The 115,343-nt window shown below is 68.6% G+C and carries 97 protein-coding genes, 1 tRNA gene and 1 pseudogene (2 of these 99 cut by a window edge); 52 read left to right on the top strand and 47 right to left on the bottom strand.

Annotated elements, in window-relative coordinates; all coding sequences use genetic code 11:
• The 6 genes in view from C2U31_RS27265 to C2U31_RS27240 are tightly spaced (at most 4 nt apart) and all read left to right on the top strand, a layout consistent with a single transcriptional unit that may run on beyond the window.
• Positions 1–452, top strand: partial view of an ABC transporter ATP-binding protein gene (locus C2U31_RS27265; RefSeq protein WP_103275655.1) — the 3' portion only. The gene continues 304 nt to the left of window position 1, outside the view; 452 of the gene's 756 nt are visible here — the last part of the coding sequence; its start codon lies beyond the left edge, outside the window; its stop codon occupies positions 450–452.
• Positions 449–1,366: an HlyD family secretion protein gene (locus tag C2U31_RS27260; protein WP_103275654.1), complete on the top strand. Its 918-nt coding sequence runs from the start codon at positions 449–451 to the stop codon at positions 1,364–1,366. Before C2U31_RS27265 ends, C2U31_RS27260 begins: the two co-directional genes overlap by 4 nt.
• The gene (locus C2U31_RS27255; protein WP_103275653.1) at positions 1,359–2,078 is read left to right on the top strand and encodes an MtnX-like HAD-IB family phosphatase; all 720 of its coding nucleotides are present in this window, start codon (positions 1,359–1,361) and stop codon (positions 2,076–2,078) included. Before C2U31_RS27260 ends, C2U31_RS27255 begins: the two co-directional genes overlap by 8 nt.
• A complete protein-coding gene (locus C2U31_RS27250; protein ID WP_369869710.1) occupies positions 2,075–3,013 on the top strand; it encodes an alpha/beta hydrolase in 939 nt (312 codons plus the stop codon). Before C2U31_RS27255 ends, C2U31_RS27250 begins: the two co-directional genes overlap by 4 nt.
• 4 nt (positions 3,014–3,017) lie before the next feature.
• Positions 3,018–3,377 carry an EamA family transporter gene (locus C2U31_RS27245; RefSeq protein WP_103275652.1) on the top strand — a complete coding sequence of 120 codons (360 nt, stop codon included), beginning with the start codon at positions 3,018–3,020 and terminating at the stop codon, positions 3,375–3,377.
• A gap of 4 nt (positions 3,378–3,381) precedes the next feature.
• Positions 3,382–3,798: a multidrug efflux SMR transporter gene (locus C2U31_RS27240; RefSeq protein WP_103275651.1), complete on the top strand. Its 417-nt coding sequence runs from the start codon at positions 3,382–3,384 to the stop codon at positions 3,796–3,798.
• Between the two features lie 102 nt (positions 3,799–3,900).
• On the opposite strand, the gene C2U31_RS27235 is transcribed toward C2U31_RS27240, so the two are convergent.
• The 4 genes from C2U31_RS27235 to C2U31_RS27220 all read right to left on the bottom strand — a co-directional run bounded on the left by C2U31_RS27235 (position 3,901) and on the right by C2U31_RS27220 (position 7,947).
• On the bottom strand, positions 3,901–4,824 hold the full coding sequence (locus C2U31_RS27235; RefSeq protein WP_103275650.1) for a hypothetical protein: 924 nt from the start codon (positions 4,822–4,824) through the stop codon (positions 3,901–3,903).
• On the bottom strand, positions 4,809–5,870 hold the full coding sequence (locus tag C2U31_RS27230) for a peptidogalycan biosysnthesis protein (protein ID WP_103275649.1): 1,062 nt from the start codon (positions 5,868–5,870) through the stop codon (positions 4,809–4,811). The genes C2U31_RS27235 and C2U31_RS27230 overlap by 16 nt, the downstream gene beginning before the upstream one ends.
• Complete coding sequence (locus tag C2U31_RS27225; protein ID WP_103275648.1) at positions 5,870–7,246, bottom strand: aspartate aminotransferase family protein; 1,377 nt, start codon at positions 7,244–7,246, stop codon at positions 5,870–5,872. Before C2U31_RS27225 ends, C2U31_RS27230 begins: the two co-directional genes overlap by 1 nt.
• A gap of 134 nt (positions 7,247–7,380) precedes the next feature.
• A complete protein-coding gene (locus tag C2U31_RS27220) occupies positions 7,381–7,947 on the bottom strand; it encodes a TetR/AcrR family transcriptional regulator (RefSeq protein WP_103275647.1) in 567 nt (188 codons plus the stop codon).
• Between the two features lie 213 nt (positions 7,948–8,160).
• Here C2U31_RS27220 and C2U31_RS27215 point away from each other — a divergent pair, with 213 nt between their 5' ends.
• The 7 genes from C2U31_RS27215 (at position 8,161) to C2U31_RS27190 (ending at position 16,244) form a co-directional block, all read left to right on the top strand.
• Positions 8,161–9,294 carry an efflux RND transporter periplasmic adaptor subunit gene (locus C2U31_RS27215; RefSeq protein ID WP_103276605.1) on the top strand — a complete coding sequence of 378 codons (1,134 nt, stop codon included), beginning with the start codon at positions 8,161–8,163 and terminating at the stop codon, positions 9,292–9,294.
• 68 nt (positions 9,295–9,362) lie between these two features.
• Complete coding sequence (locus tag C2U31_RS27210) at positions 9,363–12,497, top strand: multidrug efflux RND transporter permease subunit (RefSeq protein ID WP_103275646.1); 3,135 nt, start codon at positions 9,363–9,365, stop codon at positions 12,495–12,497.
• Entirely contained in the window at positions 12,494–12,670 is a 177-nt protein-coding gene (locus C2U31_RS30715; protein WP_158658486.1) for a hypothetical protein, read from the top strand. Before C2U31_RS27210 ends, C2U31_RS30715 begins: the two co-directional genes overlap by 4 nt.
• 3 nt (positions 12,671–12,673) lie before the next feature.
• On the top strand, positions 12,674–14,149 hold the full coding sequence (locus tag C2U31_RS27205) for an efflux transporter outer membrane subunit (protein WP_103275645.1): 1,476 nt from the start codon (positions 12,674–12,676) through the stop codon (positions 14,147–14,149).
• 16 nt (positions 14,150–14,165) lie between these two features.
• Positions 14,166–14,903, top strand: coding sequence for a TetR family transcriptional regulator (locus C2U31_RS27200; protein WP_103275644.1), 738 nt, complete (start codon positions 14,166–14,168; stop codon positions 14,901–14,903).
• 1 nt (position 14,904) lies between these two features.
• Positions 14,905–15,537 (top strand): hypothetical protein, encoded by a 633-nt coding sequence (locus tag C2U31_RS27195; protein WP_103275643.1) that lies wholly within the window; start codon positions 14,905–14,907, stop codon positions 15,535–15,537.
• Positions 15,538–15,551: 14 nt separating this feature from the next.
• The gene (locus tag C2U31_RS27190) at positions 15,552–16,244 is read left to right on the top strand and encodes a response regulator transcription factor (RefSeq protein WP_103275642.1); all 693 of its coding nucleotides are present in this window, start codon (positions 15,552–15,554) and stop codon (positions 16,242–16,244) included.
• Between the two features lie 10 nt (positions 16,245–16,254).
• On the opposite strand, the gene C2U31_RS27185 is transcribed toward C2U31_RS27190, so the two are convergent.
• Positions 16,255–18,453, bottom strand: coding sequence for a mechanosensitive ion channel family protein (locus C2U31_RS27185; RefSeq protein WP_103275641.1), 2,199 nt, complete (start codon positions 18,451–18,453; stop codon positions 16,255–16,257).
• A 277-nt stretch (positions 18,454–18,730) separates the two neighbouring features.
• Here C2U31_RS27185 and C2U31_RS27180 point away from each other — a divergent pair, with 277 nt between their 5' ends.
• Positions 18,731–19,036: a hypothetical protein gene (locus tag C2U31_RS27180; protein WP_158658485.1), complete on the top strand. Its 306-nt coding sequence runs from the start codon at positions 18,731–18,733 to the stop codon at positions 19,034–19,036.
• A gap of 67 nt (positions 19,037–19,103) precedes the next feature.
• Here C2U31_RS27180 and C2U31_RS27175 read toward each other — a convergent pair whose 3' ends face one another.
• The 26 genes and pseudogenes from C2U31_RS27175 to C2U31_RS27050 all read right to left on the bottom strand — a co-directional run bounded on the left by C2U31_RS27175 (position 19,104) and on the right by C2U31_RS27050 (position 44,099).
• Entirely contained in the window at positions 19,104–19,544 is a 441-nt protein-coding gene (locus C2U31_RS27175) for a VOC family protein (protein WP_103275639.1), read from the bottom strand.
• 85 nt (positions 19,545–19,629) lie between these two features.
• Positions 19,630–20,469, bottom strand: a complete 840-nt coding sequence (locus C2U31_RS30710; RefSeq protein ID WP_158658484.1) for a pyrroline-5-carboxylate reductase — start codon at positions 20,467–20,469, stop codon at positions 19,630–19,632.
• Positions 20,459–21,799, bottom strand: a complete 1,341-nt coding sequence (locus tag C2U31_RS27160) for an FAD-binding oxidoreductase (protein ID WP_158658483.1) — start codon at positions 21,797–21,799, stop codon at positions 20,459–20,461. The genes C2U31_RS30710 and C2U31_RS27160 overlap by 11 nt, the downstream gene beginning before the upstream one ends.
• Positions 21,796–22,524, bottom strand: coding sequence for a bifunctional 2-polyprenyl-6-hydroxyphenol methylase/3-demethylubiquinol 3-O-methyltransferase UbiG (locus tag C2U31_RS27155; RefSeq protein ID WP_103275637.1), 729 nt, complete (start codon positions 22,522–22,524; stop codon positions 21,796–21,798). Before C2U31_RS27155 ends, C2U31_RS27160 begins: the two co-directional genes overlap by 4 nt.
• A complete protein-coding gene (locus C2U31_RS27150) occupies positions 22,508–23,707 on the bottom strand; it encodes an MFS transporter (protein WP_103275636.1) in 1,200 nt (399 codons plus the stop codon). Before C2U31_RS27150 ends, C2U31_RS27155 begins: the two co-directional genes overlap by 17 nt.
• On the bottom strand, positions 23,704–24,588 hold the full coding sequence (locus C2U31_RS27145; protein ID WP_158658482.1) for an arginase: 885 nt from the start codon (positions 24,586–24,588) through the stop codon (positions 23,704–23,706). The genes C2U31_RS27150 and C2U31_RS27145 overlap by 4 nt, the downstream gene beginning before the upstream one ends.
• A gap of 16 nt (positions 24,589–24,604) precedes the next feature.
• Positions 24,605–25,810, bottom strand: coding sequence for an ornithine--oxo-acid transaminase (gene rocD / locus C2U31_RS27140; protein WP_103275634.1), 1,206 nt, complete (start codon positions 25,808–25,810; stop codon positions 24,605–24,607).
• Between the two features lies 1 nt (position 25,811).
• Positions 25,812–26,963 carry an aminotransferase class I/II-fold pyridoxal phosphate-dependent enzyme gene (locus C2U31_RS27135; protein ID WP_158658481.1) on the bottom strand — a complete coding sequence of 384 codons (1,152 nt, stop codon included), beginning with the start codon at positions 26,961–26,963 and terminating at the stop codon, positions 25,812–25,814.
• Between the two features lies 1 nt (position 26,964).
• Entirely contained in the window at positions 26,965–27,984 is a 1,020-nt protein-coding gene (locus C2U31_RS27130) for a 2-ketoarginine methyltransferase (RefSeq protein ID WP_233772522.1), read from the bottom strand.
• An 89-nt stretch (positions 27,985–28,073) separates the two neighbouring features.
• The gene (locus C2U31_RS27125; RefSeq protein WP_158658480.1) at positions 28,074–29,045 is read right to left on the bottom strand and encodes a phytanoyl-CoA dioxygenase family protein; all 972 of its coding nucleotides are present in this window, start codon (positions 29,043–29,045) and stop codon (positions 28,074–28,076) included.
• A gap of 414 nt (positions 29,046–29,459) precedes the next feature.
• Positions 29,460–29,750: a class I ribonucleotide reductase maintenance protein YfaE gene (gene yfaE / locus C2U31_RS27120; RefSeq protein WP_103275630.1), complete on the bottom strand. Its 291-nt coding sequence runs from the start codon at positions 29,748–29,750 to the stop codon at positions 29,460–29,462.
• Entirely contained in the window at positions 29,747–30,880 is a 1,134-nt protein-coding gene (nrdB, locus tag C2U31_RS27115; protein ID WP_103275629.1) for a class Ia ribonucleoside-diphosphate reductase subunit beta, read from the bottom strand. Before nrdB ends, yfaE begins: the two co-directional genes overlap by 4 nt.
• A gap of 16 nt (positions 30,881–30,896) precedes the next feature.
• A complete protein-coding gene (nrdA, locus tag C2U31_RS27110) occupies positions 30,897–33,176 on the bottom strand; it encodes a class 1a ribonucleoside-diphosphate reductase subunit alpha (protein WP_103276603.1) in 2,280 nt (759 codons plus the stop codon).
• A gap of 308 nt (positions 33,177–33,484) precedes the next feature.
• Positions 33,485–34,207, bottom strand: coding sequence for an arsenical resistance protein ArsH (gene arsH / locus C2U31_RS27105; RefSeq protein WP_103275628.1), 723 nt, complete (start codon positions 34,205–34,207; stop codon positions 33,485–33,487).
• Between the two features lie 20 nt (positions 34,208–34,227).
• Complete coding sequence (locus tag C2U31_RS27100; protein WP_103275627.1) at positions 34,228–34,605, bottom strand: helix-turn-helix transcriptional regulator; 378 nt, start codon at positions 34,603–34,605, stop codon at positions 34,228–34,230.
• A gap of 120 nt (positions 34,606–34,725) precedes the next feature.
• A complete protein-coding gene (locus C2U31_RS27095; RefSeq protein WP_103275626.1) occupies positions 34,726–35,436 on the bottom strand; it encodes an ABC transporter ATP-binding protein in 711 nt (236 codons plus the stop codon).
• Positions 35,433–35,600, bottom strand: a complete 168-nt coding sequence (locus tag C2U31_RS31285; protein WP_369869801.1) for a hypothetical protein — start codon at positions 35,598–35,600, stop codon at positions 35,433–35,435. Before C2U31_RS31285 ends, C2U31_RS27095 begins: the two co-directional genes overlap by 4 nt.
• 147 nt (positions 35,601–35,747) lie before the next feature.
• A pseudogene (locus C2U31_RS31280) lies at positions 35,748–36,146 on the bottom strand (ATP-binding cassette domain-containing protein); the annotation flags it as partial.
• Positions 36,147–36,208: 62 nt separating this feature from the next.
• Positions 36,209–37,195: a branched-chain amino acid ABC transporter permease gene (locus C2U31_RS27085; protein WP_103275624.1), complete on the bottom strand. Its 987-nt coding sequence runs from the start codon at positions 37,193–37,195 to the stop codon at positions 36,209–36,211.
• 11 nt (positions 37,196–37,206) lie between these two features.
• Positions 37,207–38,127, bottom strand: a complete 921-nt coding sequence (locus C2U31_RS27080; RefSeq protein ID WP_103275623.1) for a branched-chain amino acid ABC transporter permease — start codon at positions 38,125–38,127, stop codon at positions 37,207–37,209.
• A gap of 34 nt (positions 38,128–38,161) precedes the next feature.
• Entirely contained in the window at positions 38,162–39,337 is a 1,176-nt protein-coding gene (locus C2U31_RS27075) for an ABC transporter substrate-binding protein (RefSeq protein ID WP_103275622.1), read from the bottom strand.
• Positions 39,338–39,388: 51 nt separating this feature from the next.
• Positions 39,389–40,390: an amidohydrolase family protein gene (locus C2U31_RS27070; RefSeq protein ID WP_103275621.1), complete on the bottom strand. Its 1,002-nt coding sequence runs from the start codon at positions 40,388–40,390 to the stop codon at positions 39,389–39,391.
• 24 nt (positions 40,391–40,414) lie between these two features.
• Positions 40,415–40,966, bottom strand: a complete 552-nt coding sequence (locus C2U31_RS27065; protein WP_103275620.1) for a 3-hydroxyanthranilate 3,4-dioxygenase — start codon at positions 40,964–40,966, stop codon at positions 40,415–40,417.
• Positions 40,967–41,116: 150 nt separating this feature from the next.
• Positions 41,117–42,091, bottom strand: a complete 975-nt coding sequence (locus C2U31_RS27060; protein WP_233772521.1) for a LysR substrate-binding domain-containing protein — start codon at positions 42,089–42,091, stop codon at positions 41,117–41,119.
• A gap of 93 nt (positions 42,092–42,184) precedes the next feature.
• Complete coding sequence (locus C2U31_RS27055) at positions 42,185–42,616, bottom strand: RidA family protein (protein WP_103275618.1); 432 nt, start codon at positions 42,614–42,616, stop codon at positions 42,185–42,187.
• Positions 42,617–42,641: 25 nt separating this feature from the next.
• Positions 42,642–44,099, bottom strand: coding sequence for a 2-hydroxymuconic semialdehyde dehydrogenase (locus C2U31_RS27050; protein ID WP_103275617.1), 1,458 nt, complete (start codon positions 44,097–44,099; stop codon positions 42,642–42,644).
• Positions 44,100–44,350: 251 nt separating this feature from the next.
• Between C2U31_RS27050 and C2U31_RS27045 the strand changes: the two genes are divergently transcribed.
• Positions 44,351–44,839, top strand: a complete 489-nt coding sequence (locus C2U31_RS27045; protein WP_103275616.1) for a MarR family winged helix-turn-helix transcriptional regulator — start codon at positions 44,351–44,353, stop codon at positions 44,837–44,839.
• A 78-nt stretch (positions 44,840–44,917) separates the two neighbouring features.
• Here C2U31_RS27045 and C2U31_RS27040 read toward each other — a convergent pair whose 3' ends face one another.
• Positions 44,918–45,343, bottom strand: coding sequence for a hypothetical protein (locus C2U31_RS27040; RefSeq protein ID WP_103275615.1), 426 nt, complete (start codon positions 45,341–45,343; stop codon positions 44,918–44,920).
• A 257-nt stretch (positions 45,344–45,600) separates the two neighbouring features.
• Here C2U31_RS27040 and C2U31_RS27035 point away from each other — a divergent pair, with 257 nt between their 5' ends.
• Positions 45,601–46,245, top strand: a complete 645-nt coding sequence (locus tag C2U31_RS27035) for a hypothetical protein (RefSeq protein ID WP_103276602.1) — start codon at positions 45,601–45,603, stop codon at positions 46,243–46,245.
• A gap of 33 nt (positions 46,246–46,278) precedes the next feature.
• On the opposite strand, the gene C2U31_RS27030 is transcribed toward C2U31_RS27035, so the two are convergent.
• Genes C2U31_RS27030 through C2U31_RS27020 form a run of 3 tightly spaced genes read right to left on the bottom strand, consistent with a single transcriptional unit; the run spans position 46,279 to position 51,823 of the window.
• Positions 46,279–49,374, bottom strand: a complete 3,096-nt coding sequence (locus C2U31_RS27030; RefSeq protein WP_103275614.1) for an efflux RND transporter permease subunit — start codon at positions 49,372–49,374, stop codon at positions 46,279–46,281.
• Entirely contained in the window at positions 49,371–50,579 is a 1,209-nt protein-coding gene (locus C2U31_RS27025; RefSeq protein WP_103275613.1) for an efflux RND transporter periplasmic adaptor subunit, read from the bottom strand. Before C2U31_RS27025 ends, C2U31_RS27030 begins: the two co-directional genes overlap by 4 nt.
• Complete coding sequence (locus tag C2U31_RS27020; RefSeq protein ID WP_103275612.1) at positions 50,576–51,823, bottom strand: MFS transporter; 1,248 nt, start codon at positions 51,821–51,823, stop codon at positions 50,576–50,578. The genes C2U31_RS27025 and C2U31_RS27020 overlap by 4 nt, the downstream gene beginning before the upstream one ends.
• A 123-nt stretch (positions 51,824–51,946) precedes the next feature.
• Here C2U31_RS27020 and C2U31_RS27015 point away from each other — a divergent pair, with 123 nt between their 5' ends.
• Both C2U31_RS27015 and C2U31_RS27010 read left to right on the top strand, forming a co-directional pair.
• Positions 51,947–53,392, top strand: a complete 1,446-nt coding sequence (locus tag C2U31_RS27015) for an efflux transporter outer membrane subunit (protein WP_158658479.1) — start codon at positions 51,947–51,949, stop codon at positions 53,390–53,392.
• 295 nt (positions 53,393–53,687) lie between these two features.
• A complete protein-coding gene (locus C2U31_RS27010; RefSeq protein WP_199770906.1) occupies positions 53,688–55,352 on the top strand; it encodes a GMC family oxidoreductase in 1,665 nt (554 codons plus the stop codon).
• A gap of 18 nt (positions 55,353–55,370) precedes the next feature.
• On the opposite strand, the gene C2U31_RS27005 is transcribed toward C2U31_RS27010, so the two are convergent.
• The 6 genes from C2U31_RS27005 to C2U31_RS26980 form a co-directional block, all read right to left on the bottom strand.
• The gene (locus tag C2U31_RS27005) at positions 55,371–56,123 is read right to left on the bottom strand and encodes a hypothetical protein (RefSeq protein ID WP_103275610.1); all 753 of its coding nucleotides are present in this window, start codon (positions 56,121–56,123) and stop codon (positions 55,371–55,373) included.
• Positions 56,124–56,128: 5 nt separating this feature from the next.
• A complete protein-coding gene (locus tag C2U31_RS27000) occupies positions 56,129–57,652 on the bottom strand; it encodes an alkaline phosphatase (protein WP_103276600.1) in 1,524 nt (507 codons plus the stop codon).
• A gap of 47 nt (positions 57,653–57,699) precedes the next feature.
• Complete coding sequence (locus C2U31_RS26995; RefSeq protein ID WP_199770905.1) at positions 57,700–59,142, bottom strand: alkaline phosphatase; 1,443 nt, start codon at positions 59,140–59,142, stop codon at positions 57,700–57,702.
• A 222-nt stretch (positions 59,143–59,364) separates the two neighbouring features.
• A complete protein-coding gene (locus tag C2U31_RS26990; RefSeq protein ID WP_158658478.1) occupies positions 59,365–59,943 on the bottom strand; it encodes a TetR/AcrR family transcriptional regulator in 579 nt (192 codons plus the stop codon).
• 400 nt (positions 59,944–60,343) lie between these two features.
• A complete protein-coding gene (locus C2U31_RS26985; protein ID WP_103275608.1) occupies positions 60,344–60,946 on the bottom strand; it encodes an N-acetyltransferase in 603 nt (200 codons plus the stop codon).
• Positions 60,947–61,015: 69 nt separating this feature from the next.
• A complete protein-coding gene (locus C2U31_RS26980; protein WP_103275607.1) occupies positions 61,016–61,792 on the bottom strand; it encodes an AraC family transcriptional regulator in 777 nt (258 codons plus the stop codon).
• Positions 61,793–62,031: 239 nt separating this feature from the next.
• Between C2U31_RS26980 and C2U31_RS26975 the strand changes: the two genes are divergently transcribed.
• The 5 genes from C2U31_RS26975 (at position 62,032) to C2U31_RS26955 (ending at position 65,756) form a co-directional block, all read left to right on the top strand.
• Positions 62,032–62,994, top strand: coding sequence for a tripartite tricarboxylate transporter substrate binding protein (locus C2U31_RS26975; RefSeq protein WP_103275606.1), 963 nt, complete (start codon positions 62,032–62,034; stop codon positions 62,992–62,994).
• A 177-nt stretch (positions 62,995–63,171) separates the two neighbouring features.
• Positions 63,172–63,807: a glutathione S-transferase family protein gene (locus C2U31_RS26970; RefSeq protein ID WP_103275605.1), complete on the top strand. Its 636-nt coding sequence runs from the start codon at positions 63,172–63,174 to the stop codon at positions 63,805–63,807.
• Positions 63,808–63,819: 12 nt separating this feature from the next.
• A complete protein-coding gene (locus tag C2U31_RS26965; protein WP_103275604.1) occupies positions 63,820–64,602 on the top strand; it encodes an aldolase in 783 nt (260 codons plus the stop codon).
• A gap of 154 nt (positions 64,603–64,756) precedes the next feature.
• Entirely contained in the window at positions 64,757–65,311 is a 555-nt protein-coding gene (locus C2U31_RS26960; protein WP_103275603.1) for a helix-turn-helix domain-containing protein, read from the top strand.
• 79 nt (positions 65,312–65,390) lie between these two features.
• Entirely contained in the window at positions 65,391–65,756 is a 366-nt protein-coding gene (locus C2U31_RS26955; RefSeq protein WP_103275602.1) for a cupin domain-containing protein, read from the top strand.
• Between the two features lie 24 nt (positions 65,757–65,780).
• On the opposite strand, the gene C2U31_RS31090 is transcribed toward C2U31_RS26955, so the two are convergent.
• Entirely contained in the window at positions 65,781–66,137 is a 357-nt protein-coding gene (locus tag C2U31_RS31090) for a hypothetical protein (RefSeq protein WP_103275601.1), read from the bottom strand.
• A gap of 274 nt (positions 66,138–66,411) precedes the next feature.
• Between C2U31_RS31090 and C2U31_RS26945 the strand changes: the two genes are divergently transcribed.
• The 15 genes from C2U31_RS26945 to pdxK all read left to right on the top strand — a co-directional run bounded on the left by C2U31_RS26945 (position 66,412) and on the right by pdxK (position 92,128).
• On the top strand, positions 66,412–67,080 hold the full coding sequence (locus C2U31_RS26945; RefSeq protein ID WP_103275600.1) for an STN domain-containing protein: 669 nt from the start codon (positions 66,412–66,414) through the stop codon (positions 67,078–67,080).
• On the top strand, positions 67,073–67,609 hold the full coding sequence (locus C2U31_RS26940; RefSeq protein WP_233772520.1) for an RNA polymerase sigma factor: 537 nt from the start codon (positions 67,073–67,075) through the stop codon (positions 67,607–67,609). Before C2U31_RS26945 ends, C2U31_RS26940 begins: the two co-directional genes overlap by 8 nt.
• A complete protein-coding gene (locus tag C2U31_RS26935) occupies positions 67,600–68,568 on the top strand; it encodes a DUF4880 domain-containing protein (protein WP_103275599.1) in 969 nt (322 codons plus the stop codon). Before C2U31_RS26940 ends, C2U31_RS26935 begins: the two co-directional genes overlap by 10 nt.
• Positions 68,569–68,760: 192 nt before the next feature.
• Positions 68,761–81,141 carry a filamentous haemagglutinin family protein gene (locus C2U31_RS26930; RefSeq protein ID WP_199770904.1) on the top strand — a complete coding sequence of 4,127 codons (12,381 nt, stop codon included), beginning with the start codon at positions 68,761–68,763 and terminating at the stop codon, positions 81,139–81,141.
• A gap of 305 nt (positions 81,142–81,446) precedes the next feature.
• On the top strand, positions 81,447–83,066 hold the full coding sequence (locus C2U31_RS26925; protein WP_103275598.1) for a ShlB/FhaC/HecB family hemolysin secretion/activation protein: 1,620 nt from the start codon (positions 81,447–81,449) through the stop codon (positions 83,064–83,066).
• Between the two features lie 37 nt (positions 83,067–83,103).
• On the top strand, positions 83,104–85,011 hold the full coding sequence (locus C2U31_RS26920) for a DUF2341 domain-containing protein (protein ID WP_103275597.1): 1,908 nt from the start codon (positions 83,104–83,106) through the stop codon (positions 85,009–85,011).
• A gap of 9 nt (positions 85,012–85,020) precedes the next feature.
• On the top strand, positions 85,021–85,440 hold the full coding sequence (locus tag C2U31_RS26915; RefSeq protein WP_103275596.1) for a biopolymer transporter ExbD: 420 nt from the start codon (positions 85,021–85,023) through the stop codon (positions 85,438–85,440).
• Positions 85,441–85,457: 17 nt separating this feature from the next.
• On the top strand, positions 85,458–86,171 hold the full coding sequence (locus C2U31_RS26910; RefSeq protein ID WP_103275595.1) for an energy transducer TonB: 714 nt from the start codon (positions 85,458–85,460) through the stop codon (positions 86,169–86,171).
• A gap of 37 nt (positions 86,172–86,208) precedes the next feature.
• Entirely contained in the window at positions 86,209–87,903 is a 1,695-nt protein-coding gene (locus tag C2U31_RS26905) for a putative porin (protein WP_103275594.1), read from the top strand.
• 10 nt (positions 87,904–87,913) lie between these two features.
• The gene (locus C2U31_RS26900; protein WP_233772518.1) at positions 87,914–88,612 is read left to right on the top strand and encodes a DNA repair protein; all 699 of its coding nucleotides are present in this window, start codon (positions 87,914–87,916) and stop codon (positions 88,610–88,612) included.
• 18 nt (positions 88,613–88,630) lie between these two features.
• On the top strand, positions 88,631–89,134 hold the full coding sequence (locus C2U31_RS26895) for a YbjN domain-containing protein (RefSeq protein ID WP_103275592.1): 504 nt from the start codon (positions 88,631–88,633) through the stop codon (positions 89,132–89,134).
• Between the two features lie 97 nt (positions 89,135–89,231).
• A complete protein-coding gene (locus tag C2U31_RS26890; protein WP_103275591.1) occupies positions 89,232–90,278 on the top strand; it encodes a peptidylprolyl isomerase in 1,047 nt (348 codons plus the stop codon).
• A 13-nt stretch (positions 90,279–90,291) separates the two neighbouring features.
• Positions 90,292–90,705 (top strand): MbcA/ParS/Xre antitoxin family protein, encoded by a 414-nt coding sequence (locus C2U31_RS26885; protein ID WP_233772517.1) that lies wholly within the window; start codon positions 90,292–90,294, stop codon positions 90,703–90,705.
• Positions 90,702–91,190 (top strand): RES family NAD+ phosphorylase, encoded by a 489-nt coding sequence (locus tag C2U31_RS26880; protein WP_103275589.1) that lies wholly within the window; start codon positions 90,702–90,704, stop codon positions 91,188–91,190. The genes C2U31_RS26885 and C2U31_RS26880 overlap by 4 nt, the downstream gene beginning before the upstream one ends.
• Positions 91,191–91,267: 77 nt before the next feature.
• Complete coding sequence (gene pdxK / locus C2U31_RS26875; protein WP_103275588.1) at positions 91,268–92,128, top strand: pyridoxine/pyridoxal/pyridoxamine kinase; 861 nt, start codon at positions 91,268–91,270, stop codon at positions 92,126–92,128.
• Between the two features lie 69 nt (positions 92,129–92,197).
• Here the strand turns inward: pdxK and C2U31_RS26870 are convergent, their stop codons facing one another.
• Positions 92,198–93,484 (bottom strand): phospholipase A, encoded by a 1,287-nt coding sequence (locus C2U31_RS26870; protein WP_103275587.1) that lies wholly within the window; start codon positions 93,482–93,484, stop codon positions 92,198–92,200.
• A gap of 221 nt (positions 93,485–93,705) precedes the next feature.
• A complete protein-coding gene (locus C2U31_RS26865; protein WP_103275586.1) occupies positions 93,706–95,208 on the bottom strand; it encodes an aldehyde dehydrogenase family protein in 1,503 nt (500 codons plus the stop codon).
• Positions 95,209–95,361: 153 nt separating this feature from the next.
• Between C2U31_RS26865 and C2U31_RS26860 the strand changes: the two genes are divergently transcribed.
• The 7 genes from C2U31_RS26860 to C2U31_RS26830 all read left to right on the top strand — a co-directional run bounded on the left by C2U31_RS26860 (position 95,362) and on the right by C2U31_RS26830 (position 100,601).
• Complete coding sequence (locus C2U31_RS26860; protein ID WP_103275585.1) at positions 95,362–96,114, top strand: amino acid ABC transporter ATP-binding protein; 753 nt, start codon at positions 95,362–95,364, stop codon at positions 96,112–96,114.
• 129 nt (positions 96,115–96,243) lie between these two features.
• A complete protein-coding gene (locus C2U31_RS26855; RefSeq protein ID WP_103275584.1) occupies positions 96,244–97,035 on the top strand; it encodes an ABC transporter substrate-binding protein in 792 nt (263 codons plus the stop codon).
• Positions 97,036–97,059: 24 nt separating this feature from the next.
• Positions 97,060–97,752, top strand: a complete 693-nt coding sequence (locus C2U31_RS26850; RefSeq protein WP_103275583.1) for an amino acid ABC transporter permease — start codon at positions 97,060–97,062, stop codon at positions 97,750–97,752.
• Between the two features lie 2 nt (positions 97,753–97,754).
• Positions 97,755–98,444, top strand: a complete 690-nt coding sequence (locus tag C2U31_RS26845) for an amino acid ABC transporter permease (protein WP_103276596.1) — start codon at positions 97,755–97,757, stop codon at positions 98,442–98,444.
• A gap of 20 nt (positions 98,445–98,464) precedes the next feature.
• Positions 98,465–99,754 (top strand): FAD-binding oxidoreductase, encoded by a 1,290-nt coding sequence (locus C2U31_RS26840; protein ID WP_103275582.1) that lies wholly within the window; start codon positions 98,465–98,467, stop codon positions 99,752–99,754.
• 12 nt (positions 99,755–99,766) lie between these two features.
• On the top strand, positions 99,767–100,351 hold the full coding sequence (locus C2U31_RS26835) for a helix-turn-helix domain-containing protein (RefSeq protein ID WP_103275581.1): 585 nt from the start codon (positions 99,767–99,769) through the stop codon (positions 100,349–100,351).
• A 176-nt stretch (positions 100,352–100,527) separates the two neighbouring features.
• Positions 100,528–100,601, top strand: a tRNA-Arg gene (locus C2U31_RS26830).
• Between the two features lie 1,621 nt (positions 100,602–102,222).
• Here C2U31_RS26830 and C2U31_RS30705 read toward each other — a convergent pair.
• Entirely contained in the window at positions 102,223–102,891 is a 669-nt protein-coding gene (locus C2U31_RS30705) for a TetR/AcrR family transcriptional regulator (protein ID WP_158658477.1), read from the bottom strand.
• 785 nt (positions 102,892–103,676) lie between these two features.
• On the opposite strand from C2U31_RS30705, the gene C2U31_RS26820 reads away from it, so the two are divergent.
• From C2U31_RS26820 to C2U31_RS26790, 7 genes are all read left to right on the top strand, one after another.
• On the top strand, positions 103,677–104,537 hold the full coding sequence (locus C2U31_RS26820; RefSeq protein WP_103275579.1) for a phytanoyl-CoA dioxygenase family protein: 861 nt from the start codon (positions 103,677–103,679) through the stop codon (positions 104,535–104,537).
• Between the two features lie 30 nt (positions 104,538–104,567).
• Positions 104,568–106,064: an NAD(P)/FAD-dependent oxidoreductase gene (locus C2U31_RS26815; protein WP_103275578.1), complete on the top strand. Its 1,497-nt coding sequence runs from the start codon at positions 104,568–104,570 to the stop codon at positions 106,062–106,064.
• Between the two features lie 51 nt (positions 106,065–106,115).
• Positions 106,116–107,054: an alpha/beta hydrolase gene (locus tag C2U31_RS26810; protein ID WP_103275577.1), complete on the top strand. Its 939-nt coding sequence runs from the start codon at positions 106,116–106,118 to the stop codon at positions 107,052–107,054.
• A complete protein-coding gene (locus C2U31_RS26805; protein WP_233772516.1) occupies positions 107,051–107,821 on the top strand; it encodes a hypothetical protein in 771 nt (256 codons plus the stop codon). Before C2U31_RS26810 ends, C2U31_RS26805 begins: the two co-directional genes overlap by 4 nt.
• A 46-nt stretch (positions 107,822–107,867) precedes the next feature.
• Positions 107,868–109,205: an aspartate aminotransferase family protein gene (locus tag C2U31_RS26800; protein ID WP_103275575.1), complete on the top strand. Its 1,338-nt coding sequence runs from the start codon at positions 107,868–107,870 to the stop codon at positions 109,203–109,205.
• Positions 109,206–109,239: 34 nt separating this feature from the next.
• The gene (locus C2U31_RS26795) at positions 109,240–110,880 is read left to right on the top strand and encodes a choline dehydrogenase (protein WP_103275574.1); all 1,641 of its coding nucleotides are present in this window, start codon (positions 109,240–109,242) and stop codon (positions 110,878–110,880) included.
• Positions 110,881–110,942: 62 nt separating this feature from the next.
• Positions 110,943–112,358: a gamma-aminobutyraldehyde dehydrogenase gene (locus C2U31_RS26790; RefSeq protein WP_199771073.1), complete on the top strand. Its 1,416-nt coding sequence runs from the start codon at positions 110,943–110,945 to the stop codon at positions 112,356–112,358.
• A gap of 68 nt (positions 112,359–112,426) precedes the next feature.
• On the opposite strand, the gene C2U31_RS26785 is transcribed toward C2U31_RS26790, so the two are convergent.
• Together C2U31_RS26785 and C2U31_RS26780 are read right to left on the bottom strand one after the other, a co-directional pair.
• Positions 112,427–115,135, bottom strand: coding sequence for an autotransporter outer membrane beta-barrel domain-containing protein (locus C2U31_RS26785; RefSeq protein WP_103275572.1), 2,709 nt, complete (start codon positions 115,133–115,135; stop codon positions 112,427–112,429).
• 207 nt (positions 115,136–115,342) lie between these two features.
• Position 115,343, bottom strand: a 1-nt sliver of a protein-coding gene (locus C2U31_RS26780; protein WP_103275571.1) for a type II toxin-antitoxin system HicB family antitoxin. 389 nt of this gene lie beyond the right edge of the window; only 1 of the gene's 390 nt is visible here; its start codon lies beyond the right edge, outside the window; only part of the stop codon is in view: it crosses the right edge, with 1 base visible at position 115,343.

The following is a 115,343-nucleotide window of genomic DNA, read 5'->3' as shown; positions in this document are numbered from 1 at the left end:
CGGGCTTCGTGTTCCAGGGCTTCAACCTGTTTCCGGCGCTCACGGCGCTGGAACAGGTCCAGCTGCCGCTGGGCTACCTGGGCATGCGCGACCAGGAAAGCGCCCGGCTGGCGAGCCGTGCGCTGGACGAGGTCGGCCTGTCGCATCGGGCGCACATGCGCCCGGCGCAGCTGTCCGGCGGCGAGAAACAGCGGGTCGCGATCGCCCGCGCCATCGCCAAGGAGCCCGAGCTGCTGTTCGCCGACGAACCCACCAGCGCGCTGGACGCGGAGAACGGCCAACGGGTCGTGGACATCCTGCATCGCTTCGCCCGCAACCACGGGGCCACGGTCCTGTGCGTGAGCCATGATCCACGCCTGGTCCGGCATGCCGACCGCGTCGTCGGCATGGAGGACGGGGCCATACGCAGCGACCGGCGCATCGCCACAGATTCACTAGGAGCAAAAGCATGAAGCATTCGTCGGGCGCGCGTTGGCGCGCGCTCCTCATCGTGGCGGTCCTGACGCTGAGCGCGTGTTCCGAGCGCAGCGATCCCAAGGAGACGGTGGAACGGCAGCCGGCGCGGGACGGCCAGCGCGCGGCTGCGGTCGCCCGGGGCAAGATCGAAGTCGACGGCGGGCTGGTGGCGCTGGCGCCGGCGCTGGCCGGCACGGTGGCCAGCCTGACGGTGCGCGAGGGCGACCGCGTGCAGCGTGGCCAGCTGCTGCTGGCGCAGGCCAGCCAGGTGTCCTCGGCCGCCGTCGCGGTCGCCACTTCCGAGCTGAAGCTGGCCCGCGCGCGGCAGCAGGCCGCCGAGGGCCGCCTGCCCGAGCTGAAGCAGGCCGCCGCGCGTTATGCGCAGGCGGTGCGCGCCGGGGCCGCGCAGCCCCAGCTGGCCGATGACGCGCAGCAGCGTCTGCGCGACGCCCAGTCCGACGTGGCGGTGGCCACGGCCGAGGCGGCGGTCGCGCAGCAGCGCCTGGAACAGGCCAAGGTCGCATTGCAGCAGCTCGAGCTGCGCGCGCCGGAGGACGGCGTGATCGTGGGCGTGACGGCCCGGCAGGGCGGACGCCTGGAAGCGGGCGCCCCGGCCCTGACGCTGTTGCCCGCGCGCCCGCTGATCGTGCGCGCCGAACTCAATTCCGCCTACGTCGCCTCGGTGCGCGTGGGCATGCGCGCCACGGTGGCGTCCGACATGGACTCGGCGGCGGCCGCGCCCGCTCTGCCTTCGGCCAAGCTGGTGCGCATCAGCCCCATCTACGGCAACGGCCGCCTGCAGGACGACGCCCAGCGCGGTCCTGTGCGCGTGGTCGAGTGCATCCTGGAATTCGACGGCCCGGCAGAGGCGATCGTCGGCCAAAACGTGAGAGTGACTTTCCATGAATGACAACTTCGAGCTGCAAGTGCGTTGGAACGGTGGCAAGGCGACCGTTCCAGAATGGACGATCCAGTGCGATTTCGACGGCACCATCAGCCTGCAGGACGTGACCGACACGCTGCTGCAGCGTCACGGCATGCCGGGCTGGGAAGACCTGGAAGAGGCCTGGGAGCGCGGCGAGATCGGTTCGCGCGAGTGCATGAGCGGCCAGGTGGCGCTGCTGGACATGAGCGTGGCCGAGCTGCGCGAGGCGCTGGAGCAGGTCCATGTCGATCCGGGCTTTGTCCGCTTCGTCGACCATGCCCGCCAGCTCGGCATCGGCGTGCAGGTGGTCAGCGACGGGCTGGACTACGCCATCCAGGTCATCCTGGCGCGCGAGGGCATGGGCGATCTGCCCATCGTGGCCAACCGGCTGCTGCCGGCCGGGCCGCGCCGCTGGAAGCTGGAAACGCCTTGGTCGCGGCCGGACTGCGCCAGCGCCAACTGCAAGTGCGGCCAGCTCGCCGGGCAGCAAGCCGCGGGCAAGCGCGTGCTGTACGTGGGCGACGGCAGCTCGGACTTCTGCGTTTCGGGCAAGGCCGAGCACGTGCTGGCCAAGGCCAAGCTGCTGGATCACTGCCGCGCCAACGGCATCGTGCATTCCGCCTTCGTCGACTTCGACGAGGCGCTGTCGCGCCTGCCCCTGATCCTGTCCGGCCAGAACGAGGAGTCCACGGCATGAACAAGGCCGCCACCGTCCTGGCGCCGCCCGGCGCGGGATACCTCCGGGGCGAAGCGCGCGAACGCGCCGAGCCGCTGGAAATGCTGGCCGATGAGTACCTGCTCGAAGGGCAGGGCGAGCGCGCGCGCACCGGCATCCTGCTGATCCACGGCCTGACCGGCACGCCCAACGAGATGCGGGTGCTGGCGCGTGGCCTGCACCTGCAGGGCTACACCGTGTACGCCGTCAAGCTGGCCGGTCACTGTGGCACGCTGGACGATCTGGTCGGCACCAGCTGGCTGGACTGGCTGGCCAGCGTGCGGCGCGGCGCGGACCTGCTGTCGCGCCGCGTCGACCGCGTGGTGGTCGGCGGCCTGTCGATGGGCGCCGTGCTGGCGCTGGCCCTGGCGCAGGAGCGTCCCGAGCACATCGCCGGCGTGCTGGCGCTGTCGCCGGCGTTCCGCCACGACGGCTGGAGCATGCCGCGCTATACCAAGCTGGCCTGCCTGCTGCCCGTCATGCGCGCGCTGGGCATCGGCCGGCGCAGCGTGTTCATGGAACAGCCGCCCTACGGCATCAAGGACGAGGCGCTGCGCGCCCGCGTGGTTTCGCAGATGCACGCCGGCGACAGCGCCGCCTCGGGCCTGCCGGGCAACCCCTGGTGGTCGGTGGTGGAAATGCACAAGCTGGCGCGCTCGGTGCTGCGCAACATGCCGGCGCTGCGCGCGCCCTGCCTGGTCATGCACGCGCGCAACGACGACATCGCCTCGGTGTCGAACGCCTACGAGATCCAGCGGCGGGCCGTCAACGCGCCCGTCACGCTGCAACTGCTGGACGACAGTTATCACATGATCACCATCGACCGCGAGCGTCGGGTGGTCATCGCTCGCGCGGCGGCCTTCGTGACCGAGCTGGTCGAGGGCGCGAAGCCAGGGGGCGGCGCCGATGTGGAATGAGGCAATGACACCGCTGGTGGTGACGCTGTGGATCCTGAACCTGCTGTTCGACAGCGTGGGCCAGCTGATCTTCAAGGCCGCCGCGGTCGATCCGAAGCTGGGCGAGGGCGCGGGCCGCTGGCGCCGGATGGCGCGCCGGCCCTGGCTGTGGCTGGGCATAGGCTGCTACGTGCTGGAATTCGTCCTGTGGCTGGCGTTCATCTCCCTGGTGCCGCTGTCGGACGGCGTGCTGCTGGGATCGATCAGCATCGTGGTCGTCATGCTGCTGGGCCGGGTGTTCTTCCGCGAGCGGCTCACGCCCTTGCGGGTGCTGGGCATCCTGCTGGTGTCGCTGGGCGTGGGCATCGTGGGATTGAAGGGGTAAGGCAATGCGGCGTTTCTATCTGATCGGTTTCCTGGCGCTGATGGCGTTCGACACCTTGGCGCAGATCAGCTTCAAGGTGGCGGGCGAGCATGCGCTGCCGCTGGAATTCTCGCCGGCGTGGCTGCTGCGCGTGTTCGGCCAGCCCTGGATCTACGGCGCCTTCATCGGCTACCTGGGTGCATTCTTCACGTGGATGGTGCTGCTCAAGCACGCGCCCATCGGGCCGGCCTTCGCCGCCTCGTATCTGGAGATCGTCGCGGTGCTGGTGATTTCGGCGGTATGGTTCGGCGAGCCCATCGGCTGGCCGCAGATCCTCGGCACGGTGCTCATCCTGGGCGGCATCTGCTGCCTGGCGGTCAGCGAGTCCTCGACGGTGCCGAAGATCGAGCATGCGGGGCAGCCGGCGCAACACGGCGCCTGACGGTCGCGCGCGGCGGGCATGGCCCGCCGCCGCTTGCCTGGCCGGGCGGTCCGGCCCGCGGGCGCCGCGCCGCCCCATGGCGGGCGCGGACACAAGACGGTTTCAGCGCGCGCGCGCCGCGTCCAGCAATTCGACGATCTGCCAGTTGAACGCGTTCTGGCGCGCCTGCCATTGCGGCAGTTCCCTGTCCTGGTGCGCGGTGTCCTGGCCGTCGGCGGCGCTGAGCCAGCGCTTCCACGCGGTCCGGTAGTGCCAGACCGAGACATCGCCGGTGACATCGCTGCCGACGATCTGGCCATGCAAGGCCTGCGCCAGCGTCTTCAGGTCGGCGCGCAGCAGCACGCCCTGGTCCCAGTTGGTGCGCACCTCGTCGGCCGAGAACGCATCCTTGTCGATGCTGAAATAGGTATCCATCGGCCTGGCCGCCAGCTCCTGGCGGGCCGCCTCCACCAGCGTCGCGCGGTCGGGGAAGCTGCGAAAGCGCGGCCCCAGGCCCAGCCAGCGCGACCAGCGCGTATCGACGCCGGTGCTCCAGTACGTGACCTTGCCGCTCCAGACGGAACCCAGGTTGTGTTCCCAGGCATGCGCGGCGCCCAGGTCGCCGGAAGTGATGCCGATGACGTGCACGTGCGCCACCTGCGGCAGCCGCGCGACGCGGCGCACCCAGGAGCCGCAATGCACGCCCCAGGGAAAGCGCATGTTGTCGGGATGGTTGTCCAGCACCACCACGCGCAGGCTGGCGGGGGCGCGCCCCGCCGCGCAGCGCTCGATCAGCGGCCAGCTCAGGTGATGGAAGTCGCCGCTGCCCATGAAGACGGTGCCGTGGTCGGCGGGGGCCGGCATGCGGCTGGTCAGGTTGCGCATGCAGGATCGCAGCACGCCCTGGCGGCAGCCGAAGCGGATCGCCTCGCGCCAGTCGTCGTTCAGCGCCAGCCGGATCTCGCCGGGCAGGGCGCCGACGGAACTGTCGGTGTCCAGCACGACGGGCGGGTGGCGCAGGGCGGATTGTTCTACTTGGTGATCCATTGGCTGTCCGTGGTGAAGCGGCTGGAAAAACGCCGGGCCACGGCCCGCAGCAGCGGATTGCGCACATAGACCACGTGGCGCGTGGCGGTGAAGCGGGCGCCCAGCAGCGCCTTGACGCCGGGATCGGTCCAGCCGGCGATGTAGTGCCGCAGCCCGCGTTCCAGCGCGTATTCCAGGTTGACCATCCAGCTCACGAAATACAGGTTCATCTCGCGTGAGGCCGGATACGAGAGACCGATGTACTTGTCGGTCAGCCGTTCGCCGTCGTCGAAGCAGAGGTTCCAGCCCAGCATCTGGCCGGTCTCGGCATGCCGGTATTCGAACACGATGCCGCCGCTGCCGCCGTCGCGCAGCAGCGCCGCGAAGTAGGGCCGCGTCAGGCGGTCGAAATGGATTTCGCTCTGGGCGTAGACCTGCTCGTACAGCGCATAGTACGCGTCCACGCGGGCATCGTCGGCGTAGGCCTCGCCCGTGGGCACGCGCCGCACCGCGATCTGCTCGCGGCTGCGCAGCTTGCGCTTCAGGTAGCGGCGCGCGTCCTTGGGCAGGCGGTCCAGATACGCGTCGCCGTCGGCGAAGTCGATGGGCACGTAGGCCAGCGCCTGGCCGTCCAGCACCACGAAGCCCTGCTCCGTGCAGGCCTGGACGACCTGGTCGGCCAGCGCATTGTCGGCCTCGGACAGCAGCGGCGAGCGCAGCGGCAGATCCTTGAAGATGGTCAGGGCGTATTGCCTGCCCGGCCCCTGGCGCAGCGTCCGCGCCAGCGCATCGGGATCGGCGGCGGCCGGCAGCAAGGCGTACTCGCTGACCGTGGTGCCGATGAAGGCGGCGCGCAGCGTGAGCCAGCGCGACCACCAGCCGTGGCCCGGCAGGCCGCGGATACGCGTCTTGAAGTCGTCGTCGGCCGTCGTCAGCAGATCGAACGGCGCGGCGAAGGCCGGCAGCGGCAGGCTTTCGATGATCTTGAAGCCTTCCGGGGGATGCGCCAGGAAGCACTCGAGCAGGGCAGCCGGCTCGAGTGCGTTGCGCAGTGACTGCCCCGGCATCAGGCCCGCTTGGCCCGCGAGATCAGTTGGTCGAGCAGGGCCATGGCCTCGTCGATTTCCGAACGGCTGATCATGAGCGACGGCGCGAACGTGATCACGTTCTTGTAGTAGCCGCCCACGTCCAGCACCAGGCCGCGCTTGCCGCCCTGGAAGTCCAGGTCGCCGGCCAGGCCGATGTCGACCATCTTGTCCAGCAGCGCCTTGTTGGGCGTGAAGCCGTCCTCGGTGCAGATCTCGGCGCGCAGCGCCAGGCCCAGGCCGTCGACGTCGCCGATTTCGCGGTGACGCTTCTGCAGGTCGCGCAGGCCTTCCAGGAAGTAGGCGCCCGACTCGCGCACCTGGCGGCCGAAGTCCATCTCGTGCGTCATCTTCATCACTTCCAGGCCCAGGGCGGTGCCCAGCGGGTTGGAGGCGAAGGTGGAGTGCGTGGAGCCCGGCGGGAACAGGGTCGGGTTGATCAGTTCTTCGCGCGCCCACAGGCCCGACAGCGCGTTCAGGCCGTTGGTCAGCGCCTTGGCGAAGACCAGCACGTCCGGCTTGACGCCGAAGTTCTCGACCGACCACAGCGTGCCGGTGCGCCAGAAGCCCATCTGGATCTCATCGACCACCAGCAGCACGCCGTGATCGTCCAGCACCTTCTTCAGGCCCTTGAAGAAATTCGGCGGCGGCACGACGTAGCCGCCCGTGCCCTGGATGGGCTCGACGTAGAAGGCCGCGTACTCGCACTGGTTGGTCTTGGGGTCCCAGATGGCGTGGTACTCGTTCTCGAACTTGCGCGCGAATTCCTTGACGATGGAATCCGAGTATTCCTCGGCCGTCATGCCCTTGGGGCGGCGGAACGGGTAGGGGAAGGGGATGAACTGCGCGCGGTCGCCGAAGTGGCCGTAGCGGCGGCGATAGCGGTAGCTGGAGGTGATGCTGGAGGCGCCCAGCGTGCGGCCGTGGTAGCCGCCCTCGAAGGCGAACATCAGGCTCTTGCCGCCGCTGGCGTTGCGCACGACCTTGAGCGAATCCTCGATGGCCTGGGCGCCGCCCACGTTGAAGTGCACGCGGCCCGTGTGGCCCCACTTCTTTTCCGCATCTTGCGCGATGAACTTGGCCAGCTCGATCTTGGTCGGGTGCAGGTACTGGCTGGCGACCTGCGGCAAGGACTGCAGCTGCTCGATCATCTTCTGTTCGAGGCGCTTGTTCTTGTAGCCGAAGTTCACGGCCGAGTACCACATCTGCAGGTCCAGATACGCGGTGCCGGCGTCGTCGTACATGTAGCTGCCTTCGCAGCCCGTGAAAATCTTGGGCGGATTGACGTAATGCACCGTATCGCCGAACGAACAATAGCGGGCTTCATCTGCCAGCAGGCTGGCGGTATCGATGGACATGGACGCGGATCTCCGTAAAAGTCGCGGAGCGAGTGTGCGCGCCCAAGGTTGCTCGACTGTCGAGGAATTGTGGAAGGAATGTGGAGCGCGGCCCGGTCTGCAACCGGACCGTCATGAACGCTCCACCATGCGCGTCAGCCGCGGACGTCCGTGGCCCCTTCCAGGAACAGTTTCTGCACCATGGCGCCCATGCCCAGCGGCGCGATCTCGCCGCGCTGCACCGCGTCCATCGCCGCGTACAGCAGGTAATCGTAGGCCCGCACCAGCCACAGGGCCGGCACATCGATCCGGAAGGCGCCGGCCTTCTGGCCGTTCAGGAAGAAGGTTTCCAGCGTCTGTCCGTAGAACGAGGGCAGGGGCAGGTCGGCCGTTTCGGTCCTGGCGTCGATCATGCGCACCCATTCGGCGTGATTCCAGAACACGTAGTACTCGCGGCCTTGCACGACCACGTCGGTCAGCCGTTGCAGCGCGTCCGGATAGGGCGGCGTGTGCAGGTCGGCGCGGGCCAGCGCGTCCTGCAGGTGCTGGATGGCCCGGGTCATCAACAGCTCGATGACGCCTTCGCGGGTGGGGGAGATGCGGTACAGCGTGGCCTTGCTGATCCCGGCGGCGCGCGCCAGCTGTTGCAGGCTGGCCCTGGGTTGCTGCGCGATCGACAGCGCCAGCGCGCGCGCCAGCTTGTCGTCTAGGGGGTCGGACATGGATTTCTCCGGATAAAAAACAGGGTCAGATCCTAATGAATCTGACTGGATTCAGCTAACTGTAAAAATCGATGGTTGCCAGTCTACTACGAAGAATTAAATGAGTTCACAAAAATTAATTTGAATCTAAGTTGACTCATTTTGTTCTGATCAATATCATACGGTCCTGAATCGCCTCAATCCCGGGGCGGCATCGGAATGCCAGAGGACAACATGACCCAGTTCAGAGCCAGTGCAGCGGCCCTAAGCCTGACCGCCTTGCTCGCCGGATGCGGCGGCCAGGACCCCCAGGCGGCGCAAGACCAGACCATCGACGTGGCCCCGCTCGTCGTCGCGCCGCGATCCCAGGCCATCCTGGCCGACCTGCCGGGCCGGATCTCGCCGGTGCGCGTGGCCGAGGTGCGCGCCCGGGTGGCGGGCATCGTCCAGAAGCGCCACTTCGAGGAAGGCGCGACCGTCAAGGAAGGCGACCTGCTGTTCACGATCGAGCCGGCCCCGTTCGAAGCCGCGCTGGCCCGGGCGCAGGGCGCGCTGGCGCGGGCCCAGGCCCAGGTCCGCCAGGCCCAGGCGCTGGCCGACCGCTACCAGCCGCTGGTGAAGATCGCGGCCGTCAGCCGCCAGGAATACGACGATGCCGTCGCCGCCCTGCAGACCGCCAAGGCCAACCAGGTGTCGGCGCAGGCCGACGTCAAGACCGCCCAGCTCGACCTGGGCTATGCCAGCGTGCGCGCGCCGATCTCGGGCCGCATCGGCCGGGGCCTGGTGACCGAGGGCAGTCTGGTGGGCCAAGGCGAATCCACGCCCATGGCGCTGATCCAGCAGCTCGATCCGGTCTATGCCGACTTCCGCCAGCCCGTCAACGCGCTGCTCAAGCTGCGCGAGGCGGCGGCCGGGGCGCAGGCCGAGCCGGCGGTCAGCGTGCGCGTCGACGGCACCGGCTACACGGCCAAGGGCAAGCTGCTGTTCTCCGACGTTTCGGTGGATCCGGGCACGGGCCAGGTGATGCTGCGCGGCCAGTTCAGCAATCCCGACGGACTGCTGCTGCCGGGCATGTACGTGCGCGTCAGCGCCGAGCAGGGCGTGCAGAGCAACGCCATCTTCGTGCCGCAGCGCGCCGTCATGCGCGGCGCCGACGGACAGGCCAAGGTGCTGGTCGCGGCCGACGGCAAGGCGCAGGAGCGTCCGGTGCAGACCGGCGCCATGCAGGGATCGGAATGGCAGATCACGCAGGGACTGGCCGCGGGCGACCAGGTCATCGTCGACGGCGCCGCCAAGATCCCGCCCGGCACGCCGCTGCGCGTGCAAGCGGCCGGCGCCCAGGCGCCCGCCCAGCAAGCCGCGCAATGAGCGCGACCGCCCCGCGCGCCGCCCCGCATCCCGCGCCGCGGCAGCCCTGAGCCCAGACGGATTCCATCATGCCGAATTTCTTCATCAAGCGGCCCAACTTCGCGTTGGTGATCGCGATCTTCATCGCCCTGGCGGGCCTGCTCGCCATTTCCTCGCTGCCGGTGGCGCAGTACCCCAGCGTCGCGCCGCCCCAGGTCATCATCAAGGCGACCTATCCGGGCGCGTCCGCCGAGGTCATCAACAACACCGTCATCAGCCTCATCGAGGAAGAACTGAACGGCGCCAAGGGCCTGCTCTACTACGAGTCGCAGAGCAACAGCGCCGGCGTCGCCGAAACCACCGTCACCTTCGAGCCGGGCACCAACCCCGACCTGGCGCAGGTGGATGTGCAGAACCGCATCAAGCGGGTGGAATCGCGCCTGCCGCAGGCCGTGGTCCAGCAGGGTCTGCAACTGGAACAGGCCAGCTCCAGCTTCCTGCTGATCTACGCGCTGACGTACAAGGACGCGGGCAAGGACCAGGTCGGCCTGGCCGACTACGCGGCCCGCAACATCAACAATGAAATCCGGCGCGTGCCGGGCGTGGGCCGGGTGCAGATGTTCGCGGCCGAGCGCGCGTTGCGCATCTGGATCGATCCGGCCAAGCTGGTCGGTTACGGCCTGTCGGTCGACGAGGTCAACAAGGCCATCGCCGCGCAGAACATGCAGGTTTCCGGCGGCTCCACCGGCGAGCAGCCCAGCCCGTCCGAGCAGGAAATCACCGCGAGCATCATGGTCGAGGGCCAGCTCAGCAGCATTCCGGAATTCGAGGCCATCGTGCTGCGCGCCAATCCGGACGGCTCCACCGTGCGCCTGGGCGACGTCGCCCGCGTCGAGATGGGACGCCAGGATTACCGCATGTCGAGCCGCTTGAACGGCCAGCCGGCCGCCGCCATGGGCGTGCAGCTGGCGCCCGGCGCCAACGCGCTGGAAACCGCCCAGGGCATCAAGACGCGCCTGGCCGAGCTGTCGAAGAATTTTCCCAGCGACGTGTCGTACAGCGTGCCGTTCGACACCTCCATCTTCGTGAAGGTGGCCATCTCCAAGGTGCTGATGACGCTGGCCGAGGCCGTCGTCCTGGTGTTCCTGGTGATGCTGCTGTTCCTGCAGAACCTGCGCTATACGCTGATTCCCACCATCGTGGTGCCGATCTGCCTGTTGGGCACGCTGGCGGTGATGCTGCCGTTGGGCTTCTCCGTCAACATGATGACCATGTTCGGTATGGTGCTGGCGATCGGCATCCTGGTGGACGACGCCATCGTGGTGGTCGAGAACGTCGAGCGCATCATGGCCGAGGAAGGCCTGTCGCCGAAGGACGCCACCATCAAGGCCATGGGCCAGATCAGCGGCGCCATCGTCGGCATCACGCTGGTGCTGGCCGCCGTGTTCCTGCCGCTGGCCTTCATGACCGGCTCGGTGGGCGTGATCTACCGCCAGTTCTCGGTGTCGCTGGCCGTGTCCATCCTGTTCTCGGGCTTCCTGGCGCTGACCCTGACGCCGGCGCTCAGCATCCTGCTGCTCAAGCCCATTGAAAAGGGTCATCACGAGAAGAAGGGCTTCTTCGGCTGGTTCAACCGCGTGTTCGCCCGCATGACCGACCGCTATTCGGCCACCAACGCGCGCCTGCTCGCACGCACCGGCCGCATGATGCTGCTGTACGCCGCGCTGGTGGGCGGGCTGGGCTATGTCTACACGAGCCTGCCGTCGGCCTTCCTGCCGACCGAGGACCAGGGCTACATGAACACCGACGTGCAGCTGCCGCCGGGCGCCACGCTGTCGCGCACGCTGGAAACGACCCAGCACCTGGAGCAGTACCTGGGCACGCGCCCGGCCGTTTCGGATGTGCTGACGGTGCAGGGCTTCAGCTTCTCCGGCCAGGGCCAGAACGCCGGCCTGGGCTTCGTGATGTTCAAGGACTGGGCCAAGCGCGACAAGAATGAATCGGCCATGGCCGAGGCCGACCAGGCCAACCAGAACCTGGCGCTGGTTCCCGATGGCACGCTGTTCTCGGTGGTGCCGCCCTCGGTCGAAGGCATGGGCAACTCCTCGGGCTTCGCGCTGCGCCTGCAGGACCGCGCCGGCCTGGGCCGCGAGGCCCTGCTGTCGGCCACCGAAACCCTGATCAAGAAGGTGTTCGAGAACCCGCAGATCTTCTCGTACATGATGGTCGAGGGCCTGTCCGACGCGCCGGCGCTGGACCTGCGCATCGACCGCAACAAGGCCGAGGCCCTGGGCGTGCCGTTCGACGCCATCAACTCGGCGCTGTCCACCGCCTTCGGCTCGGCGCTGATCAACGAGTTCCCCAACAAGGGCCGCATGCAGCGCGTGATCGTGCAGGCCCAGCCTGAAAGCCGCACCACGCCGGAATCGGTGGCCAAGCTCAACGTGCGCAACCGCGCCGGCGAACTGGTGCCGATGGAGTCCTTCAGTGAAATCGGCTGGAAGCACGCGCCGATCCAGCTGATCCGCTACAACGGCTACCCCAGCATCAAGCTGATCGGCGATGCGGCGGCCGGTGGCAGCACGGGCGTGGCGATGAAGGAAGTCGAGCGCCTGATCGGCGAACTGCCCCCGGGCATCGGCTACGAATGGACCGGCCTGTCGTTCCAGGAAAAGGCCACGGGCTCGCAGGCGCCCATGCTGCTGGCGCTGGCGCTGCTGGTGGTGTTCCTGGTGCTGGTCGCGCTGTACGAAAGCTGGAAGATTCCCGCGTCCGTGCTGCTGATCGTGCCGGTGGGCGCGCTGGGCGCGGTGGCGGCGGTGATCGTGGCCGGCATGCCCAACGACGTGTACTTCAAGGTGGGCCTGGTCACCATCATCGGCCTGGCCGCCAAGAACGCGATCCTGATCATCGAGTTCGCCAAGGATCTGCACGAGCAGGGCCGTTCGCTGAAGGAAGCCGCGATCGAGGCCGCGCGCCTGCGCTTCCGCCCCATCGTGATGACCTCGGTCGCCTTCATCCTGGGCGTGGTGCCGCTGGTCATCGCCACTGGCGCCGGCGCCACCAGCCAGCGCGCCATCGGCACCGGCGTGCTGGGCGGCATGCTCAGCGCCACCTTCCTGGGCGTGCTGTTCGTGCCGGTGTTCTTCGTCTGGACGCTGTCGCTGGCCAAGGGCCGCAAGTCCAAGGCGGACGCGGTCGCGGCCACGGAGGGCAAGGCATGAAGTTCATGAGCGTCTTCTCCATGTTGAACGCCAGCGACGCCGGCGGCTTCGCGATGGCCGCCGTGCTTAGCGCGCTGGGCCTGGCGGCGCTGTGCGCCGGCGGGTATGCGCTGACCGCGCGCCGCGAGGCGCCGGCCACGGCGGGCCACCCCACGACGAATCAAGGAAAGTGAACGATGAATTCCCTGCAAGATCTTTATCGGCGTTTCAAGCCGCTGGTCGCGGCGGCGGCGGTCCTGGCCGCGCTGTCGGGCTGCGCCATGGCGCCCACCTACGAACGCCCGGCCGCGCCCATCGCGCAGCAATGGAGCGTGGACGGCCAGGCGGCCGCCGCGTCCGATGCCGGCCCGTCGGCCGCCACGCTGGAATGGCGCGACTTCGTGACCGACCCGTCGCTGCGCGGGCTGATCGAGACGGCGCTGGCCAACAACCGGGACCTGCGCAAGACGCTGCTCAACGTCGAGGCGGCCCGCGCCATGTACCGCGTGCAGCGCGCCGACCGGCTGCCGACCATCGGCGCGCAGGCCAGCGGCACGCGCCAGCACAATCCCGCCGATCTGAACCCGAGCGGCAGGGCGGGCGTGCAGAGCGAGTGGCGCGCCGGCCTGGGCGTTACCGCTTTCGAGCTGGACCTGTTCGGGCGCGTGCGCAGCCTGTCGGAAGCCGCGCTGGAAGAGTATCTGGCCACCGAGAGCGGCGCGCGCAGCGCCCGCATCAGCCTGATCGCGGAAGTGATCGATGCCTACCTCGCGCGTGAAAGCGCCAGGGAGCGCGGCCTGCACACCGAACGGACGCTGGCCTCGCGCGAGCAGTCGCTGCAGCTGATCGAGCGGCGCCGCGCCGAAGGCATCGGCAGCGCGCTGGACCTGGAACAGGCCAGGGGACTGACCGAGCAGGCCCGCGCCGACCTGGCGCGCATGGAGCGCGAGTTCCGCCAGTCCACCAACGCGCTGACGCTGCTGGCCGGCGTCAGCGACATGAGCCCGTATCTGGCGCCGCACGAGGGCGCCACGCCCATGCTGGTGCAGCAGCTGGCGGCGGGCACGCCGTCCGAGATGCTGGCCAACCGGCCGGACATCCTGGCCGCCGAGCATCGCCTGAAGGCACGCAACGCCGACATCGGCGCCGCGCGCGCCGCCTTCTTCCCGCGCATTTCGCTGACCGGCATGTTCGGCAGCGCCAGTTCGGACCTGTCGGATCTGTTCAAGGGCGGCCAGCGCGCCTGGTCCTTCGCGCCGCAGGTCACGCTGCCGATCTTCGACGCCGGCCGCAACCTGGCGAATCTGGACCTGGCCAAGCTGCGCAAGGACATGGCGGTGGCCGAGTACGAACAGTCCATCCAGACCGCGTTCCGCGAAGTCATGGACGCGCTGGCGGCCACCGACACGTTGCGCCGGCAGGAAGACGCGCAGCGCGCGCAGGCCGCCAGCAGCCAGGCGGCGCTGGCCCTGTCCGAGGCGCGCTATCGCGGCGGCGTGGACAACTATCTGCGCTACCTGGACGCGCAGCGCAGCGACTTCGCCAACCAGATCGCGCTGATCGAGGTCCGCACGGAACGCCAGGCCGCGCTGGCCTCGCTGTTCCGCGCCCTGGGCGGCGGCTGGCGCGGCGGGAACGACGACGTGGTGGCGCAGGCCGCAACTCGGCGTTGAGACAAGGGAGCCGCACATGGCCAGACGCAAGCAGGGCGAAGCCGGCGCGACGCGCGATGCGGTGCTCGATGCCGCCGAAAGCGGCTTCCGCCTGCGGGGCGGCGCCCACGCCTCGGTGGAGTCGATCGCGGCGCAGGCCGGCTGGTCGCGCGGCGCGGCGAGCTATCACTTCCGTGGCAAGGCCGAACTGCTGAGGGCGGTCCTGGCCCGGGGGCGCCTGCCGCTGCTGCAGGACCTGCGGCGTCTCGCGCTGGCGCCGGGACCCGTCGTCCCCGCGCTGCTGGCTTGCGCGCAGCGCTGGATGGAGGCGCTGCAGGGCGACCCGCATGCCCGGAACGTCTTCGGCATCCTGGCCTGGGCCTATGACTATGCGGATGACTACGCGGGCATACGCCGCGAGACGCTGGCCCTGGGACTGCGCGAGTTCCGCCTGCTGCGCGGGCTGCTGCGGCGGGCCGAGGCGGCGGGCGAACTGCGCCTGGGCCTGGACGGCCACGAGTGCGCCCGGCTGCTGGCCGCCTGGTGGCTGGGAGCGGCCGCCAGCTGCGTGGCGACGCCTTACCGCAGCGGCGTGGCCGCCAGGCCGCGGTACGCGCGTTCGCTGCGGGTGCTGCATGCGCTGATCGCACGGCCGGACCCGGCCGACGACGCGGCGCCTCCGGCCAATGGCGCGGGCGCGGGCCGGCGCAAGCCGGTCGTGAGACGTACCTTCTTTGGCGGCGCCAGGGCGGCGCCCGGCACGGCGTCGCGCTGACATGCTGTTCCTCACCGCAAGCTACCTGCTGATCTACGTGAACATCGCGGCTGCCGTGCGCCACGTGGGCGGGCGTCTGGACCGCCGCTCGATATGCCTGGGAGCCGGCCATGCGCTGGCGGGCGCGGCGGCCCTGTCGGGGCTGCTGCTCGGCGCCGAGGTGATCGGGCCGCCGGCCTGGGGCGGGCTGCTCCCGGATACGGGAAACCGGGCTCCCCTGGCGTATTTCGTTGCCGGCGCGTTGAGCGTCCTGCTCCTGGCGGCCTCGCGTCGGCGCCCGGCCGTTGCCGCGGGCGGGCGCCGCCGCGCCGCGCCGGGCACGGGGCGCTTGTGGCTGGGGGCGATCGCCGGCGTCTATGTCTGCCTGGCCGTCGTGGACCATGCGACCTTCTTCCGCGACCCGAGCGCCACGCGCAAGGTCGCGCCCGCCCTGGCCGGCGAGCAGCGGGCCTGCGTGGGCGATGTGCTGCTGGTGCGCCTGGATGACGACGTCGCCGAGTATCGCTGCCCCACGTCGGTGCTGCTGGGACGGCACTATCGCGAGGTCTTCGCGCCGTGGCCCGGTTATGACGCCGGATCCAGCGTCGCGCTCAAGCGGCAGCTCGACCCGCCGGCGGCCGGCGCCCTGCACTGACGACGGACTTTCCCATGGCCAAGATCCTGCTCATCGCCGGCGACCTGACGCAGTCCGACCGGATGGCGGCGTTTCTCGCGCAGCACGATTTCGACCCGGCGCAGGTCAGTCGCGGCGATCTGGCCGTCCAGGCGTTTCGTCGGCATTGCGCCGAGATCGTGGTGCTGGACGCGTCGCCGCCCGGCCGGGATGGGCTGAAAGTCTGCCGCGATCTGCGCGCCCTCTCGGCCGTGCCGATCCTGATGCTCTCCGATATCCGCAACGGCCAGGCGCAAGTCCAGGCCCTGGACGCGGGCGCCGACGACTATGTGGTGAGGCCCGTGTCGCCACATGTGCTGCTGGCGCGGATACGCGCGCTGTTGCGCCGGCGCAATCGGTCGCCGCTGGCGCCGCATCGGCTGGCATTCGGCGAACTGGTCATCGACTGCGAGCAACGCCTGGCCTGGCAGCGCGGCGCCGAGGTGGCCCTGACCACGATGGAATTCGAGGTGCTCTGGGCGCTGGCGAGCGAAGCGGGCAGGGTGCTGTCCCGGCAGGCGCTGATGCTGCGGCTGCGCGGCATCAGCAATTCCGACCAGCGCAGCAACATCGACGCCTGGGTGAGCCGGCTGCGCCGCAAGCTGGAAGCGGACTGGCATGCCTCATCCCGCATCAAGACGATCCGGGGCGAGGGCTATCTGTTCGTGCCGGAGATCGAAGGCGGCTGAGCCCGGGACGTCAGGCCGGCTTGTCCGACGCCTCGTCCCGCTCGGGATTGCGGGACTGGCGCATCCGCGACAGCTGCACGTTCAGGCGCGGCATCGACGGTTCCAGCCCGGCCTGGTCCAGCCGGCGGCGCAGCCGCAGATTGAAGGCGCGCTGCACTTCCCATTGCCGCAGCGGCGCGGTCTTGAAGCGGAAGCGCAGCACGGCCTGGCCGTTGTCGAAGCTCTCCACGCCCTGCAGTTCCATGGGCGACCAGATGAAGGGATAGATCGTGGGGTCGCCGCGCAGCTCCGCCGCCACTTCGCGGACCAGGGCCACGGCGTCGTCGATCAGCATGGTGGCCGGCACCGGCCAGCGGAACATGGCGTAGCCGAACTCGCGCGAGTAGTTCTTGATGGTCTTGATCTGGCTGAACGGAATCGTGTGCACCACGCCGTCCAGGTCGCGCAGTCGCACGGTGCGGATGGTCAGCCCCTCGACCGTGCCCAGGTGGTTGCCCACATCCACGTAGTCGTCGATGGACAGGGAGTTCTCGATGATGATGAACAGGCCCGTGATCAGGTCCGTGACCAGCGACTGCGCGCCGAAGCCGATGGCCAGGCCGATGACGCCGGCGCCGGCCAGCAGCGGCGTGACGTTCATGCCCATGTTGGCCAGCGCCACGATGATGGCGATCACGGCGATGGTCGCCATGATGGTGTTGCGGATCAGCGGCAGCATGGTCAGCGCGCGGACATTGGCGCGGTTCTTGCCGCTGGTGCCCAGGGCGTGCTGCAAGGCAGTGTCCGTCAGGATCCAGATCAGCCAGGCCACCAGCATGGTGCCGACGAAGCTGGCCGCGCGCGGGCCGAATTGCGAACCGCCGCCCTCCATCAGGCCGGCCAGCGACATGCCCAGCACGCGCAGGCCGATTTCCACGAACAGCAGCAGGTTGGCGATGTAGAGCAGGGTGTAGCCGAAATACCTGAGCTGCCCCCGGTAGGCCATGCGCCGGTTGCCGTCGCGGCCGCCGCGCGCATAGGCGCGGCGGATGACGCCGCCGACGGCCATGCCCACGATCGCCACCAGCGCGCACAGCAGGGCCCGGCGCATGACCTGGCCGCTGTCGTCGGCGGCCGCCACTGTGCTGATCAGCGAGATGCCCACCAGCAGCAGGAACGGCACGAACCACAGTGGTCCGATCAGCCGCAGCAGCTCCTGCAGGCCGTGGCGCGTGGCGCGGCGCTCGCGCGGCTGGTTGCGGATCAGGTGGGTGATGGGGCGTCGAAAGCGCAGCACGAACAGCGCGCTCAGGAGCGCCGCCGTCACGTTGGCCAGCAGGCCCGCGAATTGCGAGACGCCGGGCCCGAACACGCTCATGATTTCCGGATCGTGCAGCGAATCGCCCAGCGCGGCCAGGCTGCCGATCAGCCACAGCGGCGGTAGCGCGCGCCGGTGCAGGATGTCCAGCGCCCGGGTGCGGTGCGGGCCGTCCAGCAGCGTCAGGCAGATCAGCGACAGCGACGAGAACAGCGCGCCGGCCAGCAGCACATAGGCCAGCACCAGCGCGCCGAGCTGTCCCACGGAATCGGGCATGGCGACGGACAGGTACAGCGTGATCACGAAGGCGATGGCCCAGGGCGCCAGCTGCACCGCCGCCATCCACAGCAGCTGCCTGGGCTGCGACCGGCTGGGCGGAGTACTGGCTGCCTCGCGGCGGCGTGCCAGGCGTCGGGTGATCCAGCGCAGGCCCAGCGCCAGGCCCGCCCAGATCGCCGTGACGATCAGGAAGTCCCGGATCAGCGACGGCCATTCGCGCCAGGCGGGCAGGCCGGTTGTGATCTCGGTCCGCGCCTGCCGGTACAGCGTGCTCCAGCGCGCCACCGGGCTGTTGGGGCCGTCGAGCTGTTTCTCCAGGCTTTCGGCGGCTTCTCGAATGAAGGCGAGGATGCCGCCCTGGGCTGTCTGCGTATCCTGCTTGGTGGCGTCGCGCAATTGCTTCAGGCGGTTCAACAGTTCCGTGCGCGTCTTGTCGTTCTCCAGCGTCTGGATGACCTGGTCGAGCGATTGCTTCAGCTGCGCGTTGTCGACCGGTTTTTCGGCGCTGGCTCCGGTCAGCGCGCCCAGCGGGCCGGGCAGGGCGGCGGAGGCGGTCGTGGCGAGGTTCAGGCCCAGGACGAACAGGAACAGCGACAGGCAGTGTAAGAGGGCGGAACGGGTCCAGGCGCGCACGATTGCTTCCGTATTGATGATAGGGACAGGTTTTATCGGAGTATTGGATGGGCCGCAAGGGCGGCTCCGGCCCGCGCGCCGGACAATGCCAAGCCCAGGCTTGGAAAAAGGCGGCGGCGGGCCGACGCCGCCGCGCCCCACAGATCTTCACAGATGAACACAAGTCTCCCGCACAAATGCGCCGGGGCCGGACGCACAATGCGCTCAGTCATGGCCGGGGCGCGCGGGAGCGCGGGCGGCCGCGACCGACTTCTCCCGCTTACAGAGGATGCCCATCATGCCGACCTTACATCGTATGCAGACCCTTGCCGCCGCCGCCTTGCTCTGCGCGACGGCGGCCGTCTCGGCCGCGCCCGTCGCGCCCGAGGTTCCCCCGGACACGCCCAAGCCCGTCGTGGTGCGGACCGACGACGCGCCGCAAGGCGCGGCCGCGCCGGCCGCCTCGCGGGAAGGCCTGCGCATCGGGCTGTCGGATAGCGGCACCAAGCTGGTGCTGCCCTGGTTCGTCACGGAACTGACCGACGCGGTCAATCAGGGCAAGTCGGCCGGCGATACCGCCAAGGCGCTGGCGCAAGGCTTCTGAGGGAGCTTGCGGCGGGGACAGGTCTGACCCCGCCGTCTTCAGGCAGGCCGCCGGTTTCCCGTGGCCGCTAGCTGGTCGGCCGGTGAGCCGGCCGTTCGCCGATCCGCTGCGAGAATCGCAACAGATAGCCGTCCGGATCCTGGACCAGGAACTGGCGCACGCCGATTTCAATCGCATCGCTGCGGTACCAGCGCTCCTGCTGTTCCCGATACAGAGGCCAGCCTGCGGCGGCCAGGCGCTCCAGCAGCGGTTCGACCGCCCGCACCGTGATCTCGAAGTTGATGCCACGGCCGCGCGGCCCTTCCAGCGGCGCGGTGATCCAGTTGTCGTCGCCGCGCACTTCCTCCAGCATGAATTGCGCGCCTTCCAGATCCAGGTAGACGAAGCCTTCATCTTCCCGGCGGTAGACGATTTCAAATCCACATAGATCCATCCAGAACGCCAGGCTGCGCGACAGGTCGCTCACCAGCAGTTCGGGCACCATGCGGGCGCGGCATCGTTCGGTCATGACGGCTGTCTCCTTGCATCAGCGCTGCCATTGAACCACGCGGGGACGTCGGCCCCGCCCCGCAGGCATCCGGGTCACGTTCCGTTCATGACGGCTTGTCGGCGGATCGGGGGGAAAGATCTGGATGGCCAGCGGTCACGGCCGGGGGCCGGCGTAGCGCGCGCAGGACGGATTCTAGCGCGATGCGCAGGCGCGCGTGGACGCCGCCGTCTTCCAGGTAGCGCAGGCCGGCGGCGGTATAGCTGCCCGGCGCGGCGACGTCCCGGGAGATCGCGCGCGGCCGCAGGTCCGGCCTGGCCAGGCACAGTTCGGCGGCGCCGCGCGCGTGATGCAGCACGGCGGTCCGCGCCGCCTCCGGCGCAAGGCCCTGCGCCTCCAGGCCGCTGATCAGGCTGTCGAACAACGAGTAGAACCATCCGTGCGCGCAGGTGGCGGCCGTCAACGCGTCGAACGCGGCCTCATCGGCGGCGACGATGACCTGACCCAGCGCGGACAGCAAGGCTTGCGCCCGCGTGTCGCCGGGATAGAGCGGAATCGCGCCCACGCCGGCCTCGACCGAAATGCCGGGCATGAAGCGCCGCACGGAGACGTCGCCGCCTAGCAGGGCGGCAAGGTCGGCGACGCTGGCGGCGGCCACGGCGGACAGGACCAGGTGGCGGGCGGTCAGCGGCAGGTCCGCCGCCGCGCCAGGCAGGTCCGCCGGCCGGCAGGCCAGGATGATCTGCCGGCAGCGGGATGCCAGCCCGGCCTTGTCGGGCGCGATCTCGCAGCCCCAGTCCCGCGTCAGTTCGAGGGCGATGCCGCGGCTCCTGGGCAGAAGCAGGATGGGGCGGTCGACGCCGGCGCGGCGCAGTCCCTTGACCAGATGGGCGGCGAGCTGGCCCACGCCCAGGATGCCCAGGGGGGCGTCGGTGTCAGCATTCATGGGCATCCTCATGGCGCTTCCAGGACAGGTAGGCATTCAGCGCCGGCCGCAACAGCGGCTGCGGCGGGACGCGGGCGGGCTGGCGCCAACCGCCCGGCGCCAGCCCGTCCGTGGGCAGGCCCAGCGTGATGCGCGCCGCCAGCATGCCGTTGAATGTGCCTCGCACCGTACCCAGTCCGTTCTGGCAGCAGGCGGTGACGACCCCGGTCTCGACCTCGGCCACCGCGGAGCCGGCGTTGGTGGACAGGCATAGCCGCCCCGCCCAGGAGTGTGACAGCGTCACATCCTTCAGGACGGGATAGCGGCGTTGGATGCCGATGCGGTGTTCCCGCTGCGCGCGGGCCAGCAGCCTGGCGGAGGCCGCTCCTAGCCCCGTGGCCTTGAACAGGCTGCGGAAAAAGAGTCGGTCGCCGCCGTAGAGGGCGCCGCGCACCCGCCGCACGGTGGAGCCGTGCGGCGCGGCGGGCGTGAGGGACCAGGCCGCCTCGCCGCCCAGCGCGCGCGCCTGGTCGGCGGATAGCGGCGCCGTGATGGACGCGAAGGTGGTGATGTCCATCAGCTGGCGTCGGTAGTGGCCGAAGGCGCGCACATGACCGTTGGTAGCCAGGATGATCCTGCCGGCGCGGATCGTCCCCGCCGCCGTGCGCGCGGCGAGGCCGGGCACGTACTCCAGCGCCAGCACCGGCGTGCATTCCAGCACGCGCACGCCATCGCGCCACAGGCCGAGCGCCAGGCTCTTGATGTAGGCGGCCGGCTGGATCATGACCGTGCCGGGTGTATGCACGCCGCCTGTGTAGTACGGACTGCCCGTGATCCGGGCGAGATCGTCGCCGTCCAGTTCGGTGCAGGGTTCACCCAGCTTGCGCAGATGGGCCGCGTAGCGCCTGGCCAGCGCCAGGCTGCGCTCGGAGCAAGCCGCGTTGATCTTGCCGCTCCGGACCATGATGCCTTGCTCGAAGTCGTAATCGGCCGCCGCCGCCAGGGCGAAATCGATGGCAAGGCGGTTCTCGCGCATCGTCTGCCGGTCGGCATGGGCTTCACCGGCGTAGTCGTCGGAGCCCAGGTCGTGGGTGACGTCGATCATGAAGCCGGCATTGCGCCCGGCGGCGCCTTGCCCGACGCGCAAGGCCTCCAGCACGATGATGCGGGCGCCGGGCTGGTCCAGCCGCAGCGCGCGCGCCGCCGACAGGCCTGCGTAGCCCGCTCCGATCACCAGGAAATCACAGGACTCGTCCCGTTCCAGGCTGGGAAACAGGCGCTGCGGGCGGAAACAGGCGTCCCAGGCGCTGAGACCCGTTTCGCCGGGCAAGGCCGTCACGACGGCGCTCATGCGCCGTCCCGCTGGTGGCACACATAGAGCCCGCGGCGTGACGACAGACCGACCGGATCGAAGACGCATTCGAGGCCGGCGTGTTCGAAGGCGTCGCGGTAGTCCTCGTTCGAGAACAGGCTCATCCGATGCTCTTCGACGAAGTAGCGCACATCGTCCGGCCCGCCGGCCAGGTAGTGCAGCCACAAGGTCAGCTTGTCGCCGTCCACGCGGTGGCGCGCGATGCGGGCGATTTCCAGGCCGTCCGCGCAGACCAGCTGGGAGGACTGGAACGCGCCGAGCTGCTGGGCCGAGAGCCAGGGCTCCACCACGATGACGCCGCCCGGCGCCAGGTGATCGCTGAAGGTGTGCATCGTCCGGCGCAGGGCGTCCGCGTCGGGCAGGTAGCCGATGGAGCTGAACAGGCAGACGATGGCGTCGTAGGAGGCGTCGAGCGAGAAGTCCTCCATGGAGTGCAGGTGGTAGGCGCCGGGCCGGGGGCGTCCGGCGGTCTTGCGCCGAGCGATCTCCAGGAAGGTCGCGTTGTTGTCCAGCCCGTCGACCTGATAGCGCGGATCGAAGTGCAGGCCGTGCTCGTGGCTGCCGCAGGCCACGTCCAGCACGCGGTCCGCCCGCGGGCAGTGTCGGGCAATCAGCGCCTGCAGCGCCGCGACATCGTCGCGGTACGGGCGCTGGCTGTAGAAGGCGTCGTAATAGCGGGCGCTCAGCTCAAACTGTTCGTTCATGGGAGGCTTCCGTCTTGGTTCGATCAGGATTGGGAGCGGTCGTCAGCAGGCCGGCCATGGCCACGGTCCCGGCGGCTAGGACGGCGTATACCGCGCCCAGCGAGCCGCCGTTGTCGGCCCAGGTGCCGATCGACCAATTGGCCAGGCCGCTGGCCAGGCCGAAGGCCGCCAGGCCCATCGCGTCGATGCGCATCGTTTCGGCGGGCGCGAAGAAAAAGCTGATGTACGCCGCGATCAGGCCCCAGAACGGATTCAGCGCGATGCCGTGTCCGATGCCGGCCAGCGAGATGTAGGAGGAACTGGGTGCGAAGGAAAGGAAGGCGCAGGCCACGGCGAACGCCAGGAATATGACGGCGATGATCTTGCGGTAGTCGTAACGGTCGGCAAAGCTGCCGATGCAGAGGCCTGACAGCGCGCCGGTAATGCCCAGCACTTGCCAGACCGCGCTGGACACGGCCTCCGGCCGCCCGATTTCATTGGTGAGATAGGCGCTCAGGTAGGTGGTGAACGGCACGGCCGTGGCACCCAGCAGGCCGGACAGGGCGATGGCCAGGCTGGCCACGCGCGGCTGCCTGCCGGCCCAGCGTGGCACGGGGGGCGTGGCGGGCGCCGCGCGCGCGGATGCGCTGGCGGCTTCCTCCTTCATCAGCGGCAGCAGCACAGCCAATCCCACCAGGGTGAAGGCCGCGCCTACACTCCAGAACCAGTCCGGCGGCATCAACTTCGTGCCGTATCCGGTCATCAGGCCGATCGTCAGCATGCCCCATGATCCGCCGCTGGCGCCCAGCGTCAGTATCAGCGCGCGCCGCTGGATCCTCGCCAGCCCGTTCACGAAGCCCACCGCGCTGCTCCAACTGACGGCGGAAGCCATGCCCAGCGGGATGAACGCCGCCAGCATGGCATACGGACCGGGAGCCAGCGGCAGCAGCGCCAGCAGCAGCGCGCAGCACGATACCGACAGCACGAACCAGCGTTTCGCCGGCAGGCGGCGGCCGAAGGCGCCGAGCAGCAACGCGCCCGTCATGTAGGCAGTATTGAGCGTGGCCGAGGCCATGCCGGCAAAGGTGTAGTCAAAACCATGGCGGGCCTGCAGCGTGGGCAAGATGGCGCCGAACAGAAACAGGCCATAGCCGTGCGTGCCCATCATCACCAGGGCGATGCCCAGCGGAAGCGAGATCTTCATGACGCGCCCGCCGCTCTGTCGCGCACAAGGTTCGCTACCACGGCCAGCATGAAGTCCAGCGTGCGTCCATCCTTGTCCTCGGAAGGATTGAACTCCGAAATTTCCAGGCCCACGCAGCGGCGGTCGCGCAGCAGGCGGCGAAGGCCGGGAAGCAGCGCGTCGCTGCGCAGCCCGTTCGGGGAAGGCGTGCTGACCCCGGGGGCATCGCCGGGTTCGATGCCGTCCAGGTCCAGTGTGACGCCGAAGCCGGCGGGCGCGCGTCCGACGATCTCCAGCGCGTCGTCCAGAACGCGTTCCAGCCCTCGGGACCGGACCTCATCCATATAGAAGACGCGCACGTCCAGCGTGCGCAGCAGGGCCGCTTCCTCCGGCTCGAAATCGCGGGTCCCGATCAGGCAGACGCGATCCGGGCGCAGCTTGGCACGCGGCGACAGCAGGCCCGTCAGGCCCGGATCGCCATGGCCGAGCAATGCCGCCAGGGGCATGCCGTGTACATAGCCATTGGGGCTGGTGAAGGGCGTGTGGCTGTCCATGTGCGCGTCTATCCACACCAGTCCGATATCGCCGCGCGGCTGATGCGCCTGCGCGATGCCTGACCAGTAGCCGGCCGCGGCTGAGTGGTCGCCGCCGATCAGCACTGGAAAGCCTCCGCGCAGGGCTGCGGCGCGAGCATCGGCCGCGAGGCCCGCGGCCAGGCCGGTGACGGCCCGTAGGGCCTCCTGGGGGCCGATCTGGGAAAAGGGGCGGCTGTCTTCGATCCAGCTGTCCCAGCTGATGTCGCGGGCGAGCGCCGGCAGTGTCGACAGCGCCTCGCGGAAGACCGATGGGCCATCGCGGCTGCCGGCGAACTGGCCCGCGATGCCACAGGCGTAGGCCAGCATCCGCAGCGCGGGCGCGTCAAAGACGGGTGAGTTCATGGGCAAAGACATGCAGAAATTCCTCGACCAGGGCAGGGGGGATGTTGAGGGGCGGGGCCAGGCGGATGGTGTGCTCATCCACGTTTTTGCACAGCACGCCGCGCTCGAGCAGCGCATGGGCCAGGCGCCCGGCGGGGGCGTCGGCGCCGGCCAGCTCCACGCCGATCATCAGGCCGCGGCCGCGCACGTCGCGCAGCGCGTCGCCAGCGACGGCCTGCAAGCCGGCCTTCAGCGCGCCGCCGGTTTCCCGGGACCGTTGGCAAAGCTGTTCGTCTTCCATCACACAGAGCGCTTCGTGGCCCACCGCAGCCGCCAGAGGATAGCCGCCGAACGTGCTGCCGTGGTCTCCCGGGCGGAACACGTCCATCACGTCGCGCCGCGCCAGGAACAGGGAAACCGGGACCATGCCGCCGCCCAGCGCCTTGCCAAGCACAACGCCGTCGGGACGCGCATCGTCCTCCTGGCACGCGAGCACGTGGCCGGCGCGTCCCAGTCCGGTCTGTATCTCGTCGGCGATGAAGAGCACGTTGTGGCGGCGGCACAGGTCCGCGCATGCCCGCAGATAGCCCGGCGGCGGCACGATGATGCCGGCCTCGCCCTGGATGGGCTCGACCAGGAATGCCGCGGTGTGTGGCCCGATGGCCGCCGCCAGCGCATCGGCGTCGCCGAACGGGATGTTCCTGAATCCGCCCAGGTACGGTCCGTAGCCCGCGCGCGCCCGGTCGGAAGAGGACATGGAAATGACGCCCGTGGTCCTGCCGTGGAAATTGCGCGCGCAGCAGATGATCTCGGCCTTGCCGTCGGGCACGCCCTTGACCTCGTAGGCCCATTTCCGCGCGGCCTTCAACGCGGTTTCCACCGCTTCGGCGCCGGAGTTCATGGGCAGGGCGCGATCCATGCCGGTGGTTTCGCAGGCCTTCTGCAGGAACGCCCCGAGCTTGTCGTTATGGAATGCCCGCGAGACGACGCCAAGCGTGCAGGCCTGCTCGGTCAGGGCTCGCACGATACGGGGATGGCAGTGCCCGAGATTGGCGGCCGAGTAGGCGCCCATGAAGTCCAGGTAACGCTTGCCTTCAATGTCCCAGGCTTCGGCGCCCAGGCCCCTGGACAGGACGACGGGCAGGCTGGCGTAGTTGTCCGCGCTCCAGCGCTTTTCCTGGGCGATGCATTGATCGGCGCGGCGCACGTCAAGCGCTCCTGCGGACGGCGTGGACCGTCTCGCGGTAGCTGCGGATGCTGCTGTCCAGCATGTCCAGGCCCTGGGCGATCCTGTCGCGCTCCTGTCCGAGCGGGATGCGGATGGATTGCGAGCGCATGCCGGAGTAGTTCCGGGAGGTGGCCAGGATCAGCCCGTAGCGCGCCAGCGCGAAATCGGCGAAGGCCTCGACGTCATCGACATCGCTGTGGGCCATCACCTGCGTGCCGGCCGAGCAGGTCTCGAACTCCAGCCCTGGAATCGCGCGCAGCATGTCGAACACGGCGCCGCGCGCTGCGTCCACATGGGCGACTAGCGGTCCGTTGCTGCGGGATACGATCTCGGCGGCGCGCACCTGGGCGTCGGAGCAGACGGCGACGCATTCGCGTTCGAGGTCCCCGGTCAGCTGGGCGACGTCCTTGGCGGCCGCGACGATCCAGCCGATCCGCAAGCCGGGGGCGCCGAAATTCTTGCTGACCGAATTGAGAACGGCGACATGCTCGCAGTCGGGCTGGCGCGGCAGGTGGCAGCACTGGCCGTCAAAGACGAAATCCTCATACACCGCGTCGACGATGACGCGTGCGCCGTGCATGCCGGCGCGGTCGATGAGCGCCTGCAGGGAGGCGGCCGGCAGGACCGAGCCGGTGGGATTATGAGGGGTGTTCACGTAGATGGCGGCCACGTCGTCCGACAGCGTGCTGCTCATCCAGTCGACCAGGTCGGTGCCGACGGGGCAGTGCCTGACGATGTAGCCGCGCGCCTGCATCAGGGCGGTTATGCCGATGAAGGCCGGCGATTGGCAAAGGATCGTTGGCCGCCGAGGATCCAGCAGACCCAGCAGCAGGGACAGGCCTTGCGTGGCGCCGTTGGTGACGAGGATGTTCCGGGTCGTCAGCGTGCCGTCCTCCTCGCCCGCCCGCGCGTTCTCGCGCTCTAGCAGAAGCCGCAGCAGCGTTTCGTCGCCCTCGGCCGGGGCGTAGTGGAAGATGTCCGGCTGCGCGCGTTCGTGCAGCTCGGGCCGGAAGCGCGCCGGCCAGACCGGCACATTCTCGACCAGGTTGATGGCCCGTATCCGGTTCCGGCTGGCGTAGGCCAGGCGCTGCGACAGGAACGACAGCGGCGAGTGTTCGCTGGTGATCCGCATGTCAGCCCCTTCTCTTGAGCAGGTAGCCGATCTCGAGCCGGGTGGAGTCCACTGCTTCGTCCGGATAGTCATGGTTGACGATCTTCAGACCGGCTTCCTCGTACAGGCTTTGCCACCAGGCATCGGTCATGAGCCGCTGCTCGGTGAATTCGTGGATCAGGTAGTACGGGTTGTAGTAGGCCTTGGCCAGCCCGTGTTCCATGATGGTCGGATTGGCGGCCTGGTTGTCCACCTCGATGACGATCAGGTTTATCGCCGGATAGCGGGCGGTCACGGTCTTCAGGAAGTCGATGACGCCGGCCTTGCCTTCCTGGCCCAGGATCTCATGCAGCACGAAACCCAGCACCATGACGTCCGGCTTCAGGTCTTCCTTGCCTTCCAGGAAGTCGCGCACGCTCTTGTTGATGACCTTGATGCGGTCGGACAGTCCTTCCGCGGCGATGATGCGTTCCGCCGAGAGACAGGCATCGCGGCTGGGCTCAACGCCATAGGCGCGCAGTTGCGGCATGGTCTTGCAGAATTCGACCAGGTACATGGCGTTGCCGCAGCCCAGGTCCAGCAGCGTCCTGGCTGGCGTGTCCATCTTGGCCATCAGGCGCTGGGTAAGTGGAATCGCGTCGTAATGGCTGATGCCGCAGCTGCCGATGCCGACCTTGCCGACGTCCCGCGTGGCCCACTTGCCTTGGCCTTTCAGGCACTCGCCCACCTGGACGAAGGTCTCGGTGTAGCCGCCGACCAGCATGGTGTACCAGGCCGAATATCGGCCCAGCAGGCGCGCCTTGTCGGTCAGGGCATACACGCCCTTGTCGTGCGAGACGATGTTCTCGTTGCGCAGGTAGCCCAGCAGGCCGCCGAGTCGGGCGCGCTCGAGGTCCAGGCTGCGCGACAGCGTGTCCAGATCGCATTCTCCCGCTTCCAGCTTTCGGTAGACGCCGGTCTCGAAGAAGTGGTTGACGCAGATGGCCAGCGTCATCTGGCGGATGGGTTCCAGCGCGGCAACAAGATCTTGCTCGATGTTCATCATGGAGGTCCTTGATAGGTAGGGACGTGATGGGATAGGCGCCGCAGGCGCCGTTGTGCCAGGCATGCCGCGCCGAGGGCGCGGCGCGGTCAGTTCAAGAGCAGGCGGCCGTCTTCATCCACCGGCTTCCACTCTTCCTTGAGCTCGGTATTGCCATCGGCGCAGGAGATGAGTCCGGGGTAGAACACCCGCTTGCCGCGTTCGTAGTCGCCGCCGTAGGGATTGGCGACGCTGCCGAACCAGCGTTCGTCGCGCTGGTCGTCCCGCAGCTGATAGCGGGTGTCGGAACTCAGGCGGCAACGGCCGCCGGGGTGGTTGTTGTCCAGCGCGCCATGCACCATGTGGCCGCTGAAGCACAGGACGTCGCCTGGCTCGAAATGGGTCGAGAGCCAGCGTCCGCCCAGCCGCGCCTGGAGCGCGACGGGGTCGCGTTCCAGCCAGCCCAGGCGTTGCTTCGCCGCGTCGGTGGCGAAGTATCCATCCAGCGCCGCATGGCGATGGCTGTTTTCCAGGATGATCAGGGGGCCGTTCTCCAGCGGCACGTCGCCCAGCGGAATCCACGAGGTCCAGACGCGCCGCGTGCCGCGGCCGATGTATGGGATGTCGGCATGTATGCCACAGCCTTCACCGGTTCGCATCATGCGGGGCCAGCGGAAGTCGAAAGGCACGACGGGGCCGCCCATCAGGTCGGCATACAGCGCCAGCAGGTTGGGGTGGAGTACCACGCGTTCATAGCACGCGCCGGTGCGCAGCGAGGTGACGAAGGCATCCAAGTTGATCTGGGTGATGTAGCTGGAGCCGCGCAGCACGCCGTCCATGACGTCGTGGCGGGTGTTGTCGATTTCGCCGACGGTGGCGTATTTCAGCAGGATCTCCCGCCGCGCCTCCAGGACCGTGGAAGGCGGTATGAGTCGCCGGATGAACAGGTAGCCGTTTTCCTCGGCCCGCCGTTTCAGCGCGATCGGGTCGCGCAAGAGATCGTTGGATGCCTGCAGTTCGCCAAAGTAGCTGGCCTGGGCATCCACCGGATGCCCGTTGCAGGTCAGAGCTTGACTAGCCATTGTGCCCACTCTCCTCTTAATTGAAGCCGGATTAAGGAGGAACGGAGGCCCGCACGCATTGACACCATACGGCTTCTGCCGCCAGTCGTGCAGATCGTCCCGGGTAGCGCGTTGGAAATCAAGGTCCATTAAGTGGACCATTCTTTTGTTCTATTTGTCTTAATTCTGGCTCAATTAATCTCAAAGTCAACAATTTATTTTTGTTGGTCTATATTGTGGACTTTGAGAGGATTGGGGCGCGCTGGCGCGCGCCTATTGTGCTGTCCCGCAAATGCGCCCGCACGAAATCCACACCTAGCCGCCATGGCGTCGTTGCAAATCCTCGTGGACCCTGCGGGTATCACTGCGGTTTGCGCCTAACCATGACATCCATGGATGAATTTCGTCATGAGGACGTACTTACGGGACAGCACACTAGCAGGACAGGTCGAGATCCAAGACCTCGTCCGCCTGCCGCAGCCAGCACGCGACGGCGACGGGGCCGTCGGGCCGGCAGCAGCAGGGCAGCACCTCGCCCGGCGCGACGAAGGCCAGCGGTGCCGTCGTGTACGACACTTTGCCGGCCTCCAGCTTCAGCCGGCACGTGCCGCAGTAGCCGCTGCGGCACTGGTACTCGACATCGTGCCCGGTGCGCTCCAGGCCCTCCAGCAGCGTCTCGCCCTCTTGCAGGCGGAACGTGGCGTCGGACGTGGAGACGGTCGTCACAGCTCGATGTCGCTCAGGTCGTCGGGCGATACCTGGGCGTCGATCTGGCCGACCAGGTAGGAGCTCAGTTCCACTTCCTGCGGCGCGACCTGCACGGTGTCCGAGGACAGCCAGGTGTTGATCCACGGGATCGGGTTGTGCTTGACCTGGGCGAAGGCCGGCGCCAGGCCCACGGCCGTCATGCGCAGGTTGGTGATGTACTCGACGTACTGGCTCAGGATGTCCTTGTTCAGGCCGATCATGGAGCCGTCGCGGAACAGGTACTCGGCCCAGAGCTTTTCCTGGGTGGCGGCGCGCTTGAACATCTCGAAGCATTCCTGCTCGGTCTCGCGCGCGATCTTGGCGAAGTCCGGGTCGTCCTGGCCCGAGCGCATGATGTTCAGCAGGTGCTGCGTGCCGGTCAGGTGCAGCGCCTCGTCGCGGGCGATCAGGCGGATGATCTTGGCGTTGCCTTCCATCAGCTTGCGTTCCGCGAAGGCGAACGAGCAGGCGAAGCTGACGTAGAAGCGGATGGCTTCCAGGATGTTCACGCTCATCAGGCACAGATACGTCTTCTTCTTCAGCTCGTATTCCGAGATGCGATGCGTCTTGCCGTTGATGACGTGCTCGCCCACGCCCAGCTGCGCGTACAGCATGGACGGGCCGATCAGGTCGTCGTAGTACGAGGCGATGTCGGCCGCGCGCAGCCGGATGTTCTCGTTGCTGACGATGTCGTCGAAGATCACCGAGGGATCGGGGACGATGTTGCGGATGATGTGCGTGTACGAGCGCGAGTGGATCGTCTCCGAGAACGCCCAGGTCTCGATCCAGGTCTCCAGCTCGGGCAGCGACACCAGCGGCAGGAAGGCGACGTTGGGGCTGCGGCCCTGGATCGAATCCAGCAGCGTCTGGTACTTCAGGTTGCTGATGAAGATGTGCTTCTCATGCTCGGGCAGACCCTGGTAGTCCAGGCGGTCCTGCGAGATGTCGACCTCTTCGGGCCGCCAGAAGAACGACAGCTGCTTTTCGATCAGCTTCTCGAAGATCGCGTATTTCTGCTGGTCGTAGCGCGCGACGTTGACCGGCTGGCCGAAGAACATCGGTTCGGTCAACGGGTTGTTGCTGGTCTGGGAAAAAATGCTGTAAGCCATGATGCGGATGTTTTCGTCAGATCTTGCAGGCGCCGCCGGCGCAGCCGTCGTCCTGCACTTCGCCGTGCGCATCGTCGGCGCCGTCGCGGGTGTTGTGGTAGTACAGGGTCTTCAGGCCGTACTTGTAGGCCAGCAGCAGGTCCTTGAGCAGCTGCTTCATCGGCACGCGGCCGCCTTCGTAGCGCTGCGGGTCGTAGTTGGTGTTGGCCGAGATCGACTGGTCGACGAACTTCTGCATGATGCCGACCAGCTTCAGGTAGGACTCATTGCCGGACATCTGCCACAGCAGTTCGTACTTGTCCTTCAGGCGCTCGAATTCCGGCACCACCTGGCGCAGGATGCCGTCCTTGGACTGCTTGACCGACACCAGGCCGCGCGGCGGTTCGATGCCGTTGGTGGCGTTGGCGATCTGGCTGGACGTTTCCGAGGGCATCAGCGCCGTCAGCGTGGAGTTGCGCAGGCCGTGCTCGCGGATGTCGGCGCGCAGCGCTTCCCAGTCCAGGCGCAGCGGTTCGGCGCAGATGCCGTCCACGTCCTTCTTGTAGCTGTCGATCGGCAGCACGCCGGCGCTGTAGGTGGTTTCGTTGAAACCCGAGCAGGGGCCGAACTCGCGCGCCAGCTGCGACGAGGCCTTCAGCAGGTAGTACTGGATGGCTTCGAAGGTGCGGTGCGTCAGGCCCAGCGCGGCCGGTTCGGAATAGCGCGTGCCGTGCTTGGCCAGGTAGTAGGCGTAGTTGATCACGCCCACGCCCAGCGGGCGGCGCTTCATGGTGGCGGCGCGCGCCGCCGGGATCGGGTAGCCCTGGTAGTCGAGCAGCGCGTCGAGCGCGCGCACGGCCAGGTCGGCCAGGCCTTCCAGTTCGTCCAGCGTTTCCAGCGCGCCCAGGTTGAAGGCCGACAGCGTGCACAGCGCGATTTCGCCGTCCGGGCCGTTGACATCGCTCAGCGCCTTGGTCGGCAGCGCGATTTCCATGCACAGGTTCGACTGGCGCACCGGCGCGACCTGGGGATCGAACGGGCTGTGCGTGTTGCAGTGGTCGACGTTCTGGATGTAGATGCGGCCGGTGCTGGCGCGCTCCTGCATCATCAGCGAGAACAGTTCCACGGCCGGCAGGCTGCGCTTGCGGATGGCGGGATTCTGCTCGTATTGCAGGTACAGGCGCTCGAACTCGTCCTGGTCGGCGAAGAAGGCTTCGTACAGGCCCGGGGTGTCGTGCGGCGAGAACAGCGTGATGTCCTGCGACTTGATCAGGCGCTGGTACAGCAGGCGGTTGACCTGCACGCCGTAGTCCAGGTGACGGATGCGGTTTTCCTCGACGCCGCGGTTGTTCTTGAGCACCAGCAGCGATTCGACTTCCAGGTGCCACAGCGGGTAGAACAGGGTGGCCGCGCCGCCGCGCACGCCGCCTTGCGAGCACGACTTGACCGCCGCCTGGAACATCTTGAAGAAGGGCAGGCAGCCGGTGTGCAGCGCTTCGCCGCCACGGATCTCGCTGCCCAGGGCGCGGATGCGGCCGCCGTTGATGCCGATGCCGGCGCGCTGCGACACGTACTTGACGATGGCGCTGGTGGTGGCGTTGACGCTGTCCAGATCGTCGTCGCATTCGATCAGCACGCAGGAGCTGAACTGGCGCATCGGCGTGCGCACGCCCGCCATGATGGGCGTGGGCAGCGAGATCTTGAAGCGCGACACCGCGTCGTAGAAGCGCTTGACGTAGCCCAGGCGCGTCTGCGCGGGGTACTTCGCGAACAGGCACATCGCCACCAGCAGGTACAGGAACTGCGGGCTTTCGTAGATGCGCTTGGTGACGCGGTTCTGGATCAGGTACTTGCCCTCCATCTGCTTGACCGCGGCGTAGGCGAAGTTCATGTCGCGCCAGTGGTTGATGTAGCCGTTCAGCTCGTCGAATTCCTCGCGGCTGTAGTCGGCCAGCAGGTGCGCGTCGTACTTGCCCTGTTCGGTCAGGTTGCGCACGTGGTCGTACAGGTGCGGCGGCTCGAACTGGCCGTAGGCGATCTTGCGCAGGTGGAAGATCGCCAGGCGCGCGGCCAGGTACTGGTAGTTGGGCGTTTCCTCGGAAATCAGGTCCGCGGCGGACTTGATGATGGTCTCGTGGATGGCGTCGGTGCGGATGCCGTCGTAGAACTGGATATGCGAACGCATTTCCACCTGCGACACCGAGACGTTCTCCAGGCCGTTGGCGGCCCAGTCGATGACGCGGTGGATCTTGTCCAGATCGATGGGCTCCATACGCCCATCACGCTTGGTGACCATCATTGCTGCTTGTTTTTCCATGGCGGACTGCATAGCTCCTGCGGCTGGGAAAGGACGAGCGACGTCCTTCCGAGTGATCGGAATGTTCGGGTTCGAGATTGGGGCCGACCGCCAGGGCTGGCGGGGCATGTGCCGTCGCTCGGAAGCCCGTGCCGGACGGCGGCGGGGCTATCGAGGCGGCTGGAGTGACAACACTATAGGTAGTGTATCACTGGTTTGGGTTGACTAGATCTTGTGCTTTATCAAGACCCGTGCATTTGTAGGGATATACGGGTGGATCGGGCCGGAAACGCGTACCCTCCGGCCGCCCGGCAGGGGTTCCGGGCGATTCAGAGGGCCGCCTGCCGCATCCGCCGCGACAGGGCGGCGGCGGTTTCCTTGCGCTCGCTGTAGCGGTCCACCAGATAGGGGGCCGCGTCGCGCGTGAGCAGGGTGAACTTGACCAGTTCCTCGACCACGTCGACGATCCGGTCGTAGTACGGCGAGGGCTTCATGCGCCCGTCCTCGTCGAACTCCTGGTAAGCCTTGGCCACCGAGGACTGGTTGGGGATCGTCAGCATGCGCATCCAGCGCCCCAGCACCCGCATCTGGTTGACGGCGTTGAAGGACTGCGAGCCTCCCGACACCTGCATGACGGCCAGCGTCTTGCCCTGCGTCGGGCGCACGGCGCCCACCGAGAGCGGAATCCAGTCGATCTGCGTCTTCATCAGGCCGGTCATCGCGCCATGGCGTTCCGGCGAGCTCCAGACCATGCCTTCCGCCCATTGCACCAGCGCGTGCAGCTCGCGCACCTTGGGGTGGTCCTCGCCAGCGTCATCGACCAGCGGCAGGCCGGACGGATTGTACAGGCGGGTTTCGCCGCCCAGCGCCTGGATCAGGCGCGCGGCTTCCTCGGCGGCCAGGCGGCTGTACGAGCGCTCGCGCAGGGAGCCGTACAGCAGCAGGAAGCGCGGCGGATGCGTGGCCCGCGCGGGGGCGAACAGCGCGGCCGGATCCGGCCGCTGGAACAGCGTGGAATCGAGGTTGGGCAGATCGGCGGGGATCTCAGACATGCTTTTTGCTCACTTATTGCTCAATTTCTTGCTTGCGACTTGCGCGCCGTCGATAGCGGATGTTTCGCCGTCTTGGCGGGGCCGGGCGGCGGGACGCTGGCGACCTCGCAGACCGCGCCCTCGCAGCAGTGCTCGGTCAGATAGCCCAGCAGGCCGCTCATGCGCGCGAAGTCGGCGCGGTAGATCAGGTTGCGGCCCTGCTGTTCGACGCTGACCAGTCCGGCATGCGACAGCTCCTTCAGGTGGAAGGACAGCGCATTGCGGGCGACGTCGAGTTGCCCGGCCATGACGCTGGGCGTGAGGCCGTCCGGGCCGGCGACCACCAGGGCGCGGAACACGCGCAGGCGCTGGGCATGGGCGAGGGCGCCGAGGGCGGCGACGGTCTGGTCTTCGTTCATTATTCAATCATACAACGATTATTGAATTATTTGGCCCGGTCGACGCTCGATGGCGCGCGGGCCGTCCCGGCCTGTCCGGCGGCGTGCCTGAGAGTCAATAGCTCGTGCGGCGCCGCGCCGCTATACCGACAGATACCGCAGCAGGCGCGCCTCGTCGTCGATGAAGGCCTGGGAATCGCCGCTCCAGGCCACCCGGCCCGTCTCGATGATGGCGTGGCGGTCGGCCGCCGCCAGCAGCGGTTCGAGGTTCTTGTCGATGCACAGCACCGCCAGCCCCGTGCGCTTCAGGCCGTCCAGCGCCCGCCAGATTTCCTCGCGCACCACCGGCGCCAGGCCCTCGGTGGCCTCGTCCAGGATCAGCAGGCGCGGATTGGTCAGCAGCGCGCGGCCGATGGCCAGCATCTGCTGCTCGCCGCCGGACAGGTGGCTGCCCAGGTGGCGGGCGCGTTCGGCCAGCCGGGGGAACAGCGCGTAGACGCGCTCCAGCGTCCAGGGCTGCGTCAGCCGCTGGCGGTTGTGCGCGGTGGCGACCAGGTTCTCGCGCACCGACAGATTGGGGAAAATGTGCCGGCCCTCGGGCACCAGGCCGATGCCGCACTGCGCCACCTGGTAGGCCGGCAGCGCGCCGATGTCGCGCCCGTCGAAGCGGATCTCGCCCCGGCTGGCGCGGTTCAGGCCCATGATGGCCTTGACCGTGGTGGACTTGCCCATGCCGTTGCGGCCCAGCAGCGAGACGAATTCGCCAGCCCCGATCTCCAGGTCGATCCCGAACAGCGCCTGGCTGGCGCCATAGTGCGCGGTGACGCCGCGCAGCGACAGCAGCGCGCTCATGCCGCGACTCCCTGCGGGCGGCGGTCCGCGTGCCGGCGTTCGCTGCCCAGATAGCATTCGCGCACCTGGGGATCGTTGCGGATCTCGTCCGCGCTGCCGCAGGCCAGGACGCGGCCGTACACCAGCACGGTGACGCGGTCGGACAGGGCGAACACCGCCTGCATGTCGTGCTCCACCAGCAGGATGCTGTATTGCCGGCGCAGCCCGTGCAGCAGCGCGGTCATGGCCTCGGATTCGTGCTGGCTCATGCCCGCCATGGGTTCATCCAGCAGCAGCAGGGTGGGGCGGCAGGCCAGCACCATGGCCAGCTCCAGCTGGCGCAGCTCGCCATGCGCCAGCGCGCCGGCCGGCACATCGGCGCGGCGGCCCAGGCCGGCCAGTTCCAGCGCCGCGCGGGCAGGTTCCCGCAGCGCCGGCGTCGCGCGCGCCGGCCGCCAGAAGCGGAAGCTGTGGCCGCACCGCGCCTGCACCGCCATGGCCACGTTCTCCAGCGCGGTGAAGGGCTTGAACACCGAGGTGATCTGGTACGAGCGCGCCAGCCCGCGCCGCACGCGCCGTTCGATGGGCATGCGGGTCACGTCCACGCCGTCCAGCAGCACCCGGCCGCCGTCCGGCCGCAGCTCGCCGCTGAGCTGGCCGATCAGCGTGGTCTTGCCCGCGCCGTTGGGGCCGATCACGGCGTGCAGCTCGCCCGGCCGCACCTCCAGCGACAGATCGTCCGTGACGGTCAGGCCGCCGTAGCGCTTGAGCAGGTGTTCGACGCGCAGCGCGCTCATCGCGGTTCTCCGGTGGGGCAGGGCAGGGCGCGCGCGGCGGCCGGACGCCAGGGCGTTTCCGGCAAGGCGCCGTACAGGCCGCGCCGCGACAGCAGCACCACGCCCACGATCAGCAGGCCCATCGGCAGCATCCAGTGGTCGGTCAGCAGCTTGAGCCCTTCCTCCAGCAGCAGGAAGGCCAGGGCGCCGGCGACAGGGCCGAACAGCGTGCCCATGCCGCCCAGCGCCACCATCACGATCAGTTCGCCGGAGGTGGTCCAGGCCAGGTACGAGGGCGAGACATACAGCGTCAGATTGGCCAGCAGCACGCCCGCCACGCCGCACAGCATCGCCGACAGCACATAGGCCGCCAGCCGGTAGCGCAGCGTGGCGTAGCCCAGCGCGCGCATGCGCCGCTCATTGGCCTGGCAGCCGCGCAGCGCCATGCCGAAGGGGGCGTGGATCAGCCGGTGCAGCGCGGCCAGCGCCAGCAGCAGCACGCCGAACGCCGCGTAGTACAGCGCCAGCGGCGTGTCGAGCCGGAACAGGCTGAAGTCGCTGCCGGCGAACAGCGACATGCCGTCGTCGCCGCCGTAGCCTTCCAGCCCGGTGGCCAGGAAATAGAACATCTGCGCGAAGGCCAGCGTGATCATGATGAAGGCGATGCCGGAGGTGCGCAGCGCCACGTAGCCGCTGACCAGGCCGACCAGGGCGCAGGCGCCGAGCGCGGCCGCCAGGTGCAGCCAGCCGTTCTCGATGCCGTGGTGGCTCAGCACGCCCACGGCGTAGGCGCCCAGGCCCAGGTACAGCGCATGGCCGAAACTGACCATGCCGCCGTAACCGAGCAGCAGGTTCAGCGCCAGCGCGGCGATGCCGTACACCAGCACCCGGCCGAACAGCGCCAGCAGGAAGGGTTCGCCCTGCCACTGCGCATACAGCGGCACCAGCGCCAGCGCCAGCAGCAGCGAACCGGCGGCCAGCGCGCGGGGAGAGAATCGAAGCATGCCGAGGTCTCCTATCCGTGCCGCACGGGGAACAGGCCCTGCGGCCGCAGCGCCAGCACCAGCGCCATGACGACATAGATCAGCATCGAGGCGATCGCCGGGCCGGCCGCGTTGGCCGCCGCCGGCGGCAGCGCCGCGCGCAGCAGGGCCGGCAGCAGCGCGCGGCCCAGCGTGTCGACCAGGCCCACCATCAGCGCCGCCAGGAAGGCGCCGCGCACCGAGCCGATGCCGCCGATGACGATCACCACCAGCGTCAGGATCAGGATCGGCTCGCCCATGCCGGTCTGCGCCGACAGGATCGGGCCCGCCATCAGCCCCGCCACGCCGGCCAGCACCGCGCCCAGCACGAACAGCAGCGTGTTCAGCCGCGCGATGTTCACGCCCAGCGCGCCCACCATCATGCGGTCGGTTGAGCCGGCGCGGATCAGCATGCCGAGCCGCGTGCGGTGGATCAGCGCGTAGCAGCCGGCCGCCACCGCCAGTCCCGCCACGATGATGAGGAAGCGGTATAGCGGATAGGTCACGCCGAGCAGGTCGATGGTGCCGGACAGCCAGGACGGCAGCCCCATGCTGATGGGCGCCGGGCCCCAGATGATGCGCGTCAGCTCGTTGAAGAACAGGATGAAGCCGAAGGTGGCCAGCACCTGGTCCAGGTGCTGGCGCGGATAGAGCCGCGCCAGCGCGACTCGGTCCAGCAGCAGCCCGAGCAGCGCCATGCCGGCCACCACCGCCGCCGCGGCCAGCAGGAAGGAGCCGCTGTGGCGGAACACGGTGGCCGCGATGAAGGCGCCCATCATGTACAGCGAGCCGTGCGCCAGGTTGATGAAGTTCATGATGCCGAACACCAGCGTCAGGCCGGCGGCCAGCAGGAAAAGCAGGATACCCAGCTGCAGGCCGTTCAGGGCCTGCACCAGCAGCAGCGTCGCGGACATGGCGCCTTACCTCGTTCTTGCCTGTGGGGCGGCGTCACTTCATCGCGCATTGCGCGGCGTACTGGTCGGAGACCTTGGACAGGTCGGCGAAGATCGGCCCCTTGTTGACGAAGCCGACCTTGCCGTCCGCGCCCGCCGCCACGTCGGCGCGGAAGAAGCCGGCCGCCGGGAAGTGATTGGGCTGGTAGCGGAATTCGCCGCGAACCGAGGCGAAGTCGGCCGCCTCCAGCGCCTTGCGCAGCGCGTCCTTGTCGTCGACCTTGCCGCCGGTGCGCTTGAGCGCCGAGCCGATCAGCTGCGCCGCGTCCCAGGACTGGGCCGCGTAGCTGGACGGCTCGCGGCCGTACTTCTGGCGGAAGGCGGCGGCGAAGGCCTTGTTGGCGGCGTTGTCCAGATCGGGCGAATACGGCACGTTGGTGACCGCGCCCAGCGCGTCCTTCTGCAGGGCCGGCAGGGTGGCGCCGTCGATGGTGTCCACCGAAAGCAGCGGGATCTTGTAGAACAGGCCGGCCTGGCGATACTGCTTGACGAAGTTCACGCCCATGCCGCCGGGGAAGAACACATAGGCGGCGTCGGGCCTGGCGTCGGCCAGCGCGGCCAGCTCGACCGAGTAGTCGGGCTGGTTGACCTGGGTGAACACCTCGTTGACCACCTCGCCCTTGAAGAAGCGCTTGAAGCCGGCCATGGCGTCCTTGCCGGCCTGGTAGTTGGGCGCCAGCAGGTAGACCTTCTTGAAACCCATCTGGTTGGCCATCTCGCCGCTGCCTTCGTGGCGCTGGGTGTTGTTCCACGAAGTCGAGAAGAAGAACGGCGTACAGTCCTTGCCGGCCAGGTTGGTGGGCCCGGCGTTCGAGCCCACCAGGAACACGCCCGCGCTGGTCACCGGCCGCGCCACGGCCAGCATCACGTTGGAATACACCACGCCCGTGATGATGGCGACCTTGTCGCTCTGCACCAGCTTGCGCGCGGCCTGCACGCCTACCTCGGGCTTGAACTGGTCGTCTTCCTTGATGACCTGCACCGGCACGCCGCCCAGCTTGCCGCCGCCCTGCTCGACGGCCAGCATGAAGCCGTCCAGCTGGTCCTGCCCCAGCACCGAGCCGGGGCCGGTCAGCGTGGTCAGCAGGCCGATCTTGACCTCGGCCCAGGCGGCGGCGCCGGGGGCCAGTCCCAGGGCCGCGGCGGCGGCCAGCAGATAGATGCGTTTCATGTGTATCCCCTTGCGTTGCCGTGTCTCACGGTCATGGTTGGCGGCGGGACGTCAGCGGTCCAGTCCGAAGAACGTTTGCGTATTGCCCGACAGGATCTTCTGCTGCACGGCGGGCAGCAGGTCGGCGTTGGACACCAGCCGGCCGACTTCCTGCTCGCCCAGCGGATAGGGGTAATCGGAGCCGAGCAGCACGCGGTCCTCGCCCATCACGTCGATCAGGAGGCGCAGCGAACGCGGATCGAACACGGCGCTGTCGACATAGAAGCGGTCGGTGTAGGACGAAGGCAGCTGGGGGCAGTCCTGGCGCACGATGTCGCGGTGGCGCCAGGCGTTGTCGACCCGGCCCAGCAGGAAGGCGAAGCTGCCGCCGCCATGGGCGAAGCAGAGCTTGAGGCTGCGCGGAATGCGCTCGAAGGCGCCGGACAGGATCAGCGACAGGATGCCGAGCTGGGTCTCGGCGGGCATGGCCACCAGCCAGGGCAGCATCCAGCGCTTCATGCGGCCGTCGGTCATCATGTCCCAGGGATGCACCAGCACCGGGATGCCCTCGTCGGCGCAATGCACCAGGAAGTTCACCAGTGTGTCGTCGTCCAGGTCGCGCGGGCCGACATGGTTGCCGATCTGCACGCCCAGGTGGCCGGCGGCGCGGGTGCGCGAAGCCTCCCGGCAGGCCAGGTCCAGGTCCTGCAGCGGCACCTGGGCCAGCGCTTTCAGGCGGTCGGGCGCATGGGCGCAGTGCTCCAGCGCCAGGTCGTTCATGCGCGCGGCCCAGTCCGCCGCGGCCCGGGCCGGATAGGCATAGCCGAACATCACCGGCGTGGCGCACAGGATCTGCAGGTCGACGCCGTGGCGGTCCATCTGCGCCACGCGCAGCGCGGGGTCCCACAGCGTGGCGTCGACCGGGCGGAACGGGCGGTCGCCGGCCATGATCTGGCCGGTCGAGCCGTCGCCGTCGCGCCGCAGCCAGGGCGCGTCGACCGGGTCCAGCGCCGCCGCTTCCTGCCGCGTGATGGGCGGGAAGAAGTGCGCGTGCATATCGATTTTCAGGGTCATGGGTAAGACAGGTAGAGTGGGGCGTCAGGCGGGCGCCGCCTGGGCGGCGGGGGCTTGCGTCTTGCCGGGATGCAGCGTGCCGCAGCCGGGGCAGGTGCGCCGCGCTTCGTTGGAATAGAAGGCTTCGAACAGCGGCGGCAGGTCGGTGACGATGCTCTTGAGCTGCACCTCGACCCGGTGCACCAGGTGGCCGCACTGCGGGCAATACCATTCGAAGCCGTCCAGCAACCCGGGCGGGCGCTGGCGCTCGATGACCAGGCAGGCGCTGCCGGTCTCGGGCCGCTGCGGCGAATGGCGCACGTGCGGCGGCAGCAGGAAGATATCGCCTTCCTTCAGGTCCACGCGTTCGGGCTTGCCGTCGATCCACAGCGACAGCCAGGCATTGCCGCGCACCTGGTAGAAGAACTCCTCCAGCGGATCGTCGTGGTAGTCGGTGCGCAGGTTGGGGCCGCCGACCACCGTGACGATGAAATCGGCGTCCTGCCAGATCTGCTGGTTGCCGACGGGCGGCTGCAACAGATGCGCGTGATCCTGGATCCAGCGCTGGAAATTCAAGGGCGGGCCGTAGGCGGGCATGGGGGACTCCGGTGGCGCTTGCGGACTTCGATGACTGGAAGTCTAGGGGGGGAAGGCGGCTGCCGTGCAATAGAAATTGCGCGGTTGGATATGCGGCTTATCTATCGCGGGGTTTCCCTGAACGGGCTTACCCGGATACGGCCCGGCGGATCAGGCGGGGTCCGGACTGGCGTCGCGCTGCGCCGCGACCCGCTTCAGGTAGTCCACCAGCCGCAGGCAGGCCGGCGTCAAGGGCCGGTCGGCGCGGATCGAATAGCCGACGTCGCCGAACGCGCCGAAGGCGTCGGTGGGCAGGCGCGCCAGGACGCCCATGGCCAGGAACTGGGCCGCGGCGTCGTAGGGCATCAGCGCCAGCGCGTCGCTGTGCATCAGGATGCCGATATTGGTCAGCAGCGACAGCGATTCGACGTGACGCGTGGGCAGGCGCACGCCGGCGTCGAAGAAGCTGCGCTCGATCGAGGCGCGCAGCGGCGAGGTGGGGGCGGGCAGGATCCAGATGTGGTCCGCCAGCTCGGCCAGCGACACCCGCGCGGCCCCGGCCAGCGGATGGCTGGCGCCGGCCACCAGGCAAAGGTCCTCGCGGTACAGCTTGTGATGGTCGACGGCCACGCCCGAGATCGAGGCCATGTCGGCGCCCGGCAGCCGCCCGACCACGATGTCGACGTCGCCCGTGGCCAGCGCCGGCAGCAGCTGCGCCGACGGGCCCTCGCGCACCGTGACCTGGATGCCGGGATGCTCGGTCATCAGCCGCGCGATGGCCTCGGGCAGCAGCTTGGCCGAGGCCGCGATCAGCGTGCCCACGACCACGTGGCCGCTGGCGCCGCCGAGCACCGCGTCGATGTCGTCGGCCATGTAGCGGATCTCGGCCATCATGGCGTGCACGCGCCGGCCCAGCACCAGCGCCAGCTCGGTCGGCGTGACGCCACGGTTGGAGCGCTCGAACAGCGTCGCGCCGAAGAAGGCCTCCAGATCGTGGATGGCCTTGGTGACGGTGGGCTGGGTCAGGTGCATCTCGCTGGCGGCGCGCGACAGCGAGCGGCGCGCCAGCACGCGTTCGAAGATCTGCAGCTGGTGCAGCTTCAGCTTGTGGCTGAGCGCGTTGGGCGTGATGCGGAAGTTCGACATGCGCGCGGCCGTCCCGGCTTGCGGGCCGGGGCGGCGATCCTGTTCCGAAGGAAGGGCCGGAAGACGGTCTGGCGCCATCGCCGCGCCTGTCCGCTAGCGCGCCAGCGGTTTGTAGGCGACCGCCTTGATTTCAATCAGCAATTGCGGGTGCGGCAGCTGATGGACCGCCACTGTTGTGCGCGCCGGCCCATCGGCGTCGAAGAACTCGCCGTAGACCTGATTGTAGCCACCGAAGTCGTTCATGTTGACCAGGAAAGTACCGATCTCGACCACGTCGGCCAGGCCGGCGCCGGCGCTGGCCAGGATGTCGCGGATGTTCTCGATCACGGCGCGGGTCTGCGCGCGGATGTCGAGCGTGGCGGTGCCCATGGCGTCGACCTCGGCGCCGGCGATGCGGTTGTCGGGCAGGCGCGAGCTGGTGCCGGAGACGAACAGGAAATCGCCGGCGCGCTTGATGTGGGGATACTTGCCGCGCGGCGTGGCCTTGCCGGCGACGACGGTGGCATTGACGGGGGACTGGATCATGAGGGGTCCTTGGAGGAGTGAGGCATCACAGCTTGATGCAGACGTTGGTGGGTTCGGTGTAGAAGTGCAGCGAGTGGCGGCCGCCTTCGCGGCCGATGCCGGACAGGCCGCTGCCGCCGAAGGGCGTGCGCAGGTCGCGCAGGAACCAGCAGTTGACCCAGGCCAGTCCCGCCTTCATCGACTGCGCCACGCGGTGGCCGCGCGTCAGGTTCTGGGTCCAGACGGCGGCGGCCAGGCCGTAGCGGCTGTCGTTGGCCAGGCGGATGGCTTCTTCCTCGGTGTCGAACGGCGCCACGTGGCAGACCGGGCCGAACACTTCCTCCTTGATGCAGCGCGCGGTCTCGGGCAGGCCGGTCCAGATGGTCGGTTCCACGTAGGCGCCGGCGTCGCGGGCGTCGCCGAACATGGGCACGCCGCCGCCGGTGACGACGGTGGCGCCTTCCTCGCGCGCCAGCGCGAAATACGCCAGCACCTTGTCGCGATGCTCGCGCGACACCAGCGGGCCCATGCCGGTCTGCGGATCGCCAGGCCAGCCGATGCGCAGCGCCCGCGCGCGCTCGGCCAGCGCGGCGACGAAGCGCTCGTAGATCGGGCGCTCGACATAGACCCGCTCGGTGCACAGGCAGACCTGGCCGCAGTTGGCGAAGACCGAGCGCGCGGTGCCGTCGACGGCGGCCTCGAAGTCGGCGTCGGCGAACACCAGCGCGGCGTTCTTGCCGCCCAGCTCGAAGGACACGGGCTTCACGCCCGGCGCCACGGCGCGCATGATGGCCGCTCCGGTGGCCGATTCGCCGGTGAAGGTGATGCCGTCGATATCGGGATGCGTGGTGATGAATTCACCCGCCGAACCCGGGCCGAAGCCATGCGTCAGGTTGAGCACGCCGGGCGGCAGGCCCACCTCGTGCGCGACCTCGGCCAGCAGGGTCGCGGTGGACGGCGTCACTTCCGACGGTTTCATGATGACGGTGTTGCCGAAGGCCAGCGCCGGCGCCACCTTCCAGGTCAGCAGCAGCAGCGGCAGGTTCCACGGCGAGATCACGCCGACCGCGCCCAGCGGCTTGCGGTACGCGTAGTTCAGCGCCTGCCGGCCGTCGGGCGTGTCGGTCATGTAGCTTTCCATGTCCAGCGTGCGCGCCAGCTCGGCGAAGGCGCGGAAATTCGCGGCCCCGCGCGGGATGTCGATCTGGCTGGCCCAGGACACCGGCTTGCCGGTGTCGCCGATCTCGGCCTGCAGGAAGTCGTCGAAGCGGCGGGTGATGCCGTCGGCCAGCGCCAGCAGCTGATCGGTGCGCGCGGCCACCGGCAGGGCGGCCCAGGCCGGCAAGGCGCGCCTTGCGGCGGCGACGGCGCGGTCGACCTGCTCGCGGCTGGCCTCGTGGACCTGGGCGATCAGCGCGTGATCGACCGGGCTGTGCTTGTCGAAGGTCGAGGCGCCGTCTTCGAAACGGCCGTCGATGTAATTGCGTAGCTGGCGGATCGTCATGATCGGAATTCCTGGGAACAGGTCGCGCGGCGTGGCGGGTACCGGCAATAAAATACGTATACGTACTATATTGACGATCTTAGGCGGCGCGTCCGGCGAAGTCAACGCCGGGTTTTGCCCAAGGCGAGCGCTGCCGCGTTGGCGTCGCCTGGCCGCGCGGAGACGGGCCGGGGGCCGGGCCCGGGAGCCAGCGTCTTTCGGCGTCGGCCGCCTGTGCCTACAATCGCCTGGCCTATTTCATGGAAAGCCCGATGACCGCCTCCCGTCCGACCGCCCGCCGTCCGGCCTCGTCCCGCGCCTTGCGGGACTTCGATCTGACCCAGGTGGCGTCGCACCTGTTGCGGCGGGCCCACTTCCGGGCCGAGGCGCTGTTCGCGCAGGCCTTTCCCGACGAGGACCTGACACCCCGGCAGAAGGCCCTGCTGATCACCGTCCACCAGCATCCCGGCGCCACCCAGAGCCGCATCGCCGAACTGATCGCGCTGGACCGCAATTCCTTCGCCGAGATGATCGCCCGCATGACGGCCAAGGGCTATGTGCGGCGCACGCGCTCGGCCGAGGATGCGCGCGCCTACGCGCTTGAAATCACCGAGGCCGGCCTGGACCTGCTGATGCGCGTGCTGCCGCGCGACGCGCAGGTCGAGGCGCAAGTGCTGGCGCCGCTGCCGGAGGAACTGCGGCCGGTGTTCCTGCGATGTTTGCGGATGATGGTGGGGGTGGAGGCGGATGAGGGGAAGTGAAGGGGCAAGAGCCGGGTGTATGAGCGGGAACAATGGGGCCGGTCCGATTGATCTTGACAGGTCCGCTTCGCCGAATCGTCAACCTACATGGCTCGCGCTACGGCGCGCGTGAATCAAAGCCATACACCGGGCGGACACGCGAGCATTGGTTTTGGCGAGTGGAAGCAGGACACGCTCCATTTCTCCGCCGTCGACGAACGGGTAAACCTCAAGATGCAAGGCGATCAGGAGTTTTCGACTGTCGGATCCCTCGCGTAGCCATGCTTCAGTTGTTCTGGCCATGCTGGCGCCGTTGTCGTTGGTCTGCCAGGCGAGCAGGTCGAACAGCTCGGCAACAAGTTCGAACGGCACCGTCCTGGGTATTTCCGAGAAAAGTACCTCTGCCAAATTGACTTCGCCGAAGTGGCGAACGATGGCTGAGACGGCATCCAACGACGCTGAATAGGATTTTTCATCGCGTTCTTGGCAGATCTTGGCCAGGGCAGTGGCTAATACGGGGTGCATCGCGAATAGATTTCTCTGAAAGGCATGGCCGCTGCTCGTCGCGTCATGAGAGTGCTCTTGGCGGGCAAAGACAGGGACGGCGCGAAGCCGCCAAGGCAATCTGTATCGCCCGGCAGAAGTCCGGGCCGGCCATGGTACGCTTTTTCTGGCGCGGCAACCCGCGCTTCGCGCAAGGCGGATCCCGGGATCCGCCCTATGCCAACCTTTGCTGGCACAACCGCATCGCGCCAGCTCAAACAGACGGTGTGACCACCCCCATGACTGTTCGACGCATGCTGCTGGCGCTTGTCGCGCTGACCCTGTCGCCCGCGCTCAATGCCCAGGCCAATGCCGGAACGGCGGCCTGGACGCCGCCGGGACCGACCGTCTGCCGATTCTCCGGCTGGACGGTCAATGACAAGCCCGCGATCGTGGTGCGCGCGGAGGCGTCCGCGACCGCCAAGGTGGTCGGCAGCCTGCCGACGACGCGCGGCGAGAGTCTCGATCCGGCCCTGGACTACTACAGCGTCACGTTCGATCTGGTCGAGGCGCGCGATGGCTGGCTCAAGATCAAGGGCGCCAGCGACGAGATGAGCGAAAAGCCCCGGCCGGTGTACCAAGGCGAGGGATGGATCGAGGCCGGGGACATGCAGGTCGGCGTGCAGTCGGCGCGCGGTTATGCGCGTCCCGACGCCGGCAGCGAGCGGCTGCTCGACCTGAAGGGCGACTGGCTGCGCGACCGGGTCGCGCTGCGCGGCATCGTCGCCTGCGACGGTGAGTGGCTGCTGCTGGACTACGAGATGCGCAACGACGAGAAGCTGGAGCCGCTGGCGCCGAAGGACCGCAAGCGGGGGCGGGCGTGGTTCCGTGGCATCTGCGGGTCCGAGGAGACCAGTTGCGACATGCGCTCGGTCGACCCGTAGCGGGCCGGCCGCGCGCCGGTTCGCGGCGCTTGTTCATGCCTCCTCTTCGTCGCGGTCCCGCTGCGTGACGGATGTCAGCCGCGCCAGCCTGGGCGCCAGCCAGTTGCGCAGGTCGTCCATGTAGCTGAAGACCACGGGGACGAAGATCAGGCTCAGCAGGGTGGAGGTGATCAGCCCGCCGATGACCGCCACGGCCATCGGCGCGCGGAAGCCGGCGTCGGCGCCGGTGCTGAGTAGCGCGGGCACCATGCCGGCCACCATGGCGATGGTGGTCATGATGATGGGTCGGGCGCGTTCCGCGCCCGATTGCATCAGCGCCTCGTGGCGCGCCATGCCATGGCGGCGCTTCTCGATCACGAATTCCACCATGAGGATGGAGTTCTTCGTCACGATCCCCATGAGCATGAGCAGGCCGATCACCACCGGCAGGTCGATGGCCGCGCCATAGAGCAGCAGCCCGCCGACGGCGCCGCCGATCGCCAGCGGCAGCGATGTCAGGATGGTCAGGGGCTGCAGGAAATCCCGGAACAGCAGGATCAGCACCGCATACACCATCAGCACGCCGAAGGTCATGGCGACGCTGAACTTCTCGAACATTTCCCGCATGTACTCCGCGTCGCCGTACTCGATCCGGCGCACGCCGGCCGGCAGCTCGCGCAGGGCGGGCAAGGCGTCGATGGCTTCCAGCGCGGTGCCCAGCGTCGTTCCGGACAGGTCCGCGTCCACCGAGATCCTGCGCAGTCGCGCGGACCGCTCGATGCGGGCCGGGCCGCTGCCGTATCCGATGTCCGCGACGCTGCGCAGCGCCACCGTCGCGCCGCTGTCGGTCGAGACGCGCAGATTGCCCAGCGCCTGCAGGTCGCCCTGTTCGAGCGCGGGCAGCAGCACGCGCACGGGCACCTGCCGGTCCGCGAAGTTGAAGCGCGCCGAATTGGCATTGGTGTCGCCCACGGTGGCGATGCGCGCCACCGTGCCGATCGACGCGGCGGTGACGCCCGCCCGCGCCGCTTCGTCCGCGCGCGGGCGGATCAGCAGTTCGGGGCGCGGCAGCGGTTCCTTGACCTGCACGTTGGCGAGGCCCGGCAGCGCGCGCATGTCGCGTTCCAGCGCATGCGCGGCCCGCGACAGGGCGTCGGCATCCGCGCCGGCCAGGATGATCGACACGTCGCGCGCCGCGCTGTCGCCGCGGAAGGCATAGCGCGTGTCGGGGAACGCGTCCAGTAGCGGCCGCACGGCATGCTCGAACGCCTTCTGGCTGAGTTCGCGCTGGTCGGCCGGCACCAGCCGGATCAGCAATTGCCCGTTGGCGACGTCGGTCGCGCCGGACGCGTCCTCGCCGCCCGCCGTGGTGAAGACGGCGCGCACTTCGGGCCGCTGGCGCAGCCGCGCCGCCATCTCGTCGAGCTTGCCGTCCGTCTGGGACAGTGGCGTGCCCGGCGGAAAGAACACGTCGACCCGGCTCAGGCTGAGATCGCTGACGGGCATGAAGCCCGACGGCAGCAGCGGCGCCAGCGCCAGCGACGCGGCCAGGAAGGCGGCGGCCAGCGCCAGGCTCTTGCGGCGATGCCGCAGCGCCCAGTCCAGCATGCGCAGGTAGCGCCCGAGCAGGCCGGTGGCATGGCCGGCTTCCTGGCGCTGGCCGGCCGGCGGCTTGGGCGCGAGCAGGTACGCCGCCATGAGCGGGGTCACCAGCCGGGCCACCAGCAGCGAGGCCAGCACGGCCGCCGACACGGTGACGCCGAAGGGCGCGAAATACTGGCCGACGAAACCGCCGATGAAGCTGACCGGCAGGAACACCGCGACAATGGTGGCCGTGATGGCCACGACCGCGAAGCCGATGGCGTCGGACGCATCCAGCGCGGCGCGGTAGGGCCGCTTGCCCATGTCGAGATGGCGCTCGATGTTCTCGATCTCGACGATGGCGTCGTCCACCAGGATGCCGATCACCAGGGTCAGCGCCAGCAGCGTGATGCTGTTCAGCGTGTAGCCGAACCAGGCCATGACCGCGAAGGCGGGCAGGATGGACAGCGGCAGCGCGATCGCCGCCACCAGCGTGGCCCGCCAGCTGCGCAGGAACAGGAAGACGACCAGCACGGTCAGCGCGGCGCCTTCGACCAGCGTCATGATGGCCGCGTCGTAGCTGGCCAGCGTATAGGCCACGGACGAGGACACCAGCTGGATGTCGACGTCGGCGTGCTGGCGGCGCAGTTGTTCCAGGGCGTGCTCCACGCCCTGCGCGACGCGTGTATCGCTGGACCCCTTGGCGCGGAACACGGCGAAGCCCACCACCTCCTGGCCGTCCAGCCTGGCCCGCGTGCGCGCCTCGCCGGCGCCATCGCGCAGGACCGCGATATCGTCGAGCCGCGTCCAGCGGCCGTCGGGCAATGCGATGGGCGTCGCGCCCAGCGCCTGCACGCTGGCGGCGCTGCCGAGCGCGCGTATCGATTGCTCGGCGCCGGCAAGCGTGGCGCGGCCGCCGGGGACGTTGGCGTTGGCGCGCAGCAGCTGCGCGTTGACCTGGTCCGCGCCCAGCCCCAGTGCCTCCAGCCGGTCGGCGCGCAGGGCGACCCGGACTTCGCGCTCCACCCCGCCCAGGCGCTGCACCTTCTGCACGCCGGGCACGGACAGCAGTTCCCGGCTGACCACATCGTCGACGAACCACGAGACGTCGACCAGGCCCAGGGCCTGGGTGCTGACCGCGTAGTTCAGGATGGCGCCGCCCTCGATATCGACGCGGGTGATGATGGGTTCCTCGATCGTCTGGGGCAGGTCGGCGCGGATCTGCGCGATGGCATCGCGGATGTCATTGGCGGCCCGGCCCGGGTCTATGCCCAACTGGAATTCCACCGTCGTGATGGAAATGCCGTCGGCCACCGTGGACGTGATGTGGCGGATGCCGGCCAGGCCGGAGACGGCGCGCTCCACCCGCAGCGTGACGGCGTGTTCCAGTTCGGTGGGCGCAGCGCCGACCTGGGGCACCGCGACCGTCACCACGGGAAAATCCACGCGCGGATTGGCGTTGATCGGCAGGCCGAGAAAGGATGTCCAGCCGGCGATCGCCAGCACCAGGAACAGCACGATGGTGGGGATGGGCCGACGGATCGCCCAGGAAGACAGTTGCATGCTCATCGCGCCGGCGCCTCCGGCTGCGCGGACGTCACGATGTCGCCTTCCTTGATGAAGGCGGTCGCGGTGGCCACGAGGCGTTCGCCCGCGTCCAGTCCCGACCGGACTTCGGCCACCGAACCATTGAGCCTGCCCAGCGTGACCGCGCGCCGGGCCACGCGGCCGGCGGCGTCCAGCACCATGACCGAGGCCGCGCCTTGCGCGCCGAATGTCACCGCGCGCTGCGGCACCACGACCGGCAGCGCGTCCTGGCCGGTCTCCAGCGTCGTGGCGGCGAAGCTGCCCGCCCGGATCGCCGGCGCCGCCTCCAGCGCGATCCGGACACGGCCCATGCGCGTCGCCTCGTCCACCTTGGGCGATACGCGGCGAACGCTGCCGGCCACCGCATCCGTCGCGCCGGGCACTCGCACCCGCGCGGGCATGCCGGGCAGGATGCCGGCCAGCGCGCTTTCGGGCACCTCGCCGTCCAGTTCGAGCAGGCCGTCGCGGATCAGCTTGAACAGCGGCGCGTCGCCGCCCAATGCGCCGGCCCGCGCGTGGCGCTCGGACACGATGCCGTCGGCCGGCGCAAGCAGCGCGGCCTTGTCGCGTTGCGCCTGTGCCTGCGCCACCCCGGCGCGGGCCTGTTCCTGTTCGGCGCGGGCGGCGGCGAGCGCGGCGGCGCTGGAACGCGCCTGCGCCTGCTGCTGGTCGATCTGCTGCGCGCTGACCGAGCCGGAGCGGACCAGGGGCGCGATGCGCCGCAACTGGGTCTGGGCCTCGGCGTTCAGCGCTTCCTGCTGCTGCACCTGCGCCCGCGCCCGGCCCAGCGTCGCCTGCGCCTGGCGCAGCTGCGCGTCCAGAGTATCCGTTTCCAGCGTCGCCAGCGGCTGGCCGGCGCGCACCCAATCGCCTTCCTCGACCAGCACCGCCGCGATGCGCTGGTCCTGCAACGGCGTGCGGATGGCGATCTCGTCCCTGCCAACCAGGGATCCGCTCACCGCGATGCGGATCGGGACCGTGCCCGGGCCGGCCACGACGGTGGTGACGCGCAAGGCCGGCGCGGCCTGCGGCGTCTCTGCCACGGCGGCGGGCGCGGCGCGCAACGCCAGCGCGGCAAGCGCGGCCATCGCCAGGGCGCAGGCGGCGGCGAGACTGTATCGGTGGCGGGCAAGCAGGGTCTTGCGCCGGGAAGCGGCGTTCATGCTCATGGGGGACGTCGAGGTCATCGGGAGGATTCCCGGTTGGTGGGCGAGGCGGGGCGCGCGGCGCGAACCGCCTCGTGGGCGGGGGCAAGCAGGTAGGGCAGGGCCAGCAGCGCGAACATGGCGGCCAGGCAAATCATGACGGCGCGCGTGCCCGCCAGTTCGATGGCGGCGCCGGCCAACAGCACGGCCAGCGGCGTGGCGACCAGCGCCAGCGCGTTGAAGGCGCTCAGGACTCTGCCGCGTATCGCGGCGGGCGTGCCGCGCAGCAGCGCCGTGCTGATCAGCGGATTGAGCGGGCCCACGCCCAGCCCGGCCAGCGCGCCGGACAGCAGCATCAGCGCGTCGCCGTCCTGCAGCGCCAGCAGCGCGAAGGCCAGGGTTTCCAGCGCCAGGCTGGCCAGCAGGATCCGCCGAGGCCCCAGGCGCTGCCCATGACGGGCGTAGGCCAGCGCGGACACGATGGCGCCGCCGCCGGCCAGGGCCAGGAAGCTGCCCAGGTCGGCGGCGTCCCGGCCGCTGTCGCGCAGGAAGACCGGCATGACCACGGCGTCCAGGGCGCTGAACAGGCTGACCACGGCCATGCCCGTCAGCACCAGCGCGCGCAGCGGCGGCTCGGACCACAGGAAACGCACGCCGATCAGCGCGCCTTGCCGCGCCACCTTCCCGCGCGCGGCCCGCCGCCTGCCGGGCAGATAGATCGCGTTCAGCGCCGCCGCCGTGATCGAGCACAGCGCCGTGAGCCACATGGTCAGTTCAGGTCCGACCAGGGCGATGCTCAGGCCGGCGGCGATGGGGCCCGCGATGGTGGCGGCGCCGTCGGCCAGCTCGTCCATCGCCGTGACGCGTTCCAACGGCATTCGCGCCAAGCGGGCCAGTTCGGGGTAGCGCGATTCCGACGCCGCCATGCCCGGCCCGTCGAACAGCGCGCCCAGCGCGATCAGGGCCATGAGCGCCGTCATGCCGAGCTGGCCGTTTTCATGGAGCAGCGCGATGGCGATCAGGCTGCCGGCGCTGACCAGGTCGGCAGCCACCGCGACGCGCCTGGCGCCATGGCGCTCCAGCATCTGGCCGCCGAAGAAGGCGCCGATGATCAGCGGCACCATGCCGGCCGCGGCGGCCGCGCCGGTCCAGGCCGCGCTGCCGGTAATGCCGAGCACCAGCCACGGCAGCGCGACCGCCGCCACGGCATTGCCGAACAGCGTGATGCCGCCCGCGATGATGGCGCCGTACACCGGCGCGCGGCGGACGCGCGAATGACGATTCATGTTCGAAGCCGGGCCTGGAGTGGGATATTATTAATAGACTGATTGGTCGATCTATTATGTTTTCATCTCAACGAATCGTCAAATGGCGACGGGTGGTGGCAAGCGATGAAGGTGCGCGGGAACATGGAACTTGAGGGCAGGCGGCGGTGGCTGGGGCTGCTGGCGGCGACGTTGGCGCTTCCCGGCTGCGTGTCGATGGGACCGAGGCCGGAGCCCAGGCAGGCCTTGCCGGCGGACTGGTACAACCGGGGCGAGGTGGCCGCGCGGACGGAGGCGCCGCCGCGCTGGTGGACGGCCTTCGAGGACGCGGAGCTGGATGCGCTGGCCGAACGCGCGCTGGCGGGCAACCTGACGCTGGCCCAGGCGGCGCAACGGCTCAAGGCGGCGCGCGCCCTGTCGCGTTCCAGCGCGGCCCAGGCCTTGCCGCAGATCGGCCTGCACGGCGCCGCCCAGCGCCAGCACAGGTTGTCTGGTCCGCACGGCGCGAACGAGCTGTCCGGCGCCGAAGCCGGGCAGGGCGAATTGCCGCTGGCGCAGGAAGAACGGTCCATCGGCTATTACCAGGCCGGTTTCGACGCCCGCTGGGAACTCGACCTGTTCGGCCGCATCGCCGCCGCCACGGACGCGGCGCGCGCGAGCGCCGGCGCCGCCGAAGCCGACTTGCGCGCGGCCAGGGTATCGGTGGCCGCCGAGGCCGTGCGCGCCTATATCGAACTTCGCGGCGCGCAGCGGCGCCATCAGGTGCTGTCCGGCCTGCTGGGCGACCAGCGTCATCTGCTCGCCCTGGTGCAGGAGCGCAGGCGCGCCGGCATCGCCAGCGATTTCGATGTGGACCGCGCCAGCGTGCTGGAAGCCGAAACGGCCGCCCAGCTGCCGCTGTCGGCGCAACTGGCGCGGCAGCACGCGCAGCGTCTGGCGGTGCTTACCGGAGAGAGCCAGATCGCGCCCGGGCTGCTGCCGTCCGCCGGCCAGCCCCGGCCGCGCGGCGAGCCGACCGCGCCGCTGCCGGCCGATATCGTGCGCGTCCGGCCGGACATCCGTCGCGCGGAACAGCAGGTGCTGCAGGCCGCGGCCGAACTACGGGTGTCGATCGCCGAGCTATACCCGCGCCTGACCCTGTCCGGTGATATCCAGATCACCGGCAACCTGACCGGCAAGCCCTTGCCGGGCCGCAGCACCCATGCGTCGGGCGGGCTGTCCTTGACCCTGCCGCTGCTGGACTGGGGTTTGCGACGGGCCGTGGCCGGCGCGCGCGAGGCCGAACTGGCCGCGGCCATCCTGGGCTATCGGCAGGTCGTGTTGGAGGCCGTCGAGGAAACCGAAAACGCCCTGGGCGCCTGGGCGGCGCAAGAACGGCGCGCGCAGCGGATCGACGCGCAATTGCAGGCGTCGCGGCGGGCGGACGCGCACGCGGGGCTGTTGTACGGGCGCGGCATGATCAATCTGCTGGAACGCCTGAACGCGTCGGTCGGGCATCGCCAGGCGGAGCTGGCCGCGGTCGAGGCGTCGGAGGGACGGGCCTTGGCGTTCGTGGCGGTGAACAAGGCGACGGGGGGCGGTGGCGTGTAGCGTGCTCGCGCGCGAGCGTATGGGTTGCGCGCACTCTTGGGCAAGCGCGGCTGGGCGCGTATCATCGTCCGGCGCCTGAGCGACGGATGACCCGCCATCTTGGCGGCATGGACGCGCGTCGAGCCCGGGCGCCAGGGGGAAGCCTGCACGGCATGACAAATCTTCATGCACGCGCCGACAAGCAGGCGTCGACACCCGGCGCTAAGCTGGCCTCGATCTGCCCACAGGAACGACGAGCAACCATTGCAGTCAATGAGCGGGCCACGCGCGCGAGGCCTGCCTTCCAGGAGACACCGTGAGCAACGATGAGCAGTTTCCCCGAACGGCGTTCTCCCGTCGCCGCTTCATGCAGGCCATGGGCGTCGCCAGCGGCACGCTGATGGCCGGCGGCCTGATGGGCGCGAGGGTCAACGCGGCGGAGGACCGGTCGGACAGTTTCGACTACGTCATCGTCGGCGCCGGATCGGCCGGCTGCGTGCTGGCCAACAGGCTGACCGAGGATCCCGGCGTGAAGGTGTTGCTGATCGAGGCCGGCGGCCCCGACAACTCCGAGAAGATCTCCACGCCGCTGCGCCTGATCGAGCTGTGGAAGAGCCCCTATGACTGGGCCTACGACACCGTGCCGCAGGTGCATGCTCATGACCGCAAGCTGTTCTGGCCGCGCGGCAAGACCCTGGGCGGCAGCAGTTCGCTCAACGGCATGATCTATGTGCGCGGCCATGCCTCGGTCTACGACGCCTGGGAAAGGCAGGGCAACCCCGGCTGGGGCTATCAGTCCGTGCTGCCCTATTTCAAGAAGTCGGAAGACTATGACCGGGGCGCCGATGACTATCATGGGGCCGGCGGCCTCATGCATGTGATGACGCAGTACCAGCCCCATGTCGTGACCCAGGCCATGGTGGATGCCGCCGTGCAGGCCGGCCACCCGCTCAACCGCGACCACAATGGCGCGGACATCCTGGGCGTGGGCTTCAATCACCTCACCATCAAGGACGGCAAGCGCGTCAGCACCGCCGTGGCCTTCCTGCGTCCGGCGCTGGAGCGGCCCAACCTGTCGCTGATCACCAATGCGCGCGTGCAGCAGCTGTCGTTCGAGGGCAAGCGCTGCGTCGGCGTGGCCTATGAGCAGGGCAATGGGTTCTATCGCGCTGGCGTGCGGCGCGAAGCCATCCTGTCGGGCGGCGCCATCGAGTCGCCGCGCGTGCTGATGCTGTCCGGGGTGGGGGAGGCGGCGCAATTGCGCCAGCACAATATCAGGGTGGTGCATGACCTGTCCGGCGTGGGCAAGAACCTGCACGATCACATGCTGGTGCCGGTCATCTACGAAGGCAGGCAGGCCATTCCCGCGCCGGACGATCCTGGCCTGACCGTGCTGCACGCGCAGCTGTTCGCCAAGACGGACCCGGCGCTGGACGGACCGGACATGCAGCCCCTGTTCTTCAACGTGCCGTACTACACGCCTGAACAGACCGGCCCCGCCAATGCCTTCACCCTGTGCGCGGCCTGCGTGATGCCGACCAGCCGGGGCCAGCTACGCTTGACCGGCGCCGGCGTGGACGATCGCCTGCTGCTGGATCCCAACGTGTTGGCCACCCAGCATGACGTCGATGTGCTGGTCGCCTCGATCCGGCAGATGCGCCAGATCGCCGCCCAGCCCGCCTTGCAGCCCTGGCGCGGACGCGAAATCTATCCGGGCGAGGACAAGCAGACCGACAGGCAGCTGGCCGATTATGTGCGCAGCGCCGTGGTCTCCTATCATCATCAGGTCGGCACCTGCGCCATGGGCAGGGATCCCGCCGCCGTGGTGGATCATGAACTCAAAGTGCATGGCTTGAAGGGCGTGCGGGTGGTCGACGCTTCGATCATGCCCATGGTCACTTCGGGCAATACCAATGCGCCCGTCATCATGATCGCGGAGAAGGCGGCCGACATGATCAAGGCCGCCGCGCGCGCGGGTTGAGGCCCGCGCGCGGGCACGCTAGTCCAGCAGGTCGGAGTAGTCGCCCGTTTCGTAGTCTTTCAGCAGGACCCAGGGCGCGGGGGACGGCGCGGCCGCGTCGGTCACCGTGACCTTGCTGACCGAGAGGCCGTGCGGACCCTGGATCTCGATCCGGCGCGCGTACTGCCCCTGGATATCCCAGTCGATGAGGACCTGCGATTCGCCGCGCGCCTGGCGGTAGCGCTGCACGCCTTGGGCCGGCGCGCCGTCGGGCTGCATGCGCTGCAACTGTCTCGGGTCCGCGATGCCATAGGTGGCCGCCCAGGAGCCGTTGTAGCCGACGTTGCCGTAGTTGGCCTCGTCGATGTCCAGCACCTTGTGCTGCTTGCGCAGGACCATGCGCACCTGATCCTTGCCGGCGGCATCGCGCCGCACCCAAAGGGGCGAGCCCGTCGTGTTTGCATGGGAATGGCCGGCATGCGGATCCTGGCCCGCGTGTCCGTCGTGTCCATGTTCCGCGCTGGCGCGCAGCGCGGCCGGATAGTCGCGCTCGATCCACACCATGTCCGCGCGCCGGTACATCAGGTCGGCGTAGCGGGTTTCACGCTGCACGCCGTCGCTGCCGATCGACGAGGCATAGCGTTCGATGCGCAGGTTCAGATCGGGCGGGGCGGGCTGGGCGGGCGCCGGGGCGGCCGGGGCCGGTTCGGGCGCATTGTCCGCCGCGCCCGCCGCCGCCGGCAGGCAGGCCAGCAGCAGGCAGGCGAGGCCGCGCCTGACGGTTGCGTTCAAGGGTTTCACAGGCCGGCCGCCTCGCGGACCTTGCCGAACACCTTGGTGTTGTCCATGGTGCCCTTGAAGATCTTCGCGCCAGCGCCGCCCGCGAACAGCATGACGTCGCCGCCGCCGTGGGTTTCCGCGCCGGGCTTGCCCAGCACGACGCCGACTTCCTGCAGGAAGTTGTCGTCAAAGGTATTGACGTTGCTCAGATCGTCGCGCGCGGCGCCGCGCGCCGGCGCGATCCAGGCCTTGTTGCCGTCTTCCGGGTTGGTCTTGCTGTCGGCGTCGGCGTTCGGGCGACCGCCGTTGCCGAACACCAGCGTGGTGTAGGGCTTGCCGTCGGCGGCCAGCGCGGGCTTGCCATCCGCATAGGACTTGACCGTGCCCAGGATGGGGTTGCCGATCTTGGGATAGCCGTTGAACGCGATGGCGTGGTCATGGTCGGCGGTGACCACGATCAGCGTGTTCTTCAGGCCGGGGTCCTTCTTTTCCATGAAATCCAGCGCGGTCTGGATCGCGCTGTCGAAGGCCAGCGTGTCTTCCAGCGCGCGCTTGGCGTTGGTGCCGTGCAGCGCATGGTCGATGCGGCCGCCTTCCACCATCAGGAAGAACCCATTGCTGTTCTTGCTCAGCACGCCCAGCGCCTTGTCCGTCATCTCGGCCAGGCTGGGCTGGTCATAGCCCAGGGCCGGCTTGACGCGGTCCAGTTCATAAGCCATCTCGCTTTGCGAGAACAGGCCCAGCAGCTTGCCGGTGGCCGCGGGATTCAGCGCGCGCAGCGCGGTGCCCGTATCGACGTAGGTATAGCCCCTGGCCTGGAAGGCCGTCACCAGATTGACGCCGTCGGTGCGCTTGCTGGCCGGGTTGAGCGGCTTGGGCAGGTAGTTGCGCTGTCCGCCGCCCAGCAGCACGTCGATGCCGTCGCCAAGCCGGGTGTTGTAGTTCGCATGGCCCGGCGTCGATTGTTCGGCGATGGTGTTGTAGCCGTTGCGGTTGCACACGTGGGCATAGGTCGTGGCCGGCGTGGCGTGGCCGACGCGCGTGGTCGACACGGCGCCGACCGCGCGGCCCTTGGCCTTGGCCAGTTCCAGCAGCGTCTGGGCGGGCGTGCCGTTGGTCGGGGGGCAGGTGCTGTCTTCGCCCGAGACGTATTGCTTGCCCGCGCCGTCCACGGCCACCGTGTCGGCCGACATGGAAATGACCTCGTTGCGCATTTTCACGCCGGTCATGTAGGCGGCCATGGACGGGGCGCTGTCGGTGGTCTGGCCGTCCAGCGAAAAGGTCTTGATGCGGGCGGCGTAAGGCAGCAGCTGCATGGAAAGGTTGGCGCGCTCCGGGCTGACCAGCGAGCCGGGCTGGGCGGCAAGCTGCTTCTCGCCCTTGTAGATGCGGGCGGCGGTCACGGTGACGGGGCCCATGCCGTCTCCCAGGAAGAAGATGACGTTCTTGGCTTCGCCCGCGGCGTGGGCGAGCGGGGCGCCCGCCGCCAGGGGCAGGGCGAGCAGGACGGCGCGGCTGAGACGGGAAATGCAATGGTTCATGATCGTGTCCTTGGGCGTTTTCGGTTCGAGGCGTGAGGTCGTCTTCATCACAGATTGACTGCCTTGCGGATCAGGCCGAATACGTCGGTATTGGTGATCACGCCCGAGAACTTGTCGGCGTTCAGGCCGATGGCGCCCAGGAACACATCGGCGCCGCCGTGGGTTTCCGAGTCGCTGGCCGGATCCATCGGGATCACGGCTTCCTGCAGGTAGTTCTTGTCTTCCAGCGCGGTGTCGTCGATCGGGCCGCGCGTCGCCAGGCGCTTGGGGCCGTTGCCGAAACCGATGATGGTGTAGGGGTTGCCGTCCACGTCCTTGGTCGGCACGGCCGGACCGACGTAGTTCTTGACCAGGCCCAGCACGCCAGGCTTGCCCGGCTCGGTCTTGCCGGTGCGGGCAGCGTATCCGTTCAGCTGCAGCGTATGGTCGTGGTCGGCGGTGACGACGATGAGCGTGTTCTTCAGATCCGGATCCACCTTGCGCATCTTGTCCAGCGCGAGCTTGATCGAATCGTCGAAGGCCACGGTGTCCTGCAGCGCGCGGCGCGCGTTGGTGGCGTGCAGCGCGTGGTCGATGCGGCCGCCTTCCACCATCAGGAAGAAGCCCTTGTTCCTGGCGGCCAGCGCGTCGATCGCCTTGCCGGTCATGTCCGCCAGGCTGGGCTCCTTGGCCGGGTCGCGGTCCAGGTCGTAGGCCATGTGGCTCTTGGTGAAGAGGCCGGCGATCTTGCGGCCGTCGGTGGGCAGCGCGTCGAAATCGGCGCGATTCGCGGCGTAGCCGTACCTGGTCTTGATCTCGTCGATGAGATTGCGCTTGTCGTTGCGCTTGCCGCCGTTTTCCTTGGGCAGGAAGTAATCCGTGCCGCCGCCGAAGAATACGTCGATGCCGTCGTTCAGCCTGGCGTTGAAGCCGGCGCCGCCGGGCACCAGCGCGGCGGCAATGGTGTTCTCGGCATCGCGGTGGCAGACGTGCGAGTAGGTGGCGGCGGGCGTCGCGTGCGTGATGCGGGTGGTCGTGACCACTCCGGTGCCGTAGCCCTTGGCCTTCATGATTTCCAGCAGCGTTTCCACCGGCGTGCCGTTGCCGGCCGGGCAGGTGGCGTCATAGCTGGCGTGGTAGGGCTTGCCGTTGGCGTCGGTGGCCTTGGTGTCCGCGCTCATGGAGATGACTTCGTTGTTCATCTTCACGCCGGTCATGTAGGCGGCCATGGAGGGCGCGCTGTCCGTCACCTGGGCATCGTTCGAGTACGTATGGACAAACGCCGTTTCCGGCAGCGTGTCGATGGTCAGGTCGCCATCTTCGCCGACCTTGTAGATGCGGGCGGCGGTGAGCGTCGTGATGCCCATGCCGTCTCCCAGGAAGAACAGGATGTTCTTGGGCGCCTGCGCGACAGGCGGCGTTGGCGTGGATGCCTTGTCGTCATCGCTGGAGCATGCCGCGACCAGGGCGGTCGCGGCCAAGGCGGACATCAGTGTCTTGGCGCGGATCATGAAAGGTTCTCCCCTGTAGGCAGCCGCGACTTTGAGGGAAAACTGTTTCAGGTGGATGAAAGACGGGCGCCCGGCGTGAAATATTGGCCGGCGGCCCGGTCCGGCGTTATGAAGCCTGACGCTTCATCGCGTCTTCCCATGCGATATCGGGTTTCCGGCGCGTGGCGGGCGCGCAGGCTGTCTGGACCGTCATCATGTCCGTCGGGAAGGCGGCCGATATGATCAAGGCCGCTGGGCGCGCGGGTTGAGTCCCGGGGGCTCCGCGCCCCGCGTCACCGCGGCCCACAGCATGTCGAATCCCGCCATCTTGTAGGCCTCGGCGTGTTGTGGCCGGGTCATGGCCAGGCGCACTGTCGTATCGGCGATGGCTTTCTCCGTCGCGTCGGAAAGCGCCAATGCTTCCCGGTCCGTCAGGCCGGCAAAGCGTCGCCGGCAGGCCTGGAGGTCCGGGAAGGCATACAGCGTTTCCACTCTGCGCAACTGCCCGGCCGACAGGCGGTCCGACGCCAGCAATTGATTCATCGTGGAATACGCATCGGGATTGGCCGCGCCCCAATCGATATAGCGGTTCCAGAGGAATTGCGCGGTCTGCCGCGACGACACGCCGGCGGCGGGCGCGCCAAGGCCCGCCTCCAGGTCCTGGAGCAGATGCTCGAAGACCGCGGACAGCAGGACGTCCTTGGTCGGAAAATAAAGGAACAGCGTTCCTTCCGCGACGCCGGCGAGTCGGGCGATCATCATGGTGGACGCGCGCAGTCCTTGCGTCGCGATGATCTTGACGGCCGAGCGTAGCAAGGCCATTTCCTTGTCTTTGCTTCTGGGACGGGCCATGGTCAATGAAAGGCGTTGGGCGCGATGAAAGCCACCCCGCATCCAGGCCCGTCTGCGGCCAGAAGAGCCGTGGCGATGCGGCCGGGTTCGTGCAATGAGGCGGATGCGCGGTGGGAGGTGGTGAGATTCTATTTGGATTCTTATAATTTACACAAGATTTATTTGATTCTAAATAGATTCATTTTCCCGGCGCTGGAGTTTCGCGTTCCCACCCAGGCTTTTCCCGATCGCTTCGGCGGGCCTTGAGCGTCGCAGCCCGTTTGACGACCATGCGGGCGATCCATTGCGCGTATTCATGCGCAAGCGCGTCGCTCGGGCGGGCCCGCATCGTCGCCAGGGCGTGGCCGCGATGGCGAGGCGGCCGAGCGGGTCACGCGATGATGGGCACCTGCGGGGCCGCGCTCCTGGGCAGGTGACCGGTCAGGCGCGGATCGACCTGAACCTCCACCCGCATCGCGCAGGGCCTGAAGCCCGCCCGCATGTACAAACCCAGGGCCGAGGGATGGTCATAGGTGCAGGTATGCAGCCACATGCGCGTGATGGGACGCGCCCAGGCCAGCGTCACGGCCCGGCTCATCAGCGCGCGGCCCAGGCCCTTGCCCGTGCATTCCGCCGCCAGCCCGAGGAAGGTCAGTTCGCACTGGCCCGCCACGCGAAAGTCCAGCTCCAGCATGCCCACGTCCTTCCCGGCGCTGCGGACGATGCGGACGTCGACATTGGGATCGCCAAGCGTGGCGGCCAGCTCCTCGTCGCTCATGAACAGCCGCGAGAACCACAGCCAGTCCGCGCCGATTTGCCGGAACAGGGCCCGGTAGGCATCCAGACCGAGGCAGGACGCCGGGGTCAGCGTGACGCCGTCGGGCAGGGGGACGTCCGCCGTGGCCGGCCTGGACAGCATTTCCAGATCGGTCACGACACTGGCGATATGGCCACGGGGCACGTCGCTGTAGCCGATGGCAACGGAGGGAGGCATGGGAATGTTCCGTGATGGGATGACGCCGGAATCTTGCCGCAGGCGTCGCGCGTTGTCTTGAACCCCATTTCACCCTTTACGCCACAGGCTGGGCGGGACGCCGAAGCAGGCGCGGAATCTGCGCGTCAGGTGGGATTGGTCCGCAAAGCCCAGATCGGCGGCCACGGCGGCGATGCGTTCTCCCCGGGCGATGCGCTCGCGCGCCAGGACCACGCGCCGGTTCCAGGCCCATGCCAGCGGCGGCATCCGATAGACCCTTGCAAACGCCCGCACCAGTTGCACCGGCGTCATTTCCGCTTCTTCGGACAGCTCCGCCAGCGACGGCAAGGCGAGATCGTCGCGCAGGCGCTCGGCCACTCGGAAGATGGCTGGGGGGATGAGCCCGGTGTCCTCGGGCTGGGGCGAACCCGCGATTTTCAGCAGCGCGTCCAGGATCGCCGTCAGGCCTTCCTGGGCCACGCTGTCAGGCGTGTCGCGATCCAGCGCGGACGCGATGGCCCGGAGCATCCCGGATGCGACCGCGGGCGCGCGCAACAGGGGCTTGTCGAAGACGGTTTCCCGGCTGACGCCGCACTGCCCGGACAGGATGGCCGGATCGACATGCATGCTCGCGAACTGCCAGGGCTGGCTGACGACGCTGGAGCTTTGAACCTGGGCCGGGTTGTAGAGCGTCACGTCGCCCGAGGCTGCATCGAAATTCCGTCCGTCCAGCCGGATCCGCTCCAGTCCCTGCACATTCACGCTGAGCACGAACTCATCGTGAAAGTGCGGCGCGAAGCCGCGCGCGTCATCGATGATGCGCACAACCTCGATGCCTTTGAATTGGCGGCGGGCGAAGAATCCCATGGGCGCAATGGTAGCTCAGGCGGTGGTAGCTCAGGCGGCAGGCCGCCACGGCGTGGGGAACTGCTGGCGCAGGCACACTGCTGCGCCGGAAAGCGGTGATGTCGCTTGCACTCAGGGTTTATCCCTACAAGATCCCTCTTGCGGAAAATCAATGCTCTATAGGACACTTTGTGTCATTTGGCGGCGCGATGGCGCGCACGCTCGATAGCGGAACGAACCGCAAGAGCAAGGGGACAGAGATGAAACGATGGACCATGAGCGCCATGCTGGCGCTGACGGCCGCCTGGGGCGTCGCGGCGCAGGCCGCCTATCCGGACCGCCCCGTGCGGCTGGTGGTGCCGTTCGGCGCGGGAGGCATCACGGACATCGTGGCGCGCCAGGTCGGCAAGGGCCTGGGCGACGCGCTGGGCCAGCCGGTCGTGGTCGAGAACCGGCCCGGCGCGGGCGGGGTGATCGCGGCGCAACTGGCGGCCAGCGCGCCGGCGGACGGCTACACGATCTTCATGGGCACGGTGGGCACGCAGGTGGTCAACCCGCTGATCTACCGCAAGCTGGCCTATGACGCGGACAGCTATGTGCCGCTCGGCCTGGTGTCGGGGTCGCCGTACCTGCTGGCGGTGCGGGCGAGCCTGCCGACCCAGGATTTCGCGCAGTTCGCGGCCTATGCCAAGGCCAACCCGGCCAAGCTCAATTTCGGTTCGGCCGGGCAGGCAAGCTCGCCGCATCTGGGGTTGGAGCTGCTGAAGATGACGGCGGGCCTGGACATCGTGCATGTCCCGTTCAAGAGCGGCAGCGAGGCGGTGAACGCGGCCATCGGCGGGCAGGTGGACGTGGTGATGGATGCCAGTCCGGTCATCATGCCGCACGTCGCGGCGGGCAAGCTGCGCGCGCTGGCGGTGGCCAGCGACCGGCCGCTGCCCTCGGCGCCGGGCGTGCCGTCCAGCGCGCAGGCGGGCGACGCGGGCCTGCAGATCAGCTCATGGAACGCGTTCTTCGCGCCGGCGGGCACGCCGCCGGAGGTGGCGCAGAAGCTGAACGCCGCGCTGCGCCAGACGCTGGCCTCGCCCGAGCTGCAGCAGAAGCTGGCGGCGCAGGGCACGCAGCTCTATAGCGGCGCGCCCGAGGAATACCAGCGTTTCATCGCGGCCGAGAAGGCAAAGTGGGCCGAGATCGTCAAGCGCGCCGACATCAAGATAGAGTGAGTGTCCCCCCCGAGCGCTGGCGCGCTCCCCCCAGGGGGCGCTGCTGCGGACCGGCGGAGCCGGATCCGCGCAGCCCCGCTTGAGGAGGACTGCTTCATGCCGATATCTACTTCTTGCCGATATCTGCTTTCTGCGTCGTTGGTGGCGCGCCATGTTTTCTGGACGACTGAAATGAACATGCCTGTACATCCGCTCGCGGGGCAGCCGCTGGAGCTGGCCGACACGCTGCGTTCGGGCAATGCCTGGAAGATCCGACTGGCCTGCGGCTACATGGGGCTGGCGCTGCGTCGCCGGACCTTCGATATCGTGCAGGGCGATCTGGAGACGGAGGCCTTTGCCGCCATCAATCCGTGGCGTCAGGTGCCGGCGCTGTTGACGCCCGAGGGGCTGTGGCTGGCCGAGTCGCAGGCGATCCTGTGGTACCTGGGGCAGGGCACGTCCTGGCTACCCGATGAGCGGCTGGCGCAGGCACAGGTGAGCAGCTGGTTGAGTTTCGAGCAGACGCAGCACATGCATGCCTTTGCACAGCCGCGCCTGCTGATCCATCTGCGCGGCACGGCCCGGGTGGATGATCCGGCCATGCGGGAATGGCGGCGCCAGGGCATGAAGGCGGCGGCGCTGATGGATGCGCACCTGGCGGGGCGCGAGTTCCTGGTCGGCGACGCGCCGACCATCGCGGACATCGCGCTGTATCCCTATACGAGCATGGCGCACGAGGGCGGCTACGACCTGTCGGCCCTGCGCCATGTCCATGCCTGGCTGGCCCGCATGCGGGCCTTGCCGGGTTTTACGCCGTTGCTGGAAACGGCTTGAAGGAGCATAGAAATGGCCGACACCATGCACTTGTCGAAAGAGGAATTGATCGCGCGCGCGCAGGCCGACATGGAGCGCAAGCTCGACGCGCCGGAATGGACGCTGCGCCAGAAGCTGGCGCTGACCTGCCGCATCCTGTTCGACGGCGGGCATGATTCCGGGCTGGCCGGGCAGATCACGGCGCGCGCGCCCGAGGCCGGGCGCTACTACACGCAGCGGCTGGGACTGGGTTTTGACGAGATCACGGCGGATAACCTGCTGGTGGTGGACGAGGATCTGCGGGTGCAGGAGGGCGGCGGCATGCCGAACCCCGCCAACCGCTTCCACTCCTGGATTTACCGCGCGCGGCCGGACGTGAACTGCATCATCCACACGCATCCGCTGCACGCGGCGTCCTTGTCGATGCTGGAGGTGCCGCTGGAAATCTCGCACATGGACAACTGTCCGCTGTACGGCGACGTGGCCTTCCTGAAGGACTGGCCCGGCGTGCCGGTCGGCAATGAGGAAGGCGAGATCATCTCGGCGGCGCTGGGCGACAAGCGCGCCATCCTGCTGTCGCACCACGGCATGCTGGTGGCGGCCGCCTCGGTCGAGGAAGCCTGCGTGCTGGCGCTGCAGTTCGAGCGCGCCGCGCGCATGCAGCTGCTGGCGATGGCGGCCGGCAAGATCCAGCCGATCCCGCCGGCGCTGGGGCGCGAGGCGCACGACTGGATCCTGACGCCGCGCCGCTCGCAGGCGGGTTTCGCCTACTACGCGCGGCGGGCGCTCAGGACGCATCGCGACGTGTTGGGCTGAGGCTGGCCGCTCTTCACGGGAGGCGGGGCGTGTCTCTGGCCGCCTCGCCGCGCTCCAGACCGGCGGCGGCCGTTGGCCCGGACGGGGCGGGCCGCTCGACGGACAGGCGCGTTTAGGGCATGCTTATCTGTTGTTTTCCGCTCCACGCCTGCCCATGATCGACCTGCCTCACCGATTGCGGACCCTGCGCCGCCAGCAAGCCCTGTCCCTGGAGCAGCTGGCGCAACGCACGGGCCTGACCAAGAGCTATCTTTCCAAGCTGGAAAGAGGGCTGAGCGAGCCGTCGATTTCCACCGTGCTGCGCCTGGCCGAAGCCTACGGCGTGGGCGTGTCGCAGCTGGTCGGCTCCGACCAGGACGCGCAGGACGAACTCGTCAGCCTGGTGCGCGTGGCCGATCGCGAGGCCTTGCAGCGCGGCGGGCTGGGCGCGGAATACCGCTATGAATCGCTGGCCGGTCGCCGCAAGGTCAAGGCCATGGAACCCTTCGTGGTGCACCCGCCGCGCGAATTCCCCGACGCGACGGCGGTGTTCCCGCATCCGGGCGAGGAATTCCTGCTGGTGCTCAAGGGCGCCATCGAGGTCCAGGTGGGCGAGCGCCAGTTCCGGCTCGACGCCGGCGATTCGCTGTACTTCGATTCCGAACTGCCACACCGCATGCGTACCGTGGGACGGACGCAGGCCGAGGTGCTGGTGGTGGCTGCCCACTGAGGTCGCGCGATTCCACTGTCTATTCCTGGTGCCCTCGGCGGCATTGCGCCCCGCCGGCCACCCCATCTGGAGATCCGCTTTGAAACATGACCAATCGCGGCTGGTCCGCATCGATCCCGGCCCCCTGAAGCATCCCGTGCCGGGCAAGCCCCGGCGCCCCATTTCCGGCGACGCCGCGTTCCGCACCGAAACGGCCTTCGAAGGGCTGGCCGGCAAGGCCGAGGCCGGCGTCTGGGAAAGCACGGCCGGCAGCTTCCAGGCCAACACCACCGGCTATGTCGAGTTCGGCCATATCGTCGAGGGCGCGGCGCGCCTGGTGGATCCGGACGGCACCGTCCACGAGCTGGTGCCAGGCTCGAGCTTTGTCATGCCCGAAGGCTATACCGGCCGCTGGGAAGTCGATCAGTTCGTCAAGAAGATCTATTTCATCTCGCGCCAGGGCTGAGCGCCGCCGGCGCGCGCCTCAGGGCTAGGGCCGCTGCGGGTAGGCCGAGGTGCCGAAGGTATTGCCCATGCGGTTGCCGATGGTGGCCGGCGTGGGCAGGCCCATCTGGTTGGGCGGGCGGTGGGTGATGGCCTCGGACTCCAGCGTGGGCGGCGGCTTGGGCGCGGCGTCCGGCGCCATCCTCTGGTTCAGGCATTCATAGGACAGGGCGCGGTAGCCGTTGACCTCGGTGTCGATGCAGGCCGTGGCCGCCTTGCCGGTCTTGGTGTCGGGCGTCGTCGCGCCGGACGTTGCCGCGCCGGATGGCTGGCCCTGCGTTTCGGCGGCCATCGAGGAGGCGGCGGCCAGGGCCGTCGCCAGGAACAGGGTGTGCAGGCGCATATGCGCTCCTAAGATTCTTCCATGCCGGCCATGTGCCGGACCGGCCCGCGCCCGTCGCCAGGACTCATGCCCGCCACGAGCGCGTGAATCCAGTATAGGGACAGGTTCGCCGCTTTGGGTGACGGGTATAAGACGGCGGTCCGCGCCGTTCATGCCGGCTTGTCACGATTGCGTCACTCACCGCCCCTAGCATGGCGGCTTTCGTGTGTCGGAGCGGGCGGCGCGGCTGCGCCGCCGAGGCGATGCCTGTCCATTCCTCTATCCTTTCGTGGCGATGACGGTCCGTTTCGCCGGCCTGTGCCTGCGCGCGGGCGGCGCCTGCCTGACGCTGGCCCTGTGCTGGCCGCCCATCCTGGCGCGGGCGGAAGCGCCGTCCGTCCTGATCCCGTTTGCCATACCGGCCCAGCCGCTGAGTCAGGCGCTGGTCGCCTATAGCCGGGCCAGCGGCATGACCGTGCTGGTCGACAGCGGTCTGACCGAGGGTCGGCAGGCGCCCGCCCTGGACGGCCGATATACGGCGGGAGATGCGCTGCGCAGGCTGCTGGCCGGGTCGCCCCTGTCGATCCGCTATGCCAGCGAGTACTCGTTCACCCTGGTGGCGGACCCGCGGCCGGCGCGTCCTCGGCAGCCACGCCTGCGCGACACCGCCCATGCCGCCCGCTTGCAGGCCGCGTTGCGCCGCGTCCTGTGCGCGGCGGCCGGCACCGCGCCCGGCGGCTATCGCGCGCTGGTACAACTGTGGTTCGACGGGGATGCGCGCGTCAGCAAGATGAACTGGATCACTCGCAGCGGCCAGGCCGCGCGCGACCAGGCCTTGGAGCATGCCTTGGCTGACATGCGCGCGGGCCCCTTGCCGGTGGATCTGCCGCAGCCCGTGACCGTGCTGCTGGAGCCGCGCGCGGCAAGGCAGTGCGACATGCTCGAGGGCGCATCCGGTGGCTGAGGGCAAGACGCCGGGGTTTCTGAAAGCGCTGTTTCTCGAGCGCTACAACGACTTTCGCAATCAGCTCAAGCGCCGGCTGGGATCGGAAGACCTGGCGCACGACGCGATGCAGGAGGCGTTCCTCAAAGTCAACGAGCTGCCGCCGGGCATGCCGGTGCAGCAGCCGGCGGCCTATCTGTTCCGGATGGCGCTGAACGCCGCCGAGGATCACAGGCGTTGGGATTCACGGCTGCTGACGGGCGTGGAGATCGGCGAACTGATCAATGTGGCGGACGAAGCCTCGGACCCCGCGCGCATCGCGCAGGGCCGCAGCGAGATCGAAGTCTTTCGCCGGGCGTTGCGCGGATTGCCTGAGCGCACCCAGCAGATGCTGCTGGCCGCGCGCGTGCATGAATTGCCGCATGCCGAGATCGCCAGGCGCTACGGCGTGTCGGAGCGCATCGTCTCCAAGGAAATCAAGCGCGCGCTGGACCACTGCGGCCGCGCGCTGCGCGCGGGCGATGAACAGGGCGGGGAGCCATGGCCGTGATGATGATGCCGCGCGCGAGGAAAAAAGCGGGCGCCGGGCCGAGGGCCGAGGCGCAGGCCTGGCTGCTGTTGCTGACGTCAGGGCGCGCCACCGAGGCCGACGCGGAGGACTTCCAGCGCTGGCGGCGGGCGGATCCCGGGAATGAGGCCGCTTTTGCCGAACAGCAGGGACTCTGGCGCGCGCTGGGCCCTGCGCTGATGGAGGAAAGCGCGGCGCGCGCCAGGGCGCCCGAGCGACGGCCGGCCATGGGACGGCGCGCATTCCTGGGCAGCGTCGTGGCGGCCTCGGCCGCCTATCTGGCGCTGCGCCCGCCGCTGGGGCTGTGGCCGGGCATCGGCGAGCTGGCCGCCGACTACCGTACCGCGCGCGGCGAGCAGCGTCGCCTGACGCTGGGCGATGCGCTGGACGTGCAGATGAACACCCTGACCCGCATCAATGTGACGGTCGGCGCGGACGGCGCCAAGCTTATCGAGCTGGCCGACGGCGAGGCCGAGGTGCGCGCCGGCGCCGAGCCCGCTCTGGTGGTCGCGGGCGCCGGCCGGATCCTGGCCCGCGACGCCAGTTTCAACCTGCGCTACGTCGACGGCGAGGCGCGGCTGTGCTGCCTGTCGGGAACGGTGCGCCTGACGCATGCGCAGGGCGTGTTCGACCTGGGCGCGCAGCGGGAGCTGCGCTACGACGGCCGGGGCGTACAGCCGCCGGCGCCGGTGGATACGGATCGCGTCGTTGCCTGGCGGCAGGGCTGGCTGGTGTTCGACCAGCAGCCCTTGTCCCAGGTGGTGGATGAGCTGAACCGCTATCGCCGTGGCCATCTGGTGCTGATGAACGAACAACTGGGCAAGCGCCTGGTACAGGCGCGCATCTCGCTGGCGCAGATCGCCGACGCGGAGAAATTGATACGCGACGCCTATGGCGCGCGCCTGACCCACTTGCCAGCCGGGGTCGTGCTGCTGTCGTGAATTATTTGTGACAGGGTTCCGGTCCGCGCTTTTCCATCCGTCTGTCTTGCTCTAGGTGGCGAACACGCGCGATTGGAACAAGGAAAGGCGATGATGCGGGCACGGGACACGGGCAGGGCAACGACGAATCCGACGGCGGGCGCAGGGGCGCCGGCGGCGCGCATGCGCGGGGCCGCGCCAGCGGGTTGGCGCTTGACTCCGGCCTCGCAGGCGATCGCGGCGCTGCTGATCGCCGGCGGCGCGGCGGGCGCGGCGCAGGCGCAATCACGGGCCTTCAGTCCCGGCTGGTTCGCCGACAAGGGCGCGGCGCAATCGGCCGTGCAGCGCTCGGGCCGCCTGCCGGACGGCAGCCTGGCAGGCGTCGGCAACGCCAGCCAGCAGCAGGCGCAGTCGCGCCAGCAGTTGCAGCGCTCGCTCGACAACCTGAACCGCACGGTGGCGGCCGTGGCCGCGCAGCAGGCGGCGCAGGCCGCCGCGCGCGCGGCGGCGGCCGCCAATGGCGCCGGCGTGCCGGACGGACTGACGCCGGGCGGCCTGTGGGCGGCCGAGGGCGCGCAGGCCAAATGGGAAGGCGCCAAGGCGCCGCAGAAGAGCACGGCCGATGGCCGCCAGGTCGTGACCATCGAGCAGACGCAGTCGCGCGCCATCCTGAACTGGGACAGCTTCAACGTCGGCCGAAATACCACGCTGCAATTCAAGCAGAACGCGTCCGACGCGGCGCTGAACCGCGTGGTGGGCGCGTCCGCGAAACCCAGCGAGATCCACGGCGCGATCAAGGCCGACGGCACCGTGCTGGTGGTCAACCAAAACGGCGTGATCTTCACCGGCACCAGCCAGGTCAACGCGCGCAACCTGGTGGTCGCCGCCGCCACCATCACCGACGAGCAGTTTCGCGACAAGGGCATCTACACCGATGCCAACGGCACGCTGCCCACCTTCAAGGACGCGCTGGGCAATATCGAGCTGCGGCCGGGCGCGAGCATCGCCACGCAGGAGCCGGGCAGCGCTACGCGCGGCGGCGGCTATGTGCTGCTGCTGGGCAGCGAGGTCCACAACGCCGGCCAGATCGCCACGCCGCGCGGTCAGGCCGCGCTGGCGGCGGGCGATGATTTCTACATCCGCAAGGGCTATGGCACCGACGGTAATGTCAAGTCGACGACCACCGGCAACGAGGTCGGCACGACGATCAAGGCCGGCAGCGCGGCGGGCCTGGTGCGCAACAGCGGCCTGATCAGCGCCGCCACCGGCGACATCACGCTGGCCGGTCGCCAGGTGCGGCAGGACGGCGTGCTGGTCGCCAGCACGGATATTGGCGCGCGCGGCGCCATCCACCTGTTGAACCGTGCCAGCGATGCGAGCGGCAGTGTGGCGCTGGGCGAGGGCAGCGTTACCGCCGTGGTGCTGGAGTCCTCTGCGCTCACCGGCCTGGACGGGCAGCGGGACGCGGCGCTGAAGGCCTTGGACGGCCAGGCGACCAACAAGACGGGCGGCGCATACGATCACCTGAGCACGGTCGCCGACCGGCGCGACCTGTCGCGCATCGAGGTGGTGACGGGTGGGCAGGCGCTGTTCGAGGGAGGCTCGACCACCGTGGCGACCGGCGGGCAGATCGCGGTGTCGGCGGGCCGGCAGGCGCTGCTGCAGTCTGGTGCGGCGCTGGATGTGGCGGGCGCGATCGGCGTGAAGGTGGCGATGGAGTCCAACAGCGTCCGGATCGACGTGCAGGGCAATGAGCAGCGCGACTCGCCGGTGAACCGTGACAGCAAGAACCTGAACAACAGCGAAGTCTGGGTGGACCGGCGCACGCTGGTGAAGGTGGCCGCCGGCGTGAACGGCTACCAGAACGAACGCTGGTACACGGCGGGGGGGCTGCTGGAGGTGGGCGGCTATCTGGCGACCAGCGGGCGCGGCGCCGGCGAGTGGCTGGCGCAGGGCGGCACGGCGACGTTCACGGGCGGCGAGCTGGTCACGCGGGCCGGCTCGGACATCAACCTGTCGGGCGGCACGCTGGACGTGCGGGACGGGTATATCCGCCAGAGCTGGCTGCGCGGCGCGGACGGCCGCCTGTACGAGCTGTCGCGCGCGCCCGGCGATCTGCTCTACACCGGCCTGTACAAGGGCTTCGAGCAGAAGCATGAGCGTTGGGGCGAGCGGGCCACGCGCACCTTCTACAACCCGCTGATCGCGCCGCGCCAGCGTTTCGAGAGCGGCTACACCGTGGGACGCGACGCGGGCCAACTGCTGGTGTCCACCGAGCGCGCGGCCCTGCAGGGCGCGTTGACGGGAGAGGTCTACCAGGGGCCGCGCCAGACCGACGCGCCGCAGCGCGACCAGGAAGGCTTCTATCAATCGCAGACCGCGGCGGCGCGACGCGGACAATTGGTCGTGGGCCAGTATCTGCCGCGCTTCGATACCGCGACGAACCGTCTCGCCTGGGGCTTGTCCGGCATAAGCCGGCAGGTGACGGTCGGGCAGGCGGACGCGGCGGACGGCGAGATCGTGCTGGACGCCGCCTGGCTGAATCAGGCGGGACTGGGCGCCCTGAAGCTGGCGGGCGCGGATCGGGTGGTCGTGCAGCAGGCGCTGAGGCTGGCGCCCGGGGGCGAGGCCGTGCTGTACGCGCCCTGGGTCGCCATTGACGCGGACCTGTCGGCGCCGGGCGGCCGCATCCAGGCCGGCAATGTGCTCAAGCAGATGAGCGCCTCCAACGGCCGCGTCGAGGAGGGCGTGGCCAATCCGGCCGCTGGCAAGCCGGCGGGCGTGCGCGTGGGCGCGCGGGTGGAGGCCGGCGGCCTGTGGACCAACCTGGCGCTGACGCCGCAAGACTCCGCGCTGATGGCCTGGCGTCACGGTGGCTCGGTCGCATTGCGCAGCAGCGGCGACGTGTCGCTCACGCAGTCCGGATCGATCAACGTATCCAGCGGCGCGGCCAGGTCCTGGGCAGGCAGCCTGCGCGGCGGCAAGGGCGGCGACGTCACGCTGGCGGCCAACGCCTTGGGCAACGCGACGGGCGGCGTCCTGACGGTGGCGGGCGAGATCGCCGGCTACGGGGTGGATGGCGGCGGCAAGCTGCTGCTGCAGGCCGAACGGGTCAGCGTGGGCCGTGGGCGCCAGGCCGTCGCGCCGGGCGTGTCGGTGCTGGACGAAGGCTTCTTCGCCAGCGGCTTCTCGCAGTACGAAGTGGCCGGCGTGCGCGGCCTGGAGGTCGTCGAGGGCGCCCGCGTGCGCGTGACCATGCCGGTGTTGCGCTATACGGCGCAGGCGCCGAATGCGTCGGACCGGAATACGGCGCTGGAAACCTGGACGCCGCCGCTGTACCAGGACGATCCGCTCAAGCGCGTGCTGACGCAGCGCCTGGGCGCGGACCTGACGCTGCGTACCGGAGCCATCTATTCGCCCGACGATGACCGGGCCACGGCGCAGCTGACGCTGGCGCGCGGCGCATCGATCGAGGTGGATCCGCGCCAGGCCATCGCCTTGCGCGGCGCGGGCCAGATCACCATAGACGGCGCCTTGCGCGCGCCCGGCGGCACGCTGCGCATCGACCAGCCGCCGGTGGCCCTGAAGGATAACCGCGGCGACGGTAGCGGTCACAAGCGTTCGCTGTGGGTGGGCGATGGCGCGGTGCTGGATGTGGCCGGACGCGCGGCCGTGGCCCTGGATGCGCAGGGACGGCGGTACGGCTGGGTGGATCCGGGCGGCGCCATCGTCATCGGCGGCGAGATCGATACGGCCAAGGGCTCGGCCACGTCGGTGGATGCCTTCGTGGTGCTGCGCCCCGGCTCGCTGCTGGAAGCGTCCGGCGCGTTCGCGATCCTGGATCTGCCGCAGGGCGGCAGCGTCGGCGTCGCCAGCGCCGGGGGATCGATTTCGCTCAGTTCCTACGACGGGCTGTACCTGGACGGCACGCTGCGCGCCCGCGCGGGCGGGGCCGGCGCGGCTGGCGGCGTGCTGTCGGTGGCGCTGGAGACGCCCGTCTATGAAAACACCAGCGTCGATCTGGTGCGGGTGCAGCGCGAACTGCTGATCCGTCAGCAGGCGGCGGCCAGCCTGCCCGACGTGGCCGATCCGCGGGCGGCGCGGCCCTTGCTGCGCTACGGCCACGGCGAGCTGGCGCTGGACCGCTACCAGGACAGCGGCTTTGGCACCCTCAATGTGCTGTCCAATGGATTCATCAGCGCCAGCGGCGCCGTCGATCTGCGGGCCAGCCAGGCCGTCCGCCTGTTCGCCGGCGCGTTCACGGTGGCCGAGGGCGGGCCGCCGGATACCCGGTTCGGCGTCAACGCGCCCTATGTGCTGCTGGCACAGACCGACCGCCCCAACGCGGACTTCCTGGTGCTGCCCACCGTGCATGGCGGCCTGTCGAAGCAGGAACCGACCGGCGCGTTCGCGGTGCACGGGAACACGGTGGATGTGCGCGACCGGGTCAGCTTCGGCGCCAATGGCTATTTCCTGTTGCAGGGCAGGGTGCTGCGCACCGTGGACGGCCAAGGCTACGGCAGCGTCAGCCTGGCCGCCGACGGTGACTTGCGCTTCCTGCGCGGCGCCGTGGCCGATGGCATGACGATATTGGCGACGCCGGGATCCGTGGCGCTGGCCGGCGCGCGGATCTACCCCGCGGCGCAAGCACGGGCCGTGGTGGAATCGGGCTACTACGGCAAGCGCCAGCCGCTTGTGCTGTCCCGCGTGGGCGCGGACGAGTCGGCGCCCTATTCGGCCTTCGGCGAGCTGTCCCTCACCGCGTCGCGCATCGATCACGGCGCGGCGCTGTGGGCGCCGCTGGGCAATCTGTCGCTCAACGCCGAACAACTGAGTCTGTTGCCGGGCAGCCTGACGTCGGTCAGCGCGCGCGGGCTGGTGATGCCCTATGGCGGCACCGTGGATGGCGTGGCCTATGCGTATGGCGGCAAGCCGGTGGTCCCGAACCGGCCGGGCGAATACGGCAAGATCGCCCTGTCCGGCAAGCTGGACGCGGCGCCCGGTTCGCGCATCGACCTGTCGGGCGGAGGCGAGCTGCTGGGCGCGGCATTCGTCAGCGGTCGCGGCGGTTCCAGCGATGCCCGCTACACGCCGCTGATGCGGATCGAGCCGTCGGGCGGCGGGTTCAGCCTGCCCGGTTTGGCGACCAATCCGGTCTACGCCGTCGTGCCGGGCGCGCAGGCGACGGTCGCGCCAACGGCCGCCGAGGCCGGCGAGGGTGCGCCGCTGATCGGCCGGCAGATCCAGATCGGGGCGGGCGTGCCGGGCCTGTCGGCGGGCACTTACACGCTGATGCCGGCCAGCTATGCCTTGCTGCCGGGCGCATTCCGGGTCGAGATCGACGGCCGCGTCGCGCCAGGCAGCGTTGTCCCGGGACAAGCGGCGCTGGCCATGCGCAATGGCTCCTGGAGCCTGCCCGCGAGCTTCTCCGTCGCCGGCACGGCCATACGCGACGCGCTGCCGTCGCAGGTGATCGTCACGTCGGCGCAGACGCTGCGCGGCTATTCCCAGTACAACGAGACGTCCTACGCGCGCTACGTGCTGGAGGACGCGCAGCGTCGCGGCATGCCACGGGCGATGCTGGAGCGCGACGCCAAGCTGCTGTCCATCGACGTAGGCGTGGACGGCCGGCTCGACTTCCAGGGCCGGGCCGATTTCCGGCCGGCCGAAGGCGGGCGCGGCGGTGAGCTGGCGCTGCGCGGCGCCGCGATCGAGGTGCTGGCCGATGGCGCGGCCGCCACGCCTGGCATGAGCAGCTATTACGCCAGCACGCTCAACGGCTTCGGCGCGTCGCGCATCAGCGTGGGCGGCCAGGCCCGCAGCTCCGCCACCGGAGGCGCCAATGTGCTGACGTTCGAGTCGCAGGCTCGCAGCGTCACGTTGCGCGATGGCGCGCTGCTGCGCGCGCCGCAGGTGTTCGTGTCGGCGGGCGGCATCACGCTGGAGGCGGGCGCCGCCATCGATACCATCGGCGCGGGTCGCGCCTACTACGACAGCGCCGAAGGCTACCTGTACAGCCCCGGCCGCAGCGCCGTGCTGGCCCTGTCCAACGGTCTGATCACCATGCTGGCGCCGGACGCGCCGCAAGGGCCCGAGAGCAATCCGCCGGGAGCGATCGAGATCGGCGCTTGCGCCGGCCTGTGCGCCCGGCCCGCCCGGCTCTACACCGAGGGCACGCTGGCCGCGGCCACCGACGGCCGCTTCATCCTGGGCGAGCAGGCCCGCTACGGCGCGCGTCAGCTGGCGCTGTCGGTGAGCGCCGTCAACGCGGGCAGCGCGCAGGCGTTGGCCGCCGCTGCCGCGCGCGGCGCGCTGCCGGCGGGCATGACCTTGAACCAGGGGCTGCTGGATCGGCTGCTCATGGGCGACGCGGATTTCGGCGCGCCGGCGCTGGAAGTGCTGACGCTGACGGTCAGGGACTCGGTCAACTTCTACGAAACGGTGGACCTGAGCGCCTCGGCGTCGCCTGCGGGCAAGCCCTTGGGCCGGCTTGAACTGAACGCGCCGGCGGTCTATGGCTATGGCGCGGCGGGCGACCGGGCCACGCTGCGCGCGCAGACCCTGATCTGGGGCGGCGGCGGCGCGCCGGCAGCCGTGATCGCGCAGGGCGCGGGAACGGGCCAGGGGACGCTGGATCTCATCGCCGACCGCATCGAGTTCGGCTACGGGCCCACGGGCCAGCCGGACGGCACGGCCGCGCCGCAGCGCATGGCGCTTGGCTTCGCCACCGTCAACCTGAACGCGGCGCAGCGCATCACCGCCAATCACCGGGGCAGCCTGTCGGTGTACCAGTCGCAAGGCGCCTACGTCGAAGGAAGCGGCTACGCTTACCAGGGCGGCAATCTCAATCTGTACACGCCGCTGATCACCGGCGAGGCCGGTTCGGTCAATCGCGTCAAGGCCGGCGGCGCCATCGTCGCGAGCCGGCCCGCAGGCGCCGCCACGGCTGCCCAGGCGGCCATGGCCGCCGGCGGCGCGGAATGGGTCCTGGATGGCGACAGCGTGCGCATCGATACCGCCGTGGCCTTGCCCAGCGGCAAGCTGACGCTGGCGGCGCAGCGCGGCCTGGTCCTGGGCGATGGCGCGCGCCTGGACCTGGCTGGACGCAAGACCGATTTCCATGATGTCAGCAAGTACGGCTGGGGCGGCGAGCTGCGCCTGGAAAGCCGGCAGGGCGACATTCTGCAGGCGCCGGGCAGCCTCATCGACCTGTCCGCCAGCCACAACCGCGCCGGTAGCCTGACCGCGATCGCGCTGGATCCGCTGGCGGGCCGGGTGGATCTGCTGGGCGCCATCCAGGGCCAGGCTTCCGGGCGCTACGATGCCGGCGGCACCCTGGTGCCCTACGCCGCCGGAGGCGTCGATATCCGCGCGCAGCGTCTGGACTTCGCGGCGCTGAACCAGCGCCTGAACGCGGGTGGCGTCTTCGGGTCGCGCAGCTTCCAGATCAAGCAGGGCGACCTGACGGTCGGCGATGAAGTGCGGGCGCGCCAGGTGAGCATTTCGCTGGACGGCGGCCGCCTGACCATGGCCGGCCGCATCGACGCCAGCGGCGAGGGCGTGGGCAGCATCCGGCTGGCAGCGGCACAGGGCTTGCGCATCGCCGCCGGCGCGGCGCTGGACGCGCACGGCAGCGTGCCGCGCCTGGACAGCTACGGCCAGCCGATAGACGCGCCGAACCGGGCGCTCATCGAACTCAATTCCGGCGCCGGTCGCCTGCAGTTGGACGCGGGCGCCAGCTTCGACCTGCGCGCGGGGGTTGAGGCGCCTGGCGGCGCTCTGGGGCTGGGCAGCATGGAGCTGAACGCGCCGCGCCTGGGTGGCCTGATCGCGGGCGACATCGATATCGATGCCAGCGGCGCCCTGTCTATCCGTGGCGCCCGAAGCGTGGCCGTCAACGGCATGGCCATCTATCGCGATGCGCGCACCGAGACGGATCCGGTGAATGGCGCCAAGTGGCAGGTCATCGACCAGGACTACCTGGACCGCATCCACGACGACAGCCGCAAGTTCGTCGACGCGGCGCTGGCCAATGCCGGCCTGAGGCGCGGCAAGCTGGCGGGCCTGCTGCCCTACGCGGACGCGCTGCACCTGCGCCCCGGCGTGGAGATCCGCAGCGCCTCGGCCGACGGCGATCTGGTGGTGCAGGGGGATCTGGACCTGTCGCGCTACCGCTATGCGAGCCTGAATCCGCGCGCGCCGCTCACCGGCATCTATGGATCCGGCGAAGTGGGCAGCCTGGCGATCCGGGCCGGCGGCAACCTGGAGATCAACGGCAGCATCAACGACGGCTTCGCGCCGCCTCCCGTCACGCCCGACGACTCGGGCTGGCTGCTGTTGTCCGGCGTGCAGCCATATCGCGGCGACCTGGTGGTGCCCGATATCGGCGTGTCGCTGGCGCAAGGCACGACTTTCCCGTCGGGGGCCTTGCTCAACTTCGAACTGCCCCTGTCGCAGACGCGGTTCGCGGCGGGCACCGTGCTGCCGGTGGCGGGCACCCTGGCGCAGCCGCTGACGCTGCCCGCTGGCACCATCCTGGCAGCCGCCGTGCACGATGCCAACGGCGCGCTGCTGTATCCGGCCGGCGCGCTGCTGGCGCAGGGCGTCACGCTGCCGGCCGACGCGCGCCTGGGCGCGGGCAGCGTGCTCGCGGCGACGGCGACGCTGGCGCCGCTGCGCTGGCCCGCCGGCGTGGCGCTGCCGCGCGCGTTGACGGACGACGGCAAGCCGTCCCCGCTGGTGTTGGCCGGCAAGCTGAACCTGCCGCGCGGCGCGCACCTGCCGTCCGGCACCGACGTCAAGTTGCCCGACGGCGCGAGCATGGTCGAGCTGCGCGCGGACAAGGCCGGCACGCAGGGACGCAACTGGGCGCTGGCGGCGATGCTGCCCGCGGGCTCGCAATCGTGGGGCTTGCGGCTGATCGGCGGCGCCGACCTGGGGGCCGCGGATCCACGCGCTGTCGGCGTCGACCCGCGCGCCGGTCATGTGGTGCTGGCCGACACGCACTATGCCGCGCGCGTCGTGGACAACATCAAGATCATGATCACGGAAGAGGGCGAGTTGATGGGGATGGGCCCGCGAGGGACCGAGGTGCCCGAGGGTTTTCTCGGCGTGTGCGAATGGTTGCCGGAGGCCTGCGAGACCGTGGCGGTCAAGCGCGAGGTCAAGGTGTGGTCGCAGGCCGCGCAGGACAGCCAGCCGGACCGCATTGCCGGGACCGACGTGCCCAAGGGCGCGCTGGCCGTCTGCGATCTCAACCCGGCGTTCTGCGACATCCGGCTGGAGATCACCAAGACCGCGAGCGTGCTGGGACAGAACTACAGCGTGCTGCGCACGGGCACGGGCGATCTGGACGTGGCCGCGGCGGGCGATGTGCGGCTGGCGTCGCCCTACGGCGTCTACACCGCGGGCACCGAGTCGGCGGACATGGGGCCTGCCTACCGGCAGGCGCGCGGCGTGGTGCCGGGCCAGGGCAGCGTGCTGGGCAGCGAGGGCGGTGACTACGAAAAATTCGTCGACGGCGGCGGCGCGAGCCTGGCGCGGGTCTGGTATCCGGAGCGCGGCGGCAATCTGTCGGTGACGGCCGGCGGCAATCTCAACGGCGTGTCGATCGCCCCGGCCTGGAGCAGCCAGAATCGCGAGGCGCTGTCCAGCGCCAGCATCGCCAACTGGCTGTGGCGGCAGGGCGGCGGCGATGCGCCGTCCGGTCCCGCCGCGGTGCCGGTGGCCTGGGGCATCAACTTCGGCACCTATGTGCGCCCGCCTTTCGATAATGGCTCGTCGGCGGTGAATGCCTATGTGCCCCATCTGGTGGGCTTCACCGGTTTCGGCACGCTGGGCGGCGGCAACGTCGCCATCTCGGTCGGCGGCGATGCCGGCACGCTGCAAGCGCAGGCGGACACGGCCGAAAGCGCGCGCCGCAGCCAGGGGCTGACCGTGGCGGTGGGCGGCAGCGGCCGCATGACGGCGGACGGCCGCCTGGTGCTGACGGGCGGCGGCGACATCGATTTTCGGGTGGGCGGCGGCTACAACGCCGACCTGGAGGCGCGCGGCTACAACGACATAGACAAGAAGAGCCGCGCCATGAACCGCCATGCGCTGGACGGCGTATTGGCGAACCTGCGCGGCAACGTGCAGCTCAGCGCGGCCTCGCTCGGCGGCATCGCGCTGTCCTATGGCGCCACTTCCCTGGCGCGCGATCCACTCGATTCCCGCGCGCCGGATCCCCTGTCTTCGTCGATGGCCTCGGCCACCGGCGGACTGGTGCTGGCGCCGGGCGACGCCACCGTCAACCTGAATACGCGCGGCGATCTGGTGCTGGGCGCGGTGGTGGATCCCGGCCGCGTGGTGCAGTTGGCGACCCGGCCCTATCTCGATGCGACGGGCCTGCTGGCGGGGGGCGGCGGCATCTCATGGTTCACGCTCTGGACCGGCCGCAGCGCCATTGACCTGCACTCGGCGGGCGGCAATCTCACGCCAGGCAGCGCGGCGACCGAAATCGACGGCAGCGGCATCGCGACGGGGCTGGACATCTCGCCCACGGACGGACGCTATATCTATCCGCCCATCCTGCGCGCCGTGGCGGCGGGCGGCAGCATGTACTACGGCCAGTCGGCCCGCGCCGGGATGTCGCATCGCTACGATGCATCGCTCTACGGCATCGTGCTGATGCCGTCGGACCGGGGGCAGCTGGAATTGCTGGCGTCCGGCTCGATTTACGCCGGCGGCTATTCGATCACGCCGTCCGGCGCGTCCGAGAGCGCGCTGGCGACGCCGCAGCGGCCTGCTTTTGCCGGGGTCGCGCTCAACGGGATCCGTTCCAGCAACCAGTCCGTGGATGGCATCGTCGCGACGACGCGGCGCCTGCCGCTGTTCTCCTTCGGCGTCGACAGCGTGGCGGCGCAGTCCGCGTCGCGCGAGCCGGTGCGCATCTATGCCGGGCAGGATCTGGTCGGCGTGCGCAGCGGCGCTGTCTACAGCTATACGGCCACCACGCGCGACAGTCAGGTCTGGTATGTGGGCGCCGCGCCGGTCCGCATGCTGGCCGGACGCGATATCGTCAACAGCGGCACGGCTCCCGGTCAGGACATGTCCTTGCCGGGCGATCTGAGCCGCAACTCGGGCGGCGGCTACGCGGGCACGGCGAGCGGCAATCTGTTCCTGCATGCGAGCCTTTCGGATGTGTCGCTGGTGCAGGCCGGCCGCGACATTCTCCACAGCAGCTTCATGGTCGCGGGTCCGGGCGTGATGGAAATATCGGCCGGCCGCAACCTGTTGATGGAAGACAAGGCCACCGTGGTCAGCCTGGGGCCCGCGGCGCCTGGCGACACGCGCGCCGGCGCCGCCGTCGCGCTGCAGGCCGGCGCCGGCGCGCGTGGGGCGGACTATGCGGGCTTCCTCGCGCGCTATCTCGGCGACAAGACCGCCGATCCGGCCCGTCCGCTGCTCGATCAGGGCCTGCCCTTCAAGACCTACGAGGCCGAGCTGCTGCTGTGGCTGATCCAGCGCTACGGCTACGCCGGCGACGCGGCCGAGGCGCGCGCCTACTTCGCAGCGCTGCCGGCGGAACAGCAGCGCGCCTTTGCCCGGCAGGTCTATTTCGCCGAGCTGCGCAATAGCGGCCGTGAATACAACGGCAAGCTGGCCGCGCGCGAGGGCAGCTATCTGCGCGGACGCCAGGCCATCGCCGCCTTGTTCCCCGACCATGATGCGCAGGGCGCGCCCCTGCGTTATGACGGCGGCATCACGCTCTACGGCGGCGCGGGCGTGCAGACCCGCGCCGGCGGGGACATCCAGGCGCTGACGCCCGGCGGCGCGCAGGTCTTCGGCGTCGAGGGCCTGGCGCCGCCGTCCAGCGCCGGCGTCGTGACCCAGGGCAGCGGCGACATCCAGCTCTACGCGCGCGACAGCATCCTGCTGGGGCAGAGCCGGATCATGACGACGTTCGGCGGCGGCATCCTGGCGTGGTCTGCCGAGGGCGACATCAACGCCGGCCGGGGCGCCAAGACCACGGTGGTGTACACGCCGCCGAGGCGGGTCTATGACGCGTTCGGCAACGTGGCGCTGTCGCCGAACGCGCCGAGTTCTGGCGCGGGCATCGCCACGCTGGCGCCGATCGCGGAGGTGCCGGCCGGCGACGTGGACCTGTATGCGCCGCTGGGCACGATCGACGCGGGCGAGGCGGGGATCCGGGTGTCGGGCAACATCAACATCGCGGCGCTGCACGTGGTGAACGCGGCCAACATCCAGGTCAAGGGCGAGAGCAACGGCATTCCGGCGGCGGCGACGGTCAACACCGGCGCGCTGGCGTCGGCCAGCGCGGCGTCCTCGGCGGCGGCCGGCGCGGCGCAGGAATCGGTGCAGCGCGCCCAGCAGCAGTCGCGCCAGAACCTGCCGTCTGTCATCAGCGTGCAGATCCTGGGCTATGGCGACGAACCGGCCGCCGGCGCGACGCCGCCGTCGCCGCGCGCGGCGGCGCCCGCCGGCTCGCGCTACGACTCGGCCAGCGCGGTGCAGATATTGGGAGCCGGCGCGCTGGAGCCGGGCGAGATGCGCGGCCTGACGGAACAGGAGCGCGCCAGACTGTCGAGGTGATGGCGGCGGTTGAAACCTTGTCGCCTGTCATGTCGGTGTCACATCGGCGGGGAGCAAAAAACGGACCAGGGCCCGGAAATTTCCGGGCCCTGGTCCGTTCCGGCGGGCCTGCCCAGGGGCGCCGGCGCTGTTACGTGAAATTTTTCTTACAACGCGCAGTCCCGGGCTCGCCAGTACGTCTAGTAACAAGCAGAAGCTGCGGACGAGGACATGCGGGCAGAAATCCGTCACGAGATTGTCAAGCGCACTGCACGGTAGCGGCCGGCCACTGACCGGTTTTCATAAAAGGAACTGAGTGCATCGCTATGCATGATTTCGAGAGTAAGGGCAGCGCCTTGCGCGCAGCGGGAGCGATCGTCCTGACGCTGGCGGCCGGCGCCGCCTGGGCGCAGGCCGCCGCGCCCGCCGATGCCGCCGCCGCGGCAGCCGACCAGCGCCGCGTCAACGTCAACGAGTACATCGTGCGCGGCAACACCGTGCTGGAGGCGCGCGATATCGAGAAGGCGGTCTATCCGTACCTGGGGCCGGACCGCACGCTGTCCGACATCGAGGCCGCGCGCGAGGCCCTGCAGACCATCTACCAGGAGCGCGGCTATCAGTCGGTGTACGTGGACCTGCCCGAGCAGCAGGTGGCCGACGGCATCGTCTTCCTGCAGGTATCGGAAACCAAGGTGGGCCGCGTGCGCGTGGTCGGCGCCAAGCACTATTCGCCGCTGACCATCCGCGACGAAGTGCCCGCGCTGCAGGAAGGCGAGGTGCCGAACTTCAACAAGGCCCAGGCCGAGCTGACCAATCTGAACCGGGGCGCCTCGCGCCAGGTGGTGCCGCTGGTCAAGGAAGGCCGCATGCCGGGCACCATGGACGTGGACCTGAAGGTCGAGGACAAGAGCCCCTGGCACGCCAGCGTGGGCCTGAACAACGACTACAGCGCCGACACCAAGAAGCTGCGCAGCACCGCCTCGATCGGCTACGACAACCTGTGGCAGCTGGGCCATTCCGTCAGCCTGACCTTCTTCACCGCGCCGCAGCAGACCGACAACGCCAAGGTCTGGTCCGGCTCGTACTCGATGCCTTTGTCCAACCGCTGGAGCCTGCAGTTCTCCGGCTACAAGAGCGACAGCAACGTGGCCACCATCGGCGGCACCAACGTGCTGGGCAAGGGCCACTCGTTCGGCGTCAGCGCGACCTACAGCATGGAGCCGCAGGGCGAGTGGTACAACTCGCTGACGATGGGCATCGACTACAAGAAGTTCGATGAAACCACGCGCTTCGGCAACAACGAAGAACTCATCCCGCTGAAGTACCTGCCGTTCACGTTCTCGTACAACGGCTACCGCTATTCCGAGTCCTCGCAGAGCAGCGTGGGCCTGTCGATCGTCGGCGCCACGCGCTCGTCCTTCGGCATCGGCAGCGGCTGGAAGGAATTCGACGATAAACGCTATCGCGCCAGCCCCAGCTTCGCGCTGCTGCGCGGCGACGGCACCCACACGCACAACCTGCTCGGCGACTGGCAGCTGGGCCTGCGCGGCGCCTTCCAGATTTCGTCCGGCGCCCTGGTGTCCAACGAGCAGTTCTCCGCCGGCGGCGCCACCAGCGTGCGCGGCTACCTGGCCGCCGAGCGCACCGGCGATGACGGCTTGCTCGGCTCGGTCGAGTGGCGCACGCCGTCGCTGGCCCGCTGGCTGGGCCCCAACGTCAACGAGTGGCGCTTCTACGCCTTCGCCGACGCCGCCACCCTGCGCCTGCGCGAAACGCTGCCGGAGCAGGACGCCAGCTACTCGCTGGCCAGCGTGGGCCTGGGCACCCGCATGCAGGTGCTGGACTGGCTGAGCGGCTCGCTGGACTGGGGCTACCCGCTCAAGGACGGTCCCAACACCCGCAAACACGATCCCCGCCTGAACTTCAACTTGCGCGCCAGCTTCTGAGCGCGCACGCAACCGCATTCCTCCCGGAGTCCTGACCATGCAACGTTTACTGATGTTCCTACTGACCGTGCTGGCCGGCCTAGCGCCGGCGGCCGCCAACGCCTGGTGGCAGGCCGACTGGCAATACCGCAAGCAGATCACCGTGGACACCACGCCGCAAGGCGCGCCGCTGGGCGGCTCCGCCGGCCGTTCGCCGCTGCTGGTGCGCCTGCACACCGGCAACTTCACCTTCGACGGCATCAGCGAGAAGGGCGCCGACATCCGTTTCGTCGCGGCCGATGATCAGACCGTGCTGAACCATCAGCTCGAAGCCTTCGATCCGCTGCTGGGCATCGCCCTGATCTGGGTGGACGTGCCCGAGCTGGCCGACGGCCAGCGCCAGGACATCTGGATGTACTACGGCAACCAGAAGGCCCCGGCCTCGGCCAACGGCCAGCTGACCTTCGACCCGAACTACACGCTGGTCTACCACTTCGACGGCGCCGCCGGCGCGCCGCCGCGCGACACCACCGCCTACAGCAACCACGCCCAGACCCCGACCACCGCCGCGGTGGACGGCGTGATCGGCCGCGCCGCGCAGTTCGCCGGCGGCGCGCCGCTGATGCTGCCCGCGAGCCCCTCGCTGGCCATCCCGGCCGCCGGTTCCTTCACGTTCAGCGCCTGGGTGCGCGCCGACCAACCCGCAGGCGAGCAGCTGATCTATGCCCGCCGCGACGCCGGCAATTCGCTGCTGGTCGGTATCAATCAAGGCGTGCCCTTCGTCGAGGTCAACGGCCAGCGCAGCCAGCCCGGCCAGCCCCTGGCCCCGGCAGCCTGGCAGCACGTGGCCGTGACGGCCGACGGCAGCAAGGTAAACCTGTACGTCAATGGCCGCGTCTCGTCGTCGCTGGCCGCCAGCCTGCCGCCGCTGAACACCGTCGCCGCCCTGGGCGGTGACGTGCCGGCTCCGGCCGCCGCCCCAGCTGCCTCCGCCGCGCCCGCCGCCGACGGTCAGGCGCCGGCCGAAGCCGCGCCCGCCCGTCCGGTCTATGCGCCGTTCGTGGGCGCCATCGACGAAGTGCGCCTGTCCAAGATCGCCCGCCCCGCCGCGCTGATCCTGGCCGACGCCACCGCGCAGGGCGCCGAATCGCGCCTGGTGGCCTATGGCACCGACGAAGAGCAGTCCGGCTTCGGTTTCGGCGGCCTGGGCTTCCTGCTCAAGGCCGTGCCGATCGACGCCTGGGTCATCATCGCCATCCTGGTCGTGATGATGGTGCAGTCCTGGTTCATCATGATTCGCAAGAGCCGCAACGTGGCCCGCGTGGCCCGTGCCAACGACGCCTTCCGCGAATCGTTCGCCAAGGTCGGCAAGCGCCTGGAACTGCTGGCCGACGACGCCAACCTGGCGCGCTCGCTGGAGCATGCCTCGCTGTGGCGCCTGTACCGCGTGGCGGTCAATGAAATCCGCACCCGCCGCGAGCAGGGCGCCGACACCAGCTCGATCTCGGCCGCCACCATCGAAGCCATCCGCGCCTCGATGGACGCCGTGCGCACCAAGGAAAACCAGGTGCTGGGCGCCAAGCTTGGCTCGCTGTCCAACGCCATCGCCGGCGGCCCGTACATCGGCCTGCTGGGCACGGTGCTGGGCATCATGGTGGTGTTCCTGGGCACGGCCATGGCCGGCGACGTGAACATCAACGCCATCGCGCCCGGCATGGCCGCCGCGCTGCTGGCCACCGCCATGGGCCTGTTCGTCGCCATCCCGGCCCTGTTTGGCTACAACCGCCTGGTCTCGCGCAACAAGGAAGTCAGCGCCGATATGCGCGTGTTCGTCGACGAGTTCGTCACGCGCCTGGCCGAAGTGCATGGCGAGACGCAGGAACAGGAAGCCGCCCACCATCCCGCGCCGCGCGCTGCCGGCCGCCCCGCGGTCCGCGACGCGCAGCCCGCCGCCGCCGAAGCATAAGGAGATCCCATGGCCTCCGTATCCGCCGCCCAGGATGATGACGACGACGCGCCCGTCGACGGCATCAACATCACGCCGCTGGTCGACGTGCTGATGGTGGTGCTGGTCATGTTCATCCTGACCGCCACCGCGCAGATCGCCGGCATCAAGGTCAACCTGCCCAAGGCCAGCTCTTCGATGGCCCTGTCGCAACCCAAGACCAAGGCGATCTCCGTCAACGATGCCGGCCAGGTCTTCCTGGACGCCTATCCCGTCACCCTGCCCGAGCTGGAGGACAGGCTGCGCACCGAGAAAGCGCTCAATCCCGACTTCCCGGTCATCGTGCGCGGCGACGCCGCCGTGCAGTACCAGAAGGTCGTGGAAGTGCTGGATCTGCTGCGCCGCCTGGAACTCGCCCAGGTCGGCCTGGTCACCGGCAAGCCGCAATAGGGGCCGAGGCAAACGTCATGTCGTTTCCTGAATCCGATTCCCCGCGCGCGCGGCGTCCGGCGCTGCGCTGGCTGAAGCTGGCGGCGGTGGCCGTGGCGCTGGCCGCCGCGGCCTATCTGCTGTGGCGCTGGGCCAATGACATGTCCGGCGTGCGGCGCGAGCCGCCGAAGGTGTCGGCCATCATTCCGCTGCCGCCGCCTCCTCCGCCGCCGCCCGAGCCCGAGAAACCGCCGGAGCCCGAGCAGCCCAAGGAAGAGCAGCAGCCCGTGCCCGAGCCTGAGCCCGTGCCCACGCCCGAGCCGCCCAAGCCGCAGGACGAGGCGCCGCCTCGGCCGGCCGACGACCTCGCCAACCCGATGCAGATCGATGGCGACGCGCAGGCCGGCAACGACGCCTTCAACATCGGCGCCGGTCAGGGCAAGGGCATGTCGGGCGGCGGCGGCGGCCGCGCCGGCAACGCCACGTACAGCCAGTACCTCGCCTACGCGCTGCAGAAGATCCTGCGCGAGGACGAGCGCACCCGCAACCTGACCTTCCGCCTGCAGGCCAACATCTGGCTGACGGCGAGCGGGCAGGTCACGCGCGTCGAGCTCACCAAGTCCAGCGGCGATGCGGACGTCGACGCCCGCGTGGTGGCGGCCTTGCGCGCGGTGCCTGCGCTGGACGAACGTCCGCCGGCCTCGGTCAGCATGCCCATCCGCGCCTCGCTGACCGGCCGCCGTCCCTCCTGAAATCACGAACCGAACAGATCCCTGGAGTGTCAAGACAATGAAGTTCCAACTCAACCGACTGGCCGCCGCGCTGGCCCTGGCCGCCGCGGGCGCCGTGGCGCTGCCGGCGCAGGCCGCGCCGGCCCCGTCCGAGAACGCGACCGTCAACCTGATCCGCCTGCTGGTGCAGCAGGGCGTGATCAAGCAGGACCAGGCCGACGCGCTGGTGGCGCAGGCCGAGGCCGAGGCCAAGAGCGCGCGCGCGACCGGCAATGACCGTGGCGCCGCCGTGGCGCAGGCTGGCGACGTGCGCGTGCCGTACATCCCGCAGACCGTGCGCGACCAGATCCGCGACGAGGTCAAGGCCGAAGTGATGACCCAGGCCAAGGAAGAGAACTGGGCCCAGCCGAACACCTTCCCCGACTGGGTTTCGCGCATCACGGTCGAGGGCGATGTGCGCGTGCGCGACGAGTCGCGCCTGTACTCGGGCAGCAACAGCAACGAAATCACCGATTTCGCGCGCTTGAACGCCAAGGGGCCGTACGACGTCAATCCGCAAGGCGGCAACAGCTACCCGCCGATGCTGAACACGCGCGAAGACCGCCGCAACCAGCTGCGCGTGCGCGCCCGCCTGGGCGTGCGCGCCGAGCTGTCCGAGTCCTGGACCGCCGGCATCCGCCTGGCCACGGGCAGCGACGACAGCCCGGTGTCGACCTCGCAGACGCTGGGCGGCGGCATGTCCAAGAAGGACATCTGGCTGGACCAGGCCTACCTGACCTACCGTCCGACCAAGTGGGCCACCGTCACCGGCGGACGCATCGGCAATCCGTTCGATTCCACCGACATGCTGTTCTCGAACGACCTGAACTTCGACGGCGTGGCCGCGATCTTCAAGCACCCGCTGCAGGGCCGCGACGTGACGCTGTTCGGCACGCTGGGCGCCTTCTCCACCGAGTACAGCGCCAACGGCTGGAACTCGTCGTCCTTCAAGGAAGGCAAGAGCGAGGACAAATGGCTGCTGGCCGCCCAGGCCGGCGCCGAGTGGAAGGTCAACAACAGGAACACGCTGCGCGGCTCGCTGGCCTACTACCACTTCGACAATATCGCGGGCAAGCGCTCCAGCCCCTGCTCGCCGTGGAACGGCGACCAGAACTGCGACACCGACTGGTCGCGTCCGGCCTTCATGCAGAAGGGCAACACGCTGTTCCTGCTGCGCGACATCATGGCCAATCCGGCCAACCCCGGCGCCACGCCGCAGCCGCAGTTCGTGGGCCTGGCGTCCAAGTTCGACCTGCTGGACGTGAACCTGCGCTGGGATACGCGCGTGTTCGACGGCCTGGGCCTGCGCCTGAACGGCAACTACATCCGCAATCTGGCCTACAGCAAGGGCAAGATCTGGAGCCGCTCGCAGGGTCATCTGGTCAACAACTTCAACGAGAACGGCGAAGTGCAGAGCGGTCCGAACGCCTGGATGCTGCAGGCCACGCTGGGCCGTTCGTTCGACCTGAAGGAGAAGGGCGACTGGCTGGCCTTCGTCGGCTACAAGTACATCCAGCCGGATGCCTTGCCCGACGGCTTCAACGATTCGTCGTTCCACCAGGGCGGCACCAACGCGCGCGGCTACTACATCGGCGGCAGCTACGCCTTCGACAAGAACGTCTATGGCGTGTTGCGCTGGATGAGCACCAAGGAAGTCTACGGCGCGCCGCTGGCCATCGACACCATGCAGTTCGAGATCAACGCCAGGTTCTGAGGCCATGGACATGCACACCGTATGGGATGAATCCGGCCGGTCCGCGCCGCTGTCGGCCGGGCGCGGCCGCCGGCTGGCGGCCATGGCGGCGCTGTGCGCCGCGGGCCTGACGCTGGGCGGCGCCGCGCAAGCCGAAAGCATGGAAGAGAAGCTGCGCGCGCAGCTGCGCAGCACCACGCAGCAGCTGCAGCAGATGCAGAGCGAGCAGGCCCAGGTCAACGCCGCCAAGGCGGCGGCCGAGGCGCAGCGCGATGCGGCGCAGAAGGAGCTGGAAGCCTTGCGCGGTCAGCTTGCCCGCGCCCAGGGCCAGGCCGAGAAGCTGTCGCAGCAGCAGAGCGCCGTGCTGGAAAGCGCCCAGTCGCAGATCGCCGCCAGCAACGCCCAGCTGGGCAAGTTCAAGGGCGCCTACGACGAGCTGCTGGTCCTGGCGCGCACCAAGGAAAGCGAGCGCGCCAAGCTGGCCGGCGCGCTGGCCCAGCGCGACGAGCAGGTCAAGAGCTGCGTCGCCAAGAACCGCGAGATGTACCAGGCCGGCAAGGACATCCTGAACGCCTACGAGCGCGTCAGCACGGGCGACATGATGGCCATGCGCCAGCCCTTCGCCCGCAGCGCGCGCGTGAAGTTCGAGGAACAGGCGCAGGAGTACGGCGACAAGCTGTACGACGCGCAGGTCCCGGCCTCGGCAGCGATGCAGGCCCAAACCAAATAAACCCGCAAGGAAATGACGATGACCGACTCCAACCTGATTCTCGACGTGAGCGCCGAACGCCTGCAGGAAGTGCTGCAATCGGCCGGCTACCGCGTCACCGTGTCCGAGCAGAACGGCATGGTGCAGCTGCTCAGCGCCAGCCAGGGCGTGGGCTTTGCCGCGCGCATGGGCAACCCGGCCCTGCCGGAAGGCCAGTTCCTGGACTACACGCTGAGCTGCGCGCTGCGCGTGCAGGGCGAGCTGCCGGCCGGCCTGGCCGAGCGCTGGAACGTGGAAAAGCGCTTCGCCCGGCTGACCGTGCAAGGCGCCTTCCTGGTGCTGGAACTGGACGTGATCGTGGCCGGCGGCGTGTCCGAGAATTATCTGCTCGCCACCACCGAACTGTGGGACCGCCTGCTGCAGGAATTCCTGCTGTTCCTGCGCGCCAACGCCACGCCGGGCGCCGGCGAGGAAGCCGGGCAGTCCCAGGAATCGCTGTCCGAGGCGCAGGCCGAATCCGCGGCCGAGCCGACGACGCACTAAGGCCCGCGGGGCGGCGCCCCGGGCCGGCGTCCGCGATGGCGGATCCGGTCCGTGTCCGCCGCCCGCCGCGAGCGCTTGCCAGCTTGTGAGACAGACCATGAACAGCATCCTGAAACAGCCCACGAAAGTCCGTATCGCCGCCGCCGTGCTGCTGGTCGCCGGCGCGGCCGGCGCGGTCGCGCTGATGCGCGGCAGTCCCGCCCAGAGCAGCGAAAGCAAGCCCGCGCCGCAAGCCGCCGCCAAGCCGGCGGCGGCCGCCGCGCCCGCCGCCGGCGTCAAACCGCCGGCCGTGGCCACGCTGGGCGCGGTGCAGGTGGATCGGGACGAGCTGCAGCGCCAGCTGCAGGCGCTGCCGCCGCAGGCGCGCGCGCAGCTCAAGGACAATCGCGCGGGCCTGGATCAATGGCTGCGCGCCCGGCTCGCCGAGAAGGCCTTGATCGAACAGGCGCGGGTGCAGGGGTGGCAGGACAAGCCCGAGGTCAAGCGCGCTTTCCAGGCGGCGCAGGAACAGATCCTGATGCAGAGCTACCTGGAATCCGTCAGCCGCGCGCCCGACGACTATCCGACCGAGGCCGACCTGGCCTCCGCGTATGAGCGCGCCAAGCCGCAGTTGGCCCAGCCCGCGCTGTACCGCGTCAGCCAGATCTTCCTGCCGGCCCCGCTGGGCGACGCCGAGGCCGTGGCCGCCGCGCGCAAGCAGGCGCAGGAACTGGTCAAGCGGGCCCAGGCTCCCAAGGCCGATTTCGCCGCGCTGGCGCGCGCCAATTCGCAGGATGCCAGCAGCCGCGAACAGGGCGGCGACATCGGCTTTTTGCCGCTGGCCCAGCTGACGCCGGAGATGCGCCCGGCGGTCGAGCAACTCAAGACCGGCGACGTGTCGGCCCCGGTGCAGTCCGCCGCGGGCTTTCATATCCTGAAGCTGGCGGACCTGCGTCCGGCCAGCGTGACTCCGTTCGATCAGGTCAAGGGCGAACTGCGCGCCGCGCTGCGCAGCCAGCGTCAGGAACTTGCCGCGCGCGCTTATCTGGAGGGCTTGCTGAATGCGGGAACCGTCAGTATCGATGGCGCGGCCCTCAATGCCGCCTTCGAGCAAACCGCGGCCGCCCCGGCGACCGGCGGCGCCGTCGCGAGCGCCAAGCCCTGAGGCGCCGGAGCCTGTGCCCGCGTTGGCGCGGCGCCTGGATGACAGGCTGCTGCAGGCGCTGGGCCAGGCTGATCCGCCCGTCAGCGTCCAGAGCGCGGCGGCCCTGATTCAGGCGCTGCGCGCCACCTTTTCCGACGAGATGCGCCGATGGTTCCCGCTGGTGCCGGAAGCCGAGCCGGGCCGCGCGCGGGAGGCGGCGCGCGAGGCCAGCCTGGACCTGGCCGATCTGCGCGTGCTTTATCGCGCGCTGCGGGTCGCGTGGCTGGCCGAGCTGGTCTTCGGCGAGCGCGAGCTGGCGCACCGCTGGCTGTGCCAGCCCAAGCGTCGCCTGCACGGCCGGGTGCCGCTGCTGCTGTGCCAGTACGGCCGGTATGCGGCGATGATCGAGCAATGGCTGGTCAACATAGACGAAGGAAACGGCCCATGATCGCGCTTTGGCGCTTGAGCAACAGCCAGGACCTGCGGCCCCGCGGGAGGCCGCCAGGCCGCTGGCATGGCCCCGGCGCGCCGGTGGTGGTGCTGGACGCCAGTCCGGCCGCCGCCGTGTTCGCGCGGCTGGCCCAGGCCGAGGTGGCGCACCCGCGCGCGCTGCCGCGCCATTACTTCCTGCTGGAGGTCGTCGCGCCGGAGAGCGCGATACAGGACAGCGATGCGCCGGCCAACTGGCTCACCGACCTGCAGGCCACGCGCGCGCTGGGCAATGCCTGGCTGGCGCGCGGCGAGACCGCGCTGCTGCGCGTGCCCTCGGCGGCGGGCGGCCTGCAGTACCTGCTCAATGCCGAGCACCCGCAGCTGGCGCAATGCCAGATCGTGTCGGCGCTGGCCTATCCCTATCTGCCGCATCTGACGGGGCTGGACAGCGCCGTGCTGGATGGCGCCGGCTGGCTGGTCACGGCCCGGCCGGGAGAGTAGCCGGGGGCGGGACTAGAATAAGCGGACGCCGCCGGCTGGCGGCGATCCCCTATCCGTTCCCCCGAGGAGCTTGCAGCATGACCGCAACTTCCGCTGCCCCAACGCCAGGCGCAGCGCTGCCCGCCGCCACCGTCCAGGTGGACATCATTTCCATCCAATCCCAGGTCGTCTATGGCTGCGTCGGCAACAACGCCGCCATGCCGGTGTTCCGCAAGGCCGGTTGGCGCGCGCTGGCCGTGCCCACCGTGATCCTGAGCAACACGCCGCACTATCCGACGCTGCACGGCGGGGCCGTGCCCATGGATTGGTTCGACGGCCTGTTGCAGGGTCTGGAAGACCGGGGCGTGACGCGCGTGGCGCGGGCCGTGGTCTGCGGCTACCTGGGCCAGCCGGCCCAGGCGGACGCGCTGGCGCGCTGGCTGCCGGCGCTGCGCGCCGCCCGGCCCGACATCCAGGTGCATATCGATCCGGTCATGGGCGACCGCAACGACGGGCTGTACGTGAACGAGGGCCTGGTCGCGCAATACCGCGACCTGCTGGTGCCGCATGCCGACGGCATGACGCCCAATCATTTCGAGCTGGAGCTGCTGGTCGGCCGCAAGCTGGGCTCGCTGGACGAGGTGGTCGCCGCCGCCCGCGAACTGATCGCGCGCGGCCCGCGCTGGATCGTGGCCACCAGCGCCGCGCCGGCCCAGGCCGAGCCCGGCACGCTGCGCCTGGCCGTGGTGACGCGCGATGAGGTCACGGTGGTCAGCCATCCGGAGATCGCCATTCCGCCGTCGGTGCATGGCACCGGCGACGTATTCATGGCCGCGATCACCGCCGCGCTGCTGGCCGGCCAGCCCCTGGCCGAGGCCGCGCGCGATGCGGCGCGGCAAGTCACCGAGGCGCTGGCGCGCACGCGCGAGCTGGGCTGGGAAGAGCTGGCGGTGGAATGAAAGCGTTGCGGCCCGCGCGCCTTGAAGGGCGCGCGGGCCGCAACGCGAGCCGGCATGGGCCGCCGGGCCTCAGGGCACGATGGACAGGCCCACGCGGAACTGCGAGTCCTCGCGCCGGTTGTAGCCCAGCAGCGTTTCGCCGTAGCCGTTGAAATACTGCAGGTGCAGGTAGCCGTTCATGTTCAGCCAGGTGCGCTGCAGCGGCCAGGCGAAGTCCAGCTGGGTCGTGCGGCGCTGCTGGTCGCCCTGCCGGTACAGGGCCGTGACCACGGCGCCGTTGTCCTGGGCCCAGCGCAGCTGCCAGTCGATGCGGCCGGCGTAGTCGGCGTAGTCCGGGTTCTCGCTGGCCACGCCGAAATAGGCCTTGATCCTGGGCGCGAAGGTCAGCGTGCTGCCACTGTCGAGGCGATAGTGGAAACGCGGTTCGACATAGCCGTCGTTGACCGAGCGCGAATCGGGGCCGTCCTTGCCGTTCGAATTGTGCTCCGCGCCGACGTTCACCCCCAGGCGCCAGTTCTGGCTTTCCGAGGACCAGAGATTGTCGGACAGCCAGAACACGCTGGGATTGAAGGTGGTGTCGATGAAGGGCATCGAGTCGCTCTGCAGATCCCAGAGCGAGGTCTGGGTGTATCCCAGATAGAAATTCTCGTACCAGTTCGCGGGCCGGTTGGCGGCCGGGCTGAAGAGGCGGTACTTGGCGCTGATCTGGAAGCGCGCGGTGGTCTTGCCGCGCGTGCCGATGTCGAAATACACGGGCTTGTATTCGGATATCGCGCTGCGAAAGCGCGAGAAGGCGTCCGCCTGGCCGGGCGCGGCGGACGCGTCGGGCGAGGGGCCGCCCTGCGGCGAGGCGCCGGCGGCGGCGACTTCGGGCGCGGGCACGGGCTGGCCGCTGCGCGCGTCCACCACCGGACCCTGAGCAGGCGTGCTGGCCAGCGTGCCGCTGTCGCGGCCGGTGGCGTCCAGCGCCATCATGGCGGGCTGGCCCTCGATGGAAACGGCCTGCAGCCCGCGCGCGCTGGCGGGCACCTCGGCCGACCAGGCCAGGCGCGCGAAGTTGTTCACCGGCACGCTGTAGCGCGCCTGCCCGCCCTGCAGGCGGGCCAGGCTGCGCACGATCTGGCCGTCCTGGCCGCGCCATTGCAGCACCAGTTCCGGCGGCGCCTCCCAGGTGGCGCGGGCATTGCCTTCGTTGAAGTAGACCGCCTCGATGGTGACGGTGTCGCCGGGGGCGGCCGAAGGGCGGTCCAGTCGGTAGGACACGCCGGCCGTGGCCGTGCCGGCCATGCCCAGCGCCAGGGCGGCGGACAGGACGTGCAGGGCGGGGAGGGCGTGGCTCGGGCGGTGGAAGCTCATGGGGCGGGACGGATTGAGGGGACGAGGCAATGTAGCATTAAGAGAAAGGCCCACCCCCGAAGCGCTACGCGCTCCCCCAGCTGGGCGGCCCACTCCAGGGGGCGCCGCCGCGGACCGGCAAAGCCGGCTCCGCGCGGCCCCGCAGCGTGATGCCTGCGTCATGTGTAAAAGACTATGGGCAAGTGCAACACGGCTTTCGTATCCCGTTCGGCGCGCCGTCCCTATTCGCCGAACTTGATGCCCTGGGCCAGCGGCAGCTGGCGCGAGTAGTTGATGGTGTTGGTGGCGCGGCGCATGTAGTTGCGCCACGCGTCCGAGCCCGATTCGCGGCCGCCGCCGGTTTCCTTCTCGCCGCCGAACGCGCCGCCGATCTCGGCGCCCGAGGTGCCGATGTTGACGTTGGCGATGCCGCAGTCCGAGCCCGAGGCCGACAGGAAGGTCTCGGCTTCGCGCAGGTCGTTGGTGAAGATGGCCGAGGACAGGCCTTGCGGCACGGCGTTGTTCAGCGCCAGGGCCTGGGCGAAGTCGGTGTAGCGGATCACGTAGAGGATGGGCGCGAAGGTCTCGTGGCAGACCACGTCGGTCTGGCCCGGCATCTCGGCGATGGCGGGGCGCACGTACCAGGCGTCGGGATACTGTTCGGCCAGCGCGCGCTCGCCGCCGGTGACCTTGCCGCCCTGTTCGACCGCGGCCTTGAGCGCCGACTGCATCGCGTCGTAGGAAGCGCGGTCGATCAGCGGGCCGACCAGCGTGCCGGCGTCCAGCGGATTGCCGATGGGGGCGCTGGCGTAGGCCTGGTGCAGGCGGCGCAGCAGCTCGTCGGCCACGCTGTCGTGCACGATCAGGCGGCGCGTGCTGGTGCAGCGCTGGCCGGCCGTGCCGATGGCGCCGAAGACGATGCCGCGCGCGGCCATGTCCAGGTCGGCGCTGGGGCCGACGATGATGGCGTTGTTGCCGCCCAGCTCCAGCAGCACGCGGCCGAAGCGCTGCGCCACGCGCGGGCCGACCTGGCGGCCCATGCGGGTCGAGCCGGTGGCCGACACCAGGGCGACGGCATGCGAATCGACCAGCGCCTCGCCGATCTCGCGGCCGCCGATCAGCACTTCGGAAAGTCCCGCCGGCGCATCGCCGAAGCGCTGCGCGGCCTGCGCGAACAGCGCCTGGCAGGCCAGCGCGGTCAGGGGCGTTTTCTCCGACGGCTTCCACACCACGGCATTGCCGCAGACCAGCGCCAGCGCGGCGTTCCAGGACCACACGGCCACCGGGAAGTTGAAGGCGCTGATCACGCCCACCACGCCCAGCGGATGCCAGGTCTCCATCATGCGGTGGCCGGGACGCTCGGAGGCGATGGTCAGGCCGTACAGCTGGCGCGACAGGCCCACGGCGAAGTCGCAGATGTCGATCATTTCCTGCACTTCGCCTTCGCCCTCGGCCAGGATCTTGCCGGCCTCCAGGCTCACCAGCCGGCCCAGCTCGCGCTTGTGGCCGCGCAGGGTTTCGCCGAACAGGCGCAGCAGCTCGCCACGGCGCGGCGCCGGCACGTCGCGCCAGGCCAGGCTGGCCTGACGGGCGCGGGTGATGGCGGCATGCGCCTGGGCCACGCTGTGTTCGCGCACCCGCGCCAGCTCGGCGCCGTCGATGGGACTGCGCGCGGCCAGCGTGCCGCCGGTGAGCGCGGCCGGATCGAGTCCGAGCGCGCGCAGGATGTCAGATGAAGTGTCCATGCCGGTTCCTTGGGTAGCGGTGCGGGGCAGGGTTATGCCTAAGTGGCGATTTCGGAAAAAAATTTACTATACGAAACTCAAGCTGTAAATGCGAAACCCCCCGGATGCCGGCGCGCTTGCGCCGCATCCCGCGTCACCCGATCGGGAGCATTGATGGCCGTTGAACCCCTGCTGCGAGTCCAGGCAGTCACCAAGACCTACCGGCGCGACGGGCAGCCCGCCTACCTGGCGCTGGCCGGCATCGACTGCGAGCTGCGCCGGGGCGAGGTCATGGTGGTGGTCGGCCCGTCCGGCTCGGGCAAGAGCACGCTGCTGCGCACGCTCAACGGCCTGGAGACCATCGACAGCGGCGCCATCACGGTGGACGGCGTGTCCCTGACCGATCCCGCCACCGACATCAATCGCTGGCGCACCGACGTGGGCATGGTGTTCCAGCACTTCAATCTGTTCCAGCATCGCAACGCGCTCGACAACGTGGCGCTGCCGCAGCGCGTGGTGCGCGGCCGCGACCGCGCCCAGGCCGAGCGCTACGCCCGCGAGCTGCTGGGCCGCGTCGGCATGGCCGACTACGGCGCCCGCTATCCCAGCCAGCTGTCCGGCGGCCAGCAGCAGCGCGTGGCGATCGCGCGCGCGCTGGCCATGGATCCCAAGCTCATGCTGTTCGACGAGGCCACGTCGGCGCTCGATCCCGAGACCGTGGGCGGCATCCTGGAGCTGATGCGCGCATTGGCGCGCGACGGCATGACCATGGCGGTGGTGACCCATGAAATGGGTTTCGCCCGCGACGTGGCCGACCGCGCCCTGTTCATGGACGCCGGCCGCGTGATCGAGGCCGGCACGCCGGCCGAGGTGTTCGGCAGTCCCCGGGAGGCTCGCACGCGGGCGTTCCTGGAGAAGATCCTGTAGCGGCGGCGCAAGGCCGATACAGTCGCCGCCAGCGAGCGGCATGCGCGCCGGCCCGGCGAAACCGGGCGCCGCCGGCGCGCGGATGGCAGGCCCGGAATGACGTCAGACCACACATTCAAGGGGTAGAGCATGTTCAAGATCAAGCAATGGCTGGGCACGGCCTGCGTGGCCTGGGCGGCGGCGTCGGCGGCGCTGCCGGCGCAGGCCGACGAGCTGGGCGACATCATCAAGCGCGGCGAGCTGCGGGTGGCGGTGCAGACCTCCGGACCGCTGATGAGCTTCATGGACAAGAACGGCAAGCGCACCGGCCTGGCGGTCGAGGTGGCCCAGCGCATGGCCGACGACCTGGGCGTGAAGCTGGTGCTGCAGGACTACGAGTGGAAGGGCCTGATCCCCGCGTTGCTGTCGGGCAAGGCCGACATGGTGGCGGCGGACATGACGCCCACGCCGCAGCGCGCGGCCCAGGTGCTGTTCTCGGCGCCGATGTTCTACGCCGAGACGGTGGCCGTGGTGCCGAAGGATTCGCCCTACAAGCGCTACGCCGAGCTGGACAAGGCCGGCGTCACGGTGGGCGCGCTGGGCGCCAGCACCTACGCTGAAGTGGGCAAGAAGATGCTGCCCAAGGCCACGCTCAAGGAATTCTCCGGCGGCAGCGCGCCGGTCGGCCAGGCGCTGTCCAGCGGGCGGCTGGACGCCGGCATCATGTCCATGTCGACCGCCAACCAGTTCCTGATGGACTTCGGCAACCTGCGCGTGCTGGACGGCATCATGGTGCGCGAGCCGCTGGCCTTCGCGGTGGCGCCCAACGCCTTCCGCCTGAAGTTCTGGCTCGACAACTGGCAGACGCTCAAGACCGCCGACAACACGCTGCCCGAGCAGGTGAAGTACTGGTACTCCACTGACTGGAAGAAAGAGCACTGAGGCCGTCCGCCAGGGGCAGCGCGCATGGATTGGTTGATCGACTACTACAACTGGCGCATCGTCAGCCAGTACGCGGGCCAGTTCGCCGCCGGCCTGGCCAACACGCTGATCGCGGCCGGCGCCAGCCTGGCGCTGTCCGTGCTTGCCGGCATCCCGCTGGCGCTGGCGCGCATGTCGCCGCGCGCGCCCTGCTGGCGGCCGGTGGCCGGCTATGTGCAGTTCGTGCGCGCCACGCCGCTGCTGGTGCAGATCTATCTGGTCTATTACGCGGTGCCCATGCTGATACCCGGCGCCAAGGGCTGGAGCGAGATGGCGCTGGGCATCATGGCGATGACGCTGCACCACGCGGCCTATATGAGCGAGATCATCCGCGTCGGCATCGAGTCGGTGCCGCGCGGCCAGGTCGAGGGCGCCAAGGCCTGCGGCATGAACTACGGCCAGCGCCTGCGCTACGTGGTGCTGCCGCAGGCCTTCGCCAACACGCTGCCGCCGCTGCTGGGCCAGACGGCAGTGCTGATCAAGGACACCTCGCTGCTGTCGCTGATCACCGTGTTCGAGCTGGTGGCCGCCGGCGTGCAGATGAACAGCGAGCGCATCGTTCCCAACGAGAGCTTCCTGACCATCGCCGCGGGCTATCTGCTGATCTACGGCGTCATGCTGCTGCTGTCGCGCGGCGTCAGCTTGTGGCTGGCCGGCCCGGCCTGGAACGCGAGGTGAGCATGCTGGAATCTTACCTTTCGACCGCCGGCGTGGTGCTGCCCTTCCTGCTCAAGGGCTTCTGGGAAACGCTGAAGATCTCGTTCTTCGCCATCATCGCCGGCTCGCTGCTGGGCTTCGTCATCGGCGTGGTTCGCAGCTACCGCATCCGCGGCCTGCACCAGCTGCTGGGGCTGTATATCCACGTGCTGCGCGGCACGCCGTTCCTGGTGCAGCTCTATATCTTCTACTTCGTGCTGCCCAGCTCCGGCATCGCCTGGCTGCACTGGGACTCGGCCACGGCGGCCTTCGTGTCGCTGTCGGTCTACACTTCCTGCTACGTGGCCGAGATCATCCGGGGCGCCATCGAGGCCGTGCCGCGCGGCCAGACCGAGGGCGCCATGACGCTGGGCCTGAAGCCCTTGCAGATCCTGCGGCTGGTGATCCTGCCGCAGGCGCTGCGGCTGATCGTGCAGCCCATGAGCGGGGTGTACGTCATGCTGATCAAGAGCACGGCCATTCTGTCCGTGGTCGGCATCACCGAGCTGACGCGCCAGGGCGAGGTCTTCATCATCACCTTCCCGGCCAAGTCGCTGTTCATCTACGCCATGATCGCGGCCATCTATTTCCTGTACTGCTATCCGCTGCTGCGCCTGGCCAACTGGCTGGAAAAGCGGCTGGCCGGCGGCCTGCAAGGCGCCAGCCTCAACTAGAACGGACGCCGCCGAGCACCATGCCCACCGAGTACGCCGACACCTACTACAAGCGCACGCTGTCCGACCCGCAAACCCGCTATCCGGCCCTGGCAGGCCCGGAAAGCGCCGAGGTCTGCGTGGTGGGCGGCGGCCTGGCCGGCCTGTCGGTCGCGCTGGAACTGGCCCGGCGCGGCCGGCAGGTCACGCTGCTGGAAGGCAGCCGCATCGCCTGGGGCGCCTCGGGCCGCAACGGCGGCTCGGTCTCGCCCGCGTTCTCGGCCGGCGCCGACGCCATCCGCCGCCATGTGGACGAGGATCATTACCGCGCGCTTTACCGGCTGTCGATGGAGGGCGTGGAGATCATCCGCGCCAACATCCGCGACCTGGACATCCGCGACGCCCACAAGGTCGACGGCCGCCTGCGCGTGGTGCGCTACGACGCCGGCGACGCGCTGCAGCGCTGGTGCGAGGAACAGCAGCGCGTTTTCGAACGCGACGTGCGCGTGCTGTCGCGCGCCCAGCTGCGCGAGCGGCTGGTGACCGAGGCCTATTTCCAGGGCGTGGACGATCCCACGTCCTTCCATTTCCATCCGCTCAACTACGCGCGCGCCCTGGCGCGGGAGTGCGCGAGGCTGGGCGTGCGCATCCACGAGGATACGCCGGCGCAGCAGTTGGCGCTGGACGGCGCGGTCAAGCAGGTCGCCACCGCCGGCGGCCGGGTCGAGGCGCGCACCGTGGTGCTGGCCACGGGCGGCTACACCTGCGCGCTGCAACCCGCGCTGCGACGGGCCATGCTGCCCATCGCCACCTACATCATGCTGACCGAGCCGCTGGGCGAGCGCGTGCGCGAAGCCATCCGCAGCGACGCCGCCATCGGCGACGACCGCCGCGCCGGCAACTACTACCGGGTGCTCGATGGCGGGCGCATCGGCTGGGGCAGTAGAATCACCACCCGGATCGACGACCCGCCCGACCTGGCCGAGACGCTGCGCCGCGAACTGCTGTCGGTTTACCCGCAATTGCAGGGCCTGCGCGTGGAAACCGCCTGGTCGGGACGCATGGCCTACGCGCGCCACCTGATGCCGCAGATCGGCCTGCTGGCGCCGGACGTCTGGTACTGCACGGCCTTTGGCGGGCATGGCATGAACACCGCCTCCATCGGCGGCCGCGTGGTGGCCGAGGGCATCACCGGCGACAGCCACCGCTATCAGCTGTTCCAGCCCTTCGGACTGGCCTGGAACGGCGGCGCGCTGGGCCGGGCGGCGGTCCAGCTCACATATTGGTCTTATCAAGCGCGCGACTGGTGGCGGGAGCGCCGGTCGCGCTGACAGGGTGTACAGATGCAAGGCAACAAACAGAGCGTGTTGGCACAACGGCTGCGAGCCCTGCGCCAGGCGCGGGACTGGACGCTGAAGCAGGCGGCGGCGGCCACCGGCGTGTCCGCGTCCGCTCTGTCCAAGATCGAGAACGGCCTGCTGTCGCCCACCTATGACAACCTGATCAAGATCGCCGCCGGCCTGGATCTGGACGTGGCCGAGCTGTTCACCCCGTCCGACGCCCACATGGGCACCGGCCGCCGCAGCCTGGGCCGACAGGGGGAAGGGCGCCAGTACGAAACCCCGTACTACGACCACCGCCTGCTATGCACCGCGCTGTCGCACAAGCGCATGATGCCCTTCCACACCCGGGTCAAAGCGCGCTCGTTCGAGGAATTCCAGGATTGGAGCCGCCACCATGGCGAGGAATTCGTCTACGTGCTGAGCGGCGAGGTCGAGCTGTACACCGAGTTCTACGAGCCGGCCCGGCTGCGCGCGGGCGAAAGCTTCTACATCGACAGCCGCATGGGACACCGCGTCATCAGCGTCAGCAAGGAAGACGCGCTGGTGCTTTGGGTGTCCACGCACACGGACCTGGGCGAGGAATAGGGGAGCCTTCCCGTCTTTTTCCCTTGCTTCGCGCAACAAGGTAAAATGCGCCCGCCCGGAGCCTTTCCGGGCATCAAACCCATCGCGCGGCGGCAGTTTGGCCGCAACGTGACCGCAACTTGGTCGCATAGGGCGCGGATCCTCCCGGCGCGTGGTCGGGAGGGGCGGGTTTCAGGGCGACGTTAGCTCAGTTGGATAGAGCAATTGCCTTCTAAGCAATAGGTCAGAGGTTCGAATCCTCTACGTCGCGCATTCTCCTCTCGCTATGGCGCGCTTAGCGAGCACTTATCCATTTGGACTGGCGTTGGCGTTGAGCTTAGCCAGGGGCAGATTGCAATCCCCACGACGCCGGGGCGATGCCCCGGCGCGTTTAATGACTTAAACCTGAGTCGGTTTCTTTCTGCGTGCATTCGATTCATCCTTCCTTCTCCGTCGTTGTTCCCGCTTTAGCGATGCACGGATAGTTGCGCACAAAATACCAAACGTAATTGCGATGAATGCAATGTCTTTCATTATTTGAATCATCGTAGGCCTGCGAAATCGACACGCTTGCAGGCAGTCACGGAAACTGCCTGCTTCACAAGGACAAAACTGAAGATCACATGGTTCTGTGCGCGGGAGCGGCGCCGCGCAAGACCTGGTATGTCCACAGCTTCCTGAGCCGACATGGCTTGCCGCCTGTCTCTGGGTAGAGACGCGTGATGTCCGAGGCGTCACCAAGCCTGGCGTCAGGTCGGCACGTAAAGCGCGCGCGCTATTGCGCGCTCGCGGCGTATCGGCATCGGAATCGCTGATTCTTCAACAACCACTTTTGGTGCGCCACGGAAGAATGCCCTTGGCCCGGCTTATAAGGCGATCGAGGCGGCCGGCGAGCCGCTCGACGAGTGATGGGTATCGACATCGGGCCAGCTATAGCGGGGCGCCGGCGCTCAATTCAGCCGTCGTGCAAGTGACTTTGGTGTGGGGTATGTCAGATCCCGCGCCGACCAGGTACGCATGCACGCGTCTTCTCGGCGCGCCTGCGTGTTCGATCGTGCATTGGATAGAGCATCGCGTTTGACGATCTTTGTGTCCCGAAGGAGCAGGGCGAAGCGCCAACGCCTGGCGAGCGACGGCGCCGCGAGGGCTGACAAACTGCAGGAAAAACTTCAAAAAGCGCATCGCCACCTCCAATTGGTAGATGCCGGGCGCTCGTGGGCATGGGTGGCATGCACACATGAAGCGTGTGCCGCCGATCAAGGCAGGGATGTTGGGGCTTTCCGAGGCTTCTTGACGAAGCTCGAAGGGGTGCCGAATCCTGTCCTACAGGATCCAGCGGGGCGAGTTCGTGCTGCGATCCGGTTAGACGTGATGCATGTCGATGCGCAATCGACAGCGGGTGCCTGAATCCAAACTCACGAAGCCGCCTTTTCAGAAGATGAGGATCCTGAATTCTAGCTGAACATTTTGCGATGCACAATCAAGGCTCGGGTGAAGCGGAGCGAGGATATCAGGGCATGAATCCGGCGCGCTGCGATCTGTCCACTGAGCTGCGGCACCATGTGGAGTGAACTGAGGGAATCGAACCTTCGCCGCGCGGCTTGGCAGGCAGCCGGTTCACCGTGAGCATGCCCATGGCAATGCAAAACTCGCTCCCTTGTGAAGGGCGGGTTTCTGTCGGGAGGCGTCGCATGGCAACCACGCGGCACAACAACTAAGCAGTTTGTGCCCCGAGCGCGGAGACCGGCGCAAGTCTCCATTTTGGTTTGGGCTGCAACGGGGCAGCTGGTCCGTTGCAGGCAACAAAGCCGTCAACTTGGTGCCGACCTTCTGCAATGTTCTCTGTCGAGCCCGCCTTGTCATCGGTGGCAAAATCCGATCGACGCATCGATTCAGATGGAGCCACGACATCCATCAGACGGTTCCACAAGGGCAAGACATGCGGCTTTCAGGCGTATGCCAAGAAGGCCCAGGGCGGGGGCGTCCTGGCTGCCCCAGTGGGCCATCACGATGGCGCCTTCGGTCAGGCAGGAGATCAACGTGGCGGTGGTGTGGGCTTCGGTTTGCGTCAGGTTCGGGTTGATCCTGCGCAGGATGAGGATCAACGCCTGGATGTATTCGGTGTAGATCCGCTTGATCGAGTCCGCGACGACGGGACGGTGGCGGCCCATTGCCCACACTTCCAGGTAGAGGTTTCGCACGTTGACGTTACGGACAAACGTCCAGGCGTCGTCGAGGAAGACCTTCAGGTCATCGGTCGGGGACTCGTACTGGCCTTGCGCCAGTTGTCTGGAATAGCGCATGAACTCCTCGGTCGAGGAGTCGATCGTTGCAAGAATGAGCGACTCCAGATCGCCGAAATGATGCTGTACGGTGCTGAGTCGCACGCCGGCGGCGGCGGCCACTTTGCGCAGCGAAAATTCTGCATAGCCTTGCGCCAGCACCTCTTTCGACGCTTTCAGGATGGCCGCGCGCTTGCGCTCGGACTGCTCGGCTCGCACGCCCTGCGCGCTTGTCCTGGCGGCGGCGGACGACGTGTTTTCGCTTTGGTGTTTGGTCATGGCACGGATGGAAGTCTGTCGGATCCCTGGTGATTCTGGCGGCATGCAATCAGTGAATCCGGTGGACCGTCCCGGGTTTCGCAAAGAGCGAGGATGGCGCCATGAGGCTGTCAACCAAGTTCTCGCCCGAGGCGAGTGAGCCCTCGACTGGGGCAGGCGGCGCGAGGGGAGTACGCATCGTGGCGGGCGGCCATCGAATCCATCGCGCCCCAGACCGAGGGAGCCCAGGCCCGATGCGCTCCAGCTGCTCCCCAGCGACCGCGATCCCTTCGTGGATGAAAGGGGCTTGCGGGGTCGGCATGACGGGCGACTGACGCGCGCCTGGAATGAGGAAGCGCTGACGATGTCGGAAATTCGTATCGTAACAGGCGCATTTCTTCGCCGGGCCGCCCGCCGCGCCAGTCGCAAGGGACGAATACATCGGCCTGGAGCGGTCATCGCGTCACGCCCATGAGCGATCAGGCTGGCCATCGGCGTGGCGACCTCGCGTTTCCCGTTGCGGGAACGGTCGGCTCAGCCCTGCGGCGCCATGTAGACGTCCTGAATAATTAAAGGTCAATTGACCAATTAAATGGCGGGCTATTTCTTATGGCGATTTCGGGCATTTCTTTCCAGGTCGCGATCGAAAAATATGTTTAAAACAGCTGAATAAACGCGAAATTCTATTTCCGGAGGACGGGTTTTCCCGACCTTGACGGTATGGCTTGGCATATTTCATGATGCATTCAGTTGGTCATTTGACCAACAAAATAAGTCAACGCTATCCGACACAAAGGAGATGCTTCATGACCCGGCCCACCAGCGCTTTGCGCACCGTCACGACCTCGACGCCCATCGCGGAGATCCTCCAGATCCTCAAGCAAGATGGCGGCGTCATCATCAAGAACTTCCTCGCCAAGGCACAGATCGACAGCTTCAACGCCGAAATCCAGGGGCCGATGGACGCCCTTGCGCCGGGATCGACGCACGAAATCGAGTTGATTGCCGAATTCCACGGCGCAAACACCAAGCGTCTGACAAATCTGGTCACGTACAGCAAGACCTTCCGCGAGGAAATCCTCGACTGTGATCTGGTGCATGACCTGCTCGACGCGATCTTCCTTGAGGAATCCGGTTCGTACTGGATGACCACCGCGCAGGTGATTGAAATCGGCCCCGGCAACAAGGCGCAGATGCTGCACCGCGACCTGGAGAACTGGTATCCGTTCATCGGCATGGGACCCAAGGGGCCCGAGGCCGCCCTGAATTTCATGATCGCCTTCACCGACTACACCGAAGAGAACGGCGCCACCCGGATCATCCCCGGCAGCAACCACTGGGAGGATTTCGAGGATCGCGGCACGCCGGAGCAGACCATCGCCGCCAGGATGAAGGCTGGAGATGTGCTCCTGTACAGCGGCAAGACCGCTCATGGCGGCGGCGCCAACCTGACCACGGACCAGTACCGCCGAGGCGTGGCCTTCGCCTTCAACCCCGGCTTTCTCACCGGCGAAGAGGCCTACCCCTTCCTGGTCAGCATGGACATCGTTCGACAGCTTTCGCCGCGCGTCCAGCGCCTGCTCGGATTCCGCTCGCAGTACCCCATCGGTTCGCCCGGCCTCTGGCAGGTCAACTACAGCGAACTGGGCGACTACCTCAAGCTCTGATTTCCAATTGCAGGCAACCTGGAGAGAACCGTGATCAAGCAACCTCAGGCCGCGCTCGTGAACGGCCAGCATCTTGACTTTATCGTTGTGGGCGCCGGCATTTCGGGTCTTGGCGCCACATACAACACGCACAAGCGATTTCCCGATCACTCATTCGCCGTGCTCGAAGCGATGGACGGCTTCGGGGGCACCTGGTGGACGCATCGCTACCCCGGCGCGCGTTCGGACAGCGATTGCTACACCTACGGCTACAGCTTCAAGCCTTGGGAAACCGGACGCGCCATCGGCACGGCCGACGAGATCCGCGCCTACCTGGGGGAGCTGATCGAGGAAAATGATCTGGCGCGACATATCCATTACGGGCACAAGATCACGGCCGCCCGGTGGTCGTCCCGGGACAGGCGCTGGACGCTGGAGGTCACGCGCACGCATTCGGGCGAGACGCTGACGCTGACGACGGGTTTTCTCTGGATGTGCTCGGGCTACTACGATCACGCCAAGGGCTATACGCCCGAGTGGCCTGGCATGCGTGATTTCAAGGGGCAGTGGGTGCATCCGCAGCACTGGCCGCAAGAACTCGACTGCACGGGCAAGCGCGTGGTCGTCATCGGCTCGGGCGCCACGGCCGCCACCTTGATCCCGTCCTTGGCGGACGCCGTGGCGCACGTGACAATGCTGCAGCGTTCGCCCACGTTTTTCGCGGCGGATTCTCCCATCCATCCGCTGGAGACCCAGCTGCGCGAACTGGGCGTGCGCCCCGACTGGGTGCACGAGATCATGCGGCGCGCCTTCGTCGCCAAGGTGGACGGCGAAGTTCGCATGTCCTTCGAACATCCCGAGGAAATGCGCGCGTGGATCGTCGAGCAGGCGCGCGCGCTCCTGCCCGAGGGCTTCGACGTGGAGAAGCATTTCAACCCGAGCTATCGCCCATGGCAGCAACGCATCGCGCTGGTTCCCGACGGCGACCTGTTCGCCGCCATCCGCTCCGGCAAGGCGTCAGTGGTCACCGACGGCATCGAGCGCTTCGACGCCACGGGCGTCCGGTTGGTCAGCGGCGCGCATCTTGACGCCGACATCATCGTCACCGCGACGGGTTTCAACATGCGGATATTCGGCGGCGTGCCATTTTTCGTTGATGGCGAATCGGTGGACTTCGCCAAGCGCGTCAGCTATCGCGGCATGATGATCGAAGGCGTTCCCAACATGGCCTACGTCATGGGCTACTTCCGCTCAAGCTGGACGCTGCGCGCGGATCTGGTCACCGATCTGGCGTGCCGCATCGTCGAGCACATGGCGCAGGCGGGCCACGACATGGTGGTTCCCACCGTGCCTGTCGCGGACGCAGACATGCCGCGCCTGCCCTGGATCGATCCGGAGAACGTCAACTCGGGCTACATCATGCGGGCGCTGCACCTGCTGCCTCGCCAGGGCGATCGTCATCCCTGGAAGCAAGGCCTGGAGTACGAAGAGGAGCGGGTCTCGTTCCCCGCGGCACGGCCCGACGAAGCGGCCCTGGCCTACCGCTGAGCACCCGGCGCGCTGGCGACCCCCTCATCCCTGAACAAAGGAAGTCATTCCATGTCTCTCGATCCCCATATAGCCGGCGCCATGCAGCTGCTGGCCGAGGCCGGCGCGAAGCCGCTGCACGAAGGCACGCCGGAGGAAGGCCGGGCCTTCTATCTGGCAACGACGGCCGGCGCGCTGACGCCCGAGCAGGTCGTACCCGTGGCCCGCGTGCGGGACACGACCGTCGGCGGCGCCGCCGGGCCATTGAAGGCCCGCGTGTACTGGCCCGAAGGCGACGGGCCGTTTCCGACCGTGGCCTACTTCCACGGCGGCGGATTCGTCATTGGCGACCTGGACACGCACGACAACATCTGCCGCGAGATCTGTCGCGGCGCGATGGCCGTGGTGGTGGCGGTGGACTACCGGCTGGCGCCCGAGCATGCATTTCCCGCCGGCGTTGAAGATGCCGTCGCGGCCACGAAGTGGATCGTGGCGCATGCGCACGAGCTGGGCGGAAACCACAATGTCGGCGTCGCCGGCGACAGCGCGGGCGGCAATTTCTCGGCCGTCGTCGCGCAGCGGTTGCGCGATGAAGGTATCGCGCTGACCGCGCAGTTCCTCATCTATCCCGCCGTGGATCATGTGACGGCGCAGTACCCCAGCGTCGTGGAGAACGGCGAGGGATACCTGCTCGATGTGGCCACCATCAACTGGTTCTACCGCCATTACGCGGGCGCCTATCTGGACCCGACGGATCCGCGCCTGGCGCCGCTGCGGGCCAAGGATCTGAGCCGGCTGGCGCCGGCGCTGGTGATGACGGCGCAATTCGATCCGTTGCGCGACTCGGGCGCTGCCTACGCCTCGGCCATGAACGCGGCCGGCAGCCCGGCGGAGCATATGCCAGGTCCGGGAATGATCCATGGCTTCTTCGAAATGGGACCGTGGTCGCCCGGCGCGCAACAGCTGATGCGGCGCGGCATCAAGCGATTCGGCGCCATGCTGCACGAATGAGTCCGGGGCCGGCACGCCGCTGCCGGCTCGGGATCAATCAGCTCGACTCTCACCGAGGCCCCTTCATCATGAATGCGATTTTCCTTTTGCTGGCCGATGTCCTGCTGATTCTTGCCGGGGTCATCTATGGCGTGAAGTTCCTCAGGAAGCGCAATTATCTGTGCGGGATCGAATGGTTCATCATGGCCCTTTCGGGCTCTCATTTCCTGCTGTGGGCGCTCTTCGGGTGGGAGTCCGGCTACAGCGTCGCGCATTTCTTCGATGCGTTCTCGCGGTCCTTCGGCTTTCCGGTGGTCGCGGTCGCCGGCATGATGGCGGTGACCCATAACTACCAGCCGTCGCGCCTCGCGGATGTCCTCTATTTCCTGCTCGGCTTCGCGGGCGCCGCCGCGCTGGTGGCGGCCGACCATGCGCCGGCGTTGGCGGTCTACAAACCGCCGTTCTACCTGCTGATGGGCCTGGTCTTCCTGGTCTTTCTGGCGTACTTCGCCTGGCGGCTGCAGAAGGCGGGCGAGACGCTGCATGCGATGGGCACGGCTGTCGTGGCGCTGAGCGGCCTGGCCATCGCCGTCTTGTACGACTATGTCCCGTTGCCCGGCGATGACGCGGACCGCACGCTGTTCTACACCGCGGCCTTGTTCACCTGGACGTTCATGATGGCCGAGCTGTACTACGGCTACAGCGCGCTGGAACGCGCCACGCAGCCGCGGTTCGGCGTCTATTCCAGCGAGCCGATCGCCAATACCCGTGTGCGCCGTCACGCCTGACGGCGCGCGACGTCCTCATCGTTCTTCAACCCTTTGGAGTGCAATCATGGCTCAATGGCCAGACCTGGCTTCCCGTTCCCGGGACCTGTATGAACGCGGTTTGAAAGTGCTGCCCGGCGGTATCACGCGCACATTGCCATGGCAGGAGCCTTTCCCGGTCTACGCCTCGCATGGCCAAGGGGCTTACGTGGTCGATGTGGACGGCACGCGCCGCCTTGACCTGTTGAACAACTTCGCCTCGCTGATCCACGGCCACGCGCATCCGGGCGTCGTGCAGGCCGTTCGGCGCCAGGTCGGCAATGGAACCGCCTTTACGCTTCCCACGGAGCAGGAGGTCGCGCTGGCGGAAACGATATGCGCGAGGGCCGAGAGCTTCGAACAGGTGAGATTCTGCAACTCTGGCTCGGAAGCCGTCATGAGCGCGATCAAAGCCGCCCGCGCGATCACGGGCCGATCCAAGATCGTCAAGGCGGAAGGCGTTTACCACGGCGCTTATGACTACGCCGAGGTCAGCCTGGATTCTTCCCCGTCGAACTGGGGCGAGGATCCGAACTCGATCGGCTATTCAAAAGGGGTGCCCAAAGGGGTGACGGACGACGTGGTGGTCATCCCCTTCAACGACGTTGAAGCCGCCGAGCGGATCATCCGGGCGAATGCCGCGGACATCGCGGCCGTCCTGCTCGACGCGGTGCCCAGCTATCTGGGGTTCGTGCAGGCGACCCAGCGCTTCACCAACATGATTGAACGCGTGACTCGCGAGATCGGGGCGCTTTTCATCCTGGATGAAGTCATCTCGTTCAGGTGTCACACCGGCGGCGTCCAGACGCTGCTGGGCATCCAGCCGGATCTGACTACCCTGGGCAAGATCATCGGCGGCGGCTTTCCCGTCGGCGCGGTGGCGGGGCGGCGCGAGTTCATGCGGATCTACGACCATCGCCAGGGCAAGCCCGGCTTGCCGTGGAGCGGCACCTTCACGGCCAATCCGGTCACGATGACCGCGGGCAAGGTCACGCTGGATCTGCTTGACGACGCCGCGATTGATCGCATGACGCAGCTCAATTCCCGGCTGATGGCGGCGCTGAACCAGGCGTTCGCGCGGTCCGGCTTTCCAGGACAGGTCACCGGCTTCGGGTCCAGCTTCATGGTGTTCGGCCATGGCCGCAAAGTGACCGACTACCGCTCGGGCTATTCCACCCCCGAGGAAACCAGGCGCGTTGTCGCGCTTCAGCGCGCCTTGACCTTGGCGGGCTTCCATATCGCCCGCACCGGCAAGGCATTCCTGTCGACCCCGATGACCGACGAGGACATCGATAGCTTCATCGACGCCGTCAACCGCATCGTCGATGCGCGGCTCGAGCCGATGAGCGCGGGTCTGGTGTCATGACTTTCCCCCATAACCTGCGAGCGAGGGCAGCACTGTGACGGACTACATCATTGTCGGCGGCGGGTCCGCGGGTTGTGTCCTGGCGAATCGACTATCCGCGAATCCGGCCGTCGACGTCACGCTGATCGAGGCCGGCGGCTGGGACCGCAGCCCCTTCATCGGCATGCCGGCCGGCTATTTCCAATTGATGAAAACCGGGCAGATCGACTGGGGCTACCACACCGAGCCCCAGGAGCACCTGGCCGGCAGACGGCTGTTCTGGCCACGGGCGAAGGTCCTGGGCGGATGCAGCTGTGTCAACGGCATGATCTACATCCGAGGCAGCGCCACGGACTACGATCATTGGGCGGCGTTGGGAAACAGCGGTTGGTCCTTCCGGGATTGCCTGCCCTATTTTCTTCGCGCCGAGAACTGGAACGGACCGCGCAGTCCGATCCATGGGCACGATGGACCGTTGCACACGAGCCGCTACGGTGTTCATCACCCCTTGTCGAAGGCGTTCGTCGAGGCGGGCATTCAGGCCGGATACCCGTACCGCGATGACTTCAATGATGGGGAGCAGGAGGGATTCGGCCCTTGTGACAGTACGATCAAGGCCTCCGGAGACAAGAGAGTACGCGCGAGCACGGCTTTCGCTTACCTGCATCCGGTGAAGGAGCGGAAGAACCTCAGGATCATCACCAAGGCCTTGGCCACGCGCGTCATCGTCGAGCGCGGCCGCGCGGTCGGCGTCGAGTTCCTTCGCCGTGGCCGCAAGGAAGTGCTCCGCGCGCATCAGGAGGTGCTGCTGTCGGGCGGCGCGATCAACTCGCCGCAGCTGCTTCAGTTGTCCGGCATTGGCGATCCGGCGCATCTGCGCTCGCTGGGCATCGAGGTCACGGCGGCGCTGCCGGGCGTGGGCCAGAACCTGCACGATCACCTGTCCGTGGGCGTGCAATGCCGCTCGACGCTGCCGAACTCGCTCCTGACCTACATCCGTCCCGTTCGCGCCGCCGCTGCCCTGGCGCGCTATATGTGGGACAAGGGAGGCCCGGGCGCGTATCACGGCGTGGAAGCGCTGGCCTTCGTCAAAAGCCAGCCCGATCTGATCGCCCCGGACATCCAGTACCACTTCGAGATGATCATGTACCGCGAAAACGGTCGGGTCGTCATTCCCGAGCACGGCTTCACGCCGCTGTTCAATATTTCGCGCCCCAAGAGTCGGGGCTGGTTGAAGATCCAGTCGGCGGATCCCACGCAGCACCCGCGCATTCAGCCAAACTATTTCTCGGATCCGGATGACATCCGTGTGTATCGCGAGGGGATACGCATAGGCCGGGAAGTCCTGGCGCAAAAGGCGTTCGACCCCTATCGAGGCGTGGAGTATGCCCCCGGCCCGCAGGCCACGACCGATGCCCAGATCGACCAGTACCTGAGGGAGAACGTCGAATCCGTCTACCACCCGGTGGGGACTTGCAAGATGGGCAGCGACGAGATGGCCGTCGTGGACGACCGGCTGCGTGTGTGGGGCGTGAGCGGCCTGCGCGTCATCGACGCCTCCATCATGCCGACCATCGTGAGTGGCAATACCAATGCGCCCACGATCATGATCGCCGAGAAGGCGGCGGATTTCATTCTTGCCGCGGGCGTCCGGGGCGCCGGGGCCGTGGACGCGGTGGCCGCCGTTCCGGCCTGATGGCCCATGGCCCGTCCGCAAGCTAATTTCGTAAACAGGAGAGTCGCGTGTTTGACCATGAACTGCTGATCGGTTCCGCCTTTGTCGCGGGCGCGGAAGCCAAAGAGAAGATCCTGAATCCGAAGACCGGGGCGCTGCTGACTGAATTGGCCGAAGCCTCGGTCGAGCAGGTCGACGCGGCGGTCGAAGCGGCGTCGAAGGCCTTCGACGCCTGGGCGCGGACCACGCCCGCCGAGCGCTCGCGCCTGCTGTTGAAGCTGGCCGACGCCATCGAGAGCGCGGGCGAGGACTTCGCGACGCTCGAGGCGCTCAACTGCGGCAAGCCGCGTATCCGCGTGCTGGAGGACGAGATCCCGGCGATCGCCGATTGCTTCCGCTTTTTCGCCGGCGCCGCGAGAACGATGCACGGCGCTGCGTCCGGCGAGTATGTCGCCAACCACACGTCGATGATCCGTCGCGATCCGATCGGCGTCGTCGCGTCCATCGCGCCGTGGAACTACCCCCTGATGATGGCGGCCTGGAAACTGGCCCCCGCGCTTGCCGGCGGCAATACCGTCGTGATCAAGCCATCGGAGCAGACGCCGCTGACCTTGCTGAAACTCGCGAAGATCATCGCGGGCATCTTTCCCGCCGGGGTCGTCAACGTGGTCACGGGGCGCGGCGCGAGCGTGGGCGACGCGCTGATCCATCATCCGAAGGTGGCGATGGTCTCGCTCACCGGCGATATCGGCACGGGCAAGAAGGTGCTGCAGGCCGCGTCCAAGATCGTCAAGCGAACCCATCTTGAGCTGGGCGGCAAGGCGCCGGTCATCGTCTTCGACGACGCCGACCTGGCCAGCGTCGTGGAAGGCGTCAAGGTCTACGGCTACTACAACGCCGGCCAGGACTGCACCGCCGCCTGCCGCATCTATGCCGGCAGGAAAATCTATGACAAGCTTGTTGCCGACCTTTCGGACGCGGTCAAGCGCCTCAAGTTCAATCAGCCCAACGATGACGACAATGACCTGGGGCCGCTGATCTCGGCCAGACAGCAGTCCCGCGTCGAGTCCTTTGTCCGGCGGGCCGCTGAAAACAGGCACATCGAGATCACGGCGGGCGGTCGCGCGGGAGACGGCGGCGGCTTTTTCTACGAGCCAACCGTGGTGGCCGGCGCGCTGCAAGGCGACGAAATCGTCCAGCATGAAGTCTTCGGGCCCGTCGTTTCGGTGACGCGGTTCGACGACGCCGACGAGGCGGTGCGCTGGGCCAACGACTCCGAATACGGTCTGGCCTCATCGGTCTGGACCCGCGACATTTCGCGCGGTATGGCGACGGCCGCCCGGTTGCAATACGGCTGCACCTGGGTCAATACGCACTTCATGTTGACCAGCGAAATGCCGCACGGCGGCCTGAAGTCCTCGGGCTACGGCAAGGATCTTTCCATGTACGCCCTGGAGGACTACACCGTCGCGCGGCACGTCATGGTCAGGATGGGATGAGAGCCGGAACAACCGCCGCCTGAGCGTCGCCCGGGGCGGCGGCGGTCGTCGTCACCGGCCCGCCGCCGCTAGAACATCATCCGGAATCCGGCGGTCGCGGTGACGACATGGCTGCCGGAGAAATCGGCATCCGCGTCGATCTGGCCGTAGAGGGCATAGCGTCCGCCCCAGCCGTAATTCACGCCCAGGCCCAGGCCGCCCCAGGTGCGCGCCATCCGGCTGGCCACCGGCACATTGGCCACGCGCACGCGCGTCCCGTCCAGGAATTCATGCTTGACGTTGGCCACGCCATAGACGCTGGCTTCCCGGTGCACGCCGCCCGACTGCCAGTCGCGCTTGTAGTCCAGCGCGATGCCGACGCGGCCCTGCAGGCTGTCGCCCTTGTCGCTTTCGATGCGCGCGTCGAATCGGTCGTTGAAGCTGCCGAAGCGGGTCGACAGGTACGTCAGCTGCGCCTGCGGGATCAGGGCGAGTCCTTGCCTCAGGTCCCAGGCCTTGCCCGCCTCGATGCCCAGCCCGTAGCCGTGCGCCTTCGCGCCATTCCTGAGCGTGCCCGCCGAGCGTGATTTCAGGTCGCTGTCGAACCAGTTCGCCTGCGCCTGGACGTCGACATACACGCCGTTCGCGCCATACCAGGTCAGCGTGGGCGTCAGGCCGTAGACGGTGGTGTCGACGTTGCCCTTGCCATAGGCCGACGACAAACGCGTGTCGGCCTTGCCATAGTGAAACGCCAGGCCGGCCACCAGGCGGGAGCCGTCGCGCTCGCCGTTCAGGATGCGGTCCACGCCGAATTGCGCCTTCCAGCTGTCGATGTCCTGGCGCGCGCCGGTCGCGGACGTCGCGGGGTCGTAGCGGCTCGCCGTCCCTTCCACGCGGCTCCACACGCCATTGCGGCCGACGTCCGCCGGGTCATAGAGACGATTGCCGACCCGCTGGCGCAGCGTAGGAAGCTTGCTCAGCTGGAGCAGGGTGTTGGCGTAGGCCTCATAGACCGGCACGCCGGGCTGATAGCGCAAAGGCGGCTGTGCGCCCGGGTCGCCGCCTCCGGGCTGGGGCGTGCCGGGATCGGTCAGGGACGATCTCAGATACCAGCCGCCGTCGGCCGGATCCTGTTGCAGCACATAGCCGTAGGCGCCGGCCACCAGGGCCGGACGCCCGTCGATGACGTAATCGCCGTTGGCCAGGTTGAACTGGCCCGCCGAGACGCCATTGACCTGCACGATCTGTATGCCCCGCTGGGTCGCCGCGCCCGCGCCGCCGATGTTCTTCACCGTGACCGGCGTCGCGCCAGCGGTCGCGCCGGTGATCACCAGCTTGTCGGTCGGCGAGTTGTCGGCGCCAAGCCGCGTGCGGACTTCCAGGCCGCCGCCCTGGCCGGCATAGTCGCCGGCGATCGTCAGCGTGCCGAAGCCGCTGCGCGGTCCCGGCGCGATGACGCCCTGGTTGGTCGTCGCGCCGACGCGTCCCGTTCCGGTCAGCCGCGCGCCCGCCAGCACATTCACGGGCCCGCCCAGGATGCCGTCCACCTGCAGCGTGCCGGCGCGGATGGCGGTGTTCCCCGTGAACGCCGCGCTGTTGCCCGACAGCGTCAGCGTGCCGGCGCCCAGCTTGTTGAAGCTGGACGCGCCCGAGAAGGCGGTGCCCATGACCACGTCGTAGGTATTCGTGTCGAACCAGGCGCCGTTGGCGCCGATCGCCTGCGTGGCGAAGCCGTTCAGGAAGTCGTTCTGGTCGCGAATGGCGCGCAGGATGCCGCCATTCCAGTCGAAGGACGTGGTGCCAGCCCCCTTGACGACGGAGCCGGTCTCCAGCGCGCCACGACCGCCGGCATCGCCGAGCAGGTGCAACGTGCCGGTGGAGCCGCCGGCGACGGCGATCCAGGTATCGGCGGCGGCGCCCGCGATCCCGCCCTTGTCGATGGTCAGCGTGCCCGTGCCCGCCGAGCCGATCTCGATGCGGTCGCTCGCCTTCAGGGTCGAGGCGTTGGCCGTCGTGCTGGACACGTTGACCGTGCCCACGCCGCCCGGCTGGAGCCCGATATAGATCGACGCGGCGGAAGTCGGCCCGCTCGGCCCCTGGGTGTGGACGGCGGCGCCGTCCTGGACCTGCAGCTCGCCGGTTCCTTCAAAACCGACATAGATGTTGTTCAGCGGATCCCAGACCGATCGGGCGCCCGTCACGGTAACGCGCCCGTTGCCGCCGGGTTGCCAGCCTATGATGCCCTGGCCGCTGTGCAACGCGCCGCCATCGTCGATCCGCAGCGTGCCGCTGCCGGCGGTGCCGATCTGGAACGAGTTGATCGTGGAAAGCTCCCAGACGGATCCGACGCCCGACACGGTAACGGTGCCAACGCTGCCGCTATCGCGGCCGATGATGCCCGCATCGCTGCGTGCCTGGCCGCCGGCCTGCACCTTGAGCGTGCCTTGGCTGCCCGATTCGACCCCGACGGACACCAGGCCGGTGCTGGTCCAGGTCGATGCCGCGCCGCCGTTCCTGCCGGACACCGTCAGGGTGCCCACGGCCCCATTGAGATTGCCGATGGTGGCCAGATCGTTGGAGACCGTGGCGCCGGCGTCGATGGTCAAGCTGCCCGTGGTCGTGTCGCCGACGGTCAGGTCGCCGCCGACCGTCCAGTTGGGCGTCTGGACCGACCCGGGCAGCACCTCTCCGGTACTGGAGACCAATTGAGCGCTGGCGGAATGCGGGAAGCTGGCCGCGCATGAGATGAAAACTGCTTTCAGCAGCCACTTTGCTTGTTGGCGATTGCGCTCGACCACGGCAACTCCCCCCGAATGGATGCGATGTGCTTTCGGGCTGCTACGGCAGGCGGCGCGCTTTTCTTAATAGGTGATTGCGCAGGGGGGGATGCGCGATTGCGATGGCCGTTCTTCGATTGGGTGTCACGGTTGCAGAGGGATTGAAGGCTGCTCAACCCAAGCCGTTTTCCAAGTTATTGGCGGTACGAGGAAATCCGGCAGGTCATGT

Source organism: Achromobacter sp. AONIH1 (assembly GCF_002902905.1).
Taxonomy (GTDB): Bacteria; Pseudomonadota; Gammaproteobacteria; order Burkholderiales; family Burkholderiaceae_B; genus Achromobacter.
The sequence above is the reverse complement of the archived record's forward strand: the minus strand, read 5'-3'. Positions and strand labels throughout refer to the sequence as shown.

Bases quoted from the DNA above. Each gene is read 5' to 3' on its own strand.
- C2U31_RS27260 (WP_103275654.1), top strand. From the start codon at position 449: ATGAAGCATTCGTCGGGCGCGCGTTGGCGCGCGCTCCTCATCGTGGCG.
- C2U31_RS27255 (WP_103275653.1), top strand. From the start codon at position 1,359: ATGAATGACAACTTCGAGCTGCAAGTGCGTTGGAACGGTGGCAAGGCG.
- C2U31_RS27250 (WP_369869710.1), top strand. From the start codon at position 2,075: ATGAACAAGGCCGCCACCGTCCTGGCGCCGCCCGGCGCGGGATACCTC.
- C2U31_RS27245 (WP_103275652.1), top strand. From the start codon at position 3,018: ATGACACCGCTGGTGGTGACGCTGTGGATCCTGAACCTGCTGTTCGAC.
- C2U31_RS27240 (WP_103275651.1), top strand. From the start codon at position 3,382: ATGCGGCGTTTCTATCTGATCGGTTTCCTGGCGCTGATGGCGTTCGAC.
- C2U31_RS27235 (WP_103275650.1), bottom strand. From the start codon at position 4,824: ATGGATCACCAAGTAGAACAATCCGCCCTGCGCCACCCGCCCGTCGTG.
- C2U31_RS27230 (WP_103275649.1), bottom strand. From the start codon at position 5,870: ATGCCGGGGCAGTCACTGCGCAACGCACTCGAGCCGGCTGCCCTGCTC.
- C2U31_RS27225 (WP_103275648.1), bottom strand. From the start codon at position 7,246: ATGTCCATCGATACCGCCAGCCTGCTGGCAGATGAAGCCCGCTATTGT.
- C2U31_RS27220 (WP_103275647.1), bottom strand. From the start codon at position 7,947: ATGTCCGACCCCCTAGACGACAAGCTGGCGCGCGCGCTGGCGCTGTCG.
- C2U31_RS27215 (WP_103276605.1), top strand. From the start codon at position 8,161: ATGACCCAGTTCAGAGCCAGTGCAGCGGCCCTAAGCCTGACCGCCTTG.
- C2U31_RS27210 (WP_103275646.1), top strand. From the start codon at position 9,363: ATGCCGAATTTCTTCATCAAGCGGCCCAACTTCGCGTTGGTGATCGCG.
- C2U31_RS30715 (WP_158658486.1), top strand. From the start codon at position 12,494: ATGAAGTTCATGAGCGTCTTCTCCATGTTGAACGCCAGCGACGCCGGC.
- C2U31_RS27205 (WP_103275645.1), top strand. From the start codon at position 12,674: ATGAATTCCCTGCAAGATCTTTATCGGCGTTTCAAGCCGCTGGTCGCG.
- C2U31_RS27200 (WP_103275644.1), top strand. From the start codon at position 14,166: ATGGCCAGACGCAAGCAGGGCGAAGCCGGCGCGACGCGCGATGCGGTG.
- C2U31_RS27195 (WP_103275643.1), top strand. From the start codon at position 14,905: ATGCTGTTCCTCACCGCAAGCTACCTGCTGATCTACGTGAACATCGCG.
- C2U31_RS27190 (WP_103275642.1), top strand. From the start codon at position 15,552: ATGGCCAAGATCCTGCTCATCGCCGGCGACCTGACGCAGTCCGACCGG.
- C2U31_RS27180 (WP_158658485.1), top strand. From the start codon at position 18,731: ATGCCGACCTTACATCGTATGCAGACCCTTGCCGCCGCCGCCTTGCTC.
- C2U31_RS27175 (WP_103275639.1), bottom strand. From the start codon at position 19,544: ATGACCGAACGATGCCGCGCCCGCATGGTGCCCGAACTGCTGGTGAGC.
- C2U31_RS30710 (WP_158658484.1), bottom strand. From the start codon at position 20,469: ATGAATGCTGACACCGACGCCCCCCTGGGCATCCTGGGCGTGGGCCAG.
- C2U31_RS27160 (WP_158658483.1), bottom strand. From the start codon at position 21,799: ATGAGCGCCGTCGTGACGGCCTTGCCCGGCGAAACGGGTCTCAGCGCC.
- C2U31_RS27155 (WP_103275637.1), bottom strand. From the start codon at position 22,524: ATGAACGAACAGTTTGAGCTGAGCGCCCGCTATTACGACGCCTTCTAC.
- C2U31_RS27150 (WP_103275636.1), bottom strand. From the start codon at position 23,707: ATGAAGATCTCGCTTCCGCTGGGCATCGCCCTGGTGATGATGGGCACG.
- C2U31_RS27145 (WP_158658482.1), bottom strand. From the start codon at position 24,588: ATGCTGGCCTACGCCTGTGGCATCGCGGGCCAGTTCGCCGGCAGCCGC.
- C2U31_RS27135 (WP_158658481.1), bottom strand. From the start codon at position 26,963: ATGCGGATCACCAGCGAACACTCGCCGCTGTCGTTCCTGTCGCAGCGC.
- C2U31_RS27130 (WP_233772522.1), bottom strand. From the start codon at position 27,984: ATGAACATCGAGCAAGATCTTGTTGCCGCGCTGGAACCCATCCGCCAG.
- C2U31_RS27125 (WP_158658480.1), bottom strand. From the start codon at position 29,045: ATGGCTAGTCAAGCTCTGACCTGCAACGGGCATCCGGTGGATGCCCAG.
- nrdB (WP_103275629.1), bottom strand. From the start codon at position 30,880: ATGGCTTACAGCATTTTTTCCCAGACCAGCAACAACCCGTTGACCGAA.
- nrdA (WP_103276603.1), bottom strand. From the start codon at position 33,176: ATGGAAAAACAAGCAGCAATGATGGTCACCAAGCGTGATGGGCGTATG.
- arsH (WP_103275628.1), bottom strand. From the start codon at position 34,207: ATGTCTGAGATCCCCGCCGATCTGCCCAACCTCGATTCCACGCTGTTC.
- C2U31_RS27100 (WP_103275627.1), bottom strand. From the start codon at position 34,605: ATGAACGAAGACCAGACCGTCGCCGCCCTCGGCGCCCTCGCCCATGCC.
- C2U31_RS27095 (WP_103275626.1), bottom strand. From the start codon at position 35,436: ATGAGCGCGCTGCTGTCGCTGCGCGGCGTCACCGCGCACTATGGCGCC.
- C2U31_RS31285 (WP_369869801.1), bottom strand. From the start codon at position 35,600: ATGCAGGCGGTGTTCGCCCTGTCCGACCGCGTCACCGTGCTGGTGTAC.
- C2U31_RS27085 (WP_103275624.1), bottom strand. From the start codon at position 37,195: ATGCTTCGATTCTCTCCCCGCGCGCTGGCCGCCGGTTCGCTGCTGCTG.
- C2U31_RS27080 (WP_103275623.1), bottom strand. From the start codon at position 38,127: ATGTCCGCGACGCTGCTGCTGGTGCAGGCCCTGAACGGCCTGCAGCTG.
- C2U31_RS27075 (WP_103275622.1), bottom strand. From the start codon at position 39,337: ATGAAACGCATCTATCTGCTGGCCGCCGCCGCGGCCCTGGGACTGGCC.
- C2U31_RS27070 (WP_103275621.1), bottom strand. From the start codon at position 40,390: ATGACCCTGAAAATCGATATGCACGCGCACTTCTTCCCGCCCATCACG.
- C2U31_RS27065 (WP_103275620.1), bottom strand. From the start codon at position 40,966: ATGCCCGCCTACGGCCCGCCCTTGAATTTCCAGCGCTGGATCCAGGAT.
- C2U31_RS27060 (WP_233772521.1), bottom strand. From the start codon at position 42,091: ATGTCGAACTTCCGCATCACGCCCAACGCGCTCAGCCACAAGCTGAAG.
- C2U31_RS27055 (WP_103275618.1), bottom strand. From the start codon at position 42,616: ATGATCCAGTCCCCCGTCAATGCCACCGTCGTCGCCGGCAAGGCCACG.
- C2U31_RS27050 (WP_103275617.1), bottom strand. From the start codon at position 44,099: ATGACGATCCGCCAGCTACGCAATTACATCGACGGCCGTTTCGAAGAC.
- C2U31_RS27045 (WP_103275616.1), top strand. From the start codon at position 44,351: ATGACCGCCTCCCGTCCGACCGCCCGCCGTCCGGCCTCGTCCCGCGCC.
- C2U31_RS27040 (WP_103275615.1), bottom strand. From the start codon at position 45,343: ATGCACCCCGTATTAGCCACTGCCCTGGCCAAGATCTGCCAAGAACGC.
- C2U31_RS27035 (WP_103276602.1), top strand. From the start codon at position 45,601: ATGACTGTTCGACGCATGCTGCTGGCGCTTGTCGCGCTGACCCTGTCG.
- C2U31_RS27030 (WP_103275614.1), bottom strand. From the start codon at position 49,374: ATGAGCATGCAACTGTCTTCCTGGGCGATCCGTCGGCCCATCCCCACC.
- C2U31_RS27025 (WP_103275613.1), bottom strand. From the start codon at position 50,579: ATGACCTCGACGTCCCCCATGAGCATGAACGCCGCTTCCCGGCGCAAG.
- C2U31_RS27020 (WP_103275612.1), bottom strand. From the start codon at position 51,823: ATGAATCGTCATTCGCGCGTCCGCCGCGCGCCGGTGTACGGCGCCATC.
- C2U31_RS27015 (WP_158658479.1), top strand. From the start codon at position 51,947: ATGGAACTTGAGGGCAGGCGGCGGTGGCTGGGGCTGCTGGCGGCGACG.
- C2U31_RS27000 (WP_103276600.1), bottom strand. From the start codon at position 57,652: ATGAACCATTGCATTTCCCGTCTCAGCCGCGCCGTCCTGCTCGCCCTG.
- C2U31_RS26995 (WP_199770905.1), bottom strand. From the start codon at position 59,142: ATGATCCGCGCCAAGACACTGATGTCCGCCTTGGCCGCGACCGCCCTG.
- C2U31_RS26990 (WP_158658478.1), bottom strand. From the start codon at position 59,943: ATGGCCTTGCTACGCTCGGCCGTCAAGATCATCGCGACGCAAGGACTG.
- C2U31_RS26985 (WP_103275608.1), bottom strand. From the start codon at position 60,946: ATGCCTCCCTCCGTTGCCATCGGCTACAGCGACGTGCCCCGTGGCCAT.
- C2U31_RS26980 (WP_103275607.1), bottom strand. From the start codon at position 61,792: ATGGGATTCTTCGCCCGCCGCCAATTCAAAGGCATCGAGGTTGTGCGC.
- C2U31_RS26975 (WP_103275606.1), top strand. From the start codon at position 62,032: ATGAAACGATGGACCATGAGCGCCATGCTGGCGCTGACGGCCGCCTGG.
- C2U31_RS26970 (WP_103275605.1), top strand. From the start codon at position 63,172: ATGCCTGTACATCCGCTCGCGGGGCAGCCGCTGGAGCTGGCCGACACG.
- C2U31_RS26965 (WP_103275604.1), top strand. From the start codon at position 63,820: ATGGCCGACACCATGCACTTGTCGAAAGAGGAATTGATCGCGCGCGCG.
- C2U31_RS26960 (WP_103275603.1), top strand. From the start codon at position 64,757: ATGATCGACCTGCCTCACCGATTGCGGACCCTGCGCCGCCAGCAAGCC.
- C2U31_RS31090 (WP_103275601.1), bottom strand. From the start codon at position 66,137: ATGCGCCTGCACACCCTGTTCCTGGCGACGGCCCTGGCCGCCGCCTCC.
- C2U31_RS26945 (WP_103275600.1), top strand. From the start codon at position 66,412: ATGACGGTCCGTTTCGCCGGCCTGTGCCTGCGCGCGGGCGGCGCCTGC.
- C2U31_RS26935 (WP_103275599.1), top strand. From the start codon at position 67,600: ATGGCCGTGATGATGATGCCGCGCGCGAGGAAAAAAGCGGGCGCCGGG.
- C2U31_RS26925 (WP_103275598.1), top strand. From the start codon at position 81,447: ATGCATGATTTCGAGAGTAAGGGCAGCGCCTTGCGCGCAGCGGGAGCG.
- C2U31_RS26920 (WP_103275597.1), top strand. From the start codon at position 83,104: ATGCAACGTTTACTGATGTTCCTACTGACCGTGCTGGCCGGCCTAGCG.
- C2U31_RS26915 (WP_103275596.1), top strand. From the start codon at position 85,021: ATGGCCTCCGTATCCGCCGCCCAGGATGATGACGACGACGCGCCCGTC.
- C2U31_RS26910 (WP_103275595.1), top strand. From the start codon at position 85,458: ATGTCGTTTCCTGAATCCGATTCCCCGCGCGCGCGGCGTCCGGCGCTG.
- C2U31_RS26905 (WP_103275594.1), top strand. From the start codon at position 86,209: ATGAAGTTCCAACTCAACCGACTGGCCGCCGCGCTGGCCCTGGCCGCC.
- C2U31_RS26900 (WP_233772518.1), top strand. From the start codon at position 87,914: ATGCACACCGTATGGGATGAATCCGGCCGGTCCGCGCCGCTGTCGGCC.
- C2U31_RS26895 (WP_103275592.1), top strand. From the start codon at position 88,631: ATGACCGACTCCAACCTGATTCTCGACGTGAGCGCCGAACGCCTGCAG.
- C2U31_RS26890 (WP_103275591.1), top strand. From the start codon at position 89,232: ATGAACAGCATCCTGAAACAGCCCACGAAAGTCCGTATCGCCGCCGCC.
- C2U31_RS26880 (WP_103275589.1), top strand. From the start codon at position 90,702: ATGATCGCGCTTTGGCGCTTGAGCAACAGCCAGGACCTGCGGCCCCGC.
- pdxK (WP_103275588.1), top strand. From the start codon at position 91,268: ATGACCGCAACTTCCGCTGCCCCAACGCCAGGCGCAGCGCTGCCCGCC.
- C2U31_RS26870 (WP_103275587.1), bottom strand. From the start codon at position 93,484: ATGAGCTTCCACCGCCCGAGCCACGCCCTCCCCGCCCTGCACGTCCTG.
- C2U31_RS26865 (WP_103275586.1), bottom strand. From the start codon at position 95,208: ATGGACACTTCATCTGACATCCTGCGCGCGCTCGGACTCGATCCGGCC.
- C2U31_RS26860 (WP_103275585.1), top strand. From the start codon at position 95,362: ATGGCCGTTGAACCCCTGCTGCGAGTCCAGGCAGTCACCAAGACCTAC.
- C2U31_RS26855 (WP_103275584.1), top strand. From the start codon at position 96,244: ATGTTCAAGATCAAGCAATGGCTGGGCACGGCCTGCGTGGCCTGGGCG.
- C2U31_RS26850 (WP_103275583.1), top strand. From the start codon at position 97,060: ATGGATTGGTTGATCGACTACTACAACTGGCGCATCGTCAGCCAGTAC.
- C2U31_RS26845 (WP_103276596.1), top strand. From the start codon at position 97,755: ATGCTGGAATCTTACCTTTCGACCGCCGGCGTGGTGCTGCCCTTCCTG.
- C2U31_RS26840 (WP_103275582.1), top strand. From the start codon at position 98,465: ATGCCCACCGAGTACGCCGACACCTACTACAAGCGCACGCTGTCCGAC.
- C2U31_RS26835 (WP_103275581.1), top strand. From the start codon at position 99,767: ATGCAAGGCAACAAACAGAGCGTGTTGGCACAACGGCTGCGAGCCCTG.
- C2U31_RS30705 (WP_158658477.1), bottom strand. From the start codon at position 102,891: ATGACCAAACACCAAAGCGAAAACACGTCGTCCGCCGCCGCCAGGACA.
- C2U31_RS26820 (WP_103275579.1), top strand. From the start codon at position 103,677: ATGACCCGGCCCACCAGCGCTTTGCGCACCGTCACGACCTCGACGCCC.
- C2U31_RS26810 (WP_103275577.1), top strand. From the start codon at position 106,116: ATGTCTCTCGATCCCCATATAGCCGGCGCCATGCAGCTGCTGGCCGAG.
- C2U31_RS26805 (WP_233772516.1), top strand. From the start codon at position 107,051: ATGAGTCCGGGGCCGGCACGCCGCTGCCGGCTCGGGATCAATCAGCTC.
- C2U31_RS26800 (WP_103275575.1), top strand. From the start codon at position 107,868: ATGGCTCAATGGCCAGACCTGGCTTCCCGTTCCCGGGACCTGTATGAA.